The following is a 115,343-nucleotide window of genomic DNA, read 5'->3' as shown; positions in this document are numbered from 1 at the left end:
ATAAACAGAAAACCGCCGGGGTTACCGGCGGTGATGGCTTTTTGACGAGCTTAAGAAAAAAATGCATTCGTCATTGATTAGCCCGGCTAGTTGTCGCTTTTGCCGTGACTGCTCTTGCCACCTTTTTTACCTGCTTCAGATGCGCGCTGCGGGTCATTCTTGAAATTACCCCCGCTGTGCTGTCCACCTTTTTTACCTGCTTCTGATGCTCTTTCGCGGTTTTCTGCAAAATTGCCGGAACCGCCTCGATGGTTTGCCATTACTGACCTCCGTCTGGGTATAGACATCATATTGCATAGAATTAACGCGGCGTATGGCGGCTGCCATATTTTCGCTACGTGGGACTAAGCTTAGTGAACTGACGTGGGCAGACCCGCGTTTGGTAATATCCTGCAACAGCTTCTTAGCGAGAATAGATATCATCTCCAATAATTATCCATAAGCCGCTCTTATGATTAAAAAAACGCGATGAGATAAAAATGTGTCATTTTGCGACAAAATTACGTGCTTGTGAAAGTTGTTATAAATCAAATAAGTGGTTGTGAAATTTGCACTCTGAAAAGGACGTCTTATCTTTAAATAAGTGGTAGCGAATCGCTACGGAATAGAGATAACACGAGGAGTGGTTAGAAATGGCTAAAGTTCTGGTGCTTTATTATTCCATGTACGGACATATTGAAACGATGGCACGCGCAGTCGCTGAGGGTGCAAGCAAAGTGGATGGCGCAGAAGTTGTCGTTAAGCGTGTACCGGAAACCATGCCGCCGCAATTATTTGAAAAAGCAGGTGGTAAAACGCAAACTGCACCGGTTGCAACCCCGCAAGAACTGGCCGATTACGACGCCATTATTTTTGGTACACCTACCCGCTTTGGCAACATGTCCGGTCAAATGCGTACCTTCCTCGACCAGACGGGCGGCCTGTGGGCTTCCGGCGCACTATACGGAAAACTGGCGAGCGTCTTTAGTTCCACCGGTACTGGCGGCGGTCAGGAACAAACCATCACATCCACCTGGACGACCCTTGCGCATCACGGCATGGTGATTGTCCCCATTGGCTACGCAGCGCAGGAATTATTTGACGTTTCACAGGTTCGCGGCGGTACGCCGTACGGCGCAACCACCATCGCAGGCGGTGACGGTTCACGCCAGCCCAGCCAGGAAGAACTGTCTATTGCTCGTTATCAAGGGGAATATGTCGCAGGTCTGGCAGTTAAACTTAACGGCTAATCTTCAACAGGAGGATACGCATGCCAACTCAAGAAGCGAAAGCTCATCACGTCGGTGAATGGGCATCTCTGCGCAATACGTCGCCGGAAATAGCCGAGGCCATTTTCGAAGTCGCCGGGTACGACGAAAAAATGGCGGAAAAGATTTGGGAAGAAGGTAGCGATGAAGTGTTAGTCAAAGCCTTTGCTAAGACCGACAAAGATTCGCTTTTTTGGGGCGAACAGACCATCGAACGTAAAAACGTTTAACCAGCGACTCCCCCGTAGCGAACGGGGGAGTTTTCTGTTATTTCACCGCTTCATTCAACACGCTATCAAACTTATCCATTGGGCAGAAACCGTTGGTATCTATCGGACAACCGCTTAATTCCAGCGTCACGCGCTGCGCAGGTGCCTGAAGGGTTAACGCGTCAGCATTACGTAACTGTTCTGCACTCTGGTACACATACTCGATTTTCATCAGGTCGCGATTGGTTTTGCTGTCATGCCAACGCTGGAAAACGATTTTGCCGCCAATCGGCGTGCGTTCGTTCTGGTCATGCAACTGATACGGTTTGAAATCCAGCGCCGTTAACAGAGAGGCAATGTTGGAGTCATGCCCAACTAACACCGTGATTTTCGGAGCGCTGGTGCGATCGGTGACCAGGGCTTTGTCGATATAACTGACCAGCGGTTTCGCAACATTGCGCGCCACTTCCGGTGAGGTAAACAGGCTGTCCTGGTAACCGTTTTTCAGCTTCGACAACACCTTCCACTGCTGGTCAGATTTGATTTCTCCCCACGCCACCTGATCCATCGGAAAACCTTCGTAGTATTGCAAAGTAAACGCATCTACCAGCGAGTTGCCGACTTTCAGCGGCCCGGAAACACCTGGTTCTTGTTGATACTTCGCGCTAAAGGTATTTTTGCCATCCACCAGCGAACACTGTTGTTTCTCTTTACAGGCAGGGGAATCTTTATAGTTAACGATTTTTTCCAGTAGCTGGTAGCTGTCGGTAAGCTGGAGTTTGCTGAGCTCTTTCTCCATTGCCGCCACCGCCTGTTCACTGAATGCGGCGGAATCATCGGTGATCACCGGATTAAAAGTTGGGTCCATAGTGCCCATTTTTTCCTGGTGATGCACAGGAATATCACACCCCGGGAATGCGCCGGTAATAAAGAACTGTGCAGTCGCGACGGTGCGTTGCAGACTATTGGCATAGGCATATACGGTGTCCGGCGGCGGGCATTCCCCCGATTTTACCATCCCCTGCTCTGCCAGCCATTCACGCATGTAATGGCCCATATACACTTCGAGCACGCCACCTTTGGTGGTGAGTTGCCCACCGGGGACGTCCCATTCTGGCCATTTATTCGGCGTCGACTGCTCCAGCACACTGCCATTGTTCGCCAGCGGCGCACGTAAGTTATGGCGGCTCATCATGAGCACTTGCTGTAGCTGATAGCCTTCCGGTACGGTTTGTGCCTGAGCATTTGAAGCGAGTAAAACTATCCCTGCCACAGTTGCGGCGATTAGCGTTTTGTTCATTCCTGGCACCTCTTTTGTTATCAATCACTAAAGAGTGTGACAGAAATATGACTTTTTTCCGGGAACAGGTTCGCAAAATGGCTTGTTGAAAACCTGTTTTTCTATATACATCTTCAAAAACAGGCAAGGTTTGACGCAAACTATGCCTGATTAGCCCCTGCCTCGCGTACGCCGCTGATAATTGCACCTGTGGCTAAACAGAATATCTGCGGCGTTACCAATACAGAGACAATATTTAACAATAAAAAAGTGTGAGACTAATAACAATGGTTTTTAGCATATGCCTTTGCCATTAAATTGCATAACGATTTAAATAGTCAAGTTGCGCATTCATTTCCTGATTGTTTAACTTGTAAGCCTGAGCAAAAAGTTCAGGAGGGAGGTAAACGTCATAATGATTGCCAGTATTCATTAAATAACCACACTCAAGGTCTTCATCTGTTGAAAATGATTCGTTCCCCAAGGAGATTGATGCCACATTACTGGTAACAATAAACGATGAGCAAATGCTATCTGAAAGAACAGCAAGAAAATTCTTCACCGCTATAATCCTATCCGAAGCGTCGGTATCTAAAGCAAGCAACTTCTTGTTATCATTAAATATAAACTCGGGTAAATGCAGGATACATTTTTCGTTATTCAAGCAACTATCAATGAATTCTTTTTTAAAAAACAGAAAGCTCCATGACATAAGACTACCCACACCCTGAATTTTGTTGTCAGATTGCAGATCAACGCCAAATAATGTCTTAACATCTTCCCTGAGATCACAAAATGCAGCATCAACAAGAGCCTCGATTGTTGGTTTATCAACAATTTTAATAAACTCTTCGTATACTTCCTTTTGCGTCTTATGACTGCCCAGCGCCCATGAATAATCATGTTGTTTTAAAACCAGTATGGCTCTTAACAGACAATATCCATCGCCATCTACTGGAGCGTATTTTAATTCATAAGTTTTATTAATTTCACTCTGAATAAAAGATATACCAGACAAATCAATACCAGTATCTAAATCAGATATTCCCGGCGTATTTATCTGTTCTGGCTGGACACTTATATTTTCATCTTCTAAACAATACTCAGAAAAAACATCATCACACGCATTAATGCTTTCAATATATTCCATAAAGCCATACCAATAATAACCTTTAAAATCTGTGATAGACTCTGAAGCTCTGCCCGGCAAGGACACTTTAACAATGTCAATATCTCGAACATATTGTATAGTATATGTAATACCTCCTGAAACCCCTGAATAAATTTGTGTATCATTAGTACGCAATGTTCTCATAAATAATGATAGATCATTATCATTCTGCATTTCCTCAAATTCTTTTTCTAGTGATTCGCATTCCAGGCATGGAATGTAGTCTTCAGCTTTTTGACGTCTGATTTCTTTATACAACCGCATAAAACACACCAGTGTGTTTTCAAAAAGCGTGATTGAATATGTTTGATTTTTTTCGTGCTCATTTTTTATATCGTTCCAGGCTTGTTTCAAATAGTTATTTGCAGTGCAACTAATTCCATGTATATTACTACCCATATATAGCGCCTATAAAATTTAATAAATAATGACGCACTAGTAAAACTTAACGTGCCTGGTTCAACTATCAAAAATCGCTCACCCTTTTTCACCTGTTTAAAATATGTTCAGCACCCCACTTTGAGGCGACCTCCTCTCCGCGATGATTTCAATAACATATTCTGTGTTGGCATATGAAATTTTGAGGATTACCCTACACTTATAGGAGTTACCTTACAGGGGTTCCTTCAATTTGTGTTGATTTACGCGAGATAACGCTATGGAATTAAAGGATTATTACGCCATCATGGGCGTGAAACCGACGGACGATCTCAAGACAATCAAGACCGCCTATCGTCGACTAGCCCGCAAATACCATCCTGATGTCAGCAAAGAACCGGATGCCGAAGCCCGCTTCAAAGAGGTCGCTGAAGCCTGGGAAGTGTTAAGTGATGAACAACGTCGCGCTGAGTATGATCAGATGTGGCAACATCGCAACGATCCGCAATTTAGCCGTCAGTTCCAGCATGGAGACGGTCAGAGTTTTAACGCCGAAGATTTTGACGATATCTTCTCGTCAATTTTCGGTCAGCATGCCCGCCAGAGCCGTCAACGCCCCGCCACACGCGGCCACGATATTGAAATCGAAGTGGCGGTATTCCTCGAAGAAACGCTTACTGAGCATAAGCGTACCATCAGCTATAACCTGCCGGTTTATAACGCCTTTGGCATGATCGAACAGGAAATCCCGAAAACGCTGAATGTGAAGATCCCGGCAGGGGTCGGCAATGGTCAACGTATCCGCCTGAAAGGCCAGGGGACGCCGGGCGAAAACGGCGGTCCAAATGGCGATTTGTGGCTGGTGATTCATATTGCGCCACATCCGCTGTTTGATATTGTCGGCCAGGATCTGGAAATTGTGGTGCCGGTTAGCCCGTGGGAAGCGGCGCTGGGTGCTAAAGTCACCGTTCCAACACTGAAAGAAAGCATTTTGCTGACTATCCCGCCTGGCAGCCAGGCCGGGCAACGATTGCGCGTTAAAGGCAAAGGTCTGGTGAGCAAAAAACAGACCGGCGATCTGTATGCGGTACTGAAAATCGTGATGCCGCCGAAACCGGATGAAAACACTGCCGCGCTGTGGCAGCAACTGGCAGACGCCCAGTCGTCTTTTGAACCACGTAAAGATTGGGGGAAAGCATAATGGCTAATGTTACGGTGACTTTTACTATTACCGAATTTTGCCTGCATACCGGCATCTCTGAAGAGGAGTTGAATGAAATTGTCGGTTTGGGGGTGGTTGAACCGCGTGAGATCCAGGAAACAACCTGGGTATTTGACGACCATGCCGCCATTGTGGTGCAACGCGCGGTACGCCTGCGTCATGAACTGGCTCTGGACTGGCCGGGGATCGCGGTGGCGCTGACGTTAATGGATGATATTGCGCACCTGAAGCAGGAAAACCGCCTGCTGCGCCAGCGGCTTTCCCGGTTTGTGGCTCACCCGTGATGTGTGTTTGTCGGATGTGATGACGCATCTTAGCCGGTCTACAAAGATTACTGTTCCTGTGGGCCGGATAAGGCGTTTATGCCGCATCCGGCAACTGCGCACTAATGCCTGATGCGACGCCTGCCGCGTCTTATCAGGCCTACAAACGACGTTATCTGTTTTGGTGGTCGCACTCCACTAACACCAGCAATAACTGGCTTAGTGCCGCGTAAAAACCAAAGCTATCATACTGACGACAACGCGCAGCAAACTCTGGTAACCATTCCCACAGTGCCGTCAGTGTTTTTTGCCGCAAACTGTCGATTCTTCGCGCAGGAACGCTCCCCTCTCCCAGCGAAAAATGCAGATGACTCAACAACTCGAGATAGATCGCCAGATGATCTGCCGGTTCGTTGAAATTGCCGCTGGTTTCCATCCCTGCCTCAACTAACAAGCGTTTAATCTCTTGCTCGTCCTGTTTGTAGGCCGATGCATAAGGCAGCGCCGCTTGTTTGTCGGTCATCAGAAACAGACCGCAAAAGTCAGCGGCCAGTTCCAGACGGGCATCGTCACGTACTGTCAGAGTGGCAATACGGTTTTCCAGCTCACTCACCGCCGCAGTGAGCGGCGGTTCGCTTTTCAGCAACGAAAACCATTCAGCCATCTGCGCACTGGCGATTTGCGTCAGTTGTTCATCGTCCAGCTCACGGGAGAACAACTGCGCCAGCCAGGCGTAAACACAGGCAATCTGTTGTGCTGTCAGCGTGGTCATGATTTCACCTGCGACGCGGGAACATATTCGCACTGCGCCACCATCTCCACGGGGCCGTTAAACGCCGTTACCTGCTCCACTGTTCCGTTGTACTTCTCAATTTCCACCAGCGTAGTGTGCGCACTGGTCGCCTGCGCCAACTGCGAAGTACCGATGTCAATGGTCAACACGTTGGGGTTACCGTATTTGCACAGCGCACCAGGCTCGCCGCCTTTATCTGGATCGTACCATGCCCCTTCATGAATTCGTGCCACGCCGGGTGCATAGCGGTCAGAAACCACTGCTCCAGCCAACACCTGGCCACGAGCGTTAAAGACGCGTACCACATCACCGTTACGAATACCGCGCGCGCTGGCATCCTGCGGGTTAATGAACACTGGCTCTTTGCCCGCTACCGTATATTGCTGACGCAACGTTTCTGATTCACATAACTGCGAGTGAAGTCGGAAATCCGGATGCACAGATTGCAGATGCAACGGATACTTCTGCGAGCCGGGCCCGCCGTGGGAGCGTTCGATTTTCTCAAACCACATCGGATGCCCCTGACAATCGTCGTAGTTCATATCAGCGATGGTTTTCGAGTAGATCTCAATCAGGCCACTCGGCGTGCCCAGCGGTTCGAGATCCGGATCTTCGCGGAATGCCTGGTGGCGAACAAACATCTGCGGATGGTCAAACTCGACGTACTCTTTGTTATTCCAGAAGTCATCAAACGCTGGCAAATGAACGCCGCGTCCTTTGCCCTGTTGTACACCTTCCTGCCAGATGCGTTTCAGCCAGCCCATCTCGTCCAGCCCTTCGGTAAAGGCTTCTTCGCGATTAAAGCGGCGGCACAGCTCGCGGAAAATATCAAAGTCGTTGCGCGCCTCGAACTGCGGCGGCACGACCTGTTTCATGGCGATAATGCCACGGTTGGAGTGGTTGCCGTACTGGTCGAGATCGTTACGCTCAAACTGCGTGGTCGCAGGCAGCACGATATCGGCAAAGCGGCAGGTTGAGGTCCACTGATTATCTATAGCGATAACCGTTTCCAGCTTGCGCCAGCCTTCGATAATACGGTTAATCTGCTGATGACGATGGAACGGGTTAGTTCCGGCAAAAATACACATTTTCAGCGGTGGCAGTTTTACCGATTTACCATTCCAGTTGATCACTTTTCCCGGTTCGAGGATCGCATCGACAAAACGGGCAATCGGAATGGTGCTGCTATAGCCTTGGTAGTCGCTGTTGTCGTGAACAGGTGGAATCGACGTAGAGCCGGAGAAACCACTCAGAATAACGCCTTTACGCCCCGGCGTGCCTGCGCCGTTATAGTGCCAGCCAAAACCGAAGCCACCACCCGGCAGGCCAATTTGCCCCAGCATCGCCGCCAGAACCACAATCATCCACGCCCACTGTTCACCGTGCTGCATACGCTGTACGCACCAACCAGCAATAATCTGCGTTCTGTTCGCCGCCATCTGCCGCGCCAGCCCACGAATGGTTTCGGCATCAATGCCGGTCAGTTTTTCAGCCCATGCGGCATCTTTCGGCTGACCGTCTTTCTCACCCAGCAGATACGGCAGGAACTGCTCAAACCCCACACAGTAGTTAGCGAGGAAGTTTTTGTCGTACAGGTTTTCACTGTACAGCGTATACGCCAGCGCCAGTTGCAGTGGCACGTCAGTTTGCGGGTTAACCGCAATGTGCTTCACATGCTCGCGCCCCAGATACTCATGGGTGGATGTGACAACCGGATCGATGCTGATGACCTCAATTTCACCGGCGGCGACTTTCGCTTTCAACTGCGCGTAATATTCATAAACATCGTGATCCGGGCACCACCAGTTCGCTTGCTGGTTTTTCAGCAAATCAGAGCCCCACAGCACAATGGTTTTGCTGTTCTGCAATACCAGCGGCCAGGAGGTTTGCTGTTCATACACTTCCATTGAGCCAACCACGCGCGGCAGGATCACCTGCGCAGCACCGGTAGAGTAATCTCCGCCCGTACCAACGCTATTACCATGCAAGGCAATAGCTTTCGCCAGCATCCCCGAAGCGTTATGGAACATCCCTGTCGATTGCCAACCACTGGCGGTCAGCAAGGCACTCGGCCCGTGAGTTTTCTGTACGCGTTCCAGTTCTTCATAGAACATGTCGAGGGCTTCATCCCAGCTCACGCGCACAAAACGGTTATCACCGCGCTGGGAGGTGTCGCTCAGATGGCGCTTACGTAGCCAGTCCACGCGTACCATCGGATAACGAATACGCGCCGCGTTGTGTACGTGATCCGGCAATCCGGCGATCATTTTCGACGGATATTTATCCAGTTCGAACGGTTTTGCCGCCACAAAGCGACCATCCTTCACCATCGCGCGGATAGCCCCCCAGTGCGACCCGGTAAGAATGCCCTCTTTCGAGATGACAGCCTCAGTCGCCGCTTGCGCCGCAGTCGCACGGCGCGGCGTTAACAATGACGGCCCCAGCATCCCGGCGACGGTTAAGCCGCCGAGTTGTGCCAGAAAACGCCGACGTGATGCCTGAAAGAGATCGTTATTGTTCATTATTTTTCTTCCTTCTTATCGCCGTGAGCCTTACCTGCGGTATCAGACGCATTCATTTGCAGATATTTCAACAAGGTGCGTTCTTCACGTTTATCGAGGCTGGTAAAGCCAATCATGCCGTTGAGCGTGCCGATCCAGCCGTTAGCGTCAAAGTGAGAGATTTCCGGTGCGCCGTGGCACTGGTTACAGGTGCCGTTGTACAACGAATCCGCATAAGCCCAGATCGGTTTGATATCGTTTACCATGTCGCCTTTCTTCATCCACGCAGTGGCTTGCAACTTGCTCCACTCGGTATTGGTGTCGGCAACGGTGGTTTTCTCCAGCGTTTTCACCTGCTGCTGCACATCACCACGAATCGAGGCAACAAAGATGCGTTTACCTGGGAATTGGGTGAGTACACGCTGACGTCCGGCGCTTTCCGTCCAGCCGGTAATTTCAATTTGCAGCCAGTCGCCGTCACGTTTAAGGACTTTCACTTCCGAAGCAGGCAGCAGAGAACCAGAGGCATCTTTATCGCCTTTCGCCGCATAAATTGGCTTAATATCAATGGAGTACAGCGTGTCACCACTATCATTAGCACTGGCGCGCAGCTCATCGAATTGCTTACGGAAGCCACTACTCATATCCGGCAACTGGTGGGCAATACCTTTATGACAGTCGATGCAGGATTGATTATCTTTCGCTGCCACCTTCATCTGACGTGCCGCTTCAGGATGCTGCTTCGCATGATCCATCGCGTCGTAGTTATGGCAGGAGCGGCAGGTTGCCGAGTTGTTTTCTTTCATTCGCGCCCATTCACGCTCGGCAAGTTCCGCGCGTTTGGCTTCGAATTTTTCAGGTGTATCAATAGAGTGGGCAATAAAGGTCTGGTAAATGTCGTTGCTCGCTTCCAGTTTGCGCTTCACCATGCCTGGAATATCCGGCGGGATATGACAGTCATGGCATTCAGCTCGCACGCCGGAGGCGTTCTGGAAATGCACCGACTGTTTATATTCTTCATACACCGGTTGCATACTGTGGCAACTGACACAAAATTCGGTTGTGCTGGTGACTTTGATCCCAACGTGTGGCAATACAATCAGCGCAATGCCAATCACAATCCCAGTAGCGACCAGCGCCAGTACCGACCAACGAGCACTGGGTCGGCGTAGCGTGTTCCAGAGTTTCCGCATAATAGCCCCTGTAAAATTATGGTTTAGTGAAGCGATCTTAATGAGCAAATATGAACAGCGGCACTGGTCAGGATGAACGGCTTACGGCAGAATATGAACAGATATGAACAGAATGAGTAAAACCCTCTGATGCCACATCACATTGTTATTGTTGAAGATGAGCCGGTTACCCAGGCGCGATTACAATCTTACTTCACTCAGGAGGGGTATACCGTTTCCGTTACGGCGAGCGGTGCCGGGCTGCGGGAAATTATGCAGAATCAGCCGGTGGATTTGATTCTGCTGGATATCAATTTGCCCGATGAAAATGGCCTGATGTTAACCCGCGCCCTGCGAGAACGCTCAACGGTGGGAATAATTCTGGTTACGGGACGCAGCGATCGGATTGACCGTATTGTTGGGCTGGAAATGGGCGCAGACGATTACGTCACCAAACCGCTGGAACTGCGCGAACTGGTAGTACGGGTGAAAAATCTGCTCTGGCGAATCGACCTCGCGCGACAAGCTCAACCGCACACTCAGGACAACTGCTATCGCTTTGCCGGTTATTGCCTGAATGTGTCGCGCCATACGCTGGAGCGAGATGGCGAGCCGATTAAACTGACCCGCGCAGAGTATGAAATGTTGGTGGCATTTGTGACGAATCCGGGCGAAATTCTTAGCCGTGAACGTCTGCTGCGTATGCTTTCTGCGCGTCGGGTGGAAAACCCTGACCTGCGCACCGTCGATGTGTTAATTCGTCGTTTACGCCATAAACTCAGCGCGGATTTACTGGTGACGCAACATGGCGAAGGTTATTTCTTAGCCGCTGATGTGTGCTGATAAAAATAGACCGGACGAAATCCCCCTGGCGACAGCGAGCGGCGGATATGTTCACGGTCGGCATTTTTCGGCGTCAGAACTAAAATCGGTGGGCTGACATTATCAGACACCGATTGCCCCTGTAATTGCCTGATGGCCTGCTCAACCGCCAGTTCCCCCTGCCAGACCATTTGATCGCTGGCAGCCATAATCACTCTTCCCCGCTTCAGCCCGCGATACACCTGATGTGAAAGATAAAACGACACCACGGTAAGCGGTGTTTTCAGGTTACGCCCTTCCCCCATTGCCGCCTCTGCCGCAATGGCCGTTCCGGCAACGACGTCGATTTCTGGATGGCGCTCCAGCATCTCCTGCAACAGGTTACGCTGGATTTCAATATCGTTATCACCGAGCGCAATATCAACAATACGTACCGGGCTTCCGGCAATGGCTGCGCGAAAACCCTCTACCATCTCCTTACTGCCCCCGGCATTATCGGGTCCGGGCATCAACAGCACGTTCAGTGGTTTACCGTGGCTCCATTGCACCAGATATCGTCCTGGTTGATAGCCCATCTGAAACCAGGGCACACCAACGCGGCTTTTCACGTGGGGAGCATCAATAGCATTCACCAGTTCGATCACCGGCAGATTTGCTACCTGCTTTTGCAGGTCGGGAAATGACGTCGTGCTACTTCCGAGCAAGATGGCCTCTGCGCCCCACTGTTTACACTGGTCGATTTGTGCTTGCTGGGTAGCCAACTGGCTGTAGCCACCTGCCTCCAGCACTTTTAAATCCACACCGTAGCGGCGAGCAGCCTCCTGCATACCATAGTTCAACGATAACCAGTATGAATCTTTCAGGCTGGGATAAAGCGCGCACAGTTTCCATGCGCGTTTGGCTTTAAGCGGCGTAGAGGCTTGCACCGTGTAATGCTGCGCATCATGCCAGCGCAACAGGTTATCAGCCGAAAATGCCGGCAACATGAAAAGGGAAAGAAGTAACAATAGCAGTACGCGCATGATAGCCTCATCAATAATAAGGCTTTATGCTAGATGCATTCCGCTTTGCGACTCAACCTTTTTCACCTTAAGTGCACCGACCGTGAATTTAACCCTGACCCGAAGACTCTGGATGGGCTTTGCCCTGATGGCGCTGTTAACCCTGACCAGTACCCTGGTGGGATGGTACAACCTGCGCTTTATCAGCCAGGTGGAAAAAGACAACACTCAGGCATTGATTCCTACCATGAATATGGCGCGCCAGTTGAGCGAAGCCAGCGCCTGGGAACTTTTCGCCGCGCAGAACCTGACCAGTGCCGATAACGAAAAGATGTGGCAGGCGCAGGGGCGAATGCTCACCGCACAAAGCCTGAAGATTAATGCGTTGCTGCAAGCATTACGGGAACAAGGTTTTGATACCACCGCTATTGAACAACAGGAGCAGGAGATCTCCCGTTCGTTACGTCAGCAAGGGGAGCTGGTGGGGCAGCGTTTGCAACTGCGCCAGCAACAACAGCAACTCAGTCAGCAGATAGTCGCCGCCGCCGATGAAATCGCACGCCTGGCGCAAGGTCAGGCGAATAATGCGGCAACCTCCGCCGGAGCGACCCAGGCCGGGATTTACGATTGGATTGAACAAGATCAGCGTCAGGCCGCAGAAAGTGCACTCGATCGGCTGATTGATATCGATCTTGAGTATGTTAACCAGATGAATGAACTGCGCCTTAGCGCCCTGCGGGTGCAGCAAATGGTGATGAATCTGGGGCTGGAGCAGATCCAGAAAAATGCAGCAACGCTGGAACACCAGCTCAATAATGCGGTGAAAATTCTGCAACGTCGGCAAATACGCATTGAAGATCCGGGAGTTCGTGCTCAGGTCGCAACAACGTTAACTACCGTTAGCCAATATAGCGATTTGCTGGCGCTGTATCAGCAGGACAGTGAAATCAGCAATCGCCTGCAAACTCTCGCCCAAAATAACATCGCCCAGTTCGCGCAGTTTAGTAGCGAAGTCAGTCAGCTGGTCGACACCATTGAGCTGCGTAATCAGCACGGACTGGCGCATCTGGAAAAAGCCAGTGCACGCGGGCAATACAGCCTGTTATTGCTGGGGATGGTTTCACTTTGCGCACTGATTCTGATCCTCTGGCGCGTGGTTTATCGCTCAGTCACGCGTCCACTTGCCGAACAAACGCAGGCGCTGCAACGGCTGCTGGACGGTGATATCAACTCCCCTTTCCCGGAAACCGCTGGCGTGCGGGAGCTGGACACCATCGGGCGGCTGATGGATGCGTTTCGCAGCAGTGTTCATGCACTGAATCGCCACCGTGAACAGCTGGCGGCGCAGGTCAAAGCGCGTACAGCTGAATTGCAGGAACTGGTGATAGAACACCGACAGGCACGGGCGGAAGCAGAAAAAGCCAGCCAGGCAAAATCGGCGTTTCTTGCGGCGATGAGCCATGAGATCCGCACACCGCTGTACGGTATTCTTGGCACCGCGCAACTGCTGGCAGATAACCCCGCATTTAATGCCCAGCGTGATGATTTGCGGGCAATTACCGACTCTGGTGAATCGTTGCTGACCATCCTCAACGATATTCTCGATTATTCGGCTATCGAAGCAGGCGGCAAGAATGTTTCGGTCAGCGATGAACCCTTTGAACCGCGCCCGTTGCTGGAAAGTACCCTGCAATTAATGAGCGGACGGGTGAAAGGTCGCCCGATTCGCCTGGTAACTGAAATTGCCGACGATGTACCGACTGCGTTAATGGGCGATCCGCGGCGTATTCGTCAGGTCATCACCAACCTGTTGAGCAACGCCCTGCGTTTTACTGACGAAGGGCAGATCGTTTTACGTAGCCGCACTGATGGCGAGCAATGGCTGGTCGAAGTGGAAGACAGCGGCTGCGGTATTGATCCCACGAAACTGGCAGAAATCTTCCAGCCATTTGTTCAGGTAAGCAGCAAACGAGGCGGAACCGGGCTGGGGCTGACTATCAGTAGCCGTCTGGCCCAGGCGATGGGCGGCGAACTGAGCGCCACCAGCACGCCGGAGGTTGGAAGCTGTTTTTGTTTACGCTTGCCGTTACGTGTTGCCACTGCACCCGTGCCAAAAACAGTCAATCAGGCGGTGCGTCTGGACGGTTTACGTTTGCTGTTAATTGAAGATAACCCGCTAACCCAGCGGATTACCGTTGAGATGTTGAACAGCAGTGAGGCGCAGGTCGTTGCGGTAGGAAATGCCGCGCACGCGATAGAGACGTTGCAAAATAGCGAACCGTTTGCTGCCGCACTGGTGGATTTTGATCTGCCCGATATCGACGGCATTACGCTTGCCCGGCAACTGGCACAGCAATATCCGTCGCTGGTTTTGATTGGCTTTAGCGCTCATGTCATCGACGAAACGTTGCGCCAGCGTACCAGTTCGCTATTTCGCGGGATTATCCCTAAACCGGTGCCGCGTGAAGTGCTCGGTCAGTTACTGGCGCACTATCTCCAACTACAAGTCAATAACGATCAACCGCTGGATGTATCGCAACTCAATGAAGATGCTCAGTTGATGGGGACGGAGAAGATCCACGAATGGCTGATATTATTTAAACAACATGCCCTGCCGCTTCTCGATGAAATCGACATTGCCCGCGCCAGCCAGAACAGCGAAAAAATAAAGCGTGCCGCACATCAGCTAAAAAGCAGTTGCTCGAGTCTGGGAATGCGTAGCGCCAGCCAGCTTTGCGCACAACTGGAGCAGCAGCCATTATCTGCCCCCCTTCCACACGAAGAAATTACACGCAGTGTTGCCGCTCTGGAAGCATGGTTAATAAGAAAGACCTGAACGCGATTTGAATCAATATCAGCCAGTTAAGAACAACTAGAATAGTGGCATTTGGTATGCAACTTAACGGACTGGCAAAATCATGGCAGAGAAAAGAAGAACCCGCTGGCAGCGGCGGCCAGGCACGACGGGCGGCAAATTACCGTGGAATGACTGGCGCAATGCCACGACCTGGCGTAAAGCGACGCAATTATTACTGTTGGCAATGAATATTTATATTGCCATCACGTTCTGGTATTGGGTGCGCTATTACGAAACGGCAGGTAGTACGACATTTGTCGCCAGGCCAGGAGGCATCGAAGGCTGGCTACCGATTGCCGGTCTGATGAATCTGAAATATAGCCTTGCAGCAGGCCAGTTACCGTCCGTCCACGCCGCCGCGATGCTGTTATTGGTCGCTTTTATCGTCATCAGTCTATTACTAAAAAAGGCCTTTTGTTCATGGTTATGCCCGGTTGGTACGCTTTCTGAATTAATCGGCGATCTCGGTAACAAACTGTTTGGTCGGCAATGTGTCCTTCCCCGCTGTCTGGATATTCCTCTGCGCGGCGTGAAGTATTTGCTGTTGAGTTTTTTTCTCTATATCGCGTTATTGATGCCCGCTCAGGCGATTCACTATTTTATGTTGTCGCCCTACAGCGTGGTGATGGACGTTAAAATGCTCGATTTCTTTCGTCATATGGGGACCGCGACATTAATCAGCGTGACCGTTTTGCTGATTGCCAGCCTGTTTATTCGCCATGCCTGGTGTCGTTATCTTTGCCCATATGGCGCGCTGATGGGCGTGGTTTCGCTATTATCACCGTTTAAGATTCGTCGCAATGCCGAAAGTTGTATCGACTGTGGCAAATGCGCAAAAAATTGCCCATCGCGGATCCCGGTCGATAAATTAATTCAGGTACGAACAGTGGAATGTACCGGCTGTATGACTTGCGTAGAGTCATGTCCGGTAGCCTCAACATTGACCTTTTCACTGCAAAAACCTGCGGCAAATAAAAAAGCTTTTGCGTTGTCTGGCTGGTTAATGACACTACTGGTTCTGGGGATTATGTTTGCGGTGATTGGTTACGCAATGTATGCGGGAGTATGGCAAAGCCCGGTACCGTAGGAATTGTACCGACGCATAATTCCACAAGCGCCAATGATTGGTCACTAAATTAGCAACAAGCGGAACATCACCTCGCACGGGGTGATGTTCACAAAATCACATTATTTTGATTTTGACATCATAACTTTCAAGCCCGGTCATTTTTTCCCGTGCGGTGAAGCGAATTTCAGAGACTTCTTTCCCTGTATTCTTGTTCAGCTCGGCGATTTTTTGCGCGATAAAGTCGGCGATTTCCGTTTCGGCTTGTTTTTTTAACTCTTCAATATTCACTGTTAACCTCGTCTGGTCTTGAAAGACAGCAACACGCCAGTAAGGTGTTGGTTCCCGGTACCCTGGTCAGGTAAGAAATGTTATAAGCCATCTCCCCGAAAGATTCAATAATCAACAGGTTATCGCTTACTATACATACAGCGTTGAAGAAAAATAAGGCAGATATAAAAAAGGCTCCACGAGGGAGCCTGATATTATTTTGTGAAATCCAGCGGCGCATGGTCAGTGCGTATTTGCAGCGCGACGTTATCAAAGGTGATCATCGTCGATTTACAAAAAATACACTTAGCGCCCAAAGGGTTTCGCTCCGTCACATCGAATGCCGATGTGCGGTACTGTGAACCATGACAACATGGACAGCGGAAATGGAGATGTTGAGTAATAACGGCAACCTTAGAGCGTAACAACGTTCGCTGCCGCGGGGCCACGTTGCCCCTGCTCAATAGAAAATTCAACTTTCTGATTTTCGTTCAGCGTGCGGAATTCATTGCTCTGGATGGCGGTGAAATGGACGAAAACGTCTTTGCTGCCATCATCAGGAGTGATAAAGCCAAAACCTTTATCTGCGTTAAACCATTTTACTAAACCAGTCATTTTATTAGACATATTTTACTTCCTTCATTTTGGGCCTTTCGGCAAACAGGGCTTTAATACAGAAACTACTTAGTGTTCAGGAGAGAGACTCAAAAGAAGGGGATAATGCCTGATAATGAGAACTGCTTTAGTAAACTACTTTGTATGCTGTCTGTCTTTCAAACCGACGCAGCTATTAACGCATGATAATTGAGATTAAGCAAATTTTATTTTAGCCGTCCGGCGGTCTTAAATATCGCTGGCTTTATTTTATTAACCCCGTATAGTGCAGCGCAGTATTTTCAGTAAGGAATTTGTTTGTCCCGTAAAATGACAGGAATTGTCAAAACCTTTGATCGCAAAAGCGGCAAAGGATTCATTATCCCCTCCGACGGTCGTAAAGAAGTCCAGGTCCATATTTCCGCATTCACTCCCCGCGACGCAGAAGTGCTTATACCAGGATTACGCGTGGAATTTTGCCGCGTAAATGGCCTGCGAGGACCAACAGCGGCAAATGTTTATCTCTCTTAATATGAGCGGCTTGTTTAAAGCTGACTGGTTTTATTGGCATAGTTCAATAGTCAACACCACACATTATAACGCAAGTTACCTTTTCACCAGGAAACTAATCCATTTAAGCGAATACCTCTACACCTAATAGTTATAAATGCCACTTAACAGCCAGTTATAGTACCACTTGAAACTATATTACCAACAATAATTAATAGCTTTCTTAACAATTTTCTTATCTTTAATTTGTATTTTGCTAAGATTTATCTTATGATCACAAGTCGTATTTCCAGAGGGAAATCGTTAACAATCTTATATTTCCCTCTGCGCGCCTTTCTCACCCGCAGTATAAAGTGCAAGCGGTATGAGGAAAGGGAGATTTCACAAGAATGTTATACTCAAAGTAGACAATCCTGATCTCAAGCGTACGTATTGTCCATGCGATGAATAAAGGAAAAGTTATGAAACACAAGCTTTCTGCAATCCTTATGGCCTTCATGTTGACGACGCCAGCTGCGTTTGCTGCCCCTGAAGCAACAAACGGGACCGAGGCAACGACGGGTACTACTGGCACCACAACGACCACTACCGGCGCAACCACGACTGCTGCTACCACTGGTGGCGTTGCTGCTGGCGCTGTCGGCACGGCGACAGTTGTCGGTGTGGCAACGGCTGTTGGTGTGGCGACGTTGGCAGTAGTTGCAGCAAATGACAGTGGCGATGGCGGTTCTCATAACACCTCAACCACCACGTCCACTACGCGCTAATACTGCTTTAACGCGTCAAAATTAAAGTTAAATGATACCCGGTTGCGATATTCGTACCGGGCTTTAGAGATTTGCATTTTTTTAATTAACCTTTCAAGGATTAAAGGTGCGCCCTCTTATTTTATCGATTTTCGCACTATTTCTTGCGGGATGTACGCACAGCCAGCAAAGTATGGTCGATACATTTCGCGCCAGCCTATTCGATAATCAGGATATCACCGTAGCGGATCAGCAGATCCAGGCGTTGCCTTATTCCACGATGTATTTACGCCTTAATGAAGGGCAACGAATCTTTGTGGTACTGGGATATATAGAACAAGAACAAAGCAAATGGTTATCCCAGGATAACGCCATGCTGGTTACCCACAATGGACGTCTTTTAAAAACCGTCAAACTTAATAATAATCTGCTGGAAGTGACAAATTCCGGGCAGGACCCTCTGCGTAACGCGCTGGCAATAAAAGACGGCAGCCGCTGGACGCGCGATATTCTCTGGAGTGAAGACAACCATTTTCGCTCTGCGACCCTGAGTTCCACTTTTTCCTTTGCTGGATTAGAGACGCTGAATATTGCGGGTCGCAATGTGCTGTGTAATGTCTGGCAGGAAGAGGTGACTTCCACGCTGCCAGAAAAACAGTGGCAAAACACATTCTGGGTCGATTCGGCTACTGGCCAGGTTCGTCAAAGTCGGCAAATGTTAGGCGCAGGGGTTATTCCCGTAGAAATGACGTTTCTTAAACCCGCACCATGAATAAATTACAGTCGTATTTCATTGCCAGCGTACTTTACGTAATGACACCCCATGCCTTTGCGCAAGGAACGGTGACTATTTATCTGCCTGGCGAACAACAGACACTTTCCGTTGGCCCCGTAGAGAATGTTGCCCAGTTGGTGACACAACCGCAACTGCGCGATCGCCTCTGGTGGCCTGGTGCCTTGCTGACCGACTCCGCAGCGAAAGCTAAAGCGCTTAAAGACTACCAACATGTCATGGCACAGCTTGCTTCCTGGGAAGCAGAAGCTGACGACGATGTGGCGGCAACGATTAAATCCGTGCGCCAGCAGTTACTCAATCTCAATATCACTGGTCGCTTACCGGTCAAACTGGACCCTGATTTTGTACGAGTGGATGAGAACAGCAATCCCCCGCTGGTCGGGGACTATACGCTCTATACCGTACAGCGTCCGGTGACTATTACTCTGCTGGGTGCGGTTTCTGGGGCTGGGCAATTGCCCTGGCAGGCAGGCCGTTGCGTTACCGATTATCTGCAAGATACCCCCCGTCTTGCAGGCGCGGACAAGAATAACGTTATGGTGATTACGCCTGAGGGTGAGACTGTCGTCGCCCCTGTTGCCCTGTGGAATAAAAGACATGTGGAACCACCGCCTGGCAGCCAGCTTTGGTTGGGCTTTTCTGCGCATGTACTGCCCGAAAAATATGCTGATTTAAATGACCAGATTGTGTCTGTTTTAACGCAACGTGTTCCTGACTGATGAAGAAGAACTCTTATCTTTTAAGCTGCCTGGCCATTGCCGTCTCCAGTGCCTGTCATGCTGAAGTATTAACCTACCCGGATCCGCTGGGGTCGTCGCAATCAGACTTTGGCGGCACAGGATTGTTGCAGATGCCAAATGCGCGCATCGCACCGGAAGGTGAATTCAGCGTCAACTACCGGGATAACGATCAATACCGTTTCTACTCCACGTCCGTGGCGCTGTTCCCATGGCTGGAAGGCACCATTCGTTATACGGATGTGCGCACACGCAAATATAGCCAGTGGGAAGATTTCAGCGGCGATCAGTCATACAAAGACAAATCTTTCGATTTTAAACTTCGCCTGTGGGAAGAAGGTTACTGGCTACCGCAAGTGGCGTTTGGTAAACGTGATATTGCTGGTACGGGTCTGTTTGACGGTGAATATTTGGTGGCCAGCAAGCAAGCGGGCCCGTTCGATTTCACCCTCGGGATGGCCTGGGGCTACGCCGGTAATGCGGGCAATATTACCAACCCGTTTTGTCGGGTAAGCGATAAATATTGCCATCGCGCAGAGTCTCACGATGCGGGAGATATCAGCTTTAGCGATATCTTTCGTGGTCCAGCCTCTATTTTTGGCGGTATTGAGTATCAAACGCCGTGGAATCCTCTGCGTCTGAAACTCGAATACGATGGCAACAATTACCAGAATGATTTTGCGGGCAAATTGCCGCAGGCAAGCCATTTCAACGTCGGCGCAGTTTATCGCGCTGCCAGCTGGGCAGATCTCAACCTGAGTTATGAACGCGGTAACACGTTGATGTTTGGCTTCACGTTACGGACCAATTTCAACGATCTGCGCCCTGCCCTGCGCGATACGCCAAAACCGGCATATCAACCTGCGCCGGAATCTGAAGGATTGCAGTACACCACAGTAGCGAACCAACTTACCGCGCTGAAGTACAACGCAGGTTTTGAAGCACCGGAAATTCAGCTGCGCGATAAGACGCTGTATATGTCTGGTCAACAATACAAATACCGTGATTCTCGCGAAGCGGTCGATCGTGCCAACCGGATTCTGGTGAATAACCTGCCGCAAGGCGTTGAGAAGATTAGCGTGACGCAAAAGCGCGAGCATATGGCGATGGTGACTACCGAAACCGACGTAGCCAGCCTGCGCAAACAGCTGGCCGGTACAGCGCCTGGTAAATCAGAGCAACTGCAACAACAACGAGTTGAAGCCGAAGATCTTTCTGCCTTTGGTCGGGGCTACCGTATTCGTGAAGATCGCTTTAGCTACTCTTTCAACCCAACACTTTCACAGTCGCTGGGCGGCCCGGAAGATTTCTATATGTTCCAGTTGGGGCTGATGTCCAGCGCCCGCTACTGGTTTACCGATCACCTGCTGCTTGATGGCGGTATTTTCACCAATATTTACAACAACTACGACAAGTTTAAGTCTTCGCTGTTACCCGCGGACTCTACCCTCCCCCGCGTGCGCACGCATATCCGTGACTACGTTCGCAATGACGTTTATCTCAACAACTTGCAGGCGAACTACTTTGCCGACTTAGGCAATGGTTTCTATGGCCAGGTGTATGGCGGTTATCTGGAAACGATGTACGCCGGTGTCGGTTCCGAGCTGCTTTATCGCCCGCTAGATGCCAGCTGGGCGCTGGGTGTGGACGTTAACTACGTGAAGCAACGTGACTGGGACAACATGATGCGCTTCACCGATTATTCCACACCCACAGGTTTCGTGACGGCTTACTGGAACCCGCCGACGCTCAATGGCGTACTGATGAAACTTAGCGTTGGGCAATATCTGGCAAAAGATAAAGGCGCAACGATCGACGTCGCCAAGCGCTTTGACAGCGGTGTGGCAGTAGGAATATGGGCGGCAATCAGTAACGTATCTAAAGATGACTACGGCGAAGGCGGCTTTAGTAAAGGTTTTTATATCTCGATTCCGTTCGACTTGATGACCATTGGACCTAACCGCAACCGCGCGGTGGTTTCGTGGACACCATTGACGCGTGATGGTGGACAAATGCTGTCACGCAAATACCAGCTCTATCCAATGACGGCAGAGCGAGAAGTACCGGTTGGACAATAACCTGACGTAATTCATAACATTACAATGACTGATAAATATAAACCAATGAAAAAGAACATTTTTAAGTTTTCGGTACTGACATTGGCTGTTCTGTCTTTGACAGCATGTACCCTTGTTCCTGGTCAGAATTTATCGACCAGTAACAAGGATGTCATTGAACTACCTGACAATCAGTATGACCTGGACAAAATGGTCAATATCTATCCCGTCACGCCAGGATTGATTGATCAGCTGCGCGCCAAACCGATTATGTCGCAGGCTAACCCGGAGCTGGAGCAGCAAATCGCGAACTATGAATATCGTATCGGCATTGGTGATGTGTTGATGGTTACGGTCTGGGATCACCCGGAACTAACCACACCCGCAGGGCAATATCGTAGCGCCAGTGATACCGGCAACTGGGTTAACGCTGATGGTGCAATTTTCTACCCTTATATTGGTCGCCTGAAAGTGGCCGGGAAAACGCTTACCCAGGTACGCAACGAGATTACAGCGCGTCTGGATTCAGTCATTGAAAGCCCGCAGGTCGATGTCAGCGTCGCGGCGTTCCGATCGCAAAAAGCGTACGTCACCGGCGAAGTCAGCAAATCGGGTCAGCAGCCGATTACCAATATTCCTCTGACCATCATGGATGCGATTAACGCCGCGGGCGGTCTGACCGCAGATGCAGACTGGCGCAACGTGGTGCTCACCCAGAATGGCGTAAAGACCAAAGTGAACCTCTATGCGCTGATGCAGCGTGGCGACTTGCGCCAGAACAAACTGCTGCACCCGGGCGATATTTTATTTATTCCGCGTAACGATGATTTGAAAGTCTTCGTGATGGGTGAAGTGGGTAAACAGAGCACGCTGAAAATGGACCGCAGCGGTATGACCCTGGCGGAAGCACTGGGTAACGCTGAGGGTATGAATCAGGATGTCGCTGATGCGACGGGGATTTTTGTTATTCGTGCAACGCAAAACAAGCAGAATGGCAAAATCGCCAATATTTATCAGCTGAATGCGAAGGACGCATCGGCAATGATACTCGGAACGGAATTCCAGCTTGAACCTTACGACATTGTTTATGTCACTACCGCGCCGCTGGCTCGTTGGAACCGTGTGATTTCTCTGCTGGTACCGACGATTTCCGGGGTGCATGACCTGACAGAGACTTCACGGTGGATTCAAACATGGCCCAACTAAAATTTAACTCAATCCTGGTGGTTTGTACCGGCAACATTTGCCGTTCGCCCATTGGCGAGCGCTTGCTGCGTAAACGTCTGCCAGGCGTAAAAGTCAAATCGGCAGGTGTTCATGGTCTGGTAAAACACCCTGCAGATGCGACAGCAGCAGATGTTGCCGCAAATCATGGCGTATCTCTTGAAGGACATGCCGGACGTAAGCTCACTGCTGAGATGGCACGAAATTACGATCTGATTCTGGCAATGGAGTCGGAACATATTGCTCAGGTTACCGCAATCGCTCCCGAGGTCCGCGGGAAGACAATGCTGTTTGGGCAATGGCTGGAACAGAAAGAGATCCCGGATCCCTATCGTAAAAGTCAGGACGCATTTGAACATGTCTACGGTATGTTGGAGCGCGCCAGTCAGGAATGGGCGAAGCGCCTCAGCCGGTAATTTGAGTTTATAAAATACGATGACAACTAAAAATATGAATACGCCACCAGGCAGCACTCAGGAAAATGAGATCGATCTGCTTCGTCTGGTCGGCGAGTTATGGGATCACCGTAAGTTTATTATCAGCGTGACTGCGTTATTCACGCTGATCGCTGTCGCTTACTCGCTGTTAAGCACACCAATTTATCAGGCAGATACTCTGGTCCAGGTTGAGCAGAAACAGGGCAACGCCATTCTCAGCGGCCTGAGCGATATGATCCCTAACTCATCGCCCGAGTCTGCACCGGAGATACAACTGCTGCAATCGCGCATGATTCTCGGTAAAACCATTGCTGAACTGAATCTGCGCGACATGGTTGAGCAGAAGTATTTTCCGATTGTGGGTCGCGGCTGGGCGAGATTAACCAAAGAGAAACCTGGTGAGCTGGCGATCAGCTGGATGCATATTCCACAACTGAATGGTCAGGATCAGCAACTGACACTCACGGTTGGGGAAAACGGCCACTATACGCTGGAAGGTGAAGAGTTCACCGTCAATGGTATGGTCGGTCAGCGTCTGGAAAAAGATGGCGTTGCGCTGACTATCGCGGACATTAAGGCCAAACCAGGAACACAGTTTGTCCTGAGCCAGCGTACCGAACTGGAAGCGATTAACGCGTTGCAGGAAACCTTTACCGTTAGCGAACGCAGTAAAGAAAGCGGGATGCTGGAACTTACCATGACCGGTGATGATCCCCAGTTGATTACCCGTATTCTGAACAGCATCGCTAACAACTATTTGCAACAGAATATCGCTCGCCAGGCGGCGCAGGATTCACAAAGCCTTGAATTCTTACAGCGCCAGTTGCCTGAAGTGCGCAGCGAGCTGGACCAGGCGGAAGAAAAACTCAACGTTTATCGCCAGCAGCGCGATTCGGTTGACCTTAACCTGGAAGCCAAAGCCGTTCTTGAGCAGATTGTTAACGTTGATAATCAACTCAATGAGCTGACCTTCCGCGAGGCAGAGATCTCCCAGCTGTATAAGAAAGATCACCCAACTTATCGTGCGCTGCTGGAAAAACGCCAGACGCTGGAGCAAGAACGCAAACGCCTGAATAAGCGGGTATCGGCAATGCCTTCCACTCAACAGGAAGTATTGCGTTTAAGTCGTGACGTAGAAGCGGGCCGTGCGGTATATCTGCAATTACTTAACCGCCAGCAGGAGTTGAGTATTTCGAAATCCAGTGCGATTGGTAACGTGCGGATTATCGACCCGGCAGTCACTCAGCCGCAGCCAGTGAAACCGAAAAAAGCGTTGAATGTGGTGCTTGGTTTTATTCTTGGCCTGTTTATTTCGGTGGGTGCCGTGCTGGCGCGTGCGATGTTGCGTCGTGGTGTAGAAGCACCAGAACAACTGGAAGAGCACGGCATCAGCGTTTATGCCACTATCCCGATGTCCGAGTGGCTGGATAAGCGTACCCGTCTGCGTAAGAAAAATTTATTTTCTAATCAGCAGCGCCATCGTACTAAAAATATCCCCTTCCTGGCGGTGGATAACCCGGCGGATTCTGCTGTGGAAGCCGTACGTGCGCTACGAACCAGTCTGCACTTCGCTATGATGGAGACAGAGAATAACATTCTGATGATCACCGGTGCGACGCCAGACAGTGGTAAAACGTTCGTCAGTTCAACTCTGGCGGCGGTGATCGCCCAGTCCGATCAAAAAGTGTTATTTATTGATGCCGACTTACGTCGTGGTTATTCGCATAACCTGTTTACCGTGAGTAATGAACATGGCTTGTCGGAATATCTGGCAGGGAAAGATGAGCTCAACAAAGTGATCCAGCATTTTGGCAAAGGAGGCTTTGATGTGATTACTCGCGGTCAGGTGCCACCTAACCCGTCTGAACTGCTGATGCGCGATCGGATGCGTCAATTACTGGAATGGGCGAACGACCATTACGATCTGGTGATTGTCGATACGCCGCCGATGCTGGCGGTGAGCGATGCTGCGGTCGTGGGGCGCTCTGTCGGCACCAGCCTGCTGGTTGCGCGTTTTGGCCTGAACACCGCCAAAGAGGTGAGCTTGTCAATGCAGCGTCTGGAACAGGCTGGCGTTAATATTAAAGGCGCAATCCTCAATGGTGTGATAAAACGCGCCAGCACCGCTTACAGTTACGGCTATAACTATTACGGTTATAGTTACTCCGAGAAAGAGTAAAACTGAAGGTAAGGTGGCCGGATGCGGCGTGAACGCCTTTTCCAGCCTACGCATCAGACAGTTCTTCGTTTGTCATCAGCTTCAGAGCATTCAGGTAACTGAATGCTCTTTTTTTATGCATTACAAACTGCACGCCGGTATGCGTGCTTCATTCACGATTTGCGTAAAACCGGCCAACGAACACATGCCCTGCGCATTTCGCTCTTCACATCCTGCCAGGGTCAGTTTCACCTCTCCGGGCGGCGTATTTAATGATAGCGGCGTTTTATCACGCATCTGCTGTAAAGTCTGGAAGACCAGCGAAACCTGAATCCACTGGCTGTTATCGCTTAGCCGACGCCAGCGTTCAAACACCAGTTCACCACCTGGCGGTGTGTTATCCGGCTGACCTGGAAGCGTCCAGTTGAGCTCCAGTGCGCCGCCGAGATTTGCCAGATTAGTATCGTGTCCGGCGATAAACAGCACTGAAGTGGGTAATGTCACACCATACACCTGTTTTTGCAGTGGATGGGGCGTCAACGCTGTCATGATCAAATCCAACAACGGGGTGGCGCGGCTGCGGGCAACCTCTGGCGTGCGTTGTAGCAAATAAAACTGCGCGTTATGCAGGCTTAGCAAGGTGTTCCACTGGTGTGAATCGGTGATCCTTCCCCACCCCGGCTCCGGCATTCCCTGTGCTTGTTGCAGGAGAAATATCTCCGTCAGCATTGACGCTAGGCTTACCGCACCTGTTAATGAGACATTGTCGGCGCTCACCTTGAGTTCCGATGGTAATGCCTGCGTTAATGAACAGCTTTCGTCCTGTTTCTCACGGTTAAGGCACAAGTTTGATTGTGGGAAATTAAGCACCTGTTCCAGTTCGCGAAACGCCGTTTGTCGATGCCCGGTAAAGTCAGCAATTGACCCTCCTGCCCTGCTGAGGATCGCGTCAGTCACATTCGCGTTATCCAGTTGGCAAACGCCAGTTTTTAGAGGATTAAATAACGGATCGGGACTGGACGTATCTGCCTGGGTATGTACGGTTATTGCACAGTCAGGTGCCAGCCCGGCGGCGAAGGCTTCGCCTGTTTTACGGGTACGCTCGTCGACATCAGCAATAATCGCGACCTGACCAGGCTGCGGGCAGCCCTTTTTCGCCAGCAATCCGTCAGCCACCAGACGCTGGCGTTGGTAATGTCCGAGATAAGCGATTAGCTCACCACCGCGCGGTGTCAGCCACCCCAGTTTTACCGGCCATGTTGGCCATGCGTCTGGGGTGACATCCTGCATCAGTTGCGTGGCCTTGGTTGGGGCACGCACACCATGACGACTGACAATCACCACACTTTCCAGCTTCAGCTCCGGCTCACTCTTAGCGAATGCAGATTGCGGGGTTAACGGAATCAGAAGAGATAAAAATGGGATCAAGATCGCTTTCATCGATATGTTTCCGCTTTTCATATCCGACATTATTGATTGCCTGATACGACGCTAATGCGCCGCATCAGACTTACGTTCGTTAACTTTTCAGACGCGGGTCCAGCCATACCAACACAAGGGTGGAGAGCGAACACATCAACAAAATGCCAACGAACCAAAGTAAATACCACATTGTTCCTGCTCCTTAGTACAACTCGTTTTCGTTACGGCGGAGAGTTTCTGTTGTCATGCGCCCCCACATTTTGTAGTAGCTCCAGAGAGTGTAGAGCAACACAATGGGCAAAAATATCAGCACGATTACCAACATAATGCTCAGCGTCAGCTGACTGGAAGTGCTGTCCCACAACGTCAGGCTGGAGATTGGACTCACGCTTGACGGCATGACAAAGGGGAACAGCGTGATGCCTGCCGTGAAAATCACGCCAAATTGCATCAATGATGCCATCAAAAATCCCCAACCCGGGCGACCACGATAAATCGCCATCACCGTCAGCAATGGGCAGAAGAACCCCAGCAGCGGGAAGATCCACAAAACGGGCGATTCGACAAAATTATTCATCCAGGCACCAGGTAGCACTGCCACCAGTTTCATTAACGGATTGGAAGGACCGTTAGCATCCTGGGCGAGCAGTACAAAGCCATCAATACCGACCCACAGCCAGTAACCCGCCAGCAAAAAGCACAGCATCACCAACAGTGCAGCCCGTTTAGTCGCCAGCTGTGAACGCAGATGAATCACACCAACAGTTTTCAGTTGTAACCAGACGCCACCTTGCAAAATCACCATCCCAAGGCTGAGCAATCCGCACAATAAAGGGAATGGCGTCAGCAGTTGCCAGAAGCTGCCGAGATACTCCACGCGTAATTGCGGTGTGAAGGCAAACGGCACGCCGAGCAACAAGTTGCCGAAGGCGATACCGAAGACTATCGGCGGCACCAGACTGCCGATGACCAGACCGGCATCCCACATTTTACGCCAGCGTGCATCGGCAATTTTTCCGCGATAATCAAAGGCCAGCGGGCGGAAGAACAGCGAGCACAGCACCAGGATCATCGCCACATAAAAGCCGGAAAACGCCGCTGCATACACTCTGGGCCAGGCGGCAAATAATGCCCCACCTGCGAGGATCAACCAGACCTGATTGCCTTCCCAGTGCGCGCCAACGCTGTTTATCACTATCCGACGTTCATCATCATTACGCGCCACCAGCGGCAGCAGACAGCCGATCCCCATGTCAAATCCGTCGGAGACCATAAAGACCACCAGGATCACGCCAATCAGCAGCCACCAGATGAAGCGCAATGTTTCATAATCAAACATGATTTTCTCCTTTACCCCTGTTGCTGCGTCGGTTGTTCACTCTGCATCGCGCTCGGCCCCAGACGGGCATATTTCTGCATCAGGTAGACTTCGGCGATTAAGAACAGGGTGTAAAGCCCTACGATCATGATCAGTGAGAAAGCCAGTTGTCCTGTGGTTAAGGCGGAGTGCGCGGAGTATGTCGGTAAGATGTCCTGTATCGCCCACGGCTGACGACCAAACTCGGTCATAAACCATCCGGCTTCAATCGCAATCCACGGCAGCGGCAAACTCCAGAGCGCCATTTTCAGCACCCAGCGATGCTGGTCGATTTTGCCACGCAGCGTCTGGACAAGCGCAATCAGCATCACCAGTAACAGCAGGGAACCACAGCCCACCATGATGCGGAAACTCCAGAATACCGGCGCAACCTGAGGTATCGCGCCACGCATCGCCGCCTGGTACTGTGCGGCTGTGACATGATTCATATCCGGCGCATAGCGGGAGAGCAACATGCCGTAACCCAGGTCGCCTTCCAGCTCCCGGAATGCCTGCAACACATGCGGCTCACGATTGCCTTGCGATATTTCCTGCATTAACAGCCAGGCCATACGTCCGCGTTGCAAGCGTGGGTAGGTTTCAGCCATCAAATTCTTCAGACCCGGCACGGGTTTATCTAATGAGTGAGTGGCGAGGATCCCTAGCAGCGCGGGAATTTTGATAGCAAAGGCGTTACGCTCTTGATCCTGTTCCGGCCAGGCAACCACATGGAACGGTGCAGGTGCAGGTTCCGTTTGCCACTCCCCTTCCATCGCCGCCAGTTTTACCGGTTGTACTTGCGCGACTTCATACGCAGAACTGTCTCCGAGTTGCAGCGTGCCGATAATCGCCAGAGTACCGAAGACGGAACCGATGGAAAACGAGCGTAATGCGACATCGCGCTCCCGTCCGCGCAGTAAATACCAGGCGCTGATCGCCATAATAAACATGGCCCCGGTCACGTATCCCGCCATTACGGTGTGCACAAATTTCACCTGGCTGACCGGGTTAAAGACCAACTCGCTGAAACTGGTCATCTCCATACGCAGGGTGTCGATATCAAAATGCGCACCGGTCGGGTATTGCATCCAACCGTTGGCATTCAATATCCACAATGCAGAGAGATTTGAACCGAACGCCACCAGCCACGTCACCAGCAGATGCTGGTATTTATTCAGCCGTTGCCAGCCGAAGAAGAACAGCCCGACAAAGGTGGATTCGAGGAAGAAGGCCATTAATGCTTCCATCGCCAGCGGTGCGCCAAAAATATCGCCCACATAGTTGGAATAGAATGACCAGTTAGTACCAAACTGAAACTCCATGGTCAGGCCGGTAGCCACGCCAAGAGCAAAGTTGATACCGAAGAGCTTACCCCAGAAGCGCGTCATATCGCGGTAGATTGTTTTGCCGGTGACCACGTATATGGTTTCCATGATAGCCAGCAAAAAAATCAGCCCCAGGGTAAGGGGTACAAATAAAAAGTGATACAGCGCGGTCAGAGCAAACTGCCAGCGCGATAAATCAATGACATCACACATGCGCACTCCTGTAGGCGAAGAGAGAAAAATAACCCGATAATGGTAGATCTCCCTCTTTATCCTGAAACTCTACGACCAGAGGTATTCGCCGATTGCGATATTCATAAGACTGAAAGCGATACTTACCGTCTTTTTACGTCGGTGCACCTTCCGCCAGCCACTGACATACCTCGCTAAGCCGCTGCGCAGAGTCGACCAAATCTTCTGGCGCTGCCAGCACCACTTCCGGTATTGGGCAGATTTCATAACTTTCCAGTAACGGGCCTTTTAAGGTGTCCGTACAGCGTAAATGCCAGACATGGCGTAACCCCGTGGCGTTGATATAGCTCTCGCCATAGCCAATGGTACGAATCTGAATATTTCCCGGCCCACAGAGACGTGAGAGAAAAAGCCGATCAGCCTCGCTGATGGGTAATTGCGTCAGATTAATGCTGTGCGGCTGCGCGTCGGGGTTACGTACATGCGCCAGTAACTCATGCGCCAACGGTAGGCCATTCATCAGGCCATCAATGGGCGGCGGTAACAGCGAATCTGTCGGCAAGACGTTTTGCGTTGCCGCCTGCCACAATGCCAGCGGCGCGCAGCCAGCCTCCAGTTTGTCCTCCAGCAACTTGTCGCCGCGACGTCTGCGCACCCGCCATAATCCGCAGAAGATCGCCTCCTGTATTTCACTTTCACTGTCGTCAGCCTGCTGTATGCGCACTGACACTTCCCCTTCCCCGAGAAGCGTATTGATAAAGTGACGATCGTCGGTGTTGAGATTTAACAGATCGACTGCCAGCACCTCGCCCAACGGCGGCTGGCGTTCGCTTAGTTGATGTTGTAACTCGTTTAACAGCGCAATCACCTGCGGGCTGTGAGCACATTGCTCCAGGGCCGCCATACTCGGTTCATCATTCACCTGACAGGTGATCGGCAGTGGATTCATGCTGAAACTGTCATCGTTCGGTTGCGTTCCTGGCCCCAGCAGATGGAAAAAAGTTTCGCTCATGAGGCACGCTCCTGTTGTGGTTCGACAAGCCCACGCATCAGGTTTATCAGTTCCGCCCACGGGTGAATACCATTCAGCACGCCGCGATAGTTTCCGCCGGTAAACACTAATGTGGCGGGAAAGCGAAAGACGCCAAAGCGATCGCCGATGGCTTCGCTCTGCTCAAGGTCGGCAATCGCTACCTGCCATGTATAATCAGGAAACTCGCGCAGTAATTCGCCAATCATTACCGGATTATCGCTGACCTCTGGCGTGCGTTTCGGGTCACTGCTTAATAACACCACACCGTCTGGCGCTTGCGTAAGCCAGTCGTCAAGACGGGATTCACTGATCGGCGTCCAGCCGCGCGCCAGCATACGTTGCCACAACGCATCAAATGGCGTGTCGTTGCTCATTCCTGCTCCTCCAGCGTCATCCGGTACTGGCGCAAGCGAACGCCTTCGTAGTTTTCCATCGACAGACAGTCATAATTGAGACAGCGCGATTCATTAGCCGGTTGCGGCTCAATTCCCCACGCAGCCAGTTGCGCCAGCGCCGCCTGTTCCGCGGCGGGCAGTTGCTCCCGAGCCAGTTCGCTCAGGCTACCGCCGTAGTCGTCGAGCATCGCGGGTTGCAGGCCGACGAGGGCAATATGTGCTGGCAGATTTCCGCGGATATCTGCCAGCGCCAGTACTTCGGAGAAACTGTTCTGGTGCAGGCTCATTTTCTTCGCGCTGAGATAAGCCGGAATGCGTTCTCCGGCATACGTTCGTAGCGTTCCGGGTTCCAGCCCGTAATCAATGGCATCGAGAATCAACAGATGACTGGCGCTTTCGACATACCCCAGCAAGTTCAGTCCTTGGGTGCCGCCATCGACAATCTCCACATCCTCGGGCCAGTGATAATGGGCATACAGCCGTTCCGCCACCCGCACGCCGAAGCCTTCATCGGCCCACAGCAGGTTACCCAGCCCCATTACCACCACGCGTTGCTCGCTCATGAACGCTCCTTGTTACTTATTTTGCCAAATTTGTGGCTACGGTAGCCGTTAACCATGGTGGAGATCACCGTGTCGTCGGACATGATGTCTTCACGCAGCGCCATGTAGACATGACCGATCACAAACGCGCCAATCAGCCACATCCCCAGCCGATGCCAGCTGTGAATGTCCATTGAGTTGCCGCCCGTCCAGTAGAAAAATTCCACCACATAACGGAACGGCGCAAAAATAGCGTACTGGCTGTGTTCGCTGTACAGCGCAAAGCCGGTGATGATCATAAAAACTGACATCAGGAAATAGCCGAACATCGCCGCCTGGGCGATGGGGTTATGGCCTATATCGGCACTCGGACGTTTTGCCAGAAACAGATACCAGCGGATTTCATACCACACGCCCTGCCACCAGCTTTTACGCCATACCGGCACGATAAACAGTTCGCGGGAGTAACGATTGCCAACAAAAGCCCAGTAGATCCGCATCAGCAAGACCACGGTAAAAACCATCCCGGCGCTGAAGTGAATTAACCTGATGTAGCCCATATAGAACAGATACGTCGCCTCGCCGCTGACGGAAGGTAGCGGCTTGCCGATAAAGTATCCGGTGACCATCAACACCGCCATGCATAACACCGTCAGCCAGTGCCAGATACGCACTGGCGCTTCAAAGACATAGTGGCTGACAACGTTGTCGCTTTTCTGTTGCATGATGATTCTCCTTCGCTGTTAACGCACCTGCACGGAGATCAGCTCGCTACCGTCGTCGCCCAGCACGTGTGTTGAACAGGCGAGGCACGGATCAAAGCTGTGCAGAGTACGCAGGATCTCCAGCGGTTGCTCGGGGATCGCCATTTTGGTGTTCATCAGCGCCGCTTCATAAGCGCCAATTTGCCCTTTAGGATCGCGCGGGCTGGCGTTCCAGGTGGTCGGCACCACGCACTGGTAGAGATCAATCTTGCCATCGCGAATGGCGGCCCAGTGGCCTAACGCTCCGCGCGGCGCTTCGGTAAAGCCGACACCACGGCACTCTGTCGGCCAGGTTGCTGGTTCCCACTTCTCAGTGGAGGCGGTGGCGAGATTGCCGTTTTTGAGATTGGTCATCAGCTTGTCGAAGAAATATTGCAACTTGCCTGCGGCCCACTGCGCTTCGTGCGCGCGACACAAAATGCGGCCTAACGTTGACTGGATGCCGGAAAGCGGTAGGTTCAACGCCGACATCATGCGATCGACCGACTCAACGGTCGCCGCATCGCCTTTGTGATAAGCGATTAACGTGCGTGCCAGCGGCCCCACTTCCATCGCGTTACCGCGCCAGCGTGGCGCTTTGATCCACGAGTAGCGTTCCTGTTCATTCAGCTGCTGAATGTTGGTATCGCTGCCTTTGACATCGCCGGGGTTGTACCACGGGTCGGTAATACCATCGAACGGATGACGCCCGACCTGATCGTTGGGATAACGATACCAGGCGTGATCGACAAACTCCTGCACCTGCTGCGGATCAACCAAATCCACTGGCAGCACATTGTTGAAGTCGCCGTTAATCACCGCGCCGCCAGGCATCAACAGACTTTTCTCGCCAAAGTCGTTGGCAATATCCGGGAATGCGCCGTAGCTGAGGACACATTTATCAGAAAGACCCGTGCCGATTTCGCTCCACGGCTTGTTGAACTGACCGATGGCTAAGGCGTCGGGGATCATCACGTTGTTAATGAAATCCGCCGTACGGGTAATGATTGACTGCACCAGGTTCAGGCGTTCCATATTGACCGCCCCGACCGCGCCGCTTTCGTCAATGTTAATGGCGCAAGGCATCCCGCCGACAATCCAGTTTGGGTGTGGGTTTTTACCGCCAAAGACCGCGTGGATTTTGACAATTTCACGTTGGAAATCGAGAGCTTCAAGATAGTGGGCAAAGCCCATCAGGTTGGCTTCTGGCGGCAGTTTGTACTGCGGGTGCCCCCAGTAGCCATTGCGGAAGATCCCCAACTGCCCGCCTTCAACGAATTTCTTCAGACGGTTTTGTACGTCGAAGAAATAGCCAGGGGATGATTTCGGCCATGAGGAGAGACTTTGCGCCAGTTCGGAGGTTTTCCGCGGATCGGCTTTCAGCGCATCTAACACATCGATCCAGTCCATCCCGGCAAGCTGATAAAAGTGCACCAGATGGTCATGGCACCAGAGCGTCGCCAGCATAATGTTGCGGATGATATTGGCATTGTCCGGCACTTTAATACCGATGGCATCTTCGATGGCGTAAACCGAAGCCAGGGCGTGTACGCCAGTACAGACACCGCAAATACGTTCAACGAACGCCCACGCATCGCGCGGGTCACGCCCTTGCAGGATGATCTCCAGTCCGCGAAACATGGTGCCGCAGGAGACGGCATTGGTGATCACATTCTGATCGTTAATATTCACTTCGCAGCGCATGTGGCCTTCAATGCGCGTAATCGGGTCGACCACCAGGCGGCGTCCGGCATTATTGATGGTGTATCCCTGAGTTTCGTACTGAGTGCTCATGCCTGTTTATCCTCATTGCCTGGCTGATGTTCGGTTTCTGTAGGTTGCTGGTTATGACGTCTGCGCTGGTCAACGGCGCTGGCGACTGCGTGCACACCAACAGCCGCTGCCACCACGCCAAGCGCGGTTAAGCCGACGGTATCGGCGGTGGAATGAGTACCCATTTGCGGAATATCGACCACGCGGCTGTAGAACGAACCGCGATCCCAGAAACCATTTTCCGCACAGCCCAGGCAGCCGTGACCAGACTGGATTGGGAAAGAAACGCCATCATTCCAGCGTGTGGAGGAACAGGCGTTATAGGTGGTAGGCCCTTTGCAGCCCATTTTGTACAGGCAGTAACCTTTGCGGGCAGCGTCATCGTCCCAACTCTGGACGAACTCTCCGGCGTCGAAGTGGGCGCGGCGATAGCATTTATCGTGGATTCGCTGACCATAGAACATCAACGGACGGCCCATTCTGTCGACATCTGGCAAGCGATCAAAGGTCACCATGTAAGTAATGATGGCGCTCATCACATCCGGGATCGGCGGGCAGCCAGGTACTTTGATAATAGGTTTGTCGGTGATGACTTTGTCGATAGGCGTTGCCTGCGTCGGATTGGGTCGCGCGGCCTGCACGCAGCCCCAGGACGCGCAGGTTCCCCAGGCGATAATCGCACTGGCTCCGGCAGCGGCACGTTTGAGTTTCTCAATAAACGGTCGTCCGCTGCTGATACAGAACATCCCCTGCTCGCCCAGCGGCGGATTACCTTCTACTGCGAGGATATATTTGCCATTGTATTGCGTGATGATGTCTTCAAAGACTTCTTCCGCCTGGGTTCCGGCGGCAGCCATCAAAGTATCGTCGTAATCGAGGGAAATCAGGGAAAGGATGACGTCCTTTGCCAGCGGGTGAGCGGAGCGGATAAAAGATTCGGTACAGCAGGTGCATTCCAGACCGTGGATCCATACCACCGGAATGCGCGGTTTGTTCTCCAGCGCCCAGGCAATCTTTGGTGCCATTCCCGCGCCTAATCCCAGCGACGTGGCAGCCAGACTGCAATATTTGAGAAAGCTGCGCCGGGTAACGCCCTGACGCCGCATGGCCTGGTAAAATGTTTCCTCGTTATTCATATCGCACGTCTCTTCTCCTTGCGACACCGGCAGGACACCGGGCGCTTATGGTCGGCAAGCGACGTCCCTGTAGCAAGGCAAACCATCGCTTCACGTGAGATGCTGAAAACGAAAGCTCATCCTTCTGCACTGGCGCACGTCGCCAGAAAGTATTGTTAATAAAGCGTAGTGAAACTTTTGCACGAAACAATACAAACTGTGTGGATTTATCTTTTAGCGATAAAAATGGACCTATTTTTCTTTTTGCCGGGCAGTGGGGATGTTTAGCCGGTTGCCAAACGAGTAAAAGAGAAGGAATTCATGGTGATGAAATGATCAATCTGCTGTTATTTCACGCTATCAATGCACTTTTGGCTGTTTTTCAGGCAAACAAACAAATTAGGGGTTTACACGCCGCATCGGGATGTTTATAGTGCGCGTCATTCCGGAAGTGTGGCCGAGAGGTTGAAGGCACCGGTCTTGAAAACCGGCGACCCGAAAGGGTTCCAGAGTTCGAATCTCTGCGCTTCCGCCAAATAAGATAAGGGGTTAGCTAAATGCTAACCCCTTTTTCTTTTGCCTGTCGAAATTCTCAGGGCGTTATATTTGCTTAATGACCTGATAATCCGCTGTTAAACCTGTTCCAGATCAAATGCGTAAAGATGGGTAAAACTTCTGGGTGCCCTTACGCATTATCATTATGCTGCTTAATTAATTACATCTGTCATAGAGAGTGACTCAATGGATCGTATTGTTAGTTCTTCACATGACCGTACATCACTGCTTAGCACCCATAAGGTGCTGCGTAATACCTATTTTCTGCTGAGCCTGACGCTGGCCTTTTCGGCGATTACCGCAACTGCCAGTACGGTGCTGATGCTGCCATCTCCGGGTCTGATTCTGACGCTGGTGGGTATGTATGGTTTGATGTTCCTGACCTACAAAACGGCGAATAAGCCGACCGGGATTATCTCCGCATTCGCCTTTACCGGTTTTCTGGGTTATATCCTCGGGCCAATTTTGAATACCTATCTGGCTGCCGGAATGGGTGACGTAATCGCTATGGCACTGGGCGGAACGGCGTTAGTGTTCTTCTGCTGCTCTGCATATGTGCTGACCACCCGCAAAGATATGTCATTCCTTGGCGGTATGCTGATGGCGGGTATTGTGGTGGTGCTGATTGGTATGGTTGCTAATATCTTCCTGCAACTGCCTGCTCTGCATCTGGCGATCAGCGCGGTCTTCATTCTGATCTCCTCTGGCGCTATTTTGTTTGAAACCAGCAACATCATTCATGGCGGTGAAACGAACTATATTCGTGCCACGGTTAGCCTGTATGTTTCGCTGTACAACATCTTCGTCAGCCTGCTGAGCATTCTGGGTTTCGCCAGCCGCGATTAATCTCACCCACTAACACTTTCATAGCCTCGCTTTATGCGGGGCTTTGTTTTTTGTTACACTGCCGCCAGTCTGATTAAGGTAGTAAAGAATTATGCTGATCTTCGAAGGTAAAGAGATAGAAACGGATACCGAAGGCTATCTCAAAGAAAGCAGCCAGTGGAGTGAGCCACTGGCGGTGGTGATTGCAGAGAACGAAGGGATTGCGCTGTCGCCAGAACACTGGGAAGTGGTGCGTTTTGTGCGTGATTTCTATCTGGAATTCAATACTTCTCCGGCGATTCGTATGCTGGTAAAAGCGATGGCGAATAAATTTGGCGAAGAGAAAGGCAATAGCCGCTATCTGTACCGACTGTTCCCGAAAGGTCCGGCAAAGCAAGCCACCAAAATTGCTGGCCTGCCTAAACCGGTAAAATGCATTTAACGGATACGAAAATCCGTTAACTCCCCGGAGGGATGATGCGGCTCGCTAAGCACCCGTTCCACACGCGCTGAACGCGGGCCGCCACTTTTTAACCACTGCATTAATTTTTCCACCTGCCCTTCTTCACCGCAGGCAACCACTTCCACGCTGCCATCGTCAAGATTTTTGGCGTACCCGGTTAGTCCCAGTTTTTTCGCTTCGTACTGCGTGGTGTAGCGGAATCCTACGCCCTGAACTCGCCCGTAAACCCAGGCAATTATGCAGACTTTCGACATTGCTGCTCTCCTTATCCTTAATGGACGCGTTGCAAATCCATGGAAAACTCCGGACAATGACGCCCATTTCTTTGCATCGACAGAAAAGTAAATTATGAGTGTACGTTTAGTGTTAGCCAAAGGGCGCGAAAAATCATTACTTCGTCGCCATCCGTGGATCTTTTCCGGGGCCGTTGCCCGCATGGAAGGTAAAGCCAGCCTCGGTGAAACCATCGATATTGTTGATCATCAGGGAAAATGGTTAGCACGCGGCGCTTATTCGCCAGCTTCGCAAATCCGGGCGCGCGTCTGGACGTTTGACCCGTCTGAGTCTATCGACATTGCTTTTTTTACCCGACGTTTACAACAAGCACAAAAATGGCGTGACTGGCTGGCGCAAAAAGATGGCCTCAACAGCTATCGTTTAATCGCCGGAGAATCTGATGGCCTGCCGGGTATTACTATCGATCGTTTCGGTAATTTTCTGGTGCTGCAACTGCTGAGTGCTGGGGCAGAATATCAGCGCGCGGCATTAATTAGTGCCCTGCAAACGCTCTACCCCGAATGTGCGATTTACGATCGCAGCGACGTCGCGGTACGTAAAAAAGAAGGGATGGAGCTGACCCAGGGCCCCGTCATCGGCGAGTTGCCGCCTGCCCTGCTGCCGATTGAAGAACACGGCATGAAGCTGCTGGTGGATATTCAGCACGGACACAAAACGGGCTACTACCTGGATCAGCGTGATAGCCGCCTGGCTACCCGCCGCTACGTTGAAAATAAACGCGTACTGAACTGTTTCTCCTATACCGGTGGTTTCGCCGTATCGGCACTGATGGGCGGTTGCAGCCAGGTTGTCAGCGTTGATACCTCCCAGGAAGCCCTGGATATTGCACGGCAGAACGTTGAGCTGAACAAACTGGATCTGAGCAAGGCTGAGTTTGTCCGTGATGATGTCTTTAAATTGCTGCGTACCTATCGCGATCGCGGTGAAAAATTTGACGTTATCGTGATGGACCCGCCGAAGTTTGTTGAGAATAAAAGCCAGTTGATGGGCGCGTGTCGTGGCTATAAAGACATCAACATGCTGGCGATTCAGTTGCTGAATGAAGGCGGAGTTCTCCTGACTTTCTCCTGTTCTGGCCTGATGACCAGCGATTTATTTCAGAAAATCATCGCAGATGCCGCAATTGATGCCGGTCGTGATGTACAATTTATAGAGCAGTTCCGTCAGGCAGCCGATCATCCGGTGATCGCTACCTATCCGGAAGGGCTATATCTGAAAGGGTTTGCCTGTCGCGTCATGTAACTTGAAATGTGGAATTTTACCCTTATATCAAAGGTAAAGATTTCCCGGGAGGTGACTATGATTGCCAGCAAATTCGGTATCGGCCAGCAGGTCCGCCATTCCCTGTTAGGTTATCTCGGAGTGGTCGTGGATATCGACCCGGTTTATTCGCTCTCTGAACCGTCGCCTGATGAGCTGGCGGTGAATGACGAGCTTCGCGCCGCTCCGTGGTATCACGTGGTGATGGAGGACGATAACGGCCTACCGGTTCATACCTACCTGGCTGAAGCCCAGCTAAGTAGCGAATTGCAGGATGAACATCCTGAACAGCCATCCATGGATGAGCTGGCGCAGACCATCCGCAAACAACTCCAGGCCCCGCGTCTGCGTAACTAATCCCTGAACAAATCCCCGGAAGGTTTTTGCCTTCCGGGGATTTTTTATTTGGCCAGGCCCAGGCGAGGGATCTCAATAGCCGGGCAGCGATCCATCACTACATTTAATCCGGCATCCCGAGCCAGTACTGCCGCTTGCTCATTAATCACCCCCAGTTGCATCCAGAGGGTTTTCGCGCCGATGGCGATCGCTTCCTGCGCTACGCCCCACGCCGCTTCTGAATTACGGAAAACATCGACCATATCGACTTTTTCCGGAACGTCTGCCAGCGTGCCATACCCCTGCTGGCCCAGCAGTGTTTTGCCAGCAACTTTTGGCGAAACCGGAATGACGTGATACCCCTGGTCGAGTAGATATTTCATCACGCGATAGCTGGGACGATCGGGTTTGTCGCTTGCCCCCACCAGCGCAATGGTGTGAGTGGACGTTAAAATGCCTGCAATATCGGTTTCTTTCATTATTTCCTCCAGACTGTTTAACAAAGTGTACGACAAAGCCGACATGCCAACCATGCAGCTAATACGAATGAATGAGAGCAAAAGCGGGAAATATGTCTATATGTTAGTAAGTATGATTAAAGAAAAATTTTGACACATTATTATTCGGGCGGTCTTTTGACAGGAGCTACCTATGAAAACCGGCATCGTGACCACCTTGATTGCATTATGTTTGCCGGTATCCGTTTTTGCCACCACGCTGCGGCTTTCAACCGATGTCGATCTTCTGGTACTCGACGGCAAGAAGGTTTCCAGCTCTCTGCTTCGCGGTGCGGACAGCATTGAACTGGATAACGGACCGCATCAGTTAGTGTTTCGCGTTGAGAAGACGATTCATCTTTCCAATAGTGAAGAACGGCTGTATATCTCCCCACCGCTGGTGGTCAGTTTTAATACCCAGCTCATCAACCAGGTCAATTTTCGCCTGCCTCGCCTGGAGAATGAGCGGGAAGCTAACCATTTTGATGCCGCGCCGCGCCTTGAATTGTTGGATGGCGATGCGACGCCGATTCCGGTAAAGCTGGATATTCTCGCCATTACCTCAACGGCAAAAACGATTGATTATGAGGTCGAGGTTGAACGCTATAACAAATCCGCGAAACGCGCTTCACTACCGCAATTTGCCACGATGATGGCAGATGACAGTACGCTGCTTTCGGGTGTTTCCGAGCTGGATGCTATTCCACCGCAGTCTCAGGTGCTCACAGAACAACGGCTGAAGTATTGGTTTAAACTGGCTGACCCACAAACGCGAAATACTTTTCTGCAATGGGCGGAAAAACAACCATCTTCCTGAGATTTTTGTGCCTGTGCGCAGGCTTTTTCGGTCTTTCTCTTGCAGCGATAAGTGCTTACAGTAATCTGTAGGAAAGTTAACTACGGATGTACATTATGGAACTGACGACACGTACTTTACCTGCGCGGAAACATATTGCGCTGGTGGCACACGATCACTGCAAACAAATACTGATGAGCTGGGTGGAACGACATCAACCGTTACTGGAACAACACGTACTGTATGCAACAGGCACTACCGGTAACTTGATTTCCCGTGCAACCGGCATGAACGTCAACGCGATGTTGAGTGGCCCAATGGGGGGTGACCAGCAGGTTGGCGCATTGATCTCAGAAGGGAAAATTGATGTATTGATTTTCTTCTGGGACCCACTAAACGCCGTGCCGCACGACCCTGACGTGAAAGCCTTGCTGCGTCTGGCGACGGTATGGAACATTCCGGTCGCCACCAACGTGGCAACGGCAGACTTCATTATCCAGTCGCCGCATTTCAACGATGCGGTCGATATTCTGATCCCCGATTATCAGCGTTATCTCGCGGACCGTCTGAAGTAATATTGCACAGGTGGCAAACGCCACCTGTTTTTTACGGTTTTCTCGCCACCGGCACATCCAGATTTTTCAGTATTTCGACAAATGGAGAGGGATTCTCTTTGTTAAACAGTGCCCATACCCGATGGCGTGCCCGGGTCAGCGCCACGTACATTAACCGCCGTTCTTCAGCGTCCGGGAAATCCTCAACCGGTGGCAGTAGCGCCTCTTCCATAATCGACTCCCGCGCCGCAGCCGGAAAACCATCACTCCCCTCCTGCAAGCCAACGATGATGACGTAATCCGCCTGTTGCCCTTTGCTGGCATGAATGGTCATAAAGTCGATTTGCAACTTCGGCCAGCGTGTTGCCGCTTTTTCCAGGCTGGCAGGCCTCATGTGATGGTAACGCGCCAGGATCAGAATGCGCTCTTCCGGTTTGGCATAACCAGAGAGCTTATCCAGCAAAGCGTCAAGATGGCTCTCATCCAATAACGTGACGGCTTTTTTGTCTCCATTGGTTAAGCTGTTTAGCGGCTTTTTCAGCTGGCCTGGGTTCTGCTGAATAAACCGGTTTGCCACCTCACCGATACGACTGTTAAAACGGTAAGTCGTGTCTAAATCGCAGCGATCACCTTCACCAAAGTTTTCATGGAAAGCGGTGGTGAGCGACATTTGCGCACCGCTGAAGCGATAAATCGCCTGCCAGTCATCACCAACGGCGAACAACGTCGTCTGACTGTTTTGCTTGCGTAATGCCGCTAACAACGCTGCGCGCTGCGGCGAGATATCCTGAAATTCATCAACCAGAATATGCTTCCACGGGCTGATAAAGCGACCTTTCTCCAGAATCACAATCGCCTGGTGAATAAGGCCCGAAAAATCGACAGCGTTTTCTGCCTTCAGCGCACCTTTCCAGGCTTTTAATAACGGAGCCATCAACTTGATACGTTTACTGAACAGATCGCGAATCTCTTCGGGTGCACTGGCAATCATTTCTGCCTGTGCACCACCGTGCATCCGCATCAGACTTACCCAACGATCGAGGCGTGAGGCAAGACGACGCTGTAATTTTTCATCATCCCAGAAGTTACCTTCTGGCACTGACCACTGCATTTCTTCCGTCAGCCATTGCCGCCAGCCCTTCGCCTGCGCTTTCTTTTCGCTGCATTGCTTGCGCCACTCAGCAATAAAAAGTTCATGACGGGCAGCGGTATCATTTTCCAGTTTGCTGACTATCGGAACTTTTTTGCTGCCCTGCTGAATAATATGCAGCGCCAGCGCATGAAATGTGCGTGCGGTAATGTCTTCGGTATGTAGCCGTTCGCGAATACGCTCGTCCATCTCTTCAGCGGCTTTGCGACCAAACGCCAGCAATAAAATTTGCTCAGGGGACGCTTCACCACGTGCCAGCAACCAGCCTGCACGGGCCACCAGCACCGACGTTTTTCCGCTTCCTGCACCAGCCAGCACTAACAAAGAATGCTCGCCATTAACGACTGCCCGGGCCTGCGCCGGATTCAGCGGTGAAGACTCGACCTGGCGGAAAAAATCCGCATACTCGGTAAGCATGGCTTCGGTATACGCCTGATTATGCTGCAACCGAGCGCCTTCAATGTCCTTCAACCAGGCCTGACATTTACGCCACGCCTCACGGCAGTTATCGAATTCTTCCAGTCGGTTAACCGGCAACGGCAACGCCGACAAAGCCTGGCGGATTTGTTGCTGCACACCAGAGGTTTGCTCACGCGTCAGCCATTTATTTTCTCCGGTGCGCGTGGCAATCAAATCCAGTTGCTGACGTAAAACGCCAGACGCAATTTCGCTCATCTCCCCACTCCACCGCCGCCAGTGAGTATCAAGATGATGGTAAAAACGCTGCGTCTCGCCCCATTCGGTGCCGTGCAGACGCACCACTTTTTCGTCCGGCAGTACAAATTCCAGCTCGCCCCATACCAGACCGCGCTTACAGTGAATCGCCAGTAATTGATTGAAAGGAATAAGGTATTCGTGGCGATCGCCGGAGACTTTAATCCCGGCATTGAGGATCACCGCCCGATCGTAAGGGTGCTGTGCCAGACGTTTTCCAAGCGTTGTCGCTTTCAGTTCCATGACTCTGTAGATCCACACGAAATGATTTCTTATCAGTGTAACCGTCAGAGAAAACGTGCTCCAGCCCAAAAAAACGTTACAATTGCCGCCCATTACTGAAAACCACAGTAAAGCGAGGTTTTATGCGTACCGTTTTGAACATTCTGAACTTTGTGCTTGGCGGATTTGCCACCACTCTGGGCTGGCTGTTGGCGACTCTGGTCAGTATTGTGCTGATTTTTACCTTACCGCTGACACGATCCTGCTGGGAGATCACTAAACTGTCTCTGGTGCCTTATGGCAATGAAGCTATTCATGTCGATGAACTGAACCCGGCTGGCAAAAATGTGCTGCTAAATACTGGCGGTACGGTATTGAATATTTTCTGGCTGATTTTCTTTGGCTGGTGGTTATGCCTGATGCACATTGCAACGGGCATCGCACAATGTATTTCCATCATTGGCATTCCTGTCGGCATTGCGAACTTTAAAATTGCCGCTATTGCACTATGGCCGGTCGGTCGTCGCGTGGTATCGGTAGAAACAGCGCAAGCTGCGCGTGAAGCCAATGCACGTCGTCGTTTTGAATAATCCACTAATATGGCCTTTATGCTAAGTCCTTTGCTCAAACGCTATACCTGGAACAGCGCCTGGCTGTATTACGCGCGTATTTTTATTGCGCTTTGTGGAACCACAGCGTTTCCGTGGTGGCTGGGTGATGTAAAACTGACGATTCCGCTGACGCTGGGGATGGTGGCAGCGGCGCTGACCGATCTCGATGACCGACTGGCGGGACGTTTGCGTAACCTCATCATTACGCTGTTCTGCTTTTTTATCGCCTCGGCCTCAGTAGAACTGCTGTTTCCCTGGCCCTGGCTATTTGCGATTGGCTTAACGCTCTCAACCAGCGGCTTCATTTTGCTCGGCGGTCTGGGTCAACGCTATGCAACAATTGCCTTCGGTGCGTTACTGATCGCCATTTACACTATGTTGGGGACGTCACTGTATGAGCACTGGTATCAGCAGCCGATGTATCTGCTGGCCGGTGCCGTCTGGTACAACGTCCTGACACTTATTGGTCATCTGCTGTTCCCGGTCCGCCCGCTGCAGGACAACCTGGCGCGTTGCTATGAACAACTGGCGCGTTATCTTGAGCTCAAGTCGCGCATGTTTGATCCTGATATTGAAGATGAAAGCCAGGCACCGCTGTACGATTTGGCTCTCGCCAACGGTCAACTGATGGCGACATTGAATCAGACGAAACTCTCGCTGCTGACCCGCTTACGTGGCGATCGTGGTCAACGGGGAACGCGTCGCACACTGCATTATTACTTTGTCGCGCAGGATATTCACGAGCGTGCCAGCTCTTCTCATATTCAATATCAAACATTGCGTGAACATTTTCGCCACAGCGACGTGCTGTTCCGTTTTCAGCGGCTGATGTCGATGCAGGGCCAGGCGTGCCAGCAACTGTCACGTTGTATTTTGTTGCGTCAGCCTTATCAACATGATCCGCATTTCGAGCGCGCTTTTACGCATATTGATGCTGCGCTGGAGCGGATGCGCGATAACGGCGCACCTGCCGATTTACTCAAAACACTGGGATTTTTGCTGAACAATTTACGCGCCATTGATGCCCAACTGGCAACAATTGAATCAGAACAGGCCCAGGCACTGCCCCATAATAATGACGAAAATGAGCTCGCTGATGACAGCCCGCACGGATTGAGTGATATCTGGCTGCGTCTTAGCCGTCACTTCACGCCGGAATCCGCCCTCTTCCGTCATGCGGTAAGAATGTCGCTGGTGTTGTGCTTCGGCTACGCCATCATTCAGATAACCGGAATGCATCACGGGTATTGGATCTTGCTGACAAGTTTGTTTGTCTGCCAGCCAAACTATAACGCCACTCGCCACCGCCTGAAGTTAAGGATTATTGGGACGCTGGTCGGTATCGCCATTGGCATTCCTGTACTGTGGTTTGTACCGTCACTGGAAGGGCAACTGGTGCTACTGGTTATTACCGGCGTGCTCTTTTTTGCCTTCCGTAACGTGCAATACGCCCATGCAACGATGTTCATCACACTTTTGGTGCTACTTTGTTTTAACTTGCTGGGTGAAGGTTTTGAAGTGGCGTTACCTCGCGTAATCGATACGCTGATTGGTTGTGCCATTGCGTGGGCGGCGGTGAGCTACATCTGGCCTGACTGGAAGTTTCGCAATCTGCCGCGCATGCTCGAACGTGCCACCGAGGCCAACTGTCGCTATCTCGATGCCATACTGGAGCAATACCATCAGGGGCGTGATAACCGTCTGGCGTATCGTATTGCCCGCCGCGATGCACACAACCGTGATGCTGAACTGGCGTCGGTGGTATCAAATATGTCCAGCGAGCCGAACGTTACCCCGCAAATTCGTGAGGCCGCGTTTCGGTTGCTGTGCCTTAACCATACGTTTACCAGCTATATCTCAGCCCTCGGTGCTCACCGGGAGCAGTTAACTAATCCTGAAATTCTGGCGTTTCTTGATGACGCAGTTTGCTATGTTGATGACGCGTTACATCATCAACCTGCTGATGAAGAACGCGTCAATCAGGCATTAGCTGGCCTGAAACAGCGGATGCAGCAACTTGAACCACGGGCAGACAGCAAAGAACCTCTGGTCGTACAACAAGTTGGGTTATTGATTGCATTACTGCCAGAGATTGGTCGTCTGCAACGCAAGATTACTCAAGTTCCGCAGGAAACTCCTGTTTCGGCGTAAGAGAGTCAGCCCATTCTGCAAGCTCCTGGCGGCGTGCCACCGGGAGCGCAGCTTCATGAATGCCGATAATGGCCCCTTCAAGCATAAACAGAATCTTTTCTGTCACCAGACTGTTTTGCTGCCGCAGTCGCAACCAACACATTTTTGCCCCTAGTATACGTAACGCCCGTACATCCTTAATCCCCACCTCCCCGAGAATCGCTTCCAGATGAAAAGACATATTGGGCAAATCTTTCAGTCTTTCCCGGGTATTGCGCGTGCTTTTCTCTTTCAGCGCTGCATCGAGAGAATATTTCGACAGACGCACCAGCTTCAGTTGATTTCGCCATAGACTTTCATCAACCCGATAGTAGTTGAGGGTAACGGATCGGCCACACTTTTTATATGTCAGCCAGACAGGCGGATGTTTTACACAGTACTGTGCACTTTGCTCACAAGCCCGAAGATACAACTCACCATCAGAAACCATCGCAAACACCGTGTCGTCAACGGTCAGGCTGTAACTACCAAACAATGATCGGTATTCAATTGTGCCCAACGTTGCCAGGTATTCTTGTGATTTATAGATCCGCTTATAGGAGAGGCTTTTCATAAAATTCCTTTTAAAATCATAACATAAAAGAATGATTCACATTAACGGATCCGTTAACTACGAAAATAGGCAACTTATTCTTAAGGGGCAAGATTAATTTATGTTTTCCCGTCACCAACGACAAAATTTGCGAGGCTCTTTCCGAAAATAGGGTTGATCTTTGTCGTCACCGGATGTACTGTATATTCATACAGTAACCCACAGGGCTGGATTGATTATGTACACTTCAGGCTATGCACATCGTGCTTCGTCGTTCTCATCCGCAGCAAGTAAAATTGCGCGTGTCTCTACGGAAAACACTACAGCCGGGCTTATCAGTGAAGTTGTCTATCGCGAAGATCAGCCCATGATGACGCAACTTCTACTGTTGCCATTGTTACAGCAACTCGGTCAGCAATCGCGCTGGCAACTCTGGTTAACACCGCAACAAAAACTGAGTCGCGAATGGGTTCAGGCATCTGGGCTACCCTTAACGAAAGTAATGCAGATTAGCCAGCTCTCCCCTTGCCACACCGTTGAGTCAATGGTTCGCGCTTTACGCACGGGCAATTACAGCGTGGTGATCGGTTGGTTGGCAGGGGATTTGACTGAAGAAGAGCATGCTGAACTTGTTGATGCGGCAAATGAAGGTAACGCTATGGGGTTTATTATGCGTCCGGTAAGCGCATCCTCTCACGCAACGAGACAACTTTCCGGGCTAAAAATTCACTCTAATTTGTATCATTAAGTAAATTTAGGATTAATCCTGGAACTTTTTTTGTCGCCCAGCCAATGCTTTCAGTCGTGACTAATTTTCCTTGCAGAGGCTTGTCTGAAGCGGTTTCCGCGATTTTCTTCTGTAAATTGTCGCTGACAAAAAAGATTAAACGTACCTTATACAAGACTTTTTTTTCATATGCCTGACGGAGTTCACACTTGTAAGTTTTCAACTACGTTGTAGACTTTACATCGCCAGGGGTGCTCGGCATAAGCCGAAGATATCGGTAGAGTTAATATTGAGCAGATCCCCGGTGAAGGATTTAACCGTGTTATCTCGTTGGAGATATTCATGGCGTATTTTGGATGATAACGAGGCGCAAAAAATGAAAAAGACAGCTATCGCGATTGCAGTGGCACTGGCTGGTTTCGCTACCGTAGCGCAGGCCGCTCCGAAAGATAACACCTGGTACACTGGTGCTAAACTGGGCTGGTCCCAGTACCATGACACTGGTTTCATCAACAACAATGGTCCGACCCATGAAAACCAACTGGGCGCTGGTGCTTTTGGTGGTTACCAGGTTAACCCGTATGTTGGCTTTGAAATGGGTTATGACTGGTTAGGTCGTATGCCATACAAAGGCAGCGTTGAAAACGGTGCATATAAAGCTCAGGGCGTTCAGCTGACCGCTAAACTGGGTTACCCAATCACTGACGATCTGGACGTATACACTCGTCTGGGTGGTATGGTATGGCGTGCAGACACTAAATCCAACTTTGATGGTAAAAACCACGACACCGGCGTTTCTCCGGTTTTCGCTGGCGGTGTTGAGTACGCGATCACTCCTGAAATCGCTACCCGTCTGGAATACCAGTGGACCAACAACATCGGTGACGCACACACCATCGGTACTCGTCCGGACAACGGCATGCTGAGCCTGGGTGTTTCCTACCGTTTCGGTCAGGGCGAAGCAGCTCCAGTAGTTGCTCCGGCTCCAGCTCCGGCACCGGAAGTACAGACCAAGCACTTCACTCTGAAGTCTGACGTTCTGTTCACCTTCAACAAAGCAACCCTGAAACCGGAAGGTCAGGCTGCTCTGGATCAGCTGTACAGCCAGCTGAGCAACCTGGATCCGAAAGACGGTTCCGTAGTTGTTCTGGGTTACACCGACCGCATCGGTTCTGACGCTTACAACCAGGCTCTGTCCGAGCGTCGTGCTCAGTCCGTTGTTGATTACCTGATCTCTAAAGGTATCCCGGCAGACAAAATCTCCGCACGTGGTATGGGCGAATCCAACCCGGTTACTGGCAACACCTGTGACAACGTGAAACAGCGTGCTGCACTGATCGACTGCCTGGCTCCGGATCGTCGCGTAGAGATCGAAGTTAAAGGTATCAAAGACGTTGTAACTCAGCCGCAGGCTTAAGTTCTCGTCTGGTAAAAAACCCCGCAGCTGCGGGGTTTTTTTCGCCTTTAGTAAATTGAAGTGACTTTTGACAGTTATTCCTTACCCAGCAATGCCTGTAGATCCTGCTTCAGAGAAGACATTTTATTCGCGTATTTCTCTTTGTTTTCCGCATCTTCAATCAGCTGAACAATCGTTTCAGAAAGCGTTTTACCGCGACGCTGCGCAAGACCAGCCAGACGTTGCCAGACAATAAATTCCAGATCGATCGATTTTTTGCGCGTATGCTGGTGTTCCGCATTAAAATGGCGCTTCCGTCTGGCCCGAATGGTTTGCTTCATGCGATTGACCAGTTCCGGATTCATATGCTTGTCAATCCAGCCATTTACCAGCACGGGTTCATTTTCCAGCGAGAGCAACACATCGACGGCTTCCTGGGCGGCACTGGCTTCTATATAACGGGTGATTAACTCCCCTTCGCGATGCTTCTTCACCAGATACTTCCATTTCCAACCGCTTTCAAGATTTTCAAGTTGTTGATATTTCATAGCGATCTCAATGTTACCGTGTAACTCTTTACAGAATATCAGCTTTTTGGGCCAGTGAAGAAAAGAATCTCCATCCTGTGAGCTTTAACGCCCATGCCAGGAGTATTGTCGGTGCTTTCTACGTGTGCTGTAGTGCCGGTTACGGTATAATCGCGGCTTTGACAACAGACTAAAAAACATCAACTTTGACCATTACGAAACTTGCATGGCGTGACCTGGTTCCTGATACCGATAGCTATCAGGAAATATTTGCTCAGCCACATTTAATTGACGAAAACGATCCTTTATTCAGTGATACTCAACCGCGACTGCAATTTGCGCTGGAGCAGTTGCTGCATACGCGAGCATCCTCCTCTTTTATGCTGGCGAAGGCCCCGGAAGAGTCTGAGTATCTGAATCTTATTGCCGATGCCGCGCGTGCGCTACAAAGCGATGCAGGCCAACTGGTGGGCGGTCACTATGAGGTTTCCGGGCACACCATCCGTTTACGTAACGCAGTGAGTGCAGATGATAATTTTGCGACTTTAACGCAAGTTGTCGCTGCCGACTGGGTAGAAGCGGAACAACTCTTTGGCTGCCTGCGCCAGTTTAATGGCGACATTACCCTGCAGCCAGGTCTGGTGCATCAGGCAAATGGCGGTATTCTCATCATCTCTTTGCGTACACTGCTGGCGCAACCTCTGCTGTGGATGCGGCTGAAAAATATCGTTAACCGCGAGCGTTTTGACTGGGTTGCGTTTGATGAGTCGCGCCCTCTCCCCGTCTCTGTGCCTTCGATGCCATTGAAGCTGAAAGTCATTCTGGTAGGCGAACGCGAATCATTGGCTGATTTCCAGGAGATGGAACCAGAGCTTTCAGAGCAGGCTATTTATAGCGAATTTGAAGATACTCTGCAGATTGTCGATGCGGAGTCAGTAAGCCAGTGGTGTCGCTGGGTAACATTGACCGCAAGACATAATCACTTACCTGCACCGGGAGCGGATGCCTGGCCGGTACTTATCCGCGAAGCAGCCCGCTACACCGGTGAACAAGAAACACTTCCGCTTAGCCCGCAGTGGATCCTCCGCCAGTGTAAAGAGGTCGCCTCCCTGTGCGATGGCGACACCTTCTCCGGCGAGCAGCTAAACTTAATGCTGCAGCAGCGTGAATGGCGTGAAGGTTTCCTCGCTGAACGCATGCAGGATGAGATCCTTCAGGAGCAAATCCTGATTGAAACCGAAGGCGAACGCATCGGGCAAATTAACGCCCTTTCGGTCATTGAATTTCCGGGTCATCCACGCACTTTTGGCGAACCTTCTCGCATTAGCTGCGTTGTGCATATTGGCGATGGTGAATTCACCGACATCGAACGCAAAGCGGAGCTTGGCGGCAATATCCATGCGAAAGGGATGATGATCATGCAAGCGTTCCTGATGTCGGAACTACAGCTTGAGCAACAGATCCCCTTCTCAGCATCGCTGACATTTGAGCAGTCATACAGTGAAGTGGATGGCGATAGTGCCTCGATGGCTGAACTCTGCGCCCTGATCAGCGCCCTCGCCGATGTGCCGGTGAATCAGAGTATCGCTATCACAGGTTCAGTCGATCAGTTCGGTCGCGCCCAGCCAGTCGGTGGTTTAAATGAGAAAATCGAAGGCTTCTTTGCTATTTGCCAGCAACGTGAGTTAACGGGGAAACAAGGTGTCATTATCCCCACTGCTAACGTTCGCCATTTAAGTCTTCACAGTGAACTGGTGAAAGCGGTAGAAGAAGGCAAATTCACCATCTGGGCAGTAGACGATGTGACTGACGCACTGCCGTTATTATTAAATCTGGTGTGGGATGGCGAAGGCCAAACGACGCTGATGCAAACCATCCAGGAACGTATCGCACAAGCATCGCAACAGGAAGGACGTCACCGTTTTCCATGGCCATTACGTTGGCTGAACTGGTTTATTCCGAACTGATCGGACTTGTTCAGCGTACACGTGTTAGCTATCCTGCGTGCTTCAATAAAATAAGGCTTACAGAGAACATGGTAGATAAACGCGAATCCTATACAAAAGAAGACCTTCTTGCCTCTGGTCGCGGTGAACTGTTTGGCGCTAAAGGCCCGCAATTGCCAGCACCGAACATGCTGATGATGGACCGTGTGGTCAAAATGACCGAAACGGGTGGTAACTTCGACAAAGGGTATGTTGAAGCAGAGCTGGATATCAATCCGGATCTGTGGTTCTTCGGATGCCACTTTATCGGCGATCCGGTTATGCCGGGATGCCTGGGCCTGGACGCAATGTGGCAGCTGGTAGGGTTCTACCTCGGCTGGCTGGGCGGCGAAGGTAAAGGCCGCGCGCTGGGCGTTGGCGAAGTGAAATTCACTGGTCAGGTACTGCCGACAGCGAAAAAAGTGACCTACCGTATTCACTTTAAACGCATTGTTAATCGTCGTCTGATTATGGGTCTGGCAGATGGCGAAGTGCTGGTTGATGGTCGTCTGATCTATACCGCCAGCGACCTGAAAGTCGGTCTGTTCCAGGATACGTCTGCCTTCTGATAATAATCAGACAGAGTATAAAAAGGCGAAACCTCCGCAATGCGGAGGTTTCTTTTTAAAGAGACAGAATCAGGCCATTACTACCCTGTCCGCCATGGCTTCTCGCCAGCCTCCCAGCCATTGTGACCTTTGATTCAGCGTCTGATAGGGACACATTTCTTTTGAGCGTCCGGCTATGCCGGCCTGATAACCACGTTGATGTGCCCGTTCCAGGCGATCTCGTTTTTGTCTCTTCATGCCTCGTTTCCCTCATACTGGTTTCTGGTGGAAAAGAAAACAGTGATTACTAAATGTGCAATCACAGTTAAGCAATACCGCGAATCATAACTGCCGTCAATGCGCAAAATTCACGCCACTGTCATATTTGTGAGCTACACGGGCATGTCAGTTGTACAAAAAATGTGAAGAGGAACAACTTTTTCCGCACGTTAGAGACAAAAAAACCGCCTCAGGCAACATACCGGAGGCGGTTATATTTACAAATCTTTATGATTACGGTAGACGCTTTATCTCTTGCGCAATAGAAGCGGCTTCCTGACTCCAGACACTGGCCAGCACTTTAACCATTTCATCGTAACCATCCTGAGTTTGCACCCCTTCCAGACGGAACGGACGTTTGATCAGTTGTCCCTGGTGGTTCAACAGCCACTCACCACTGACAATGACCTTGCCATCATATCGCCCGTTAAACTCCGTTACGGTAACATTGAGCGTATCCTGGGCGCTTCCCAGAGGCTGGGAGGCAACCACCCAGCCGGGCAGTTGCGTGCTCAGGTTGGCAACCAGAGTGTTGCGCAACTGTTGATCCAACGGGCTGGCCCACAAGTTGTTGTTGGCAATCACATACTTCACATCACTGGTTTGATAAACCACACCATTTCCGGCCAGATAGTCAGGAACAGCGACCTGCTCTACCCATAACAGGCGATTACCCTGGCTGGCGGTACTTTGTGTACCGCCCTGCACCACAGGTAACTGGTAATAGTTTTTATTAATTTCGCCGGAGCTGCATCCGGCCAGCCACAGTGCTGCAATCGTCACTAGCCACTTTTTCATTGTTTCGCCCTCTTCGGCTCTGGATCTTTTTTGTCCTTCGCTTCAAATACCAGCGCGTTACTCTTCTCGTTGAGCGTTTTCAGCACCGGTTGCAGTTCTCGCAACACCTGATCAAGTCGCTGCATATCCGCCACCATCTTGTTGTAGGCTGCGGAGCCAGGCTGGAAGCCCTGCATACTGCGATTCAATTCACGCAACGTTGACTGCATATCCGTCGGTAACTGCTGCATCGACTGGCTGGCGAGGATCTTGTTCATGCTATCCAGCGTCGTTTGCAGGTTTTTCATTGTGCGCTGACTTTCAGAAAGCGTACTGGTTGCCTGTTCAATCATCGGATTCAATGGCAGTTTGTTGATCTTATCCAACGCTTCCATCAGTCGTTGCTGGATTTGCGCCAGACCGCCGCTAACGGTCGGGATAATCTGATAACCATTAAATTCACGAATACCGGTTATTGCAGGCGTATTTGGATAGAAATCGAGATCAACATACAGTGCGCCAGTGACCAGGTTTCCGGTTTTCAGCGATCCGCGTAAACCACGTTTCAACAATTCGCCAAGGTGCTCAACAACATCCGCATTTTCTCCAAGCTGCATTTTCAGCCGCTCTGGCTCGATACGAATCAGTACCGGAATACGGTAATCATCGTTAAATGTCTGACGCATATTCGGCGCAAAGAATGGCACTTTGCTTACGGTACCCAGGCGAATACCCCGGAATTCTACCGGAGCTCCCGGTTGCAGACCGCGTACCGAATCCTTAAAGAACATCAGATAATCAATGTGATCGGTGTACAACGAATCCTGAATGCTCTTCTGATCATCATACAAAACGAAAGCTGTTTTCGGTGCCACTGGCTGCCCTAAATCCAGACCTTCCGGCACATCAAAGCTGACACCGCCACTAAGCAGCGTTGTCAATGAGCCCATCTCCACACGCATTCCCGCTGACGTCAAATCAACCGCAATGCCACTATCTTTCCAGAAGCGAACATTGCTGGTCACCAGTCGGTCATAAGGTGCATTGATGAACAGTTGATAGCTGATATTGCGTTTTTGCGTATCGAAGGTGCTGGTTTCAACCGAACCTACCCGATAGCCACGGAACAGCACGGGATCTCCTGGCGAGAGCTGCCCGGCTTTTTTGCTATCGAGAATCACACGGATACCTTTCGCATCAGGCGGGGCCAACGGTGGCGAGTCCAGCAAATCGTATTTATCCATTTTGCTGCCTTTTGCGCCTGGCTGCAGTTCGATATAAACCCCAGACAGCAGCGTTCCCAGGCCGCTAATCCCTTCTCGACCAATCTGCGGTTTCACCACCCAAAAGACGGTATCTTTATGCAGCAATTTTTCCATACCGGAATTCAGCCGCGCTTTGATTTCAACGTGCGTCAAATCATCAGCCAGTGTGGCGCTTTCAACCACGCCGACGTCAACGCTACGGCTTTTAATGGTGGTTTTACCACCTTCTATTCCTTCCGCATTCGCGGTGATCAGAGTCACTTCCGGCCCCTGATGGCTGTAATGATAAAAAAGAACCCAGGCCCCAATGAGCGCCGTGACGATAGGAAATATCCACACGGGAGACCAGTTCTTCACTTTCTGGATTTTGGCTTCCCCATTATTAGATTCCATACTGTCAGGACTCCTCATGCTCTGATTCAGGTTGACGATCCCACGACAAACGCGGGTCAAACGTCATAGCAGAAAACATTGTCATTATGACGACTAAAGCAAACATTAATGCACCCATTGCCGGATAAATACTCATTAAACCTCCCATACGCACCAGCGCCGAGAGCACCGCGATAACGAAAACGTCAATCATCGACCAGCGGCCTACAAACTCAACAACTTCATAAATCAAATGCATTCTTTCACTGTCGCGCTTGCCATGCCCTTTGGCATCCCAACACAACCACGCTATGGCGATCATCTTTAACGTTGGCACCATAATACTGGCCAGAAAGATAACCGCAGCGACGGGATAAGATCCTTCGCTCCATAACAGGATGACCCCAGCGAGAATCGTCGATGGCATCTTCGAGCCTAATAAATCCGTCACCATGATGGGCAAAATATTAGCCGGAAGGTACAGCATGATGGACGTTACAAGCAGCGCGAGTGTCCACTGCAGGCTGTTTCTACGCCGAACGTACCCTTTAGTACCACAGCGCGGGCATACGGGTTCATCAGCAGGAAGGATTGCCGTACAACAGGAGCAAGAACGCAGCCCCTGACGTATCCCCGTGACGCCAGGTTTTAGCGGCTGGCGCAGTTCTGGCATCGGGGCGATATCGTCCCATAACCAGCGACGATCAACGCACTGAAAGGCGCGCAGTTGCAGGACACAAAATAAACACCAGGGGAGAAAGCTACTGCCGACACCAATGCTGCCGTAGGCCATCAGTTTAACGAAACTGACCAGCACTCCCGCGAGGAAAATTTCCGCCATTCCCCAGGTTTTGAGTTGAAAAAGCACCCGTGCCAGTTGCTCTTTTAAACGGACCGGTAATTCCGCGCGATTCACCAGTAACAGAATGGTTATCAGACAAAACGCGGGAACCAGTTGCACAAACAACAGGAAAAAGGTGCCGAGGCTGGCGTAGTCCTCAGAAAAAAGCACGCCGGGAATTTCCAGTAATGTAATTTCACTGGTAACTCCTGCAACGTTCATATTCACAAAAGGAAACAAGTTGGACAGCAACAGCATGAACAGTGCAGCCAACGCATAGGCGGTGGGACGCTGCCGAGGGGCATCCCACGCCACGGTTAACGTTGTGCCACACCGGGGACATGCCGCTTTCTGACCATGCTCAAGGCGCGGTAACGCCACCAGCATGTCACACTGCGAGCACAGGATGTGCTTCGCGGCATGATGATGTTCGCACATTGGTACTCCTTAATGATGCGCTATTTTACAGATGACTAACAAAGTGTTGGTTTTCATGCCTGATAAACCCAGTGCATCAGGCAATTTTACCGTTGTCAGCTGTCTCTGTTTAAATCGACTATTTTGCGATCAGCCACCATTTTTTAACGCTTCAAGATACTCCCAGCGTTCAAAGGCTTGCTCCAGCTCCTGCTCTGCAGCAGCCATATCAGCGAGCACTTTTTGTGTCTGCTCATGCGGCTGACTGAAGAAGGAAGCATCCGCCACCTGCGTCTGTAGGGCTTCCAGCTTCGCCTCCAGATCTTCAAGCAATTGCGGTAGCTGCTCCAGTTCGCGCTGCAATTTATAGCTTAGTTTGCTACTGCTGCGTTTTACAGTTTCTGCTTTTGCCGCGGCGGCTTCTTCGGTTTTTTTCACCGCAGGCTGTTTGAGCGCCACATACTGCTCTTGCTGACCACGGGCATCATGATAACCGCCGACATAACGACCAATTTTACCGCCGCCTTCGAAGATCCAGCATTCTGTAACGGTGTTATCGACAAACTGACGATCGTGGCTTACCAGCAATACCGTGCCCTGGTAGCTGTCGATCAGTTCTTCCAGCAGTTCCAGCGTTTCGACATCAAGATCGTTGGTCGGTTCGTCAAGAATCAATAAGTTGCTTGGTTTGAGGAACAAACGCGCCAGCAGCAAGCGGTTCCGCTCACCGCCAGAAAGCGCACGTACCGGCGTCATCGCCCGTTTCGGATGGAACAGGAAGTCCTGCAAATAGCCCAATACGTGGCGTGGCTTGCCGTTAACCATCACCTCTTGCTTACCTTCGGCAAGGTTATCCATCACCGTTTTATCGGGATCCAGTTCCGCACGGTGCTGATCGAAATAAGCCACTTCCAGTTTGGTGCCAACGTGAATACGCCCGCTGTCCGCCTGAAGCTGACCGAGCATCAGTTTCAGCAGCGTGGTTTTGCCGCACCCATTCGGGCCAATCAGGGCAATTTTGTCGCCACGTAGAACCTGGGCAGAAAAATCTTTCACCAGTTGCTTACCGTCAACCTGGTAGCAAACGTCTTCCATTTCGAAAACGATCTTTCCGGAGCGGCTGGCTTCTTCCACCTGCATCTTTGCCGTCCCCATGACCTCACGGCGCTGGCTACGTTCACGGCGCATTGCTTTCAGGGCGCGTACGCGGCCTTCATTACGGGTACGGCGCGCTTTGATCCCCTGGCGGATCCACACCTCTTCCTGCGCCAGTTTGCGATCGAACTCGGCATTTTGTAGTTCTTCCACACGCAGGGCTTCTTCCTTTTCAAGCAGATACTGGTCGTAATTCCCTGGATAGGTCACTAGCTTGCCGCGATCGAGATCAACAATGCGCGTCGCCATATTGCGGATAAACGAACGGTCGTGGGAAATGAAAATAATTGTCCCATTGAAGGTTTTGAGAAACCCTTCCAGCCAGTCGATGGTTTCGATATCCAGGTGGTTAGTCGGTTCGTCGAGCAGCAATACGCGCGGATTGCTCACCAGCGCGCGTCCTAATGCCGCTTTACGCAACCAGCCGCCGGAAAGCGACGACAGCGCAACATTAGGATCTAATCCCAGTTGCGCCAGCACTTCGTTGATGCGGTTTTCCAGTTGCCACAGGTTGTGGTGATCCAGCTGTTCCTGAACCTTCGCCAGTTCGTTGAGATTTTTCTCGCTCGGGTCGTTCATCACCAGGCGCGAAATATCGTGATAGCGTTTCAGGTATTCCGCTTGTTCTTCAATGCCTTCGGCAACGAAATCATAAACGCTACCCTCAACGTTACGCGGCGGATCCTGTTGCAGACGAGCTACAATCAAATCTTGCTCGTAAATAATGCGACCGTCATCCAGCCCCTGTTCACGGTTGAGGATCTTCATTAACGTCGATTTGCCTGCGCCGTTACGACCTACCAGACAAACACGTTCGTTATCTTCGATATGCAGTTCTGCGTTATCGAGAAGCGGCGCGTCGCTGAACGACAGCCATGCGCCATGCATACTGATTAATGACATTACTATTCCTTTCAGGCTGCGGTAATCAGCCAGCAGTTGTGGATCTGGCGGTTACGGGCGAAATCCTGGGAGAGCGTTTTTTGCGTAATTTCTTGTGCTTTCAGTCCCAGTTTCGCCAGACCGTCGAGATCCATACGGAAACCGCGTTTGTTGTTCGAGAACATGATCGTCCCACCAGCACGCAGCAGACGTTTCAAATCTTTCATCAGCGCCAGATGATCGCGCTGAACATCAAACGCATCTTCCATTCGTTTTGAGTTAGAGAAGGTTGGCGGATCGATAAAGATCAGATCGAACTGTTCATTTGCCTCACGCAGCCACGCCAGGCAATCGGCCTGAATCAGGCGATGCGCACGCCCGGTTAGGCCATTCAGACGCAGGTTGCGTTCTGCCCACTCCAGATAAGTACGCGACATATCCACGGTGGTGGTGCTGCGTGCACCGCCTAATCCCGCGTGCACGGTGGCGCTGCCGGTATAAGAGAACAGGTTGAGGAAATCTTTGCCTTTGCTCATCTGACCGAGCATACGACGGGCGATACGGTGATCGAGGAACAGACCGGTATCGAGGTAATCCGTCAGGTTCACCCACAAGTGAGCGTTATATTCGGTGACTTCGAGAAACTCGCCCTTCTCGCCCAGTTTCTGGTACTGATTTTTGCCCTTCTGGCGTTCACGGGTTTTCAGCACCAGTTTGTTTGGCGCAATCCCCAGTACCGAAATGGTTGCAGCGATAATATCGAACAGACGCTGACGCGCTTTGTGCGCATCAATAGTTTTTGGCGGCGCATACTCCTGCACCACCACCCAGTCGGCATAACGATCAACGGCAACGTTATATTCCGGCAGATCGGCGTCATACAGGCGGTAACATTCAATCCCTTCCTGGCGAGCCCACTTCTCGAATTTTTTGAGGTTCTTACGCAGGCGGTTAGCGTAGTCTTCCGCTACCATCGCCGGTTTGCTGTCTGGTGTGCTTTCGGCAACATGGTAGTTTTTCTGTACGCAGTCCAGCGGGCCGTTTTTCGCCTTGTACTGTTTGTCTGCACGCAGCTGCAGGCAGCTGAGCAGATCCGGCGAGGCACTAAACAAAGAGAGATTCCAGCCACCGAACTGGTTTTTCATGATTCGGCCCAGCAGACTATGCAGCGCAATCAGCGCCGGTTCGCTGTCCAGACGTTCACCGTATGGCGGGTTGCTCAACACTGTACCGTACGGCCCTTTCGGCAGCGGATTGGCCAGTTGCGCGACATCTTTCACCTCAAAGGTGATCAGTTCACCAATCCCCGCAAGACGGGCGTTAGTGCGCGCACGTTGAATCACCCGTGCGTCGCTGTCCGAACCGTAGAAATGGGAGCTGTACTCCGCCAGGCCTTTACGGGCGCGAGTTTGCGCTTCTGCTTTCACTTCCTGCCAGATGGCTTCATCATGCTGTGCCCAGCCGCTAAAGCCCCAACGTCCACGGTGCAAGCCTGGTGCGCGATCGGTCGCCAGCATCGCCGCTTCAATCAGCAACGTACCGGAACCACACATCGGATCGAGCAGCGGTGTTCCTGGCTGCCAGCCGGATCGCATAACAATCGCGGCTGCCAGGGTTTCTTTGATCGGCGCAATACCAGCACGATCGCGATAGCCACGCAGATGTAAACCATCACCACTGAGATCAAGGGCGATACTGGCAGTTTCTTTATGCAGCCAGACGTTAACGCGGATATCCGGCGCATCGCGATCAACATTTGGACGCGGCAGATTTTTCCGCGTGAAAGCATCGACGATCGCGTCTTTCACTTTCATCGCACCGTACTGACTGTTGCGTATGGTGTCATTCAAACCACTGAAGTGGACAGCGAAGGTCGCGCCAGGATTAAACATCTCTGTCCAGTTGATCGCCTGAACACCGAGATAGAGGTCTAAATCGCTGTAAACCTTACACTCGCCCAGCGGCAACATAATACGCGAGGCCAGGCGGCTCCACATCAGGCTCTGGTAAACAAGCCGTGTGTCGCCCTTGAAATGGACCCCACCCTGAACCACCTGGCATTCAACGGCCCCCAGGTTTTCCAGTTCAGTTTTTAACAGCTCTTCCAGCCCACGGGCCGTACTGGCAAACAGAGAATTCATATCGTCACTTTTACTCTAAGAAAATTGTTGCGCATTATAGCTAATAAGCGCGTCATGTCATAAAGTTGAGGGCTTATTTTCATTTGAGGACCGCACCGTGGCGACATTAACCCGGCTTTTTATTCATCCTGTTAAATCGATGCGCGGCATTGGTCTTACACATGCTCTGGCAGATGTCAGTGGTCTGGCCTTCGATCGCATCTTTATGATCACGGAACCTGACGGTACGTTTATTACTGCTCGCCAGTTTCCCCAGATGGTACGGTTTATTCCTTCACCTGTGCATGATGGCTTGCATCTCACCGCACCAGATGGCAGTAGCGCATATGTTCGTTTTGCTGATTTCGCCACACAAGACGCACCAACCGAAGTTTGGGGCACACATTTTACCGCGCGAATTGCGCCAGACGCGATCAACAAATGGCTAAGTGGATTTTTCTCCCGCGAAGTGCAATTACGCTGGGTGGGGCCACAAATGACCCGGCGCGTGAAACGCCACAACACTGTACCCCTGTCATTTGCTGATGGCTATCCTTACCTTCTTGCTAACGAGGCCTCGTTACGTGATCTCCAACAACGTTGTCCGGCCAGTGTAAAAATGGAGCAATTCCGCCCCAATCTGGTGGTTTCCGGTGCATCGACCTGGGAAGAAGATAGCTGGAAAGTGATTCGCATTGGTGATGTCGTGTTTGATGTGGTTAAGCCTTGTAGCCGCTGTATTTTCACCACCGTCAGCCCAGAAAAAGGGCAAAAACATCCGGCAGGCGAACCATTAAAAACGCTGCAATCTTTCCGTACTGCCCAGGATAACGGCGATGTCGATTTTGGTCAGAATTTAATTGCCCGTAATAGCGGCGTGATTCGCGTTGGCGATGAGGTGGAAATTCTGGCAACGGCTCCAGCTAAAATTTACGGCGCAGGTGCCGCCGATGATACTGCCAACATCACGCAACAACCGGACGCAAACGTAGATATTGACTGGCAGGGACAGGCATTTCGTGGAAATAACCAACAGGTGCTGCTGGAGCAATTAGAAAATCAGGGAATTCGTATCCCTTATTCTTGCCGCGCGGGCATTTGTGGAAGTTGCCGTGTTCAGCTTTTAGAAGGCGAAGTCACGCCGCTGAAAAAATCAGCAATGGGTGATGATGGCACTATTCTTTGCTGTAGTTGTGTACCGAAGACTGCACTTAAGCTGACGCGTTAAACTGCCTGTTCGAGGCTGAAGCTGTCAACATTAACCTGCGGTTTCAGCCTGTCGTTCATGATTTTGATGGCGTCGCCCAACTGCATCGCGCGACCCGCAATAACAACGCAGGGTTGTGCCAGCAGGCATAGTGCGGCATTTTCGCCAGATTCAACGACCAGCAAATTGACTTGCTCGTGAGTGTCGCTCAACCAAACGCAGGCCGCATCGCCCGGCATGGGCACCCACATTTCACCATGGGAAACAAAATGCCAGCTTTTCGGCATTTGCGGTTTGAGATAACGAATTGCTACCAGCGCATTAAGCACCAGTTCGGCTTTTTGTTCTTTAGATAAATTAAAATCGCGGCATTTTTCTTCAAATGAGAAATAGAGCGCGGCGTCGTCAACGCAAAAGCCTGCGGGAGAAAAGGCATCTGGAGTCAACATTTTGCGCGCAAAACGTGAGCGAAATAGCATACCATTGGCTAAATCGAGCATCATTCGATCGTGCTCTTCATCGTAATACCAACGCCAGTTATCGTCTGGTTTAATTCGCATTTGCCTCTCCCCTACCCTATAAAACCGCAGCAACACAATCCATTGTCGCTTCGCTTAATAACCTCAACAATAAAAGTACAAAATGTCTAAATAAGCAACAGTGATGAATATAAAACAACCAGGGCTTAAAATAAAGCCCTGATTATCTTATAAAGAGGAATTCGAAGAAATAATTAGATATGGGTAACGATTTCTTTAATCAGCGGCGGACCTTTAAAAATAAAACCAGAATAAATTTGCACCAGTGAGGCCCCCGCAGCAATCTTTTCACGCGCAGCGATAACCGAGTCAATGCCGCCAACACCGATGATCGGTAAGCGACCGTTTAATTCCTGTGACAAGCGGCGAATAATTTCTGTGCTTTTTAACTGAAGCGGACGACCACTTAAGCCACCGGTTTGATCACAATTTTTCATTCCCTGAACCAGAGAACGATCGAGCGTGGTATTGGTTGCAATAACGCCATCAATATTATGGCGAACTAAACTATCGGCAACCTGGATCAATTCTTCTTCAGAAAGATCCGGCGCGATCTTCACTGCGATCGGCACATATTTATGGTGCATCGCTTGCAAATCATTTTGCTTATTTTTAATCGCGGTTAAGAGATCATCCAGCGCTTCACCATATTGCAGTGTGCGTAATCCTGGGGTATTTGGCGATGAAATATTGATGGCGATATATCCCGCATAGGCATAGATTTTTTCCATACAAATCAGATAGTCATCTTTACCCTGCTCCACCGGCGTATCTTTATTTTTGCCGATGTTAATACCCAGAACGCCGTCATAATGGGCTTTTTTTACGTTCTCTACGAGGTTATCAACGCCAAGATTATTAAAGCCCATACGGTTGATCAAACCTTCGGCATCTACCAGACGAAAGAGACGCGGCTTGTCATTACCTGGCTGGGGACGTGGCGTGACGGTACCGATCTCGATCGATCCAAATCCCATCGCGCCTAACGCGTCAATGCACTCCCCGTCTTTATCAAGACCGGCTGCCAGACCAAGCGGATTTTTAAACGTCAGGCCCATGCAGTTAACAGGTTTCGCAGGCACTTTCTGCCGCACCAGTGCTTCAAACGGCGTTCCGGTAATACGGCGTAATTGCTGAAAAGTAAACTCATGAGCGCGCTCTGGATCGAGCTGGAAAAGGGCTTTACGAACGAAGGGGTAGTACATGAACTCTCCTGGATTCCCGGTGTGCAAACCGGGGGCGTATTATGTGCGAGTTCGGACCAAAAGGGAATTGACCTGCGGCAAAAAAAACGCAAACGTTTTCCGAACCTGTTTCAGTGCAGATTTTGCTCCTTCTTTGCACTCAACCCACCGTAATCATTTATCGCCCGCCAGGCGACATGACACGGTGCTATTGCCTGACACCAGCTTGTCTGACGCTGGCTTTTAGGCGGCACAACTCCCGCATTACTTAACGCTTTACCATTTACGTTCACCTGAATCAGGTTAATGTAGTAAGACGTTGGGTTAGTGAGTTGTACACCCTGCGAATTCCGTGTCCAGCGTAATTGTTGATAAGCTTCCAGCGGGTCGCCCGGCAAACCTTCGGGTCGCCAGAACAGTTTAAATACCGAGCGCATCGCCACTTTTACGCTCTGATTTTCAACTTTGCCGGATGGCACGCTGGCAATGCTTAACTCAAATAGCGTTTCGCGATCCACGGGCAAGATGTCGCTTTCCGTTCTCAGCAAGCGCAATGTGCCTGTAGTACCGGGCTTCAGGAGAATAAGTGGCGGAGCGGCCAGTAATGGTGCTGGTACTGTCGACGCTTCACCCCCAGCCCAACGCGTTGGGCGATTGATTTTACTGTTAATAAGCCAGGATTCCTGACTGGTATTAGTCAGTGAAATAGATATCGAATCTCTGTCTGCCGGAAAGATAAATCGCGTTCCGCCGACCACCACTCCTGCCTGCAATTCACTCGCCACCAGCAGCGATAAAACGGCGAAAATCAAGAGCGCCAATCTGTTCCACGTATTAGTCATAATGAAGTACAAATGTCGCGCTGGCATTCACTTTACCCGACTGCACATCACTATTAACAGGTCGCAATTGCGCATAAAAAGTTAATGGCACCTTACCGCTATGTAGGCTGTAGTCTTTACTCGCCTGGTTAAGCGGAATCAATATCTTCGCATCATCCAGAATTGCAATTGCCAGCCCACTGGCTGCATCCGTACCACTTTCAATGGACAGCATTTCGCTCTGTACTCCGTCGGGGGTTCCTGAAAAGGTGACGTCAACCGTGCTGACATCTGTTCCGCAATCCTGCAAATTAATGATGAACGATTTCTCCGGGCCATAATTCCCATGAGAAAAACGTGTCAGCGAAACGTCGCCTAACTGCACATTGATTTGCTTGCTATCCTGTGCCAGCACGCATGTATTACGGCGAAACGATCCGCTAATGTTGACCGTGCCATCATGGGCAAATAGCTCACAGCCCCCCGTTAATCCCAGTAAGAACAGAATCCAGATTATCTGTTTCAACATCACTCCTTCACTGGTAAACCAGATCAAAATAGAGAACCGCCGTCGCATTACCGCCCGTTGCTCCCGCCTTTGTGGACTTATAACGAAGTTGATATTTGAGTGTGTTATCCCCGGCTTTTAAGGGCGTAAGAGGTAGGACCTGATTGAGCGGGATTTCTTGCTGACTTTGCGCATCAAGAATTTGCACAGCAATCCCCGTTGCCATACCACCGCTTCCGCCTGTGTCAGTTAATTTGAGCAGTGTCGGCACAAGGGTGTCAGCCTCGCCGCTAAAAAGGACGTCCGCGCCAGTAATACCAGCGGCACAACCGGTGATATCGATATTCAAATCAGCAGCAGTGCTTACGGTATTCGCGGTCTGAAAATCACTGATATTAAAATCACCAATATGAATATTTTGTAATGCACTTTTGGTGGCAACATCACAGCCCTGATCGACCACATTACCATAAATATGCATACTGACTTGTTCAGGTCCAGCTATCCCGACATGCATATAAAGCAAAGTGAATGATAAGATAACGACTTGAAATATTGTGTTCTTTTTCATACGTTCACATATCAGTCAAAGTTTATTCTCACCGTTGCTGTGGCTTCAAAGCTCCCGGTTTCCGGTGGTACACCTGTCGTGCTGACCGGATAAACATTCATTCGAGCGAAGCTGTCCGCGTCGTCAGGGATGGATAGCGGCAGTGTGCCACCGGCAGGCGAAATAATGTTGTTTTGGCTGTCGGTGACCACAACACCGACACCTGGTCGTGATGTCTTGATTGCCTGAGGATAATCGGGATCACTGGTTGCCGTCAGACTCAAATTAACATTAACCAGCTCTGCGTTTCCGGTATTACACCTGACTGGAATTGAGAGTTCTGCCGTTCTGGATCCAAGCGGTTTATGCCCTACAACACGGAAATTGGCAGCAAATACATCCCCCAAATCAACCTCTATTGTCTCTCCAGAATTGACAGAACATGAGCCAAGTGAATTAATCGTACCAGACAGGTAATACACTAAAACCGGTGTACCTGTCGTCGTGCAGGAATCACTTGCGGGTATGTTGTAACACTCATATAGTCGCGCCAGTGCCATAGGAGGAATGACGACCGAACCGACAAACGGCTGCAATATTTTCAGTGAAAAACTTCCGCTATTGCCGCTTGCCCCCTTGCCGCCCAAACGTTGACCACCGGGATCGCAAATATGCCATCGGGTATCACTTCCTGTACCGAGATTTTCAAAAGGTACGGCCGAAGGTGTGTTACCTTTCACTCCTAATAGCACCTTTGCGGCAAGATAATCGTTAATTTTGTACCAGTTGTCGCCCAAATAAACTAACGGAGAATCCGCAGCGAATGCCCATAGACCACTTCTGACATTGTCTTTATCGCAATCGCAGGAAACATAATAATCATTCGATTCACTCCACTGATAAAATTCATCTTTGACTTTTCCAGCCGTATTCTCTTCCTCCTCCAGGGTTTTAACGCCAAAATTGACGCCAATATACGGATTCCCCTGAGTGGTATGACACTGCCCGGTATAAGCGGCGGCATGAAATCCCCACAGCATTAAAACAGCAGTCAAAAGAAGCCGGAGTCTTAACACACTACTATCCCCTGAAATTATTCGCATACTGAATCCATCCGCGTAATCGCAGCGTTAATTTGTTGTTCGGTAAGCTCGTAACTGATATGACAAATTTGATCGGGAGCGTCGCCCCAGCGTACAGTTATCGTTCCCTTCGCCGGCAAACCAGACATATAGAGCGAACCATCATCATCAATGATACCGCTAATTGTTTGTGCGCCATCCAGCGTTGCCATTGCACCAAATCTCAGCGGTATACCCTGCTTTGATGTTTTCATTAATACCCTTGCACCCGCATGGGCATTGAACTCCGCCAGAACCAACGCCCCTTTGGTGGGAACCACGTTTACTACTGCATTTTCAAGATCCACATTACGTTTTAACGACGCCGCATCAAGTGCGATTCGATTTTCCCGATAAGAAGTGGCATAAGGGACAACGGTATATCCGCGCCAGTCAGTTTTCAGCCCAGTGCTATTCGCCACACGAGTATTCTCTGCGCCTGGCGCGGCAATCAGAACGTTAGTTTCTCCCAGCGATTGCCCCAGGGTAATGCCTTGTGAATGGGTAACTAAACTGCCTGAAAGAGCGTAGTTCAGTTGTTGTTGACTGCCATTATCGCTGTAGTTGTAGCCCACTCGAGCATCTGCAAACGCCCCTTTGTAGTCCATACTGGCGCTACCATTAGCCGTTTTCCCCTCGCTGTTATACCCCTGTTGTATGCTGTAGCTCAGGTTGCCGTCATCCAGCAATGTCTCGGTTAACCCGAGGTTCTGTGTGGAATGCCCTTCATTATCGATACTGGTATTAGAGGTCATCCAGGCGTAATTTTTTTTCCTGGTATAGCTATCATTACTTTTGGGGAGCAACAGATTGAGCGGCAGGGAAAAATTAAGTGCAAACACCTGGTCAGCGTCAGGTTGACCACGGGACTTACTGTAGTTCCAGGAAACCCCCAGCGAGAGATCTTTAATTTGCGTGTTGTAGCCAAACTGTAATAGCCGATCCTGTTGATCGGTATGCCAGTAAGTTTGCTGGCTACCGCTTAAATAAAACGAACCGTACTCGCCTAATTGCTGGGAGATGTTGACCTGCAGTTTGCCACGTTTGGTGTAAAACAAATTGTAATAACGCGACCACATTGGCGTATCTTCATCATCACCGTCATTAAATTCGTAGCCATCCATGTGTTTATACATAGTGTCGGAAAGGGTGTAGAAACCCGACGTCGAATAGCGGTAGCCCATCAATTGAAAGTTGGTGCCCAATTGGTTGAGCGTTTTGGCATACAGAAAACGATATGACTGCCCTTTATGTTCACTTTGGTCTGCCAGCGTACTTTTAGCCTGGGTCGCGTCGAACGAAATTGCTCCGAAATCGCCGAGGTTAAAACCCAGACCAAACATAGCGGCACGGTAATATTCAGCATATTGCCCTCCGCCATACCAGGTCGTTCCCCACGGCCCACCCCATTGCAGCGTGGCCTGAGCAAATTTACTTTCTTGCTGGTCATTACTATTGGTTCTGTATTTCGCCAGCGTCACCGCATATTTGATGCGTCCCTGACGCTGGAGTAATGGCACGCTGGAAAAGGGCACACTGTAACTATTGACACTACCGTCAGCTTCTTTGATTTCAACCAACAAATCACCACTCGACGACGTAGAGTAGAGATCACTAATCTCAAAAGCGCCAGGCGAAACATAAGTTTGATAGATGGTGTAACCATTTTGCTTAATCGTTACCTGTGCATTGCTTTTGGCGATACCACGCACCACTGGCGCAAACCCTTTCAAGCTGTCTGGCAGCATGTTGTCATCTGACGCCAGCTGCACGCCACGAAAGCTGACGCTATCAAAAAAATCGCCTGCCGTATAATCATCACCGACGGTCAGTTCGCCTTTTAATGGAATCACCGCCCGCTGCAAATAGCTGCTGAGATTCTTCCATTCTGCGGTTTGGCCACTACTGCGACTCCATGTTGAATTGTTGCGCAATCTCCATGGGCCTAAATTAACGCCACTGTTTAAATTCAGAAAATAGCTGTCGCCAGAATCACTACCTGCGCTGCTATGAATACTGTTAGCCCCGCTAAATGAATATCCCAGTAATAGCGCGTTGATCCCTTCATCCCAACGTTCAGGGGGGACATAACCACGAGCGTTACTTTTGATGGCGATTTGCGGTACTGAAATTTCCAGACGGAGTTTATTCACATTAAAAGTTACGCTGGCATCCGGAATAATTTCCGCCAATGGCGCACACGCTTGTTTATCCAGTTGTTTAAAAGCCGGAAACGCATCAGTATTCACGCCCATTGCATCCAGGCTTTCAGTCGTCAAACAGGCGGCAATCCCCTTCTCTGGCGTTATCTCAACAAAATTGACGTTGCGCGTATCTACAATTGTCTGATTCAGAACAATATCGACTCGATAAACCCCTGGCGTTATTTTTTGCCCTTTTTCGAAACGAGACAAATCAGCCACCATTGAGGGATCATCTTTGAAAAAGGCTGGATCGAACCAGGTTTCAGCTTGTGCATTGAACACTGCCGACACAAACACCACCAGCCCACCAATAAACGATGGCACTCCACCAGAGCTTAACAGGCTGTGTTGTCGTTGAGTTCTATACATCTCGCTCTCTTAAATGAAGACGAATTACGATTTACAGTTGAGTTGCGGCGTTTCCGCCCCGTAGTCATTGATAGTTCGGTACGTTACGCTGCTGTTTTTGGCACCCTTTGGCAGAGAGAATTGGTATTTATCAAAGGGGGAAATCATTTGATTTTTAACTACTTTTCCACCTATTTTCAGGTCTGTCAGGGTAATGAAATAAGGTGTTGGGTTACTGACCGTAACCATGTCAGCTGACGAAGTGCAACGTAGTTTCGCCGGAGCCTCGGCTAAGGGATACGCTAAACCTTTTGGTCGCCAGAAAAGTTTGATGACGCTTTGTGTGGCAATCTTCAGGGTATTGCCTTCTTCCCGCTTCGTTGTTGAAGGGACTGCCCGTACGCTGGTGAAGAAAAGAGTTTCTCTGTCTTTCGCCAACGGCGCGCCAATGTACATAATGCGTAGCAGGTTCTCGTTTGCCGGATTCAGCACAAATAGCGGTGGTGTAATAATAAAGTCCGCTGACTTTTTATTATCTGGTGTCATCACCCATGACTGAATCAGATAAGGAACATCCGGACTGGTGTTACGTACACCCAGTGAAATTTGCTCTTCACCTTCCGAATAAACAAGACGTGTTGCTGCAAGTCCGACCCCACCTTTACCTGCCGCCCATGTGAACGAACAGCTGAGTAATATTGCCGTTAAACTTACGGTCACAATTCCCTTTGTTATGCAAGTTTTCATAAATAGTCACTCTTAAAAAAATGAATATCCCCTCCAGGACACTGGAAGGGTATTAATTAATAAAAAATTAATGGCTGATATTAATAATAATTAATATGGAAATTTGTTACCGCATTGACATTACCTGACGTCGCTTTACCCGTAGCGATATAATCAACTTTAAAAGTCAACGTCTGATCTCCATCTTGCAACAAAATGTTCCCGGTTTCTGTGTCTGGCGTGATGGCCGTTGTACCATCATTCATATACATTTGCAGGGCCACGTTTGTAGCAGCATCAGATGAGGCCTGGTTAGCAAACGCTGTAATCTGAGTAGTATCCGCAGTGCCATTAAAGGTGAACGTTGCATTTTTTGTTACGGTAGTATCACAATCTTTTAATTCAATTGGCACATCAGTTTGCACGCCAGAAACCTGACCATTGGTTTGCAACTTCGTGGCACTAACATCTGGCAAAGTCACCACGGAATCTTTCGTCGCAGCTACCAGAGTACAAGCTGGAGCAATAACTTTACCATTAAATGTTACTGAGCCATCCGTGATAGCATTATCATCAGCAGCCATAACGCTGGACGTTGCACATACCACAGTTATAAACGCCGTCAATACACTTTTTTTCATCGTTATCATCCTGATCTCTTCGTAAATATGATAATGCCTTTAAATGACATTAGACTTAATAATAACAATAATTGCCCGCCATTTAAATCAAGAATACTAAATCCAATAAGTGACAAATTTTTAATTTATAGATTTCATGAATACTTAAATATTAACTGAACGAGTAATTCATTGATTCAACATCTAATGACTATCCAATAAATAAATATGCGTGATATATAAAGCCCTTTCTTTAGCTTATTTTCAGAAAAAGATACACAAAATTTATATTTGGCATTCTCTTGTCTCTCCGACAGACTGACCGAATTGTTATCAATGTTAACAAAACAAGAACAATTGGTTATAAGGAGAGAGTATGCGTGTCATCACCCTGGCAGGAAGTCCTCGCTTTCCTTCTCGCTCCAGCTCCTTGCTGGAATATGCGCGGGAAAAACTGAATGGCCTGGATGTGGAAGTTTATCACTGGAATCTGCAAAACTTCGCCCCGGAAGATTTGCTCTATGCCCGTTTCGATAGTCCGGCACTCAAGACCTTCACTGAACAGCTGCAACAGGCCGATGGGCTGATAGTCGCTACACCTGTGTACAAAGCCGCCTATTCCGGCGCACTGAAAACGCTCCTCGACCTGCTGCCAGAACGCGCGCTGCAAGGCAAAGTCGTGTTGCCGCTGGCGACGGGCGGCACAGTGGCTCATCTACTGGCGGTCGATTATGCCCTAAAGCCAGTTTTAAGTGCGTTGAAAGCCCAGGAGATCCTGCACGGCGTGTTTGCCGATGACTCGCAGGTGATTGATTACCAGCACAAGCCGCTATTCACGCCAAATCTGCAAACCCGTCTTGATACCGCGCTAGAAACTTTCTGGCAGGCATTGCACCGTCGGGATGTTCAGGTTCCTGACCTTCTGTCTCTGCGAGGTAATGCCCATGCGTAAGCTCATTAAACTGGCGCTGGCGGGCTTACTTAGCGTCTCTACACTTGCGGTTGCTGCAGAGTCTTCGCCAGAGGCGTTACGAATTGGCTATCAGAAAGGCAGTATTGGTATGGTGCTGGCAAAAAGCCACCAATTACTGGAAAAACGCTATCCGCAAACAAAAATCTCCTGGGTGGAGTTCCCGGCTGGCCCACAGATGCTGGAGGCGTTAAACGTTGGCAGTATTGATCTCGGCAGTACCGGGGATATTCCGCCAATCTTTGCCCAGGCTGCCGGGGCTGATTTGGTGTACGTGGGCGTCGAGCCGCCGAAGCCCAAAGCCGAAGTGATTCTGGTGGCAGATAACAGCCCAATCAAAACCGTAGCCGATCTTAAAGGTTATAAAGTTGCCTTTCAGAAAGGTTCCAGCTCGCACAATCTTTTACTACGCGCACTACGCCAGGCCGGGCTTAAATTCACGGATATCCAGCCCACTTACCTGACGCCTGCCGATGCCCGCGCCGCGTTCCAGCAAGGTAACGTCGACGCATGGGCTATCTGGGATCCCTACTACTCCGCTGCATTATTACAGGGCGGCGTGCGGGTGCTGAAAGACGGCACCGATCTCAATCAAACAGGTTCGTTTTATCTGGCAGCCCGTCCCTACGCAGAAAAAAACGGCGCTTTTATTCAGGGTGTGCTGACAACCTTTAGTGAGGCCGATGCGTTAACCCGCAGCCAGCGCGAACAAAGCATCGCTTTACTGGCAAAAACGATGGGCTTACCGGCACCGGTTATTGCCTCGTATCTGGATCATCGTCCTCCCACCACCATCAAACCGTTGAGCGCTGAAGTTGCCGCCTTACAGCAGCAAACGGCAGATCTGTTTTATGAAAACCGTCTGGTGCCGAAAAAAGTCGATATTCGCCAGCGCATCTGGCAACCCACTCAACTGGAAGGAAAACAATTATGAGTCTGAATATGTTCTGGTTTTTACCGACCCACGGTGACGGGCATTATCTGGGAACGGAAGAAGGTTCACGCCCGGTTGATCACGGTTATCTGCAACAAATTGCGCAAGCGGCGGATCGTCTGGGCTATACCGGTGTGCTGATCCCGACGGGGCGATCGTGTGAAGATGCGTGGCTGGTGGCGGCGTCGATGATCCCGGTGACACAACGGCTGAAGTTTCTTGTCGCCCTGCGCCCCAGTGTTACATCGCCTACCGTTGCCGCCCGCCAGGCCGCCACGCTTGACCGTCTCTCTAACGGACGTGCGTTGTTTAACCTGGTCACAGGCAGCGATCCCCAAGAACTGGCAGGCGACGGCGTGTTCCTTGATCATAGCGAGCGTTACGAAGCCTCGGCAGAATTTACCCAGGTCTGGCGGCGGTTGTTGCTTGGCGAGACAGTGGATTTCAACGGCAAACATATTCATGTACGCGGAGCCAAACTGCTCTTCCCGCCGATTCAACAGCCTTATCCTCCGCTTTACTTTGGCGGATCGTCAGATGTCGCCCAGGAGCTGGCGGCAGAACAAGTTGATCTCTACCTCACCTGGGGCGAACCACCGGAACTGGTAAAAGAGAAAATCGAACAAGTGCGGGCGAAAGCTGCCGCGCATGGACGCAAAATTCGTTTCGGTATTCGTCTGCATGTGATTGTTCGTGAAACCAACGACGAAGCGTGGCAGGCCGCCGAGCGGTTAATCTCGCATCTTGATGATGAAACTATCGCCAAAGCACAGGCCGCATTCGCCCGCACGGATTCCGTAGGACAACAGCGAATGGCGGCGCTACATAACGGCAAGCGCGACAATCTGGAGATCAGCCCCAATTTATGGGCGGGTGTTGGCTTAGTGCGCGGCGGTGCCGGGACGGCGCTGGTGGGCGATGGTCCTACGGTCGCCGCGCGAATCAACGAATACGCTGCACTTGGCATCGACAGTTTTGTGCTTTCGGGCTACCCGCATCTGGAAGAAGCGTATCGGGTCGGCGAGTTACTGTTCCCACATCTGGATGTCGCCATCCCGGAAATTCCCCAGCCACAACCGCTGAATCCGCAAGGCGAAGCGGTGGCGAATGATTTTATCCCCCGTAAAGTCGCGCAAAGCTAAGGAACACGATGATGGCAACGCCAGTGAAGAAGTGGTTATTGCGCGTTGCCCCCTGGTTTTTACCGGTGGGCATCGTGGCGGTGTGGCAACTGGCCTCCTCGGTTGGCTGGCTATCGACGCGTATTTTGCCCTCACCGGAAGGAGTGGTGATGGCGTTCTGGACGCTCTCTGCCAGCGGCGAACTGTGGCAGCATCTGGCGATCAGCTCCTGGCGGGCGTTGATTGGCTTTTCAATTGGCGGATCGCTGGGCTTGATTCTGGGACTGATTAGCGGGCTGTCGCACTGGGGAGAACGGCTGCTGGATACCTCCATTCAGATGTTGCGCAACGTGCCGCATCTGGCGCTGATCCCGCTGGTGATTTTGTGGTTTGGCATTGATGAATCCGCAAAAATCTTTCTGGTGGCGCTCGGTACGCTATTCCCCATTTATATCAACACCTGGCATGGCATCCGTAATATCGACCGTGGGCTGGTGGAGATGGCACGTAGCTATGGATTATCCGGCATACCGCTGTTTATCCATGTGATCCTGCCTGGTGCCCTGCCCTCAATTATGGTCGGTGTGCGTTTTGCTTTGGGCCTGATGTGGCTGACGCTGATCGTTGCCGAAACTATTTCTGCCAATTCCGGCATTGGTTATCTGGCGATGAATGCGCGGGAGTTTCTGCAAACGGACGTGGTGGTAGTCGCTATTATTCTTTACGCCCTGCTCGGCAAACTTGCTGACGTCAGCGCGCAGCTGTTAGAGCGTCTCTGGTTGCGCTGGAACCCGACTTATCATTTGAAGGAGGCCACGGTATGAATACTGCTCGTCTGAACCAGGGCACACCATTGTTGCTCAATGCAGTAAGCAAACATTACGCGGAAAATATCGTCCTGAACCAACTGGATTTACATATTCCGGCAGGTCAGTTTGTGGCGGTGGTGGGCCGCAGCGGTGGTGGCAAAAGTACCCTGCTGCGCCTGCTGGCAGGTCTGGAAACGCCAACCGCTGGCGATGTGTTAGCGGGCACCACACCGCTGGCTGAAATTCAGGAAGACACGCGAATGATGTTTCAGGATGCGCGTCTGCTGCCGTGGAAATCGGTGATTGATAACGTTGGGTTAGGCCTTAAAGGCCAGTGGCGCGATGCGGCGCGTCAGGCTCTGGCTGCGGTAGGACTGGAGAATCGCGCGGGGGAATGGCCTGCCGCACTTTCTGGCGGGCAGAAACAACGTGTGGCGCTGGCAAGGGCGCTGATTCATCGACCGGGTTTATTGTTACTTGATGAACCACTCGGTGCGCTGGACGCTTTAACGCGACTCGAGATGCAGGATTTGATTGTGTCGCTTTGGCAGAAGCACGGTTTTACCGTTTTGCTGGTGACGCATGATGTGAGCGAAGCGGTAGCAATGGCTGACCGGGTGTTGTTAATTGAAGAGGGAAAAATTGGTCTGGATTTAACAGTGGATATCCCCCGTCCGCGTCGGTTAGGGTCGGTACGATTAGCAGAGCTGGAAGCGGAAGTATTGCAGCGGGTGATGAAGCGTGGTGAATCTGAAACTCGCCTGAGAAAACAGGGGTAAATTCTCCAAATGGCGGCGCTATTGCCGCCATTCGGTTATTTATTAAGCCAGTGCTTTGGTTATCTTCTCGTACAGATCGCCAGAGAGATTTTCCAGCCCTTTCAACTGCTCCAGCGCCGCGCGCATTTTCTCCTGACGTTTGGCATCGTAACGTTTCAGGCGAATCAGCGGCTCAATCAGGCGCGATGCCACCTGCGGGTTACGGCTGTTGAGGTCGGTAAGCATTTCCACAAGGAACTGATAACCGCTGCCATCTTCGGCATGGAACGCTGCCGGGTTGCTGCCCGCAAACGCGCCAATCAACGAACGAATGCGGTTCGGGTTGCTCATGGTAAATGAGCGATGCTGCAACAGACCGCGCACCGTCTCCAGCACATTCGCCGCCGGGCTGGTGGCTTGCAGGATAAACCATTTATCCATCACCAGACCGTCCTGATGCCACTTGTCGTCGTACTCCTGCATCAGCGCGTCACGGCATGGCAGTTGTGCAGCAACCGCCGCAGAAAGCGCCGCCAGCGCATCAGTCATATTGTTTGCTTCGTGGAACTGCTTGCTCACCAGCACGTCAGCCAGATGCGTTTCACCAAAAGCGAGGAAGCGCAGGCAGGCATTACGCAGAGTGCGTTTTGCAATATCTTCATGCTCAACACGGTACTCGCTCTGGTAATTCGCGTTGTAAATAGCCAGCAGCTCATCCGCCAGTTCAGTCGCCAGAGTACGAGTGAGTGCTTCGCGTACTTCGGCAATAGCAATCGGGTCGATGATATCGAACAGTTCAGCCATTTCATTGACAGAAGGCAGCGTCAGGATTTCTGCCGCCAGCGCCGGATCAATCTTCTCATCGAGCAGCACCGCGCGGAAAGCGTCAGCCACATGCACCGGCAGAGACAGCGGCTGCCCTTGCTGATGACGGGCGACGTTTAGCTTGATGTAGGTTGCCAGCAGGCTTTGCGCCGCATCCCAACGGGAGAAATCATTACGCGCATGACGCATCAGGAAGGTCAGTTGCTGATCGCTCCACTTATATTCCAGTTTTACTGGCGCAGAGAATTCGCACAGCAGCGCAGGCACTGGCTGAAAGTAGACATTATCAAAGACAAAGGTCTGTTCCGCCTGGGTGACGTTCAGCACCGAATTCACCGGATGACCGCCTTTTTGCAACGGGATCACTTTGCCTTCGTTGTCATACAGTTCGATGGCAAACGGAATATGCAGCGGCTGTTTTTCTGCCTGATCCGGCGTAGCAGGCGTACGCTGGCTGATGGTCAGGGTGTACTGCTCGGTTTCCGGATTATAGTCGTCTTTGACGGTCACAACCGGCGTACCGGACTGGCTGTACCAACGGCGGAAATGAGAGAGATCGACATTCGACGCATCTTCCATCGCCTGAACAAAGTCGTCGCAGGTTGCCGCGCTGCCATCATGGCGCTCGAAATAGAGCTGCATCCCTTTCTGGAAGTTTTCTTCGCCCAGCAGGGTGTGGATCATGCGAATCACTTCCGCGCCCTTCTCGTAAACGGTCAGGGTGTAGAAGTTGTTCATCTCAATGACCATATCCGGGCGGATCGGGTGCGCCATCGGGCTGGCGTCTTCCGCAAACTGCAATCCGCGCATGGTGCGCACGTTGTTGATACGGTTTACCGCGCGAGAACCAAGGTCAGAGCTGAACTCCTGATCGCGGAAGACGGTTAAACCTTCTTTCAGGCTGAGCTGGAACCAGTCGCGGCAGGTCACTCGGTTACCGGTCCAGTTATGGAAATATTCATGGCCGATAACGCGTTCAATATCGAGGTAATCTTTGTCGGTGGCGGTATCGGTGCGGGCCAGCACATATTTGGAGTTAAAGATATTCAGACCCTTATTCTCCATTGCGCCCATATTGAAGAAATCCACCGCGACGATCATATAGATGTCGAGGTCATACTCCAGGCCGAAGCGCTCTTCATCCCATTTCATGGAGTTTTTCAGCGAGGTCATCGCCCACGGCGCACGATCAAGGTTGCCGCGATCGACGTACAGCTCCAGCGCAACTTCGCGACCAGAACGCGTGGTGAAGGTGTCGCGCAGCACGTCGAAGTCGCCTGCCACCAGCGCAAACAGGTAGCACGGTTTAGGGAACGGGTCCTGCCACTGTACCCAATGACGTCCGTTTTCCAGTTCGCCTTGCGCAACGCGGTTACCGTTGGAAAGCAGGAAGGGATATTGGGTTTTATCGGCAATAATTTTGGTGGTAAAACGCGCCAGCACGTCCGGGCGGTCGAGATAATACGTAATATGGCGGAAACCTTCGGCTTCACACTGGGTGCAAAGCGCATCGCCTGACTGATAAAGCCCTTCCAGCGCGGTATTCGTCGCCGGGCTAATTTCATTAACGATCTTAAGCGTAAAACGCTCCGGCAAATTACTGATGACCAGTGCGCCCTCTTCTTCTTTCCAGGCGGTCCACGGCTCATCATTAATATGAACAGAAACCAGTTTAAGATCTTCGCCATCAAGACGAAGCGGAGCATCTGATGCACCATGACGGACAGCCTGGCTGACCGCGGTAACGACCGTCTTTTGCGCGTCCAGGTCAAAGGTCAAGTCAATATCAGTAATCTGGTAATCCGGCGCACGATAATCGTGACGGTATTTGGCTTGTGGCTGTTGAGTCATAAATAACCTTTAGCATCTTTTATAGAGTCTGGTGTTCAGTCTATTCCTGTTGCGTAAATCGCGCTATGCAGAATCTTCATCTTTTCAGGTACAAACGCCTTTATTGCTACATTTTTATAACATACACCGCGTAATGCCATCGACCAGAAAGGTGGCATATGGTGTGATCGGGGTTCAATAAATTGCGAAACAAGGTATACTCCAGCAGTTCCTGAAGATGTTTATTGTACTAAACGCTCCTGTACGAGGACGCTACTGCGCACCTATGACACAATTCGCTTCTCCTGTTCTGCACTCGTTGCTGGATACAGATGCTTATAAGTTGCATATGCAGCAAGCCGTGTTTCATCACTATTACGATGTGCATGTCGCGGCGGAGTTTCGTTGCCGAGGTGACGATCTGCTGGGTATTTATGCCGATGCTATTCGTGAACAGGTTCAGGCGATGCAGCACCTGCGCCTGCAGGATGATGAATATCAGTGGCTCTCTGCCCTGCCTTTCTTTCAGGCCGACTATCTTAACTGGTTACGCGAGTTCCGCTTTAACCCGGAACAAGTCACCGTATCCAACGATAATGGCAAGCTGGATATTCGTTTAAGCGGCCCGTGGCGTGAAGTCATTCTCTGGGAAGTTCCTTTGCTGGCGGTTATCAGTGAAATGGTACATCGCTATCGCTCACCGCAGACCGACGTTGCGCAAGCCCTCGACACGCTGGAAAGCAAATTAGTCGACTTCTCGGCATTAACCGCCGGTCTTGATATGTCGCGCTTCCATCTGATGGATTTTGGCACCCGCCGCCGTTTTTCTCGCGAAGTACAAGAAACCATCGTTAAGCGTCTGCAACAGGAATCCTGGTTCGTGGGCACCAGCAACTATGATCTGGCGCGCCGGCTTTCCCTCACGCCGATGGGAACACAGGCACACGAATGGTTCCAGGCGCATCAGCAAATCAGCCCGGATCTAGCCAACAGCCAGCGAGCTGCACTTGCTGCCTGGCTGGAAGAATATCCCGACCAACTTGGCATTGCATTAACCGACTGCATCACTATGGATGCTTTCCTGCGTGATTTCGGTGTCGAGTTCGCCAGTCGCTATCAGGGCCTGCGTCATGACTCTGGCGACCCGGTTGAATGGGGTGAAAAAGCCATTGCACATTATGAGAAGCTGGGAATTGATCCACAGAGTAAAACGCTGGTTTTCTCTGACAATCTGGATTTACGCAAAGCGGTTGAGCTATACCGCCATTTCTCTTCCCGCGTGCAATTAAGTTTTGGTATTGGGACTCGCCTGACCTGCGATATCCCCCAGGTAAAACCCCTGAATATTGTCATTAAGTTGGTTGAGTGTAACGGTAAACCGGTGGCGAAACTTTCTGACAGCCCTGGCAAAACTATCTGCCATGATAAAGCGTTTGTTCGGGCACTGCGCAAAGCATTCGACCTTCCGCATATTAAAAAAGCCAGTTAATATCATCAGGGAGCTAATCGGCTCCCTTTTTTTACCTTTAATTCCGAAATCTTTCGCTGCATTTGCGAATTCTGCTTGTCTGATTGCAGATGCCAGGTAACATAGGTATCCCCCCATTTACGGGTGGACAAGTGTTTATTTTTTCCGACTATTAACAGAGAGAATATTATGAGCGTTGTGCCTGTAGCCGACGTACTCCAGGGCCGCGTAGCCGTTGACAGCGAAGTCACCGTGCGCGGATGGGTACGTACCCGCCGAGATTCAAAAGCTGGCATCTCCTTCCTCGCCGTTTATGACGGTTCCTGCTTTGATCCTGTACAGGCTGTCATCAATAATTCTCTGCCCAATTACAATGAAGACGTCCTGCGTCTGACCACCGGCTGCTCGGTCATTGTGACGGGTAAAGTCGTGGCGTCGCCGGGCCAGGGGCAACAATTTGAAATTCAGGCCAGCAAAGTTGAAGTTGCTGGTTGGGTTGAAGATCCAGACACTTACCCGATGGCGGCAAAACGCCACAGCATTGAGTATCTGCGTGAAGTCGCTCACCTGCGTCCGCGCACAAACCTGATTGGTGCCGTCGCGCGCGTTCGCCATACGCTGGCGCAGGCGCTGCATCGCTTCTTTAACGAGCAGGGATTCTTCTGGGTTTCAACGCCACTGATTACTGCGTCTGATACCGAAGGGGCTGGCGAAATGTTCCGCGTTTCTACGCTGGATCTGGAAAACCTGCCGCTTAACGATCAGGGCAAAGTGGATTTCGACAAAGACTTCTTTGGTAAAGAGTCTTTCCTGACCGTATCTGGCCAGTTGAACGGCGAAACCTACGCTTGCGCATTATCCAAAATTTATACCTTCGGCCCGACTTTCCGTGCTGAAAACTCCAACACCAGCCGTCACCTGGCGGAATTCTGGATGCTGGAGCCGGAAGTGGCGTTTGCTAACCTGAACGATATCGCGGGTCTGGCTGAAGCCATGCTGAAATATGTCTTCAAAGCGGTTCTCGAAGAACGCGCTGACGACATGAAATTCTTCGCTGAACGCGTAGATAAAGATGCCGTTTCACGTCTGGAACGCTTCATTGAAGCCGATTTTGCGCAGGTGGATTACACCGACGCAGTGACCATTCTCGAAAACTGCGGCAGGAAGTTTGAAAACCCGGTTTACTGGGGCGTTGATCTCTCTTCTGAGCATGAGCGTTATCTGGCGGAAGAACACTTTAAAGCACCGGTAGTGGTTAAAAACTATCCGAAAGATATTAAAGCGTTCTATATGCGCCTTAACGAAGACGGTAAAACCGTTGCGGCTATGGACGTTCTGGCTCCGGGCATCGGTGAGATCATTGGTGGCTCCCAGCGTGAAGAACGTCTGGACGTGCTGGACGAGCGTATGCTGGAAATGGGCCTGAATAAAGAAGATTACTGGTGGTATCGCGATCTGCGTCGCTACGGTACTGTTCCGCATTCAGGTTTCGGTCTTGGTTTTGAACGCCTGATTGCTTACGTAACTGGTGTGCAAAACGTGCGTGATGTGATTCCGTTCCCACGTACTCCGCGTAACGCCAGCTTCTAATTTAGCGTCTTCAAGAGCCAGCGCCCGCTGGCTCTTTTTTTATCCTTTCTGTCAAGTTATCTGTTTGTTAAGTCAAGCAATCTATTTGCAACCCCGCCATAACGATCATCCTGTTACGGAATATTACACTGCAACATTTGCGCACAAAAAATAATCCGCATTCTTATTGCGGATTAGTTTTTTCTTAGCTGATAGCACAATTTTCATACTATTTTTTGGCGTTCTGGATGTCTGAACGAGGATTTAGTGCCAGGTCGATAAAGTTTCCATCAGAAACAAAATTTCCTTTTAGTTAATTTAAATATAAGGAAATCATATAAATAGATAAAAATTGCTGTAAATATCATCACGCTTCTATGGAAATATGACGGTGTTCACAAAGTTCCTTAAATTTTACTTTTAGTTACATATTTTTTCTTTTTGAAACCAAATCTTTATCTTTGTAGCACTTTCACGGTAGCGAAACGTTAGTTTGAATGGAAAGATGCCTGCAGACACATAAAGACACCAAACTCTCATCAATAGTTCCGTAAATTTTTATTGACAGAACTTATTGACGGCAGTGGCAGGTGTCATAAAAAAACCATGAGGGTAATAAATAATGATGAAGCGCAATATTCTGGCAGTGATCGTCCCTGCTCTGTTAGTAGCAGGTACTGCAAACGCTGCAGAAATCTATAACAAAGATGGCAACAAAGTAGATCTGTACGGTAAAGCTGTCGGTCTGCATTATTTTTCTAAAGACAATGGTGTAAACAGTTACGGCGGAAACGGCGACAAAACTTATGCCCGTCTTGGTTTTAAAGGGGAAACACAAATCAATTCCGATCTGACCGGCTACGGTCAGTGGGAATATAACTTCCAGGGTAACAACTCTGAAGGCGCTGATGCCCAGAAAGGTAACAAAACTCGTCTGGCATTCGCAGGTCTGAAATTCGCTGATGCGGGTTCTATCGACTACGGTCGTAACTACGGTGTGGTTTACGACGCACTGGGTTACACCGATATGCTGCCTGAGTTCGGCGGTGACACGGCATACAGCGATGACTTCTTCGTTGGTCGTGTAGGCGGCGTTGCTACCTATCGTAACTCCAACTTCTTCGGTCTGGTTGACGGCCTGAACTTTGCCGTTCAGTACCTGGGCAAAAACGAACGTGCTGGTATTCCTGAGCGTTCCAACGGCGACGGCGTCGGTGGCTCTATCAGCTACGAATTCGAAGGCTTTGGTATCGTAGGTGCTTACGGTGCAGCAGACCGTACCGACGCCCAGGAAGCCGAATTCCGCGGTCAGGGTAAAAAAGCTGAACAGTGGGCAACTGGTCTGAAGTATGACGCGAACAACATCTACCTGGCAGCGAACTACGGTGAAACCCGTAACGCTACGCCAATTGAAGGCGGCTTCGCCAACAAAACGCAAGACGTTCTGTTAGTTGCGCAATACCAGTTCGATTTCGGTCTGCGTCCGTCCATCGCTTACACCAAATCTAAAGCGAAAGACGTAGAAGGTATCGGTGATGTTGATCTGGTGAACTACTTTGAAGTGGGCGCAACCTACTACTTCAACAAAAACATGTCCACCTATGTTGACTACATCATCAACCAGATCGATTCTGACAACAAACTGGGCGTAGGTTCTGACGACACCGTTGCTGTGGGTATCGTTTACCAGTTCTAATAGCACACCTCTTTGTTAAATGCCGAAAAAACAGGACTTTGGTCCTGTTTTTTTTATGCCTTCCAGAGCAATCTCACGTCTTGCAAAAACAGCCTGCGTTTTCATCAGTAATAGTTGGAATTTTGTAAATCTCCCGTTACCCTGATAGCGGACTTCCCTTCTGTAACCATAATGGAACCTCGTCATGTTTGAGAACATTACCGCCGCTCCTGCCGACCCGATTCTGGGCCTGGCCGATCTGTTTCGTGCCGATGAACGTCCCGGCAAAATTAACCTCGGGATTGGTGTCTATAAAGATGAGACGGGCAAAACCCCGGTACTGACCAGCGTGAAAAAGGCTGAACAGTATTTGCTCGAAAATGAAACCACCAAAAATTACCTCGGCATTGACGGCATCCCTGAATTTGGTCGCTGCACTCAGGAACTGCTGTTTGGTAAAGGTAGCGCCCTGATCAATGACAAACGTGCTCGCACGGCACAGACTCCGGGTGGCACTGGCGCACTACGCGTGGCTGCCGATTTCCTGGCAAAAAATACCAGCGTTAAGCGTGTGTGGGTGAGCAACCCAAGCTGGCCGAACCATAAGAGCGTCTTTAACTCTGCAGGTCTGGAAGTTCGTGAATACGCTTATTATGATGCGGAAAATCACACCCTTGACTTCGATGCACTGATTAACAGCCTGAACGAAGCTCAGGCTGGCGACGTAGTGCTGTTCCATGGCTGCTGCCATAACCCAACCGGTATCGACCCTACGCTGGAACAATGGCAGACACTGGCACAACTTTCCGTTGAGAAAGGCTGGTTACCGCTGTTTGACTTCGCTTACCAGGGGTTTGCCCGTGGTCTGGAAGAAGATGCTGAAGGACTGCGCGCTTTCGCGGCTATGCATAAAGAGCTGATTGTTGCCAGTTCCTACTCTAAAAACTTTGGCCTGTACAACGAGCGTGTTGGCGCTTGTACTCTGGTTGCTGCTGACAGTGAGACCGTTGATCGCGCATTCAGCCAAATGAAAGCGGCGATTCGCGCTAACTACTCTAACCCACCAGCACACGGCGCTTCTGTTGTTGCCACCATCCTGAGCAACGATGCGTTACGTGCGATTTGGGAACAAGAGCTGACTGATATGCGCCAGCGTATTCAGCGTATGCGTCAGTTGTTCGTCAATACGCTGCAGGAAAAAGGCGCAAATCGCGACTTCAGCTTTATCATCAAACAGAACGGCATGTTCTCCTTCAGTGGCCTGACAAAAGAACAAGTGCTGCGTCTGCGCGAAGAGTTTGGCGTGTATGCAGTGGCTTCTGGTCGTGTGAACGTGGCCGGGATGACGCCAGATAACATGGCTCCGCTGTGCGAAGCGATTGTGGCCGTGCTGTAAAGGCTAGTTAAACGAAGCCCGCTGTGAAAGCGGGCTTTTTTATACGTCTTTACCAGACGGGCATTTCGTCTTGCAGGAAGGGATTATGCAGGCGTTCGTAACCAAGAGTTGATAATGGTCCGTGACCCGGAATAAATGTCACTTCATCCCCCAGGGGCAGCAATTTATCTTTGATTGAAGAAATCAGTTGATTATGATCGCCACGCGGAAAGTCACTGCGCCCTACTCCGCCTTTGAAAATAACGTCGCCAGAAATCAGCAGCCTTGCCCGCTCATCAAAAAACACGACATGACCCGGCGTATGCCCAGGGCAATGTAACACCTGTAAAGTCACATTCCCTATGCTGATGGTATCGCCTTCGTTCAGCCAACGATCTGGCGTCAGCGGCTGGCACTCTTCCAGACCAAACATACGACTTTGCGCAGGCAAGCCTTGCAGCCAGAACTCATCTTCTTTTTCCGGGCCAAAAACCGGCACGCCGTAATGTTGCGCCAGTTCCGCCGCTGCGCCAACGTGGTCCAGATGACCATGAGTCAGCAGGATCTGCATCAGTGTCAGGCCGCTGGCATCAACTTCCTGTTTGATTTTTTCCGCATCGCCGCCAGGATCGACCAGTGCGGCCAGTCGGGTTTGTTCACACCAGATCAATGAACAGTTCTGGGAGAATGCGGTGACCGGAATAATACGATAGTTCATACTGCCCCTGTTTCGTTAAGCGATTACTACCAGTGCCGTGCTGGCCCGGTATCAATATGCACAAAGTTACTACGTGGGTAATATCCTACACCACCTGCGCGCATAGATAACGCGGCTTTGCGAATATTGCTTAACGCGATACCTTCAATATGGAAATCCATCGCCTGCCCTTTCGTGTGATAGCTTTTCTTCGCTACTCCACGGCTGCGGGCGCGTAGTTCATTGTTGGTATCAATGGAACGATAACCGGAAATGAGTTGCACCGGTTTGCGGGTGCCTAATAACCCTTGCAGGCGATACAACTGATCGAACAATCCTGGGTCGATGGACTTTATTTTGTTCGCGCGGTAATCGCGGAAAAAATGGTTAAGTTTTGCCAATTCTTCCTGAATATAGCCTCTGCCATCGAAAAACTCCGCTTTGATTGACTCTCCGGTATGAAGATTATTGAGTGTCAAAATGCGCGGGCGTGGGGTAGAGAGTGTTGCAAACGCAGGGGTCGGCAGGATGGCGGCACCGAGTGCAACGCCACCAAGCGCCAGCAGTTTGCGGCGATTAGCGTCGAATTTGTCCATGATAATCAAGTCTACAGGTCAATGTTATCGTTTATATGCACTTCTGGCGCACAAGAGGCACCTTAACCGTCAGTAAAGCTGACGTCAAGATGACTCAACCCCAGCAGTGACGGGGGCTGCAGAGAATCGCCCCCGATCATGCTAATTATTACGACAACTGATTTCCCCGAACTGCTTCATTTACCTGATTAATTGTTCCGCTTTCGATACGATTTGCGAGCTGGATCGCGCAGGCAGATCATAATTGTAAATATCTGTACGATACTGGGTACGACCATCTGCACCAACAAAGGCAGTCAGGTAGTAGAGATTCACCGGAATCGACTGCCGAATATTGACGTAACGCGTATCGCCCTGCTTCAGCGCATCAGAAATACGTTTGTCATTCCATCCTGCATCCTGCAACAGCATATTCGCCAGATCGGAAGCTTTATTCACTCGTACACAGCCTGAGCTCAATGCGCGTGTATCACGCTTGAACAGATTGTGGTTCGGCGTGTCATGCAAATAAATGGCCTCTGAACTCGGCATATTGAATTTATAGCGCCCCAGCGAGTTCCGTGGGCCTGGAGCCTGCTGGAAGCGAAACGGTAAATTCGAGGCCGTGATTGTAGACCAGTCAACCTGCCATGGGTCAATCGCTTCTCTGCTGTTCCAGCCGCGCATCACCGTATAGCCATGGCTTTCGAGATATCCCGGATCGTTGCGCACTTTCGGCAGAATATCTTTGCGTGCCAGAGTTGGTGGTACGTTCCACGGCGGGTTTACCACTACGTTGTTAAGTGCACTGCTCATCATCGGCGTTTTGCGATCGGGGCGACCGACAATGACTCGCGAATCCAGCACCTGATTGCCGTTCTGATAGTAGACCAGCGAATAGGCCGGAATGTTAACCATGATCCCGGTAGAAAGCTCTGTTGGCAGCAAGCGCAATCGCTGGATGTTGAGTGCCAACACGCCAGCACGCTGGGCGGGCGTTACGTTTAACCAGTCACGCGTTGCCGGGCCAATAGCGCCATCTGCTCCCAATCCTTGCCATGCCTGAAAACGTTTAACGGCTTCCACCAGTTCATTATCGTAGGCGGCACGAACGGCAGGCGCAGGTTTACTACGAGACGTCGTTTGCTTGTCCATCGGCTTAGTTTCTGCTGTTACAACAGTAACAGCGGATGGGCTGACTACCGTGTCAGTTGGCGTGTCATCGCCAGGTAGAGTAATTTTCGGCCCCCCGTCCAACATGCCTGTGCGTTGCAATATTTCGCGCAACGCCGGTACGTCGTTACTCCACTGCCCTGGGCGCAACGTTGCTTTGCCGGTCAGTTGGGGCCACGGTTTGGTGTCACTGAGTAAGGCCAGTAACGATTCATGCATCGCTGCATATTGCGGATGCTGCGGTGCCAGACCTGCAACAAACGTCGGCAATTGACCTTTATCCAGCGCCAGCTGCCATTGGTTAATCACCGAAAGCGGCGGCGTTGAAAGCGCATAAGGTTTACTGCTATATAGCCAGCGAGTGCCTTTGACCGGAATATTTGCAATGAAATGGAGATAGCCCATCATCGCATCAGAGAGCACGACGTCGCGTGCCATCCCGTTAACACCAGGATCGGTCAGTAACTCTACCCATTTATTAAACTGCGGCTGGAAACCGGCAATCGCCACCTCTGCCAGCTGTTGCTGGAAGGCTTTAACAGCATCACGGTTTTCCCACATGGGTTGCATATCGCGTGCGGCATACAACAGTTGAAGCTGGTTAAGATAAACCGGCTTATAGCCTGCAGGTAATTGAGATTCGATTTGCGTGCGGGCTTTTTCTGCCGCACCTTCAGGCAATGGCTGGATCCCCGCCATTATTGCCGTGGCCTGCGCCTGCGGCAGTGCCTCGCCCTGTTCGCTGACAGCCACCGGGCTGTCGCCAGGGATTACTTCAGGCTCATCGGCCTGCGCATTGAACAGTGGAGCGAATGTTACGGCCACGCACAAACTGATTGCCGACAGCCGACGACCACACATCATATTAAGCAACATCCCTTGCCCCCTGTTTTTATCATACTCTGAATAGCCAGGCTGTTATTTTACGACTTGCCTGTACAACGCCAATACTCACGAAAGTATGACGAGCAAGCCTGTTACTCATCAGGCTTATCTTCAGTATATAAACGCCGATACGTTTTTACATAACCTAATGTAAAGAAGTTTAAAGAAAAGCGCGCCAGAATGTGGCACTTTTTTAGTGCAGAAACGGAGTTTTCAGAAACAGGAAAGGCGGCATCGCTGCCGCCTCAATCTTAGCTCGCCTGGGAAGGCGCTTCGTCAGTTCCTGGAAGCGTTTCAGGGAGTTGCGGTGCAAAGCCACGCAGGCCGACGACGTGAACGTGTTCGGTATTCTGGAAGACTTTACGTACCAGTTTATAGGTGGTGCCTTTTTCCGGACTGATATTTTCCGGCGCTGCGATGATGAGCTGCATTTGCAAACGCTCACACAATTCAAACAGCGTGGCGATGGAACGAGCATCCAGTCGCGCTGCTTCATCAAGGAACAGCAGACGGCAAGGAGAGATATCTTTACCGCGCAGGCGGCGAGATTCATCTTCCCAACTCTGTACCACCATCACCAGAATCGACATACCGGTACCAATCGCCTCACCGGTCGACAGAGCGCCAGATTCTGCGCGCAGCCAGCCATCGGAACCACGGTTAACCTCAACTTCCATTTCCAGATAGTTGCGGTAATCCAGCAGTTCTTCACCGATGGTCTGCGGCGTGCGCTGCCCCATATCAATCTGCGGGTTAAGACGTTGATACAGTTTCGCCAGCGCTTCCGAGAAGGTCAGACGGTTGCTGTTAAACAGATCCTGATGTTGCTCATGCTGTTCAGAGAGCACATCCAGCAGCATGGCGTGCGTTTCACGCACGTTCACGTTGAGACGCACGCTGTTCACCTGGCCAAACGATACGCTCTGCAAGCCCTGGTTGAGCATACGGATACGGTTCTGCTCGCGCTGAATGGTTTTGCGAATAATGTTCGCCACGCTGCGGGAACTGATCGCCAGTTTCTGTTCGCGGGAGGTTAACTCTTCGGTCAGACGGCTAAGTTCGATCTCCATCTGTTCGATAGCTTCCACCGGATCATCGGTACGAATAATATCCTGACGAATACGTTCACGCAGATGCTGATAAACCGCCACGAAGAACTGAATTTTACGTTCCGGACGTTTTGGATCTTCCGACATACGCAGCACGTCGCGCAGATGTTCGTTATCCGCCACCGCCAGACGCAGCGCACCTAACGCCTTATCCGACATGGAACGCAAATCATCAGCGGAGAGATAAGCCAGCTCACGACGGTGTAAGCGGCGCTCAACGCCGTTATCTTTCACCATGCGCATGACTGCACACCAGCCCGCTTTCGCGGTCACTACCTGCTCGCGCATCTCAAAGTAATCCCGCTCCAGCTTGCGCAGTTTGCGGGTCAGGTTGTCCATCTCTGCTTCGCAGAAGGTAAGCGCTTTTTCCAGTTGATTGCGGCGTGAACGGTTATTGCTCAGTTGCGCGTGCAACTCGTCACGGCGAATACGCGCCCGCTCTTCTGCCCCGCTATCAGCACGCACGCCGATATCCTGCAATTCACGTTGCAGATCGTTGAGTAGCTCTTTTTTGGTGTCGTAAGAACTTTTCAGCGAAGCCAGCACCTGGTTGTACTGACTCAACTGCGCTGCGTGTCCGCGCAACGCTTCACGCGCGCGGGTACGCTCCGCTTCCGCCTGTTCCAGACGCTCACGCAGTTTTTCGTTGAGATCGCTGTTACCGCTAAGCATTTCTGCCGAGTCAGAGTAGCTAAAGTGCGCACGACGCTGCACCACTTCCGTCAGGGCAAACGCCTGCTGACGGGCATCGCGCTGCATCTGCTGAGAGTACGCGTAATCTTCTTTTAATTGTTCGAACTGTTCCGGGTCACTCTGCAATACCGAAACGATCGGTTCCAGTTTCGCCAGTTGATTACCGAACTGCTGAACAAAACGCGCGGCTTCCTGGGCTTCATCCAGACGTTCGCGGATTTCATCGACGCGATCCGCCAGGCTGTCATCAGCCAACAAGTTGAGACGCGGCAGAATGCGGTTCAGCGCCGTAACACCCTCTTTCGCCTGCTCAAACTGAATACGCTGCTGCTGGTTATCATTTTCATGATTACTCAACGCCCGCTCCAGTTCGACGCGACGGCTGTTCAGTTGACGGATTTCGGCTTCCGGATCAGACTCAAACGCCACCGCCAGGTGGCTGCCGATAAAGCGGCTGAACGCCTGATGCAGACGCTGGGTTTTCTGTACATCAAAGGAGAGCGTGGCGAAGCGTTCGGAAAGCACTTCACGCTCGGCATGGAGGCTTTCAATACGGCTTTCACGCGCAGCACGACCAAACAGCGGCACTTCCGGGAAACGTGAATAACGCCACTGACGATCGGCGATTTTCACCACCACCGCTTTTTCCAGCTCATCAACGCTGAACACGCTGTCATCGAATGACTGCGGATCCCCTTCGATCAGATAGAGATCTTCCGGGCAATCGGTCAAGCCTTCCAGGTGTTCGGTTACCTGTGACAGATCTGGCACCACGATGGCGTGGCGTGACGGGCCATACAGCGCTGAGAAGTACGGCGCATCTTCCAGGCTAACGTCGTCATAAATTTCTGACAGCAGCACGCCGCCAAAACGCTCCGCCAGCGCATTCAAACGCTGGTCTTCAGAACCACCTGGCTGGCTTAAACGTTCGATCTCTTCATCGACGGCGTTTTTGCGCGCGCCTACTTCATCGCGTTCAACAATGGCTTCGCGCTCACGCTCCAGCAACTGTTGCAGATATTCGGTGACATCCTGGCTGGAGGAGAACTCTTCGCCGCACTGTTCGCTCAACTGGTTGAGACTGTTTTGCGCAGCCAGCCAAACCGGCGCACGCTGCATCAAACTCTGAATGCGAGACTGCAGCTGTTCCTGCTCCTGGCGCAGTGCCATCCGCTCTTCTCGGGCGTTAGAGACGCTATCGGAAAGAGAGGCAATGCGTGCTTCCAGCTCCTGATGCAGAGCTTCCAGTTCATCAATATCAAAATTCTTGCCCTGACGTTTGCAGAAATCTGCCAGCAGACGCTCAGCTTCTTGCTGCTCACGCAGACGCTGTTCCAGTTCGCTTAAGCGCATCCGCAACGGCTGAACCTGCTCTGCCAGGTGACGCTGATCGACCCCTTCGCGCAGCAGTTCGCGAGCGACATCCCACGCCTCGTTACGCGCCAGCGGGCCGTTGATTGCCACCACCAGCTGATAAGCCTGCTCAAACTGGCTGTGCGCGGTTTGCGCCATGCTCATTTTCTGCTCAAGAGAGAGCATTTTTTCAGTCGCTTCCAGCTCTTTCGCCTGGAAGGTTTCCAGCCATTCGGCGGCGCTGTCGGCGGTTAAGTCCGGCAGATGGCACAGTTCTTTGGCACGATTAAGCGCAGCAATCGCCTGGTTATACTGGATCGCGCGCGTTTGCTGGACGTCCAGCGCCTGCTGGTAGTCAGCAAGCTGGCTTTTCAGCTCGTCCACTTCCAGTTCGGCAGCTTCCGCACGAGCCTCATTCTCTTCCTGGCGTTCGATGGCTTCTGCCACCACTTCGTTTTGCTCTTCCAGACGGATCTGCAGCTCATCGAGATCCGCTTCGTAACGTTCGATCTTCTCCTGCTGACGCAGTGCGGTTTGCACCAGGTTCAGGTGATCGCTGGCCGCCTGATAATCTGCTTCCAGATCGCCTTCGGCACCGTTGTGCTCTGCCAGCTCACGCGCCATATCGACGTGTTTGTACTGCTCAGCCGCCAGTTGCTGACGCGAAGTGTGTAGCTCGCGACGAAACTCCAGGGCTTTGTCGAGATGGACACGGCGCTCGTTGGCGTGACGCATGTAGTCCGCCGCCACGTAGTTGGTGGCTTCGCTAATCAGATGCTTAAACAGGTCGCGGTCCGACTGGGTGACACGAATCGCTTCCAGCGTCATGCGGTTTTCGCGCAGCGCCGCTTCCATGTCCTGGAACGCTTTCCGCACGCCGCTGTTTTCCGGCAACAGGTAGTCGCGCAGAGAGCGCGTAATGGCGCTGGAGATCCCGCCGTACAGCGAAGCTTCGATCAGACGATAGAATTTGCTACGGTCAGATGCGGAGCGCAGACGACGCGCGATGATGCCCAGATCGAACATCAGCGAGTGGTAATCGGTAATGGAGTTGAACTGTTTAAACTGCACGCCTTCCATCGCCTCGAGCTTGTCTTTCAGCTCGTTAAGCGGCAGCACGCGCGCCTGACGTTCGTTCAGAGTTTCGGTCACCAACTGCGTCGGCTGCACCGACATCGGCAGTCCCTGAATGGCAAATGGTTTGATATCCACTTTACGATCGCGTCCGGCAACCTGTTGCAGACGCACACCGACCACCACGCGCTGGTGGCGCGAGTTAATGGTGTCGAGCATCGAATAACAGACACCCGCTTTCAGCTTACCGTGCAGACCTTTATCGCGCGAACCGCTGGTGGCCCCGGCTTCCGTAGTGTTACGGAAATGCAGCAGGGTCAGGTCGGGGATCAGCGCAGTAACGAACGCCGCCATGGTGGTGGATTTACCCGCCCCGTTACCGCCAGAAAGCGTCGTGACCAGCTCGTCAAGGTCAAAAGTTCGGGCAAAAAAGCCGTTCCAGTTAATCAGCGTCAGTGAGCGAAATTTACCGCGTTCAATCATTATTCTTCCTCTCCGCTATCTGGCTGACTCTCTTCGGTTTCATCGTTGAGTTGCAGATGATTTTCAATCGGCATTGCTTCACCATCACGAATCAGGCGACGCTGTGCTTCACGGGGATCGTCGCCAGCACGCACATCGGCTCCGAAGCGGAACACCGATTCGGTAATGCGGAACTTGCTGCTGTCGTGGCCCATAAACCACACCATACCCAAACGACGCAGACGGTTGAGCGAAGAACGTACTTTCTCCTGCAACTTCTGCCGGTCAACGTCTGAACCGGTTGAACGGTTGTTCACCAGTTTCAGCAGTTTCGCTTCATCGGCCAGGGTGAGCAGTTCATCGTACAGTTCCTGCTGGGTGAAAATCCCCTCATTCGCCAGCCGCTCCGGGCTGAGATAAAGATAACAGAGGATTTTCCCGACCATCATATCCAGTTCCGACAAGACGGAACGCGGGATAAGAGTGGTGGAACGTGGGCGTAAATAGAAGAACCCTTCCGGTGCGCGAATAAGCTCAACGTTATAACGCGCGTAAAACTCTTCCAGATATTCCTGAAAATCCATCAGGAATGCATGATTATCCAGTTCGTCGAGGCCAATATGGCGGCCTGAACGTAAGGCGCTGTCCAGCGCCGGAAATAACGGATTCGCCAGCGCCTGCGCCAGCTTAACCGGCATCACTTGTTCAATATTTGTCGATGACATGCGCCTGTACCTTGGCTCCGTAATCATTAATCGGCTGCCATTTCGCTGGCAGTCCGGTGAAATCTGCTTGCGCTACGCCAAGACGTACCGCCTGATCAATAACAATGCGCGCAACGTCAAAGTGACGTGCACGCGGATACTGTGACAGATATTCGCGTACCACCAGACCAAGATCCAGCGGCACTTGTCTGGTTTTGTACACGGCAAGTTGTTCTTCGATGATCGCCGCCAGCTGTTCGCGGATCTCATTAAACTCTTCGTACTCCAGATCCTCAGGAAGTTCCCCAGTCACTTCTTCATCGCGCAGTACCATCTCTTCGTCACGCATATCCAGCAGACGATCGGCATTGGCATAAGTTAGCGCCCACGGCTCATCAAAATAGGTTTGTACCGACTGACGTAACCGCTGAGCAAAGACGCGGTTTTTATCCATATCGATCGCAGTACGAATAAATTTGTGTACGTGGCGGTCGTAGCCAATCCACAAGTCGATGGATTGCTGGCCCCAGCTGATAATACGGTCAAGTTTGCTCTGCAGATCGAACACCAGACGATCGACAAAATGCAGATCGTCATGGGTCATCGTCGCATCCTGAATGCGTAACAGGTTGGCCTGCAATTTATCGCCTGCCGCTTCCAGCGTATCCTGCAATTCACGCAGCGTGCCGGAAGTTTCTGAAAGCAACAATTCACAGCTGGAGATCGCCGCCCGCCAGTCTTTGTTCAGCAACTGGGCGATATCGTCCTTCACCTGCTGCTGCTGTTCGTCCATCAGACGTTGCGTTAGGTCGATACTGTCGAAAATTTCTGCTACCGAATATTTCAGTGGCGCATAAACATTACGGTGCCAGTGAAATTCATCACCGCCCTCTTCGGCGGCATCTGCCGCGCGTTTGAGCTCACCCGCCACAATCGACAACTGCATAGAAAGGCGCAGCGTAGAAAACTCGCGCTGACGGATGTAGTAGTCAGTAATGCCGATGCCGAGCGGCGTCAGACGGTAAATTGCGTTCCCTTCCGCCTGCTCGCTGGTAAAGCGGTTCAGCAGACGTTGACGCACCATGTCGTTGATCGCGTTGTTGGCGCGCACGCCGATGGTTTCGCTGGTTTGCTCAAACGCATCACTCACATGGCGGAATGCATCCACCAGCTCGCCTTCACTCATCTCACCATCCAGACGCTCGCCGTTCAGCGTGGCAACCGCCAGCAGAAAAGAGAGTCGGTCTACCGGCAGCGAGATGGAGAAGTCATTTTTTCTGGCCCAGGCAACCAGTTCGGGGACTGTCTGGGAAAATTCACTCATACTTTATCCTTGCTCTGCGGTTTGCGCGCGGTGACATGAATATAACGCCCCAGGGTAATATACGGTTCCTGACGGCAATAACGCGTTTCTAATTCAAGTAATGCTTCATAGCAGTCGCGCTGCTGGTGCTTCTCGCGCAGATAATCATGAAACACACGAACGCCTGTCTTACCCATAATTTGCCAACCAGCTTCTTCCAGCCACAGATAAACCTGCGCCGGGTCGCGTGGATAATCTGGCGAAAGCGTCCGTTTTTTCTTTTTCGGCATTCCCGCCTGCACGTAATCAAAATTCCCGGCGACCATGTTATGCATCAGCAAGCCGTGCGCATTGTAGAACATTAACGACAACACACCGCCTGGACGCAACACTGACCACAGGGTCTGTAATACGCTGCGGGGATCGGCCACCCACTCGAGCACCGCATGGAACAATATCAGATCAACGGGCGTTTCCAAATGCGAAGCAACATCCTGAGCGGCGCAATGTATAAATTGCATGTTGTCGCTCACACCTTTTGCTTCTGCCGCCTGTTTTGCGCGGTCGATCATCTGCGCAGAAAGATCGCATAAAATGACCTGATGCCCGCGCTCAGCCATTTTGATTGCGGTCTGCCCTTCTCCACCGCCAGCATCCAGCACACGCAGTTTTTGCGGGCCCATTTCCGCCAGCACGCGATCGAGATCCTGCCACAGAATAGCCTGTCGAAGCTGCCCTTTGGTGGTGCCGTAAATGTTACGGGAAAACTTTTCCGCAATATCATCAAAATTGCGATCCTGCATTGCTTTCTCCACCGGTTGGCTAAGACGTTTTCTGATAAAGACGCTATTTTGTCACAGCCACGGCGAGAATGAACCCGTCTGGTGTAATATCGCTGGCGATCCCTTGCTATATGGTCAAAAAAGGAACCAGAAAGGATGCTTTTTACACTGAAAAAAGTGATCGGCGGTATGCTGCTGCCACTTCCGCTGATGTTGTTAATTATTGGCGCTGGCCTGGCGCTGCTGTGGTTTAGCCGTTTTCAAAAAACCGGGAAGATTTTTATTAGCATTGGGTGGCTGGCACTCTTGTTATTGAGTTTGCAACCGGTAGCCGACCGCCTGCTGCGTCCCATCGAAAGCACCTATCCGACATGGAATAATTCGCAAAAAGTGGACTATATCGTGGTGCTCGGAGGTGGTTATACCTGGAACCCGCAGTGGGCACCAAGCTCGAATTTAATCAATAACAGTCTGCCACGCCTGAATGAAGGTATTCGCTTATGGCGCGAAAATCCGGGATCAAAACTGATCTTCACGGGAGGCGTAGCTAAAACCAATACGGTGAGCACAGCCGAAGTTGGTGCCAGAGTTGCGCAATCGCTGGGCGTGCCGCGCGAGCAAATTATCACCCTGGATTTGCCAAAAGATACCGAAGAAGAAGCTGCAGCAGTGAAACAGGCGATTGGTGACGCACCTTTCCTGCTGGTGACCTCCGCATCACATCTGCCGCGGGCGATGATCTTTTTTCAGCAGGAAGGGTTAAATCCGCTACCAGCCCCGGCGAATCAGTTGGCCATCGACTCGCCGCTTAACCCGTGGGAACGGGCAATCCCTTCTCCGGTCTGGTTGATGCATAGCGATCGTGTTGGCTATGAAACGCTTGGCCGCATCTGGCAGTGGCTAAAAGGTTCGTCAGGCGAGCCACGGCAAGAGTGATTTTGATGCCAGATCGAAGTTGCGCCGACTAAATCGTCCGGTATTAACCAGTTGCGCAACTTCATCCCATAACACATACAACCAACGCCGCCAGATGAACGACTCCGCCACTGGCGCGCGTTGCAGGTAACTCCAGAGCAAATCTTCTGCCAGAGAATTATCCATTAGTCGGAACAGTTCGTATTCTCGCGGTGCCCAAAGCATTAGTCCCGGCCCGACCATCGCCAGTAACTGATCGCTGCGCGAATCTTTCAGCATGCTGCGTAAACAGAAGTTACCGTGAATCAGCACACAATTGTCGTTAAAGCCTTCAAATAATGCCGGGAGACATTCGCGAGTACGAAACAGGATCCGCTTATCCTGCATCGTTAGACCGGTGTTATTGAACTGATTGAGCGTGGTCCATAGCACTTCAACATGTTGCCGGTACCATGAGGGCCAGAAATTTTCCTGAGTATTGTCGACCGCGCCGACGCAACCGCGACTGTCCTGACGGTGCCAGGCCAGTAAGGCTTCAACGATTTGATCTTTGAGTTGTTCCCAGCGTTCTGGTGTTCGGGCTGGTGCCTCCACCGAAACACCACGCATCCGCTCCAGTAGCAGGACATCGGGGCCGGGGTGTTCTTCATGCGTCATCACACCATAAATAGTCGGCATACGGACAGTCCCACTTCTTGCCAGCATGGTGGTTTTCCATGCCAGTTGTCGGGCTTTTCCGGGCGTACTAAAGCTTCTTGCCATTAACGGCATTGGGTTTCCCTGGCTGTCATACAAAGCCCACAACGCCGTATCCGCTTTTTCATTGACGCACTCAATACGACTGAGTTTTTCGCCCAGTAAATGGCTTAATTCGGCACGCAGCTGTTCCATTCAGATTACCCTCATAAAAGCTACTGCTTTCATAATGAGCGCCAATATAAAAGATGTCACCTGAATGAGATCAATTGTTGAAAAGAAAAATTGAGGAAAATCGTAACGGTACGACACTCCTCCCAAAATTGGCTGGAGTGTCGTGAAGTGAAATTAGCGCATTTCAGCGCGAATGCGCTCGAGATCTTCAGGGGTATCCACACCTGTGCCAGGAACTTCCTGGGCGACAGCAACGTGGATTTTTTCGCCGTACCACAGAACACGAAGCTGCTCTAACATTTCGATATGTTCTAACGGACTTGGCTGCCAGGTAACATAACGACGGATAAAGCCTGCTCGGTAGCCATAAATACCAAGATGACGCAGGAAGTTATCGCCTACGGTTTCAAGGTCTTTTGCAAAACGATCACGATCCCACGGAATGGTGGCGCGAGAGAAGTACAGTGCGTACCCTTCGGCGTCGAGAACCACTTTCACCGCATTCGGGTTAAACGCTTCTTCCGCATTGTGGATTGGCACCGCCAGAGTCGCCATACCCACCTGACGCTGAGCGAGGTTATCAGCAACCTGACGAATGATTGTCGCAGGGATCATCGGTTCATCCCCCTGCACATTAACGATCACCGTGTCGTCGCTGAATGCGCATTTTTCGACAACTTCCGCCAGACGTTCTGTTCCTGACTGATGATCGGCGCGCGTCATACATACTTCACCGCCAGCGGCTTCAACAGCGCGGGCAACATCCTCATGATCGGTTGCCACGATGATGCGCTCGGCACCTGATTCGCGCGCGCGTTCAAGAACATGAACAATCATGGGTTTGCCGTTAATATCAACCAATGGTTTACCGGGCAGACGCGTGGACGCGTAGCGCGCGGGAATAATGACCACAAAACTCATGATTTACTCTCATCAGCAGTCAGCACGCGGGCTTCCGTTTCCAGCAACACTGGAATGCCATCGCGCAGCGGGAAAGCCAGGTTGTCCAGTTTGCAAATAAGTTCTTGTTTTTCCTGGTTATACCAAAGTTTTCCGTTGCAAACCGGGCAGGCAATGATTTCAAGCAGACGATGATCCATAGTTCCTCCAGATGGATCGGGTTATGAATGCATAAATCTTATCATAATCATTTATGCGACGGGGTCTATTTCCCAGCCGGTGCGGCAATCAGTAAAGAGGCCTTGCGGGCAGCGTCCTAATGTCACCCGCGTTGCCTGCTGCCAGTTAGCGAAATCAGTAATCGCCTGACGTAACCCTTTTTGCAGCGTTGTCGTTGGTTTAATGCCTTCCTGTAACCACAGAGAGATAACTTCAAGGATGCCTGTCTGGCGATGCATTTTGGCATCCATTCGCCCAACTAATTGCCCACGATGTAATAACGGCAGAACAAAATAGCCATACTGGCGTTTCGGCGCTGGGGTATAGCACTCCAGCCGGTAGCTAAAATCAAAAAGCTGCTCTGCGCGTTTGCGATCCCAGACAACAGGATCAAAAGGCGAAAGTACCGCGCTGTGCGTTGCAGTGAGCTTTCCGGCGAGCGCACGCTCGAGTAGCGGCAGCAAATCAGCATGCAGCCAAAGATTGCCCAATTTTTCAACATGCACAGCAATGATTTGCTGCAGTTCAGCCCTCGCTTCGCGCCAAGCCGCCAGTGCCGGACGTTTCAGCCGATAGTAATCTGCCAGCCACTGTTCGCGGAATATGCCCAGGCTACGCGCACTGTTATCCAGCATGATGATTTCTGCTTCTGCTTGCGAAACGAGATCGCGCTCATCATCCCAGTCAGGCATGACACGGTGAGTTAAATCATAAACGCGCTGGAAGTTGCGCCGTTCAATCACCATCACCTTTCCGGCAGTAAATAAACCTTCCAGATGTCGTTTATGCGGCTTCCACTCCCACCAGCCGCTCGCCCCTTTACGAGGATGCTCGAAATCGGCTGAACGTACCGGCCCCTTATCATGAATATGCTGAATTAACTGTGCAATTTCCGCCGCATGTTCCTGCATCCAGGCGTCTTTGTATTTCCAGCCCATTTTTTCAGGTGCCAGCATGCGGTGGCGAATAAGACGAAAATCGCTACGCGGCATAAAGCAGGCTTCATGCGCCCAGTATTCCATTAATTCGCCACGCGCCAGAGACTCATCCAGCCACTGGGCAGGATAATTTCCCAGACGACTGAAAAGCACCAGATATGGGCTACGGGCAACAATATTAATGGTATCGATTTGCAGCAAGGACATGCGGGAGATCGTTGCCGGAATATCCTCCAACGACGCTCGACGGCGGGGTTTGTTTAACAGGCCTTGCGCGGCGAGGTGAAGATTACGCGCATCAGCAAGAGAGAGGTGCGGCAGCGACATTCATGACTCCATCAATCGAACGCTGCCGCGGCGTAACTAGTTGCCAGAAGCCAGCGAGGTTAGTTGCGCAAGCAGTTTCGCTGGTTCATCACCTGAAAGCTGTGCGTCTACAGGCAAATACCACCAATTTTCTTCTGCAAAGGCCCGGCATTTCACCGCATCTTTTTCAGTCATTACCAGCGTTTGCCCGGCGCTTACCAACGCGCTGACATCCGCATGATTCAAAGACTGATGATCGGCCAGCGGTACACATTTTTCCGGTTGTACGCCACACATCTTCAGCGTGGCAAAAAAGCGCGGCGGATGTCCAATCCCCGCCATCGCCACTACATGTTCAAGCTGAGCAACGTCACAACGCGTACCGGTACGTAAATTCACCGCCTGACCCGGCAGCAGATGCATGGGGATTTCACCGCTGCGGGGGACACCGCCGTTGACGATTACCGCATCAACCGACTTTAAGCGCCCCGCTCGCTCACGCATTGGCCCCGCCGGCAACCACCAACCATTGCCAAAGCGACGCACACCATCAATAACGACAATTTCCACATCACGCGCCAGACGGTAATGCTGTAAACCGTCGTCGGTTACGATGATCTGCACATCAGGGTGTTGCGCCAGAATGGCTTTTACCGCATCAGAACGCACGGGAGAAACCGCAACGGGCGCGCCAGTGCGTTGATAAATCAACACAGGTTCATCACCCGCCTGTGCTGTGGTGGTATCTGCCGACAATAACAGCGGATAAGATTCAGCCTTACCACCATATCCCCGCGATACGACCCCCACGCGAATACCGCGCTGTTGCAACTGTTCCACCAGCCAGACAACGACCGGGGTTTTTCCGTTGCCGCCTGCGGTGAGATTACCAACCACGACAACCGGTACGGGGGCACGCCAGGCGCGCTTCAGTTTTAGTTTATAGCAAAGACGGATCGCGCCACTCACCAGGCCATACAACCAGGAGAGTGGCAGCAATAGCCGCCACAAAGGGGATTCACCAGACCAGATTTTTTCGATCATTGGCCAAACTGCATTTTGTGAAGTTGCGCGTAAACGCCGCGGTGCTCAAGCAAATCGTTATGCGTACCGCGTTCCACAATGACACCATCCTCGACGACCACGATTTCGTCTGCCTTTTCAATGGTAGACAAGCGGTGGGCAATCACCAGAGAGGTACGGTTTTTCTGCAACTCATCCAGTGCCGCCTGAATCGCACGTTCGGATTCGGTATCCAACGCCGAGGTAGCTTCGTCCAGAATCAGAATCGGGCTATCACGCAACAAGGCTCGAGCGATAGCAATACGCTGACGCTGACCGCCAGAGAGCAGCACGCCGTTTTCACCAATCACTGTATCGAGACCGTTATCCATCTTATTGATGAAGTCCATGGCGTAGGCCATACGCGCCGCTTCTTCAATTTGCTCACGGCTGTACTGTTCAGTCCTTGCGTAAGCAATGTTGTTGGCAACCGTATCGTTAAACAGATGGACATTCTGCGACACCAGAGCAACCTGGTTACGTAATGACGCCAGGGTATACTCGCGCAGATCGTGACCATCCATCAGGATTTCGCCTTCATCAATATCGTAAAAACGTGTGATTAGGCTGGCGATGGTTGATTTACCTGAACCAGAGCGTCCAACCAGAGCAACCGTCTTCCCTGCCGGAATTTTCAGGTTGATGTTACGCAATGCGGGCACATCACGTCCCGGATAAGTAAAGGTGACATTGCGGAATTCCACGTCGCCAGTCGCACGCTCGATCACGCGCTTACCTTCGTCTTTCTCCTGCTCACTGTCCAGAATGGTAAACAGCGTCTGACAAGCCGCCATACCGCGCTGGAACTGGGCGTTAACGTTGGTCAGCGATTTCAGCGGACGCATAAGTGCAATCATTGAAGAGAAAACAACGGTAATCGTACCGGCAGTCAGGCTATCCATGACACTTGGGAAGCTTGCCGCATACAGAACAAACGCCAGCGCCAAAGAGGCGATCAGCTGAATGATCGGATCAGAGATAGAAGAGGCTGAAACCATTTTCATCCCCTGAAGACGCATTCGGTTGCTGACTTTATCGAAGCGTTTCGTTTCCACTTCCTGACCACCGAAAATCAATACTTCTTTATGGCCTTTCAGCATTTGTTCGGCGCTGGTGGTCACCTGTCCCATGGTGTTCTGCATGTTTTTACTGATGTTGCGAAAACGCTTCGATACAACGCGAATCGCAATCGAAACAATCGGTGCCAGCACAATCAAAATGATCGACAGTTGCCAACTGTAATAGAACATCATGATGAACAGGCCGATGATCGACGCACCTTCACGCACAACAGTAATCAGTGCGCCGGAAGAGGAAGAAGCAACCTGTTCGGAATCGTAGGTGATACGTGACAACAGCGTACCCGTTGACTGTTTGTCAAAGAATGAAACCGGCATTCCCATCATGTGACCAAACAGGCGGCGACGCATGGTCATTACCACCTTTCCTGATACCCAGGAGATACAGTAGCTGGAGACATAGCTGGTGATACCACGCAAAATCATCAGCCCGATCACCACCAGCGGCATCCACACCAGCACGGAGCGATCTGTTTTACCAAAGCCATCATCAAGAAGTGGCTTAAGGAGCGATAACATGAAGGTATCGCTGGCTGCGTTGAGGATTAACGCTACGCCCGCCACGATCAGACCCGCTTTAAAAGGCGCAATGGTTGGCCACAGTCGGCGGAATGTCTGCCACGTAGAGAGATCTTTGTCGTTATGCATTCAAAAAACCAGCATTTGTTGAAATAGCCGCATATTCTACCCGTTATCCACTGGCACGCCAAACCACTGATGATACCAACGAGGTAAAATTTGCTCTCTGAGGCTGCTAATCCGCCAGCCTTGCGCTGAAAAATTGACCGTTATTTGACCCTGATGTGGAGTATCAAGCCACTTATAACCCTGTTGTTGATAGCGATGTTTAACTTTGCTTGAGGGCAGTCGCCATGCGTTATAGCGCGATGCCGATGCGAGTGCCACTTTTCCATTCACTCGCTGAATTAATGGCAACGATGATGAGGTATTACTGCCATGGTGAGGTACCTGAAGTAATGTTGCCTGCATTTGCTGCCAGTAACGGCTTAGCATCTTTTGTTCAGCGGGGGCTTCAATATCACCGGTTAGAAGAATGCTATTCGTCCCGTCATCAATCTTAACCACACAGGAATGGTTATTTCCTTTATCGTTGCTACCTTGTAAAGGCCAGTGCGCGCTGAAACGCAATCCTTGCCATTGCCACGCTTCGCCACGCACACAGGGCTGATGATGTTCCCAGTTTAACGGACTTCGGATCCATAACATCGGCCATGTGTGCAATATTGAGTCCAGCCCTCCCCGGTGATCCAGATGTTCATGACTCAAAATAACGCCTTCCGGTTCAAGATTATGCCAGTGGAGCCAGGGGATAATCAGTTGTTGCCCACTATCCCCTTCGGGCCAGGCCAGTCCCGTGTCATAGAGAATCGCTTTGCCGTTTCGCGCAATGACCATTGCCAGCCCTTGCCCGACATCAAGCATGTACACTTGCCACTCGTCAGGTCGAGGTTTTTGCCACAGCGGCAAGCACATCAGCAAGCCTACAGCCACACACATTGCTGGCAACGTTCGCCAGGCGTTTAATCGCCATACCACCAGTAAGAACCATGGGGAAAATGTTAGCCATTGCCAACGTTCAGCAATGTTGATCCACCCTTCCGGCAAACTCTTTAACCCCCAGAAAAGTAAAGCCAAAGACCGGTCGGCAAGAAACCATAACCCTTGCTCCAGAATTAACGGCCCGCTTAAATGCGCAACCATCGCGGCGAGGATCAACGGAACCGTGATAAATGTCACCAGGGGAATTGCAAATAGATTTGCAATAAACGAGGTCAGACTAATGCCATGAAATATGACGATTTGCACGGGCATAAGCAGGAGTGTGATTCCCAGTTGCAGATGCATGAGGGAAACAACCGCACGCAATACCGGCGGCAGTTGCCACGCCGGACAGGGAAACCACTGGTACCAAAAAATCAGTGCCGCGACCGCAGCGACAGAGAGCCATAAACTTTGCGAGAGAATGGCAACAGGATCCATCAGCAAAATTGCCGCCAGACAACATATCCATACATCCCAGCCACTCCACTGTCGCCCACTTAACTTAAGCATTCCCCACGTAGCAAGCGCCACCACGGTACGAAATGCAGGAGGTTGCATTCCCGTCAGCCAGGCATAAAAAGCAGCACAGCAGATTCCGCCAATTAATGGCATTTGCCAGTGGATCCAGCGCCCAGGCAGAAAAATTTGTCCACTGCGAATGAGTCCGGCTGCCAGCAACGCCGCAAAAGCGATGTGCAATCCCGATATCGCCATTAAATGCGCCGTTCCAGTATCGCGCATGATATTTTTGATTTCTTTGGGGACGGATAACCGTTCCCCCATACCTAAACCAAGAATAACCGCATTCCACGGATAGGGTTGCAGCGTTGTTTGTAATGACGCCAGATACTTTGCACGCAAACTACAATTCGGTTCAATGACACTTGCCTGCAGAAAACGGCCGGTGAGCGGCTGATGCTGGGCAATGGCATAACGCTGGCTATCAAAGCTGCCATCATTAAGTTGGCCATGAACTGCACGAACTTTGAGTTTCATTGACCATTGTTGTCCAGCACAAACCGCTTGCGGAAGATATTCGCCATACAGCACGAGGCCTGGCGCAGGGAATATACGTCGACCTTGTAGATGAGTAATTTGACCGTAATGAGTGGTCATACCGTCAGTAGCAGTGATCTCAACAATTGCATCCTGCGTCGCGCCAGTTAAGGTTTCTCCTGCCCACAAAATTTGCTTTGCTGCTAATATGCCCCAAACGAAAAACAGCAACGTCAGCGCGATATAACGGACGGCTTTAACACGAATAAATGCCAGTACGCAGGCGAAGACAGTCAGAAACGCAAGGGTTAATGTCCCAGGCAATTGGGGCAAAACCAGCAACGGAAAAATTCCGCAAATTATGCATACGCCGACTGTCGTTATTTTCATGCACCCCTCCCTGTTTATGGAAAGTGTGCAACTTTGTTGAGCGGTTGTCTGGTGGGAATTTTGCGTTCCCCGAGGCACGTTCAGAAGAATTTAACGAGAGGGTGAAAACTGCTCAAAACTCTGCGAGGCAGCTTCCAGTTCCAGATTAGAGAAATGAAAAAAGCACCCGACAGGTGCTTTTCTCGCGTTCAAGTTTGAGTAAAAACTTAACCGTAAATATTGGCGCGATCGCGCAGTTCTTTACCTGGTTTAAAGTGAGGAACGTATTTTCCTTCCAGTTCTACTTTATCGCCAGTCTTCGGATTACGTCCGGTACGTGGTGCGCGGTAGTGCAAAGAGAAACTGCCGAAACCGCGGATTTCAATACGCTCGCCCTGCGCAAGAGTCGAGGCCATATGCTCCAGCATCTCTTTTACTGCATCTTCAACCGTCTTGGCGGGAATGTGCGATTGCTGGGTGGCAAGTCTTTCTATCAATTCTGACTTGGTCATGATTCCTCCGGTTCCTTAAAGGCAAATTAAGCGGCTGCTGTTGCTGCATTGATTAAGGGCGGCCGTAGCCGCCCTTAGTGCTTGATTACAGGACGAAACCTGCAATCTGTCAAGTAAACTCAACAAACTTCGGAATAAAAATCCCGAAGAGTCAGAGAATTACTCGCCTTTAGCTGCTTTGAAAGCTTCAGCCATTGCGTTGTTGGAGAAGTTTGCATCTTCCTGTTTGTTAACAGTTGCGATTGCATCTTTCTCGTCAGCTTCGTCTTTCGCACGAACAGACAGGCTGATTGCGCGGTTTTTACGATCAACGCCGGTGAATTTAGCTTCAACTTCGTCGCCAACGCTCAGAACCAGGGTAGCGTCTTCAACGCGGTCACGGGATGCTTCAGAAGCACGCAGGTAACCTTCAACGCCGTCAGCCAGTTCTACGGTTGCGCCTTTAGCGTCAACTGCAGTTACTTTACCGGTTACGATAGCGCCTTTCTTGTTCAGAGCAACCCAGTTGTTGAACGGATCTTCTGCGAGCTGTTTAACGCCCAGGGAGATACGTTCACGTTCTGCGTCAACCTGCAGAACAACTGCAGCGATTTCGTCGCCTTTTTTGTATTCACGAACTGCTTCTTCGCCTGCAACGTTCCAGGAGATGTCAGACAGGTGAACCAGGCCGTCGATGCCGCCGTCCAGGCCGATGAAGATACCGAAGTCAGTGATAGACTTGATTTTACCTTCAACACGGTCACCCTTGTTGTGGGTTTCCGCGAACTGCTGCCACGGGTTAGCTTTGCACTGTTTCAGACCCAGGGAGATACGACGACGTTCTTCGTCGATATCCAGAACCATAACTTCCACTACATCGCCAACGTTAACAACTTTGGACGGGTGGATGTTTTTGTTGGTCCAATCCATTTCGGAAACGTGTACCAGGCCTTCAACGCCTTCTTCGATTTCAACGAAGCAGCCGTAGTCGGTCAGGTTGGTCACGCGACCAGTCAGTTTGGTACCTTCCGGATAACGTTTAGCGATAGCTACCCACGGATCTTCACCCAGCTGTTTCAGGCCCAGGGATACACGGGTACGTTCGCGGTCGAACTTCAGCACTTTAACAGTGATTTCGTCGCCCACGTTGACGATTTCGCTCGGATGCTTAACGCGTTTCCAGGCCATATCAGTGATGTGCAGCAGGCCGTCAACGCCGCCCAGATCAACGAATGCACCGTAGTCAGTGAGGTTCTTAACGATACCTTTAACTTCCATGCCTTCCTGCAGGTTTTCCAGCAGCTGATCGCGCTCTGCGCTGTTTTCGGATTCGATAACGGCACGACGAGAAACAACAACGTTGTTGCGCTTCTGATCCAGCTTGATTACTTTGAATTCAAGCTCTTTGCCTTCCAGGTGCAGAGTGTCACGCACCGGACGAACGTCTACCAGAGAACCTGGCAGGAACGCACGAATACCGTTCAGCTCAACAGTGAAGCCGCCCTTAACTTTGCCGTTGATAACACCGGTAACAGTTTCAGCATCTTCGTAAGCTTTTTCCAGCGTGATCCAGGCTTCGTGACGTTTAGCTTTCTCACGGGACAGCAGAGTTTCACCGAAGCCGTCTTCTACTGCGTCCAGAGCAACGTCAACTTCGTCACCTACCTGGATTTCCAGCTCGCCCTGGGCGTTTTTGAACTGCTCAGCCGGGATGGCGGACTCAGATTTCAGACCAGCGTCAACCAGTACTACGTCTTTGTCGATAGCAACAACAACGCCACGAACGATAGAACCCGGGCGGGTTTCGATTTCTTTTAAGGACTCTTCAAAGAGTTGAGCAAAAGATTCAGTCATGTTTAATCTTCAGGTTTATATTTAACGTCCACCTGGCTCCATGCCGGATGGGGTTGTTTAACATACCCGCTGTCATTCCATTGCAACGGGGGTACTGCAAATTCGGTCGCTTATGCGAGAGCCAATTTCTGGCGCGCGTATTGTAGCGCTTTTTCAATCACTTGCTCAATGCTTAAGGTGGTGGAATCCAACACTAAAGCATCGGCTGCCGGAACCAGTGGCGCTACCGCTCGGTTACGATCGCGGTCGTCGCGTTCTTTGATCTCGGCCAAAAGGCGCTCAAAGTTAACACTAAAGCCCTTCTCCTGCAACTGTAGCATGCGGCGATGCGCACGTTCTTCCGAGGAGGCGTCAAGGAAAATTTTCACTGGCGCATCAGGGAATACCACCGTTCCCATGTCGCGGCCATCGGCAATCAGGCCTGGTAATTCGCGAAACGCGCGTTGGCGACGCAATAATGCTTCACGAACGCGTGGGAATGCCGCGACTTGTGAAGCAGCATTCGCCACTTCCTGAGTACGAATTTCGCCGCTGACATCTTCCCCTTCGAGGATCACTTCCAGATTGCCATTGGTCGACACAAAACGTACATCCAGATGGGATGCCAGCGGCACCAGCGCATCTTCCGAAGCAACATCAACATGGTGATGTAATGCCGCCAGTGCCAGTACGCGATAAATTGCACCCGAATCCAGCAGATGCCATTGCAACGCTTCCGCCATAGCCTTACACAAGGTGCCTTTCCCTGCACCGCTTGGGCCATCAATGGTAATAACCGGGGCAATTGCCGTCATCTTTATCTCCTTAAAACAGGCGTACCGTTAACATAACCGCGCGCATTATACGCGCCGACGCCACAAATCGTTAACGTTGTGTGCAAAAACCAGTTTTGTCTGTATTCAGATGGGGATTTATTGCGCAATTATAGCGGGCTGGCAGAAGACCAGCCCGAAAGATGACAATGATTTACTTACCAGAGGCGATACGATCACGGATGTGTTGCGCACGCTCTGTTGATGGTGGGTGAGAGTCAAACATGGACTGGGTACGACCGCCATCCAGGCTGGCCAATTTTTCAAAGCTGCCAACCAGCCCCTGGGTGCTGATGCCACGTTTCTTCAACAGATCAAAGGAGAAATCATCTGCTTCGGACTCTTTATCGCGGGAGTATTTAGCATTGATCGCGCCTTCTGCGATATCACCTAATTGTGAGCGAGAAAGCTGGGAAGCCACACCGCTGGTAGCGGAAATCGCATCACGTGCGGCAACGATCGCATAAGAAGCTTTCATTTCAGCCAGCGAGTGACCCAACGCGACGTGGCCCAGTTCATGACCCAGAACGCCTTCAATTTCGTTGTCGTTCATCATGTCCATCAGGCCACTGTAGACACGAACACAGCCGTTCGCCATCGCCCATGCGTTGACGTCGCTGGTCATATAAACCTTATAGTTGACCGGCGTGCCATTAATATTGTTACCCAATGCTTTGGCGATTTTTGCCAGACGTTTACCGTACTTGCTGGATTTACTTGCGACTTGATTGCCGCTGTCCATTTCGGCACAGCCCTGATTGGCAATCGCTTTTGCATCAGCATCGCTTAACGTTGCTGCTTTATAGGCATTTAAACCTGAGCTGATAGCCATATTGGTATCAATACCGTGGGTATTTTGACACCCTGTCAGTAATGCTGCAGAGGCCGCAATCGCCAGCAGTAATTTAGTATTCTTCATGTGAATCATCCGTTGATTAATCATATATAAATATTATGTATCAACAACTTACATTGACAAGCGACGCTACCATTAATCAAAATGACTCACAAGGTCCGAAAAAAAACGCCGACAATGTGCCGACGTTTTGATAAAGAAAGATTTGGCTATTTATTGCCCGTTGTTCATTCAGGCTGCCTGGCTAATCCGCGCCAGCTGCTCGAAATAATCCGGAAATGTTTTGGCCGTGCATTTGGGATCAAGAATCGTCACTGGTGTATCTGACAACGCCACCAGCGAGAAACACATCGCCATCCGGTGATCATTGTATGTTGCGATCTCGGCAAAGTTCAGTTTTCCCGGTGGAGTGATACGAATGTAATCGTGCCCCTCTTCGACTTCCGCACCGACTTTACGCAGTTCTGTTGCCATCGCAAACAGGCGATCGGTCTCTTTAACACGCCAGTTATAGATATTGCGCAGCGTGGTGGTGCCTTTTGCAAATAACGCCGCGGTGGCAATGGTCATCGCCGCATCGGGAATATGGTTCATATCCATATCAATGGCGTTCAGTTCACCACGCGTGCAGGAAATATAATCATCGCCCCAGCAAATGGTCGCACCCATTTTTTCCAGCACATCAGCAAAGCGAATATCACCCTGCATACTGTTGCGTCCAATGCCGGTCACTTTTACAGTGCCGCCTTTGATTGCTGCTGCTGCCAGGAAGTAAGAAGCCGAAGATGCATCGCCTTCGACCAAATAAGTACCCGGAGACTGATAAGACTGCCCGCCTTTAACGACAAATTGTTGATAGTGCTGATTTTCAATTTCAACACCAAACGTCTTCATCAGATTGAGTGTGATGTCGATATAAGGTTTAGAGACCAGATCGCCTTTAATACGAATCACCGTATCTTCCGGTGCAAGAGGCGCAGTCATTAACAGTGCGGTGAGGAACTGGCTGGAAACGGAGCCATCAACGTCAACGTTGCCGCCAGTAAAGCCGCCCTGTAAACGCAATGGTGGATAATTTTCTTGTTCCAGGTAAGTGATCTTCGCCCCGCCCAGGCGCAGCGCATCCACCAGATGACCAATGGGGCGTTCTTTCATACGCGGTTCACCGGTCAGCACAATATCATTGCTACCCAGACAAAGAGCTGCCGCCAGCGGACGCATTGCCGTTCCGGCGTTACCGAGGAACAACTCCAGGGCGCTTTTTGCGTGTAATGGACCGCCGTTACCGATGATTTCGCAACGCGTGCGATCGGCTGAAAGCGTATAGCTTACCCCTAATGCCTTTAACGCATTAAGCATATAGCGAACATCATCGCTATCCAGCAGATTGGTTAATACTGTTTTGCCATGTGCTAATGCCGCCAGCAATAAAGCGCGGTTAGAAACGCTCTTGGAACCGGGCAGATTAATAGTGCCATCGACACGGGCGATGGGTTGTAACGTCAGGGATTCCATGAACTCAACTCTCTACAACAGAAATAAAAACCCCACAGGCTGGCTGTGGGGATTAAGCAAAATTTCGGCATTAGCCGTGACGGCGTTCGAACTCAACCATGAAGTCTGTCAGCGCTTTAACGCCTTCCAGCGGCATGGCGTTATAAATAGACGCGCGCATTCCGCCGACCACACGGTGACCTTTCAGCGCATGAAGGCCAGCAGCAAAAGACTCTTCAAGGAACAATTTGTCAAGCGCACTGTCCGCCAACTGGAACGGCACGTTCATCCGCGAACGGTTAGCTTTCGCCACGTCATTGCGGTAGAAATCGCTGTTATCAATCACCCCATACAGCAGTTCTGCTTTTTGCTGATTGATTTTATCCATTTCAGCTACACCGCCGTTCGCTTTCAGCCATTTAAAGACCAGACCAGACAGATACCAGGCAAATGTCGGTGGCGTGTTAAACATGGAGTCGTTATCGTTGAGGATGGAATAATCCAGAATCGACGGACACGCGATATTCGCTTTGCCCAGCAAATCTTCACGAACGATGACGATTGTCAGGCCAGCCGGGCCGATATTTTTCTGCGCGCCAGCGTAAATTACCCCATAACGGCTGACGTCAATCGGACGGGAAAGAATGGTTGAAGAGAAGTCGGCGGCGACCACCACATCTTTGCCGAAGTCTGGCGTTTCGTCGATGGCGATACCGTCGATGGTTTCATTCGGGCAATAATGCATATAAGCAGCATTATCAGAGAGTTGCCATTCACGCATTGGTTTAACCGCGCGCAGACCATCAACAGTCACTTTGGCGTCAAAGACATTAGGCGTGCAGTATTTTTTCGCTTCTTTAATGGCACTTGCCGCCCAGTAACCGGCATCAACATAATCTGCAGTGGTTTTATCACCGAGAATATTCAACGGAACAGCAGCAAACTGACCGCGACCGCCGCCATGGCAGAACAATACCTTGTAGTTGGAGGGGACATTAAGAAGATCGCGAAAATCCTTCTCGGCTTCCTCTGCAACCTGAATGAACTCTTTGCCCCGGTGACTCACTTCCATCACCGACGTACCAAGACCGTTCCAGTCACGCAGTTCCTGTTGAGCCTGTTTAAGCACCTCTGCCGGTAGCATTGCCGGACCAGAACTAAAATTGAAGATTTGAGCCATTTCCCCTCACCACGTTGCGTTGCTATTAACCCGCGGTCAATCGATTGCGACCACAGGTAATACATTATTCCTGTGGCTATCGGTTTTATCATTCAGTGACACACATCGCAATGAGTAAAACCGTTGAGGGCAAAAATGTGGCTTGCATCACACAAAAGAATCTCTCGGATTATTAGCAAAAAGCCGATGTTTTTACTGTCACGTCACCCGTTTTGCCCGACTTGCCTTCGTCCATTCTGGATTTGCACAGCGCGGACATAATTGTTTTTCCCCCGCGTTCATATGAATGATTTCACTGCAACGAATGCAGGCATAGTCCGCCGACTCGGGTACCACTTTGTAACGCTGAGTACAATCACTGGGTAAAATAAGTAAACCCGGTTTCACCTTGTCATCTTCAAAGAAATAGACACTGATTTGCCCGTTGGTTTCGAGAATCGCCAGACGTACCTGCCCCAACTGCTCTACACCGCGCAATCGTAGCTCCATAAAGAACTCAAATTCCGTCATGTTGGAGTTATTGAGTTTTGACCAGGCCAGCTCGCCATCTTCAATAATGACAACCGGCTTGCCTTCCAGAAGATCTTCCAGTTTTTCACTGTGCGCCATCAACCACATTACCAGGCGGTATAACAACGCCAGAGTAATAAAGACGATAAGTACCGGGACCATCGGCACATCATCATAAAACGCCACATCTCCCGCCGCTGATCCCAGCGTCAGAATGATTAACACTTCAAAAAGCGACATCTGCCGCACACCGCGTCGTCCGGTCATTTTGAGGAACAAAAAAACCAGTACAAAGGTATAAAGACTACGTAGTGCAACTTCGCCAAGGAAATCAAAAGGCACTTTATCAAATGCCATACGGTGGAGATCGAACGCCTTCATTTTTATGCTCTTATCGTGGTTTATCCGCTAAAAGCATAGCCAACAGTTCATCGGCATGGCGGCGGTGATAGCGCCTTTGAGATAAAACCCGTATTATTGCGCGCTTTCCGTACGACTAAAGTGATTTTCATGACGCAAACATTTATCCCCGGCAAAGATGCCGCTCTGGAAGATTCCATCGCACGCTTCCAGCAAAAACTTTCAGACCTCGGTTTTCAGATTGAAGAGGCCTCCTGGCTGAATCCGGTGCCTAACGTCTGGTCTGTACATATTCGCGACAAAGAGTGCGCCCTGTGTTTTACCAACGGTAAAGGCGCAACCAAAAAAGCGGCGCTGGCTTCTGCCCTCGGTGAATATTTCGAGCGTCTCTCAACCAACTACTTTTTTGCTGATTTCTGGCTGGGCGAAACCATCGCCAACGGTCCGTTCGTGCATTATCCCAACGAAAAATGGTTCCCACTGAGCGAAAATGACGATGTGCCAGAAGGGCTGCTCGATGACCGTCTGCGCGCATTTTACGATCCGGAGAATGAACTGACCGGCAGCATGCTGATTGACCTACAATCCGGTAACGAAGATCGTGGTATTTGCGGTCTGCCGTTTACGCGCCAGTCCGACAATCAGATCGTTTATATTCCGATGAATATCATTGGTAACCTGTACGTTTCTAACGGTATGTCCGCTGGCAATACCCGAAACGAAGCACGCGTTCAGGGGTTGTCCGAAGTTTTCGAACGCTACGTGAAAAACCGCATTATTGCTGAAAGCATCAGCTTGCCGGAAATCCCGGCAGACGTGCTGGCGCGTTACCCAGCGGTGGTTGAAGCCATCGAAACGCTGGAAGCAGAAGGTTTCCCAATCTTTGCTTATGATGGTTCGCTTGGCGGCCAGTATCCGGTGATTTGCGTGGTACTGTTCAATCCTGCTAACGGTACCTGCTTTGCCTCTTTCGGTGCGCATCCTGATTTTGGCGTAGCACTGGAACGTACCGTGACCGAGCTGCTGCAAGGTCGTGGCCTGAAAGATTTGGATGTGTTTACTCCGCCAACCTTCGATGATGAAGAAGTTGCTGAACATACCAACCTCGAAACGCACTTTATCGATTCCAGCGGTTTAATCTCCTGGGACCTGTTCAAGCAGGATGCCGATTATCCGTTTGTGGACTGGAATTTCTCCGGCACTACGGAAGAAGAGTTTGCTACGCTGATGGCTATCTTCAACAAAGAAGATAAAGAAGTTTATATTGCCGATTACGAGCATCTGGGCGTTTATGCTTGCCGTATTATCGTGCCTGGCATGTCCGATATTTATCCGGCTGAAGATCTGTGGTTAGCGAATAACAGTATGGGTAGCCATTTACGTGAAACCATTCTCTCGCTACCAGGCAGTGTGTGGGAAAAAGAAGATTACCTGAACCTCATCGAGCAACTGGATGAAGAAGGTTTTGATGACTTTACTCGCGTACGTGAACTACTGGGTCTGGCGACCGGACCGGATAACGGTTGGTACACCCTGCGTATCGGTGAATTAAAAGCCATGCTGGCGCTGGCTGGTGGCGATCTGGAACAGGCTCTGGTCTGGACTGAATGGACGATGGAATTTAACTCATCAGTGTTCAGTCCGGAACGCGCCAACTATTATCGCTGTCTGCAAACGTTGTTATTACTGGCACAGGAAGAAGACCGCCAACCGCTGCAATATCTGAATGCCTTCGTTCGTATGTATGGCGCAGACGCCGTAGAAGCTGCCAGTGCGGCAATGAGCGGTGAATCGGCGTTTTATGGCCTGCAACCCGTAGATAGCGATCTGCACGCATTTGCTGCACATCAATCGTTGCTGAAGGCCTACGAAAAGCTGCAGCGCGCCAAAGCGGCATTCTGGGCAAAATAAAATCAAATAGCCTACGCAATGTAGGCTTAATGATTCGTCTGAGTTATATTACGGGGCGTTTTTTTAATGCCCCACTTTACATATATTTGCATTAATAAAATAATTGTAATTATAAAGTTAAATATCGGTAATTTGTATTTAATAAATACGATCGATATTGTTACTTTATTCGCCTGGTGCTCCCTTTTAATTAACTGTTTTAGCGGAGGATGCGGAAAAAATTCAACTCATTTGTTAATTTTTAAAATTTATTTTTATTTGGATAATCAAATATTTACTCCGTATTTGCATAAAAACCATGCGAGTTACGGGCCTATAAGCCAGGCGAGATATGATCTATATCAATTTCTCATCTATAATGCTTTGTTAGTATCTCGTCGCCGACTTAATAAAGAGAGAGTTAGTGTGAAAGCTGACAACCCTTTTGATCTTTTACTTCCTGCAGCAATGGCCAAAGTGGCCGAAGAGGCAGGTGTCTATAAAGCAACGAAACATCCGCTTAAGACTTTCTATCTGGCGATTACCGCTGGTGTTTTCATCTCAATCGCATTCGTCTTCTATATCACAGCAACCACTGGCACAGGAACAATGCCCTTCGGCATGGCAAAACTGGTTGGCGGCATTTGCTTCTCTCTGGGGCTGATTCTTTGTGTTGTCTGCGGAGCCGATCTCTTTACTTCCACAGTGTTGATTGTTGTTGCTAAGGCGAGTGGGCGCATCACCTGGGGTCAGTTGGCGAAAAACTGGCTAAATGTCTATTTTGGCAATCTGGTCGGCGCACTGCTGTTTGTACTTTTAATGTGGCTTTCCGGCGAGTATATGACCGCGAATGGTCAATGGGGACTAAACGTCCTACAAACCGCCGACCACAAAGTGCACCATACTTTTATTGAGGCCGTCTGCCTTGGTATCCTGGCAAACCTAATGGTATGTCTGGCAGTATGGATGAGTTATTCTGGCCGCAGCCTGATGGATAAAGCGTTCATTATGGTGCTGCCGGTCGCGATGTTTGTTGCCAGCGGTTTTGAGCACAGTATCGCAAACATGTTTATGATCCCGATGGGTATTGTAATCCGCGACTTCGCATCTCCGGAATTCTGGACCGCTGTCGGTTCTGCACCGGAATATTTTTCTCACCTGACCGTGATGAACTTCATCACTGATAACCTGATTCCGGTTACGATCGGTAATATTATCGGCGGTGGTTTGTTGGTTGGGTTGACATACTGGGTCATTTACCTGCGTGAAAACGATCACCATTAATGGTTGTCGAAGTACGCAGTAAATAAAAAATCCACTTAAGAAGGTAGGTGTTACATGTCCGAGCTTAATGAAAAGTTAGCCACAGCCTGGGAAGGTTTTACCAAAGGTGACTGGCAGAATGAAGTAAACGTCCGTGACTTCATTCAGAAAAACTACACTCCGTACGAGGGTGACGAGTCCTTCCTGGCTGGCGCTACTGAAGCGACCACCACCCTGTGGGACAAAGTAATGGAAGGCGTTAAACTGGAAAACCGCACTCACGCGCCAGTTGACTTTGACACCGCTGTTGCTTCCACCATCACCTCTCACGACGCTGGCTACATCAACAAAGCGTTGGAAAAAGTTGTTGGTCTGCAGACTGAAGCTCCGCTGAAACGTGCTCTTATCCCGTTCGGTGGTATCAAAATGATCGAAGGTTCCTGCAAAGCGTACAACCGCGAACTGGACCCGATGATCAAAAAAATCTTCACTGAATACCGTAAAACTCACAACCAGGGCGTGTTCGACGTTTACACTCCGGACATCCTGCGTTGCCGTAAATCCGGTGTTCTGACCGGTCTGCCAGATGCTTATGGCCGTGGTCGTATCATCGGTGACTACCGTCGCGTTGCGCTGTACGGTATCGACTACCTGATGAAAGACAAATACGCTCAGTTCACCTCTCTGCAGGCTGATCTGGAAAACGGCGTAAACCTGGAACAGACTATCCGTCTGCGCGAAGAAATCGCTGAACAGCACCGCGCTCTGGGTCAGATGAAAGAAATGGCTGCGAAATACGGCTACGACATCTCTGGTCCGGCTACCAACGCTCAGGAAGCTATCCAGTGGACTTACTTCGGCTACCTGGCTGCTGTTAAGTCTCAGAACGGTGCTGCAATGTCCTTCGGTCGTACCTCCACCTTCCTGGATGTGTACATCGAACGTGACCTGAAAGCTGGCAAGATCACCGAACAAGAAGCGCAGGAAATGGTTGACCACCTGGTCATGAAACTGCGTATGGTTCGCTTCCTGCGTACTCCGGAATACGATGAACTGTTCTCTGGCGACCCGATCTGGGCAACCGAATCTATCGGTGGTATGGGCCTCGACGGTCGTACCCTGGTTACCAAAAACAGCTTCCGTTTCCTGAACACCCTGTACACCATGGGTCCGTCTCCGGAACCGAACATGACCATTCTGTGGTCTGAAAAACTGCCTCTGAACTTCAAGAAATTCGCCGCTAAAGTGTCCATCGACACCTCTTCTCTGCAGTATGAGAACGATGACCTGATGCGTCCGGACTTCAACAACGATGACTACGCTATCGCTTGCTGCGTAAGCCCGATGATCGTTGGTAAACAAATGCAGTTCTTCGGTGCGCGTGCAAACCTGGCGAAAACCATGCTGTACGCAATCAACGGCGGCGTTGACGAAAAACTGAAAATGCAGGTTGGTCCGAAGTCTGAACCGATCAAAGGCGATCTCCTGAACTACGATGAAGTGATGGAGCGCATGGATCACTTCATGGACTGGCTGGCTAAACAGTACATCACTGCACTGAACATCATCCACTACATGCACGACAAGTACAGCTACGAAGCCTCTCTGATGGCGCTGCACGACCGTGACGTTATCCGCACCATGGCGTGTGGTATCGCTGGTCTGTCCGTTGCTGCTGACTCCCTGTCTGCAATCAAATATGCGAAAGTTAAACCGATTCGTGACGAAGACGGTCTGGCTATCG

The 115,343-nt window shown here is 50.8% G+C and carries 104 protein-coding genes, 1 tRNA gene and 1 pseudogene (2 of these 106 running past the window's edge); 43 read left to right on the top strand and 63 right to left on the bottom strand.

Features of this window, described 5'->3' with window-relative positions:
- Positions 1-4 carry the final stretch of a pyrimidine utilization transport protein G gene (gene rutG / locus ACJHX7_RS01375; RefSeq protein WP_001240610.1) on the top strand. The gene continues 1,325 nt to the left of window position 1, outside the view, so only the last 4 of its 1,329 coding nucleotides appear in the window; its start codon lies off the left edge, out of view; the stop codon is at positions 2-4.
- An 82-nt stretch (positions 5-86) separates the two neighbouring features.
- On the opposite strand, the gene ACJHX7_RS01370 is transcribed toward rutG, so the two are convergent.
- A complete protein-coding gene (locus tag ACJHX7_RS01370; RefSeq protein WP_032171091.1) occupies positions 87-260 on the bottom strand; it encodes a general stress protein in 174 nt (57 codons plus the stop codon).
- Between the two features lie 372 nt (positions 261-632).
- Between ACJHX7_RS01370 and wrbA the strand changes: the two genes are divergently transcribed.
- The gene (gene wrbA, locus ACJHX7_RS01365) at positions 633-1,229 is read left to right on the top strand and encodes an NAD(P)H:quinone oxidoreductase (protein ID WP_001151437.1); all 597 of its coding nucleotides are present in this window, start codon (positions 633-635) and stop codon (positions 1,227-1,229) included.
- 20 nt (positions 1,230-1,249) lie between these two features.
- Complete coding sequence (locus tag ACJHX7_RS01360) at positions 1,250-1,477, top strand: YccJ family protein (protein WP_001143120.1); 228 nt, start codon at positions 1,250-1,252, stop codon at positions 1,475-1,477.
- Between the two features lie 37 nt (positions 1,478-1,514).
- Here the strand turns inward: ACJHX7_RS01360 and agp are convergent, their stop codons facing one another.
- Together agp and ACJHX7_RS01350 are read right to left on the bottom strand one after the other, a co-directional pair.
- Positions 1,515-2,756: a bifunctional glucose-1-phosphatase/inositol phosphatase gene (agp, locus tag ACJHX7_RS01355; RefSeq protein ID WP_022645494.1), complete on the bottom strand. Its 1,242-nt coding sequence runs from the start codon at positions 2,754-2,756 to the stop codon at positions 1,515-1,517.
- A 292-nt stretch (positions 2,757-3,048) separates the two neighbouring features.
- Positions 3,049-4,305 (bottom strand): YccE family protein, encoded by a 1,257-nt coding sequence (locus tag ACJHX7_RS01350; protein WP_032171089.1) that lies wholly within the window; start codon positions 4,303-4,305, stop codon positions 3,049-3,051.
- Positions 4,306-4,564: 259 nt separating this feature from the next.
- Between ACJHX7_RS01350 and cbpA the strand changes: the two genes are divergently transcribed.
- A complete protein-coding gene (cbpA, locus tag ACJHX7_RS01345) occupies positions 4,565-5,485 on the top strand; it encodes a curved DNA-binding protein (RefSeq protein WP_000420642.1) in 921 nt (306 codons plus the stop codon).
- A complete protein-coding gene (gene cbpM / locus ACJHX7_RS01340; protein WP_000024560.1) occupies positions 5,485-5,790 on the top strand; it encodes a chaperone modulator CbpM in 306 nt (101 codons plus the stop codon). Before cbpA ends, cbpM begins: the two co-directional genes overlap by 1 nt.
- A gap of 151 nt (positions 5,791-5,941) precedes the next feature.
- Here the strand turns inward: cbpM and torD are convergent, their stop codons facing one another.
- Genes torD through torC form a run of 3 tightly spaced genes read right to left on the bottom strand, consistent with a single transcriptional unit; the run spans position 5,942 to position 10,256 of the window.
- On the bottom strand, positions 5,942-6,541 hold the full coding sequence (gene torD, locus ACJHX7_RS01335; RefSeq protein ID WP_032171088.1) for a molecular chaperone TorD: 600 nt from the start codon (positions 6,539-6,541) through the stop codon (positions 5,942-5,944).
- The gene (gene torA, locus ACJHX7_RS01330) at positions 6,538-9,084 is read right to left on the bottom strand and encodes a trimethylamine-N-oxide reductase TorA (RefSeq protein WP_094029810.1); all 2,547 of its coding nucleotides are present in this window, start codon (positions 9,082-9,084) and stop codon (positions 6,538-6,540) included. The genes torD and torA overlap by 4 nt, the downstream gene beginning before the upstream one ends.
- The gene (torC, locus tag ACJHX7_RS01325) at positions 9,084-10,256 is read right to left on the bottom strand and encodes a pentaheme c-type cytochrome TorC (protein WP_094029811.1); all 1,173 of its coding nucleotides are present in this window, start codon (positions 10,254-10,256) and stop codon (positions 9,084-9,086) included. Before torC ends, torA begins: the two co-directional genes overlap by 1 nt.
- 129 nt (positions 10,257-10,385) lie before the next feature.
- Between torC and torR the strand changes: the two genes are divergently transcribed.
- Entirely contained in the window at positions 10,386-11,078 is a 693-nt protein-coding gene (torR, locus tag ACJHX7_RS01320) for a two-component system response regulator TorR (protein WP_001120112.1), read from the top strand.
- On the opposite strand, the gene torT is transcribed toward torR, so the two are convergent.
- Positions 11,051-12,079, bottom strand: a complete 1,029-nt coding sequence (torT, locus tag ACJHX7_RS01315; RefSeq protein ID WP_094029812.1) for a TMAO reductase system periplasmic protein TorT — start codon at positions 12,077-12,079, stop codon at positions 11,051-11,053. The genes torR and torT overlap by 28 nt on opposite strands.
- Positions 12,080-12,161: 82 nt before the next feature.
- On the opposite strand from torT, the pseudogene torS reads away from it, so the two are divergent.
- Positions 12,162-14,905, top strand: a pseudogene (gene torS, locus ACJHX7_RS01310) (TMAO reductase system sensor histidine kinase/response regulator TorS).
- A gap of 71 nt (positions 14,906-14,976) precedes the next feature.
- Positions 14,977-16,002, top strand: a complete 1,026-nt coding sequence (locus ACJHX7_RS01305) for a 4Fe-4S binding protein (RefSeq protein ID WP_410231510.1) — start codon at positions 14,977-14,979, stop codon at positions 16,000-16,002.
- Between the two features lie 96 nt (positions 16,003-16,098).
- On the opposite strand, the gene ACJHX7_RS01300 is transcribed toward ACJHX7_RS01305, so the two are convergent.
- Genes ACJHX7_RS01300 through cspG form a run of 4 tightly spaced genes read right to left on the bottom strand, consistent with a single transcriptional unit; the run spans position 16,099 to position 16,878 of the window.
- On the bottom strand, positions 16,099-16,272 hold the full coding sequence (locus ACJHX7_RS01300; protein ID WP_001019197.1) for a GnsA/GnsB family addiction module toxin: 174 nt from the start codon (positions 16,270-16,272) through the stop codon (positions 16,099-16,101).
- Positions 16,262-16,492 (bottom strand): protein YmcE, encoded by a 231-nt coding sequence (gene ymcE / locus ACJHX7_RS01295; protein ID WP_001323678.1) that lies wholly within the window; start codon positions 16,490-16,492, stop codon positions 16,262-16,264. Before ymcE ends, ACJHX7_RS01300 begins: the two co-directional genes overlap by 11 nt.
- On the bottom strand, positions 16,467-16,655 hold the full coding sequence (locus ACJHX7_RS01290; RefSeq protein ID WP_071524879.1) for a cold-shock protein: 189 nt from the start codon (positions 16,653-16,655) through the stop codon (positions 16,467-16,469). Before ACJHX7_RS01290 ends, ymcE begins: the two co-directional genes overlap by 26 nt.
- A 10-nt stretch (positions 16,656-16,665) precedes the next feature.
- Positions 16,666-16,878 (bottom strand): cold shock protein CspG, encoded by a 213-nt coding sequence (gene cspG / locus ACJHX7_RS01285; RefSeq protein WP_000066490.1) that lies wholly within the window; start codon positions 16,876-16,878, stop codon positions 16,666-16,668.
- A gap of 285 nt (positions 16,879-17,163) precedes the next feature.
- Between cspG and cspH the strand changes: the two genes are divergently transcribed.
- The 8 genes from cspH (at position 17,164) to etk (ending at position 25,531) form a co-directional block, all read left to right on the top strand.
- On the top strand, positions 17,164-17,376 hold the full coding sequence (gene cspH, locus ACJHX7_RS01280; RefSeq protein ID WP_000087763.1) for a cold shock-like protein CspH: 213 nt from the start codon (positions 17,164-17,166) through the stop codon (positions 17,374-17,376).
- A gap of 440 nt (positions 17,377-17,816) precedes the next feature.
- On the top strand, positions 17,817-18,122 hold the full coding sequence (locus ACJHX7_RS01275; protein WP_001602151.1) for a threonine-rich inner membrane protein GfcA: 306 nt from the start codon (positions 17,817-17,819) through the stop codon (positions 18,120-18,122).
- 106 nt (positions 18,123-18,228) lie between these two features.
- On the top strand, positions 18,229-18,873 hold the full coding sequence (gene gfcB / locus ACJHX7_RS01270) for a lipoprotein GfcB (RefSeq protein ID WP_001247609.1): 645 nt from the start codon (positions 18,229-18,231) through the stop codon (positions 18,871-18,873).
- The gene (locus tag ACJHX7_RS01265; RefSeq protein ID WP_094029814.1) at positions 18,870-19,616 is read left to right on the top strand and encodes a capsule biosynthesis GfcC family protein; all 747 of its coding nucleotides are present in this window, start codon (positions 18,870-18,872) and stop codon (positions 19,614-19,616) included. Before gfcB ends, ACJHX7_RS01265 begins: the two co-directional genes overlap by 4 nt.
- Positions 19,616-21,712 carry a YjbH domain-containing protein gene (locus ACJHX7_RS01260; protein ID WP_094029815.1) on the top strand — a complete coding sequence of 699 codons (2,097 nt, stop codon included), beginning with the start codon at positions 19,616-19,618 and terminating at the stop codon, positions 21,710-21,712. Before ACJHX7_RS01265 ends, ACJHX7_RS01260 begins: the two co-directional genes overlap by 1 nt.
- 45 nt (positions 21,713-21,757) lie before the next feature.
- A complete protein-coding gene (locus ACJHX7_RS01255; protein ID WP_001295357.1) occupies positions 21,758-22,897 on the top strand; it encodes a polysaccharide export protein in 1,140 nt (379 codons plus the stop codon).
- Positions 22,885-23,331, top strand: a complete 447-nt coding sequence (gene etp / locus ACJHX7_RS01250) for a protein-tyrosine-phosphatase Etp (RefSeq protein WP_000057871.1) — start codon at positions 22,885-22,887, stop codon at positions 23,329-23,331. The genes ACJHX7_RS01255 and etp overlap by 13 nt, the downstream gene beginning before the upstream one ends.
- 19 nt (positions 23,332-23,350) lie before the next feature.
- On the top strand, positions 23,351-25,531 hold the full coding sequence (gene etk, locus ACJHX7_RS01245; protein WP_000208668.1) for a tyrosine-protein kinase: 2,181 nt from the start codon (positions 23,351-23,353) through the stop codon (positions 25,529-25,531).
- Positions 25,532-25,651: 120 nt separating this feature from the next.
- Here etk and appA read toward each other — a convergent pair whose 3' ends face one another.
- The 10 genes from appA to hyaA all read right to left on the bottom strand — a co-directional run bounded on the left by appA (position 25,652) and on the right by hyaA (position 35,428).
- Positions 25,652-26,950, bottom strand: coding sequence for a bifunctional acid phosphatase/4-phytase (gene appA, locus ACJHX7_RS01240; protein WP_094029836.1), 1,299 nt, complete (start codon positions 26,948-26,950; stop codon positions 25,652-25,654).
- 79 nt (positions 26,951-27,029) lie between these two features.
- Positions 27,030-27,122, bottom strand: coding sequence for a cytochrome bd-II oxidase subunit CbdX (gene cbdX, locus ACJHX7_RS01235; protein WP_000270305.1), 93 nt, complete (start codon positions 27,120-27,122; stop codon positions 27,030-27,032).
- A 12-nt stretch (positions 27,123-27,134) separates the two neighbouring features.
- Positions 27,135-28,271, bottom strand: a complete 1,137-nt coding sequence (appB, locus tag ACJHX7_RS01230) for a cytochrome d ubiquinol oxidase subunit II (RefSeq protein WP_094029816.1) — start codon at positions 28,269-28,271, stop codon at positions 27,135-27,137.
- 11 nt (positions 28,272-28,282) lie between these two features.
- Positions 28,283-29,827 carry a cytochrome bd-II oxidase subunit 1 gene (gene appC, locus ACJHX7_RS01225; protein ID WP_410231508.1) on the bottom strand — a complete coding sequence of 515 codons (1,545 nt, stop codon included), beginning with the start codon at positions 29,825-29,827 and terminating at the stop codon, positions 28,283-28,285.
- A gap of 133 nt (positions 29,828-29,960) precedes the next feature.
- Positions 29,961-30,818 (bottom strand): hydrogenase expression/formation protein, encoded by an 858-nt coding sequence (locus ACJHX7_RS01220; RefSeq protein ID WP_094029818.1) that lies wholly within the window; start codon positions 30,816-30,818, stop codon positions 29,961-29,963.
- Positions 30,815-31,213 (bottom strand): hydrogenase-1 operon protein HyaE, encoded by a 399-nt coding sequence (gene hyaE, locus ACJHX7_RS01215; RefSeq protein WP_000063961.1) that lies wholly within the window; start codon positions 31,211-31,213, stop codon positions 30,815-30,817. Before hyaE ends, ACJHX7_RS01220 begins: the two co-directional genes overlap by 4 nt.
- Entirely contained in the window at positions 31,210-31,797 is a 588-nt protein-coding gene (gene hyaD / locus ACJHX7_RS01210; RefSeq protein ID WP_000003647.1) for a hydrogenase 1 maturation protease, read from the bottom strand. The genes hyaE and hyaD overlap by 4 nt, the downstream gene beginning before the upstream one ends.
- Complete coding sequence (gene hyaC / locus ACJHX7_RS01205; protein WP_001186424.1) at positions 31,794-32,501, bottom strand: Ni/Fe-hydrogenase b-type cytochrome subunit; 708 nt, start codon at positions 32,499-32,501, stop codon at positions 31,794-31,796. The genes hyaD and hyaC overlap by 4 nt, the downstream gene beginning before the upstream one ends.
- Positions 32,502-32,519: 18 nt before the next feature.
- Positions 32,520-34,313, bottom strand: a complete 1,794-nt coding sequence (hyaB, locus tag ACJHX7_RS01200) for a Ni/Fe-hydrogenase large subunit (RefSeq protein ID WP_000107384.1) — start codon at positions 34,311-34,313, stop codon at positions 32,520-32,522.
- Positions 34,310-35,428, bottom strand: coding sequence for a hydrogenase 1 small subunit (gene hyaA / locus ACJHX7_RS01195; RefSeq protein ID WP_001058323.1), 1,119 nt, complete (start codon positions 35,426-35,428; stop codon positions 34,310-34,312). Before hyaA ends, hyaB begins: the two co-directional genes overlap by 4 nt.
- A 426-nt stretch (positions 35,429-35,854) precedes the next feature.
- On the opposite strand from hyaA, the gene ACJHX7_RS01190 reads away from it, so the two are divergent.
- From ACJHX7_RS01190 to tusE, 3 genes are all read left to right on the top strand, one after another.
- Positions 35,855-35,942 (top strand) — tRNA-Ser (locus tag ACJHX7_RS01190).
- Positions 35,943-36,148: 206 nt separating this feature from the next.
- A complete protein-coding gene (gene yccA / locus ACJHX7_RS01185; protein ID WP_000375131.1) occupies positions 36,149-36,808 on the top strand; it encodes an FtsH protease modulator YccA in 660 nt (219 codons plus the stop codon).
- A 91-nt stretch (positions 36,809-36,899) separates the two neighbouring features.
- A complete protein-coding gene (tusE, locus tag ACJHX7_RS01180; RefSeq protein WP_000904439.1) occupies positions 36,900-37,229 on the top strand; it encodes a sulfurtransferase TusE in 330 nt (109 codons plus the stop codon).
- Here the strand turns inward: tusE and yccX are convergent.
- Positions 37,226-37,504, bottom strand: coding sequence for an acylphosphatase (gene yccX, locus ACJHX7_RS01175; protein ID WP_000048236.1), 279 nt, complete (start codon positions 37,502-37,504; stop codon positions 37,226-37,228). The two genes, tusE and yccX, sit on opposite strands and share 4 nt — an antisense overlap.
- Positions 37,505-37,598: 94 nt before the next feature.
- Between yccX and rlmI the strand changes: the two genes are divergently transcribed.
- Positions 37,599-38,789: a 23S rRNA (cytosine(1962)-C(5))-methyltransferase RlmI gene (rlmI, locus tag ACJHX7_RS01170; RefSeq protein WP_094029819.1), complete on the top strand. Its 1,191-nt coding sequence runs from the start codon at positions 37,599-37,601 to the stop codon at positions 38,787-38,789.
- Between the two features lie 57 nt (positions 38,790-38,846).
- The gene (hspQ, locus tag ACJHX7_RS01165) at positions 38,847-39,164 is read left to right on the top strand and encodes a heat shock protein HspQ (protein ID WP_001295356.1); all 318 of its coding nucleotides are present in this window, start codon (positions 38,847-38,849) and stop codon (positions 39,162-39,164) included.
- Between the two features lie 44 nt (positions 39,165-39,208).
- Here hspQ and ACJHX7_RS01160 read toward each other — a convergent pair whose 3' ends face one another.
- Positions 39,209-39,622 carry a CoA-binding protein gene (locus tag ACJHX7_RS01160; RefSeq protein WP_000665217.1) on the bottom strand — a complete coding sequence of 138 codons (414 nt, stop codon included), beginning with the start codon at positions 39,620-39,622 and terminating at the stop codon, positions 39,209-39,211.
- 172 nt (positions 39,623-39,794) lie between these two features.
- On the opposite strand from ACJHX7_RS01160, the gene ACJHX7_RS01155 reads away from it, so the two are divergent.
- Both ACJHX7_RS01155 and mgsA read left to right on the top strand, forming a co-directional pair.
- A complete protein-coding gene (locus ACJHX7_RS01155; protein WP_000847791.1) occupies positions 39,795-40,457 on the top strand; it encodes a DUF2057 family protein in 663 nt (220 codons plus the stop codon).
- A gap of 95 nt (positions 40,458-40,552) precedes the next feature.
- Positions 40,553-41,011, top strand: a complete 459-nt coding sequence (gene mgsA, locus ACJHX7_RS01150; protein ID WP_094029820.1) for a methylglyoxal synthase — start codon at positions 40,553-40,555, stop codon at positions 41,009-41,011.
- Positions 41,012-41,042: 31 nt separating this feature from the next.
- On the opposite strand, the gene helD is transcribed toward mgsA, so the two are convergent.
- Positions 41,043-43,097, bottom strand: a complete 2,055-nt coding sequence (gene helD / locus ACJHX7_RS01145; RefSeq protein ID WP_022645482.1) for a DNA helicase IV — start codon at positions 43,095-43,097, stop codon at positions 41,043-41,045.
- A gap of 122 nt (positions 43,098-43,219) precedes the next feature.
- Between helD and ACJHX7_RS01140 the strand changes: the two genes are divergently transcribed.
- The gene (locus ACJHX7_RS01140) at positions 43,220-43,666 is read left to right on the top strand and encodes a YccF domain-containing protein (protein WP_001261235.1); all 447 of its coding nucleotides are present in this window, start codon (positions 43,220-43,222) and stop codon (positions 43,664-43,666) included.
- A 9-nt stretch (positions 43,667-43,675) separates the two neighbouring features.
- Positions 43,676-45,838, top strand: coding sequence for a YccS family putative transporter (gene yccS, locus ACJHX7_RS01135; protein ID WP_000875039.1), 2,163 nt, complete (start codon positions 43,676-43,678; stop codon positions 45,836-45,838).
- Here yccS and sxy read toward each other — a convergent pair.
- A complete protein-coding gene (sxy, locus tag ACJHX7_RS01130; RefSeq protein WP_000839153.1) occupies positions 45,801-46,430 on the bottom strand; it encodes a CRP-S regulon transcriptional coactivator Sxy in 630 nt (209 codons plus the stop codon). The two genes, yccS and sxy, sit on opposite strands and share 38 nt — an antisense overlap.
- Before the next feature lie 217 nt (positions 46,431-46,647).
- On the opposite strand from sxy, the gene sulA reads away from it, so the two are divergent.
- Together sulA and ompA are read left to right on the top strand one after the other, a co-directional pair.
- A complete protein-coding gene (sulA, locus tag ACJHX7_RS01125) occupies positions 46,648-47,157 on the top strand; it encodes an SOS-induced cell division inhibitor SulA (protein WP_097465839.1) in 510 nt (169 codons plus the stop codon).
- A 355-nt stretch (positions 47,158-47,512) separates the two neighbouring features.
- Positions 47,513-48,553, top strand: a complete 1,041-nt coding sequence (gene ompA, locus ACJHX7_RS01120) for a porin OmpA (RefSeq protein WP_001313715.1) — start codon at positions 47,513-47,515, stop codon at positions 48,551-48,553.
- A gap of 74 nt (positions 48,554-48,627) precedes the next feature.
- Here ompA and matP read toward each other — a convergent pair whose 3' ends face one another.
- Positions 48,628-49,080 (bottom strand): macrodomain Ter protein MatP, encoded by a 453-nt coding sequence (matP, locus tag ACJHX7_RS01115; RefSeq protein WP_000877161.1) that lies wholly within the window; start codon positions 49,078-49,080, stop codon positions 48,628-48,630.
- Between the two features lie 185 nt (positions 49,081-49,265).
- Between matP and ACJHX7_RS01110 the strand changes: the two genes are divergently transcribed.
- Positions 49,266-51,026: a Lon protease family protein gene (locus ACJHX7_RS01110; RefSeq protein ID WP_094029822.1), complete on the top strand. Its 1,761-nt coding sequence runs from the start codon at positions 49,266-49,268 to the stop codon at positions 51,024-51,026.
- Between the two features lie 68 nt (positions 51,027-51,094).
- Positions 51,095-51,613: a bifunctional 3-hydroxydecanoyl-ACP dehydratase/trans-2-decenoyl-ACP isomerase gene (gene fabA / locus ACJHX7_RS01105; RefSeq protein WP_000227927.1), complete on the top strand. Its 519-nt coding sequence runs from the start codon at positions 51,095-51,097 to the stop codon at positions 51,611-51,613.
- A 69-nt stretch (positions 51,614-51,682) separates the two neighbouring features.
- Here the strand turns inward: fabA and rmf are convergent, their stop codons facing one another.
- The 6 genes from rmf to rlmKL form a co-directional block, all read right to left on the bottom strand.
- Entirely contained in the window at positions 51,683-51,850 is a 168-nt protein-coding gene (rmf, locus tag ACJHX7_RS01100; RefSeq protein ID WP_000828648.1) for a ribosome modulation factor, read from the bottom strand.
- A 255-nt stretch (positions 51,851-52,105) separates the two neighbouring features.
- A complete protein-coding gene (pqiC, locus tag ACJHX7_RS01095) occupies positions 52,106-52,669 on the bottom strand; it encodes a membrane integrity-associated transporter subunit PqiC (RefSeq protein ID WP_000759094.1) in 564 nt (187 codons plus the stop codon).
- A complete protein-coding gene (gene pqiB / locus ACJHX7_RS01090) occupies positions 52,666-54,306 on the bottom strand; it encodes an intermembrane transport protein PqiB (RefSeq protein ID WP_000445541.1) in 1,641 nt (546 codons plus the stop codon). The genes pqiC and pqiB overlap by 4 nt, the downstream gene beginning before the upstream one ends.
- Before the next feature lie 4 nt (positions 54,307-54,310).
- Entirely contained in the window at positions 54,311-55,564 is a 1,254-nt protein-coding gene (pqiA, locus tag ACJHX7_RS01085; RefSeq protein ID WP_000333170.1) for a membrane integrity-associated transporter subunit PqiA, read from the bottom strand.
- Between the two features lie 129 nt (positions 55,565-55,693).
- Positions 55,694-57,601: an ABC transporter ATP-binding protein gene (locus tag ACJHX7_RS01080; RefSeq protein ID WP_000053102.1), complete on the bottom strand. Its 1,908-nt coding sequence runs from the start codon at positions 57,599-57,601 to the stop codon at positions 55,694-55,696.
- A gap of 11 nt (positions 57,602-57,612) precedes the next feature.
- The gene (gene rlmKL, locus ACJHX7_RS01075; protein WP_089582670.1) at positions 57,613-59,721 is read right to left on the bottom strand and encodes a bifunctional 23S rRNA (guanine(2069)-N(7))-methyltransferase RlmK/23S rRNA (guanine(2445)-N(2))-methyltransferase RlmL; all 2,109 of its coding nucleotides are present in this window, start codon (positions 59,719-59,721) and stop codon (positions 57,613-57,615) included.
- Between the two features lie 97 nt (positions 59,722-59,818).
- Here rlmKL and ycbX point away from each other — a divergent pair, with 97 nt between their 5' ends.
- Positions 59,819-60,928, top strand: coding sequence for a 6-N-hydroxylaminopurine resistance protein YcbX (ycbX, locus tag ACJHX7_RS01070; RefSeq protein WP_094029823.1), 1,110 nt, complete (start codon positions 59,819-59,821; stop codon positions 60,926-60,928).
- On the opposite strand, the gene zapC is transcribed toward ycbX, so the two are convergent.
- From zapC to ACJHX7_RS01025, 9 genes are all read right to left on the bottom strand, one after another.
- Positions 60,925-61,467 carry a cell division protein ZapC gene (zapC, locus tag ACJHX7_RS01065; RefSeq protein ID WP_001295353.1) on the bottom strand — a complete coding sequence of 181 codons (543 nt, stop codon included), beginning with the start codon at positions 61,465-61,467 and terminating at the stop codon, positions 60,925-60,927. The genes ycbX and zapC overlap by 4 nt on opposite strands.
- Before the next feature lie 173 nt (positions 61,468-61,640).
- On the bottom strand, positions 61,641-62,651 hold the full coding sequence (gene pyrD, locus ACJHX7_RS01060; RefSeq protein ID WP_001305914.1) for a quinone-dependent dihydroorotate dehydrogenase: 1,011 nt from the start codon (positions 62,649-62,651) through the stop codon (positions 61,641-61,643).
- Positions 62,652-62,761: 110 nt separating this feature from the next.
- The gene (locus ACJHX7_RS01055; protein ID WP_172837105.1) at positions 62,762-63,499 is read right to left on the bottom strand and encodes a fimbrial chaperone; all 738 of its coding nucleotides are present in this window, start codon (positions 63,497-63,499) and stop codon (positions 62,762-62,764) included.
- On the bottom strand, positions 63,465-63,980 hold the full coding sequence (locus ACJHX7_RS01050; RefSeq protein ID WP_000917661.1) for a fimbrial protein: 516 nt from the start codon (positions 63,978-63,980) through the stop codon (positions 63,465-63,467). The genes ACJHX7_RS01055 and ACJHX7_RS01050 overlap by 35 nt, the downstream gene beginning before the upstream one ends.
- A 7-nt stretch (positions 63,981-63,987) precedes the next feature.
- Complete coding sequence (locus ACJHX7_RS01045) at positions 63,988-64,530, bottom strand: fimbrial protein (RefSeq protein ID WP_001330057.1); 543 nt, start codon at positions 64,528-64,530, stop codon at positions 63,988-63,990.
- Between the two features lie 11 nt (positions 64,531-64,541).
- Positions 64,542-65,612 carry a fimbrial protein gene (locus ACJHX7_RS01040; protein ID WP_001220303.1) on the bottom strand — a complete coding sequence of 357 codons (1,071 nt, stop codon included), beginning with the start codon at positions 65,610-65,612 and terminating at the stop codon, positions 64,542-64,544.
- The gene (locus ACJHX7_RS01035; RefSeq protein ID WP_094029824.1) at positions 65,603-68,203 is read right to left on the bottom strand and encodes a fimbrial biogenesis usher protein; all 2,601 of its coding nucleotides are present in this window, start codon (positions 68,201-68,203) and stop codon (positions 65,603-65,605) included. Before ACJHX7_RS01035 ends, ACJHX7_RS01040 begins: the two co-directional genes overlap by 10 nt.
- Before the next feature lie 24 nt (positions 68,204-68,227).
- Complete coding sequence (locus ACJHX7_RS01030; RefSeq protein WP_094029825.1) at positions 68,228-68,929, bottom strand: molecular chaperone; 702 nt, start codon at positions 68,927-68,929, stop codon at positions 68,228-68,230.
- Between the two features lie 80 nt (positions 68,930-69,009).
- Positions 69,010-69,549, bottom strand: coding sequence for a fimbrial protein (locus ACJHX7_RS01025; protein WP_000750296.1), 540 nt, complete (start codon positions 69,547-69,549; stop codon positions 69,010-69,012).
- A gap of 355 nt (positions 69,550-69,904) precedes the next feature.
- On the opposite strand from ACJHX7_RS01025, the gene ssuE reads away from it, so the two are divergent.
- The 5 genes from ssuE to ssuB are packed head-to-tail and all read left to right on the top strand — an operon-like array spanning position 69,905 to position 74,141.
- Positions 69,905-70,480 (top strand): NADPH-dependent FMN reductase, encoded by a 576-nt coding sequence (gene ssuE / locus ACJHX7_RS01020; protein WP_077737658.1) that lies wholly within the window; start codon positions 69,905-69,907, stop codon positions 70,478-70,480.
- Complete coding sequence (gene ssuA, locus ACJHX7_RS01015; RefSeq protein WP_094029826.1) at positions 70,473-71,432, top strand: aliphatic sulfonate ABC transporter substrate-binding protein SsuA; 960 nt, start codon at positions 70,473-70,475, stop codon at positions 71,430-71,432. Before ssuE ends, ssuA begins: the two co-directional genes overlap by 8 nt.
- Positions 71,429-72,574, top strand: a complete 1,146-nt coding sequence (ssuD, locus tag ACJHX7_RS01010) for an FMNH2-dependent alkanesulfonate monooxygenase (RefSeq protein WP_000055979.1) — start codon at positions 71,429-71,431, stop codon at positions 72,572-72,574. The genes ssuA and ssuD overlap by 4 nt, the downstream gene beginning before the upstream one ends.
- An 11-nt stretch (positions 72,575-72,585) precedes the next feature.
- Complete coding sequence (gene ssuC / locus ACJHX7_RS01005) at positions 72,586-73,377, top strand: aliphatic sulfonate ABC transporter permease SsuC (RefSeq protein ID WP_012602404.1); 792 nt, start codon at positions 72,586-72,588, stop codon at positions 73,375-73,377.
- Positions 73,374-74,141, top strand: a complete 768-nt coding sequence (gene ssuB, locus ACJHX7_RS01000; RefSeq protein WP_001090500.1) for an aliphatic sulfonates ABC transporter ATP-binding protein — start codon at positions 73,374-73,376, stop codon at positions 74,139-74,141. Before ssuC ends, ssuB begins: the two co-directional genes overlap by 4 nt.
- Positions 74,142-74,183: 42 nt before the next feature.
- On the opposite strand, the gene pepN is transcribed toward ssuB, so the two are convergent.
- Positions 74,184-76,796, bottom strand: a complete 2,613-nt coding sequence (gene pepN, locus ACJHX7_RS00995) for an aminopeptidase N (RefSeq protein WP_032171045.1) — start codon at positions 76,794-76,796, stop codon at positions 74,184-74,186.
- Positions 76,797-77,061: 265 nt separating this feature from the next.
- Here pepN and pncB point away from each other — a divergent pair, with 265 nt between their 5' ends.
- From pncB to aspC, 4 genes are all read left to right on the top strand, one after another.
- Positions 77,062-78,264, top strand: a complete 1,203-nt coding sequence (gene pncB, locus ACJHX7_RS00990; protein ID WP_001330062.1) for a nicotinate phosphoribosyltransferase — start codon at positions 77,062-77,064, stop codon at positions 78,262-78,264.
- Between the two features lie 168 nt (positions 78,265-78,432).
- Positions 78,433-79,833 carry an asparagine--tRNA ligase gene (gene asnS / locus ACJHX7_RS00985; protein ID WP_094029827.1) on the top strand — a complete coding sequence of 467 codons (1,401 nt, stop codon included), beginning with the start codon at positions 78,433-78,435 and terminating at the stop codon, positions 79,831-79,833.
- Positions 79,834-80,434: 601 nt separating this feature from the next.
- Entirely contained in the window at positions 80,435-81,508 is a 1,074-nt protein-coding gene (gene ompF / locus ACJHX7_RS00980; RefSeq protein WP_000977905.1) for a porin OmpF, read from the top strand.
- Positions 81,509-81,692: 184 nt separating this feature from the next.
- Positions 81,693-82,883: an aspartate transaminase gene (gene aspC, locus ACJHX7_RS00975; RefSeq protein WP_000462687.1), complete on the top strand. Its 1,191-nt coding sequence runs from the start codon at positions 81,693-81,695 to the stop codon at positions 82,881-82,883.
- 49 nt (positions 82,884-82,932) lie between these two features.
- On the opposite strand, the gene gloC is transcribed toward aspC, so the two are convergent.
- The 7 genes from gloC to cmoM form a co-directional block, all read right to left on the bottom strand.
- On the bottom strand, positions 82,933-83,580 hold the full coding sequence (gene gloC, locus ACJHX7_RS00970) for a hydroxyacylglutathione hydrolase GloC (RefSeq protein WP_032171043.1): 648 nt from the start codon (positions 83,578-83,580) through the stop codon (positions 82,933-82,935).
- A gap of 26 nt (positions 83,581-83,606) precedes the next feature.
- Positions 83,607-84,155: a YcbK family protein gene (locus ACJHX7_RS00965; protein WP_001295932.1), complete on the bottom strand. Its 549-nt coding sequence runs from the start codon at positions 84,153-84,155 to the stop codon at positions 83,607-83,609.
- A 180-nt stretch (positions 84,156-84,335) separates the two neighbouring features.
- On the bottom strand, positions 84,336-86,183 hold the full coding sequence (gene ldtD / locus ACJHX7_RS00960; RefSeq protein WP_032171041.1) for a L,D-transpeptidase: 1,848 nt from the start codon (positions 86,181-86,183) through the stop codon (positions 84,336-84,338).
- Between the two features lie 260 nt (positions 86,184-86,443).
- Entirely contained in the window at positions 86,444-90,904 is a 4,461-nt protein-coding gene (mukB, locus tag ACJHX7_RS00955) for a chromosome partition protein MukB (protein WP_000572648.1), read from the bottom strand.
- Positions 90,904-91,608, bottom strand: a complete 705-nt coding sequence (gene mukE / locus ACJHX7_RS00950) for a chromosome partition protein MukE (protein WP_001295931.1) — start codon at positions 91,606-91,608, stop codon at positions 90,904-90,906. The genes mukB and mukE overlap by 1 nt, the downstream gene beginning before the upstream one ends.
- A complete protein-coding gene (gene mukF / locus ACJHX7_RS00945; protein WP_001288856.1) occupies positions 91,589-92,911 on the bottom strand; it encodes a chromosome partition protein MukF in 1,323 nt (440 codons plus the stop codon). Before mukF ends, mukE begins: the two co-directional genes overlap by 20 nt.
- Positions 92,908-93,693, bottom strand: a complete 786-nt coding sequence (cmoM, locus tag ACJHX7_RS00940; protein ID WP_001298300.1) for a tRNA uridine 5-oxyacetic acid(34) methyltransferase CmoM — start codon at positions 93,691-93,693, stop codon at positions 92,908-92,910. The genes mukF and cmoM overlap by 4 nt, the downstream gene beginning before the upstream one ends.
- A 135-nt stretch (positions 93,694-93,828) precedes the next feature.
- On the opposite strand from cmoM, the gene elyC reads away from it, so the two are divergent.
- A complete protein-coding gene (elyC, locus tag ACJHX7_RS00935) occupies positions 93,829-94,608 on the top strand; it encodes an envelope biogenesis factor ElyC (RefSeq protein ID WP_000899542.1) in 780 nt (259 codons plus the stop codon).
- Here elyC and ACJHX7_RS00930 read toward each other — a convergent pair.
- The 14 genes from ACJHX7_RS00930 to ACJHX7_RS00865 all read right to left on the bottom strand — a co-directional run bounded on the left by ACJHX7_RS00930 (position 94,585) and on the right by ACJHX7_RS00865 (position 110,467).
- Positions 94,585-95,478: a YcbJ family phosphotransferase gene (locus ACJHX7_RS00930; protein ID WP_000436922.1), complete on the bottom strand. Its 894-nt coding sequence runs from the start codon at positions 95,476-95,478 to the stop codon at positions 94,585-94,587. The genes elyC and ACJHX7_RS00930 overlap by 24 nt on opposite strands.
- A gap of 153 nt (positions 95,479-95,631) precedes the next feature.
- Positions 95,632-96,378, bottom strand: coding sequence for a 3-deoxy-manno-octulosonate cytidylyltransferase (gene kdsB / locus ACJHX7_RS00925; RefSeq protein WP_000011609.1), 747 nt, complete (start codon positions 96,376-96,378; stop codon positions 95,632-95,634).
- Positions 96,375-96,557, bottom strand: coding sequence for a protein YcaR (ycaR, locus tag ACJHX7_RS00920; RefSeq protein ID WP_000350058.1), 183 nt, complete (start codon positions 96,555-96,557; stop codon positions 96,375-96,377). The genes kdsB and ycaR overlap by 4 nt, the downstream gene beginning before the upstream one ends.
- A gap of 51 nt (positions 96,558-96,608) precedes the next feature.
- On the bottom strand, positions 96,609-97,841 hold the full coding sequence (gene ycaQ / locus ACJHX7_RS00915) for a crosslink repair DNA glycosylase YcaQ (RefSeq protein ID WP_000056511.1): 1,233 nt from the start codon (positions 97,839-97,841) through the stop codon (positions 96,609-96,611).
- Positions 97,842-97,877: 36 nt separating this feature from the next.
- On the bottom strand, positions 97,878-98,864 hold the full coding sequence (gene lpxK / locus ACJHX7_RS00910; protein WP_077516226.1) for a tetraacyldisaccharide 4'-kinase: 987 nt from the start codon (positions 98,862-98,864) through the stop codon (positions 97,878-97,880).
- Positions 98,861-100,609: a lipid A ABC transporter ATP-binding protein/permease MsbA gene (msbA, locus tag ACJHX7_RS00905; RefSeq protein WP_000551270.1), complete on the bottom strand. Its 1,749-nt coding sequence runs from the start codon at positions 100,607-100,609 to the stop codon at positions 98,861-98,863. The genes lpxK and msbA overlap by 4 nt, the downstream gene beginning before the upstream one ends.
- A gap of 36 nt (positions 100,610-100,645) precedes the next feature.
- Entirely contained in the window at positions 100,646-102,910 is a 2,265-nt protein-coding gene (locus ACJHX7_RS00900) for a ComEC family protein (RefSeq protein ID WP_077516224.1), read from the bottom strand.
- Between the two features lie 206 nt (positions 102,911-103,116).
- A complete protein-coding gene (gene ihfB / locus ACJHX7_RS00895; RefSeq protein ID WP_000167336.1) occupies positions 103,117-103,401 on the bottom strand; it encodes an integration host factor subunit beta in 285 nt (94 codons plus the stop codon).
- Between the two features lie 159 nt (positions 103,402-103,560).
- Positions 103,561-105,234, bottom strand: a complete 1,674-nt coding sequence (gene rpsA, locus ACJHX7_RS00890) for a 30S ribosomal protein S1 (protein WP_000140327.1) — start codon at positions 105,232-105,234, stop codon at positions 103,561-103,563.
- A 110-nt stretch (positions 105,235-105,344) separates the two neighbouring features.
- Positions 105,345-106,028, bottom strand: a complete 684-nt coding sequence (gene cmk / locus ACJHX7_RS00885) for a (d)CMP kinase (protein WP_000125016.1) — start codon at positions 106,026-106,028, stop codon at positions 105,345-105,347.
- Between the two features lie 172 nt (positions 106,029-106,200).
- A complete protein-coding gene (ycaL, locus tag ACJHX7_RS00880; RefSeq protein ID WP_001353317.1) occupies positions 106,201-106,965 on the bottom strand; it encodes a metallopeptidase YcaL in 765 nt (254 codons plus the stop codon).
- A 168-nt stretch (positions 106,966-107,133) separates the two neighbouring features.
- Complete coding sequence (aroA, locus tag ACJHX7_RS00875; protein WP_094029829.1) at positions 107,134-108,417, bottom strand: 3-phosphoshikimate 1-carboxyvinyltransferase; 1,284 nt, start codon at positions 108,415-108,417, stop codon at positions 107,134-107,136.
- Between the two features lie 70 nt (positions 108,418-108,487).
- A complete protein-coding gene (gene serC, locus ACJHX7_RS00870) occupies positions 108,488-109,576 on the bottom strand; it encodes a 3-phosphoserine/phosphohydroxythreonine transaminase (protein ID WP_000057147.1) in 1,089 nt (362 codons plus the stop codon).
- 198 nt (positions 109,577-109,774) lie between these two features.
- On the bottom strand, positions 109,775-110,467 hold the full coding sequence (locus ACJHX7_RS00865) for a DUF421 domain-containing protein (RefSeq protein ID WP_000642852.1): 693 nt from the start codon (positions 110,465-110,467) through the stop codon (positions 109,775-109,777).
- Between the two features lie 129 nt (positions 110,468-110,596).
- Here ACJHX7_RS00865 and ycaO point away from each other — a divergent pair, with 129 nt between their 5' ends.
- The 3 genes from ycaO to pflB form a co-directional block, all read left to right on the top strand.
- Positions 110,597-112,357, top strand: coding sequence for a 30S ribosomal protein S12 methylthiotransferase accessory factor YcaO (gene ycaO / locus ACJHX7_RS00860; RefSeq protein ID WP_094029830.1), 1,761 nt, complete (start codon positions 110,597-110,599; stop codon positions 112,355-112,357).
- A 405-nt stretch (positions 112,358-112,762) separates the two neighbouring features.
- A complete protein-coding gene (gene focA, locus ACJHX7_RS00855; RefSeq protein WP_094029831.1) occupies positions 112,763-113,620 on the top strand; it encodes a formate transporter FocA in 858 nt (285 codons plus the stop codon).
- 54 nt (positions 113,621-113,674) lie between these two features.
- On the top strand, positions 113,675-115,343 hold the 5' portion of the coding sequence (gene pflB, locus ACJHX7_RS00850; protein WP_001292812.1) for a formate C-acetyltransferase. The gene runs 614 nt beyond the window's last position; only the first 1,669 of its 2,283 coding nucleotides appear in the window; the start codon lies at positions 113,675-113,677; its stop codon lies beyond the right edge, outside the window.

Origin of the sequence: Escherichia sp. WS1451, from assembly GCF_046487365.1 — a bacterium.
Lineage (GTDB): Bacteria > Pseudomonadota > Gammaproteobacteria > Enterobacterales > Enterobacteriaceae > Escherichia > Escherichia coli.
Note: the sequence above shows the minus strand (reverse complement) of the source record. Positions and strands in the feature narration are given on the sequence as shown.

Bases quoted from the DNA above. Each gene is read 5' to 3' on its own strand.
- ACJHX7_RS01370 (WP_032171091.1), bottom strand. From the start codon at position 260: ATGGCAAACCATCGAGGCGGTTCCGGCAATTTTGCAGAAAACCGCGAA.
- wrbA (WP_001151437.1), top strand. From the start codon at position 633: ATGGCTAAAGTTCTGGTGCTTTATTATTCCATGTACGGACATATTGAA.
- ACJHX7_RS01360 (WP_001143120.1), top strand. From the start codon at position 1,250: ATGCCAACTCAAGAAGCGAAAGCTCATCACGTCGGTGAATGGGCATCT.
- agp (WP_022645494.1), bottom strand. From the start codon at position 2,756: ATGAACAAAACGCTAATCGCCGCAACTGTGGCAGGGATAGTTTTACTC.
- ACJHX7_RS01350 (WP_032171089.1), bottom strand. From the start codon at position 4,305: ATGGGTAGTAATATACATGGAATTAGTTGCACTGCAAATAACTATTTG.
- cbpA (WP_000420642.1), top strand. From the start codon at position 4,565: ATGGAATTAAAGGATTATTACGCCATCATGGGCGTGAAACCGACGGAC.
- cbpM (WP_000024560.1), top strand. From the start codon at position 5,485: ATGGCTAATGTTACGGTGACTTTTACTATTACCGAATTTTGCCTGCAT.
- torD (WP_032171088.1), bottom strand. From the start codon at position 6,541: ATGACCACGCTGACAGCACAACAGATTGCCTGTGTTTACGCCTGGCTG.
- torA (WP_094029810.1), bottom strand. From the start codon at position 9,084: ATGAACAATAACGATCTCTTTCAGGCATCACGTCGGCGTTTTCTGGCA.
- torC (WP_094029811.1), bottom strand. From the start codon at position 10,256: ATGCGGAAACTCTGGAACACGCTACGCCGACCCAGTGCTCGTTGGTCG.
- torR (WP_001120112.1), top strand. From the start codon at position 10,386: ATGCCACATCACATTGTTATTGTTGAAGATGAGCCGGTTACCCAGGCG.
- torT (WP_094029812.1), bottom strand. From the start codon at position 12,079: ATGCGCGTACTGCTATTGTTACTTCTTTCCCTTTTCATGTTGCCGGCA.
- ACJHX7_RS01305 (WP_410231510.1), top strand. From the start codon at position 14,977: ATGGCAGAGAAAAGAAGAACCCGCTGGCAGCGGCGGCCAGGCACGACG.
- ymcE (WP_001323678.1), bottom strand. From the start codon at position 16,492: ATGCGCCGCTGGATTTCACAAAATAATATCAGGCTCCCTCGTGGAGCC.
- cspG (WP_000066490.1), bottom strand. From the start codon at position 16,878: ATGTCTAATAAAATGACTGGTTTAGTAAAATGGTTTAACGCAGATAAA.
- ACJHX7_RS01275 (WP_001602151.1), top strand. From the start codon at position 17,817: ATGAAACACAAGCTTTCTGCAATCCTTATGGCCTTCATGTTGACGACG.
- ACJHX7_RS01265 (WP_094029814.1), top strand. From the start codon at position 18,870: ATGAATAAATTACAGTCGTATTTCATTGCCAGCGTACTTTACGTAATG.
- ACJHX7_RS01260 (WP_094029815.1), top strand. From the start codon at position 19,616: ATGAAGAAGAACTCTTATCTTTTAAGCTGCCTGGCCATTGCCGTCTCC.
- ACJHX7_RS01255 (WP_001295357.1), top strand. From the start codon at position 21,758: ATGAAAAAGAACATTTTTAAGTTTTCGGTACTGACATTGGCTGTTCTG.
- etp (WP_000057871.1), top strand. From the start codon at position 22,885: ATGGCCCAACTAAAATTTAACTCAATCCTGGTGGTTTGTACCGGCAAC.
- etk (WP_000208668.1), top strand. From the start codon at position 23,351: ATGACAACTAAAAATATGAATACGCCACCAGGCAGCACTCAGGAAAAT.
- appA (WP_094029836.1), bottom strand. From the start codon at position 26,950: ATGAAAGCGATCTTGATCCCATTTTTATCTCTTCTGATTCCGTTAACC.
- cbdX (WP_000270305.1), bottom strand. From the start codon at position 27,122: ATGTGGTATTTACTTTGGTTCGTTGGCATTTTGTTGATGTGTTCGCTC.
- appB (WP_094029816.1), bottom strand. From the start codon at position 28,271: ATGTTTGATTATGAAACATTGCGCTTCATCTGGTGGCTGCTGATTGGC.
- appC (WP_410231508.1), bottom strand. From the start codon at position 29,827: ATGTGTGATGTCATTGATTTATCGCGCTGGCAGTTTGCTCTGACCGCG.
- ACJHX7_RS01220 (WP_094029818.1), bottom strand. From the start codon at position 30,818: ATGAGCGAAACTTTTTTCCATCTGCTGGGGCCAGGAACGCAACCGAAC.
- hyaE (WP_000063961.1), bottom strand. From the start codon at position 31,213: ATGAGCAACGACACGCCATTTGATGCGTTGTGGCAACGTATGCTGGCG.
- hyaD (WP_000003647.1), bottom strand. From the start codon at position 31,797: ATGAGCGAGCAACGCGTGGTGGTAATGGGGCTGGGTAACCTGCTGTGG.
- hyaC (WP_001186424.1), bottom strand. From the start codon at position 32,501: ATGCAACAGAAAAGCGACAACGTTGTCAGCCACTATGTCTTTGAAGCG.
- hyaB (WP_000107384.1), bottom strand. From the start codon at position 34,313: ATGAGCACTCAGTACGAAACTCAGGGATACACCATCAATAATGCCGGA.
- hyaA (WP_001058323.1), bottom strand. From the start codon at position 35,428: ATGAATAACGAGGAAACATTTTACCAGGCCATGCGGCGTCAGGGCGTT.
- yccA (WP_000375131.1), top strand. From the start codon at position 36,149: ATGGATCGTATTGTTAGTTCTTCACATGACCGTACATCACTGCTTAGC.
- tusE (WP_000904439.1), top strand. From the start codon at position 36,900: ATGCTGATCTTCGAAGGTAAAGAGATAGAAACGGATACCGAAGGCTAT.
- yccX (WP_000048236.1), bottom strand. From the start codon at position 37,504: ATGTCGAAAGTCTGCATAATTGCCTGGGTTTACGGGCGAGTTCAGGGC.
- rlmI (WP_094029819.1), top strand. From the start codon at position 37,599: ATGAGTGTACGTTTAGTGTTAGCCAAAGGGCGCGAAAAATCATTACTT.
- hspQ (WP_001295356.1), top strand. From the start codon at position 38,847: ATGATTGCCAGCAAATTCGGTATCGGCCAGCAGGTCCGCCATTCCCTG.
- ACJHX7_RS01160 (WP_000665217.1), bottom strand. From the start codon at position 39,622: ATGAAAGAAACCGATATTGCAGGCATTTTAACGTCCACTCACACCATT.
- ACJHX7_RS01155 (WP_000847791.1), top strand. From the start codon at position 39,795: ATGAAAACCGGCATCGTGACCACCTTGATTGCATTATGTTTGCCGGTA.
- mgsA (WP_094029820.1), top strand. From the start codon at position 40,553: ATGGAACTGACGACACGTACTTTACCTGCGCGGAAACATATTGCGCTG.
- helD (WP_022645482.1), bottom strand. From the start codon at position 43,097: ATGGAACTGAAAGCGACAACGCTTGGAAAACGTCTGGCACAGCACCCT.
- ACJHX7_RS01140 (WP_001261235.1), top strand. From the start codon at position 43,220: ATGCGTACCGTTTTGAACATTCTGAACTTTGTGCTTGGCGGATTTGCC.
- yccS (WP_000875039.1), top strand. From the start codon at position 43,676: ATGGCCTTTATGCTAAGTCCTTTGCTCAAACGCTATACCTGGAACAGC.
- sxy (WP_000839153.1), bottom strand. From the start codon at position 46,430: ATGAAAAGCCTCTCCTATAAGCGGATCTATAAATCACAAGAATACCTG.
- sulA (WP_097465839.1), top strand. From the start codon at position 46,648: ATGTACACTTCAGGCTATGCACATCGTGCTTCGTCGTTCTCATCCGCA.
- ompA (WP_001313715.1), top strand. From the start codon at position 47,513: ATGAAAAAGACAGCTATCGCGATTGCAGTGGCACTGGCTGGTTTCGCT.
- matP (WP_000877161.1), bottom strand. From the start codon at position 49,080: ATGAAATATCAACAACTTGAAAATCTTGAAAGCGGTTGGAAATGGAAG.
- fabA (WP_000227927.1), top strand. From the start codon at position 51,095: ATGGTAGATAAACGCGAATCCTATACAAAAGAAGACCTTCTTGCCTCT.
- rmf (WP_000828648.1), bottom strand. From the start codon at position 51,850: ATGAAGAGACAAAAACGAGATCGCCTGGAACGGGCACATCAACGTGGT.
- pqiC (WP_000759094.1), bottom strand. From the start codon at position 52,669: ATGAAAAAGTGGCTAGTGACGATTGCAGCACTGTGGCTGGCCGGATGC.
- pqiB (WP_000445541.1), bottom strand. From the start codon at position 54,306: ATGGAATCTAATAATGGGGAAGCCAAAATCCAGAAAGTGAAGAACTGG.
- pqiA (WP_000333170.1), bottom strand. From the start codon at position 55,564: ATGTGCGAACATCATCATGCCGCGAAGCACATCCTGTGCTCGCAGTGT.
- ACJHX7_RS01080 (WP_000053102.1), bottom strand. From the start codon at position 57,601: ATGTCATTAATCAGTATGCATGGCGCATGGCTGTCGTTCAGCGACGCG.
- rlmKL (WP_089582670.1), bottom strand. From the start codon at position 59,721: ATGAATTCTCTGTTTGCCAGTACGGCCCGTGGGCTGGAAGAGCTGTTA.
- zapC (WP_001295353.1), bottom strand. From the start codon at position 61,467: ATGCGAATTAAACCAGACGATAACTGGCGTTGGTATTACGATGAAGAG.
- pyrD (WP_001305914.1), bottom strand. From the start codon at position 62,651: ATGTACTACCCCTTCGTTCGTAAAGCCCTTTTCCAGCTCGATCCAGAG.
- ACJHX7_RS01055 (WP_172837105.1), bottom strand. From the start codon at position 63,499: ATGCCAGCGCGACATTTGTACTTCATTATGACTAATACGTGGAACAGA.
- ACJHX7_RS01050 (WP_000917661.1), bottom strand. From the start codon at position 63,980: ATGTTGAAACAGATAATCTGGATTCTGTTCTTACTGGGATTAACGGGG.
- ACJHX7_RS01045 (WP_001330057.1), bottom strand. From the start codon at position 64,530: ATGAAAAAGAACACAATATTTCAAGTCGTTATCTTATCATTCACTTTG.
- ACJHX7_RS01040 (WP_001220303.1), bottom strand. From the start codon at position 65,612: ATGCGAATAATTTCAGGGGATAGTAGTGTGTTAAGACTCCGGCTTCTT.
- ACJHX7_RS01035 (WP_094029824.1), bottom strand. From the start codon at position 68,203: ATGTATAGAACTCAACGACAACACAGCCTGTTAAGCTCTGGTGGAGTG.
- ACJHX7_RS01030 (WP_094029825.1), bottom strand. From the start codon at position 68,929: ATGAAAACTTGCATAACAAAGGGAATTGTGACCGTAAGTTTAACGGCA.
- ACJHX7_RS01025 (WP_000750296.1), bottom strand. From the start codon at position 69,549: ATGAAAAAAAGTGTATTGACGGCGTTTATAACTGTGGTATGTGCAACG.
- ssuE (WP_077737658.1), top strand. From the start codon at position 69,905: ATGCGTGTCATCACCCTGGCAGGAAGTCCTCGCTTTCCTTCTCGCTCC.
- ssuA (WP_094029826.1), top strand. From the start codon at position 70,473: ATGCGTAAGCTCATTAAACTGGCGCTGGCGGGCTTACTTAGCGTCTCT.
- ssuD (WP_000055979.1), top strand. From the start codon at position 71,429: ATGAGTCTGAATATGTTCTGGTTTTTACCGACCCACGGTGACGGGCAT.
- ssuC (WP_012602404.1), top strand. From the start codon at position 72,586: ATGGCAACGCCAGTGAAGAAGTGGTTATTGCGCGTTGCCCCCTGGTTT.
- ssuB (WP_001090500.1), top strand. From the start codon at position 73,374: ATGAATACTGCTCGTCTGAACCAGGGCACACCATTGTTGCTCAATGCA.
- pepN (WP_032171045.1), bottom strand. From the start codon at position 76,796: ATGACTCAACAGCCACAAGCCAAATACCGTCACGATTATCGTGCGCCG.
- pncB (WP_001330062.1), top strand. From the start codon at position 77,062: ATGACACAATTCGCTTCTCCTGTTCTGCACTCGTTGCTGGATACAGAT.
- asnS (WP_094029827.1), top strand. From the start codon at position 78,433: ATGAGCGTTGTGCCTGTAGCCGACGTACTCCAGGGCCGCGTAGCCGTT.
- ompF (WP_000977905.1), top strand. From the start codon at position 80,435: ATGATGAAGCGCAATATTCTGGCAGTGATCGTCCCTGCTCTGTTAGTA.
- aspC (WP_000462687.1), top strand. From the start codon at position 81,693: ATGTTTGAGAACATTACCGCCGCTCCTGCCGACCCGATTCTGGGCCTG.
- gloC (WP_032171043.1), bottom strand. From the start codon at position 83,580: ATGAACTATCGTATTATTCCGGTCACCGCATTCTCCCAGAACTGTTCA.
- ACJHX7_RS00965 (WP_001295932.1), bottom strand. From the start codon at position 84,155: ATGGACAAATTCGACGCTAATCGCCGCAAACTGCTGGCGCTTGGTGGC.
- ldtD (WP_032171041.1), bottom strand. From the start codon at position 86,183: ATGTTGCTTAATATGATGTGTGGTCGTCGGCTGTCGGCAATCAGTTTG.
- mukB (WP_000572648.1), bottom strand. From the start codon at position 90,904: ATGATTGAACGCGGTAAATTTCGCTCACTGACGCTGATTAACTGGAAC.
- mukE (WP_001295931.1), bottom strand. From the start codon at position 91,608: ATGTCATCGACAAATATTGAACAAGTGATGCCGGTTAAGCTGGCGCAG.
- mukF (WP_001288856.1), bottom strand. From the start codon at position 92,911: ATGAGTGAATTTTCCCAGACAGTCCCCGAACTGGTTGCCTGGGCCAGA.
- cmoM (WP_001298300.1), bottom strand. From the start codon at position 93,693: ATGCAGGATCGCAATTTTGATGATATTGCGGAAAAGTTTTCCCGTAAC.
- elyC (WP_000899542.1), top strand. From the start codon at position 93,829: ATGCTTTTTACACTGAAAAAAGTGATCGGCGGTATGCTGCTGCCACTT.
- ACJHX7_RS00930 (WP_000436922.1), bottom strand. From the start codon at position 95,478: ATGGAACAGCTGCGTGCCGAATTAAGCCATTTACTGGGCGAAAAACTC.
- kdsB (WP_000011609.1), bottom strand. From the start codon at position 96,378: ATGAGTTTTGTGGTCATTATTCCCGCGCGCTACGCGTCCACGCGTCTG.
- ycaR (WP_000350058.1), bottom strand. From the start codon at position 96,557: ATGGATCATCGTCTGCTTGAAATCATTGCCTGCCCGGTTTGCAACGGA.
- ycaQ (WP_000056511.1), bottom strand. From the start codon at position 97,841: ATGTCGCTGCCGCACCTCTCTCTTGCTGATGCGCGTAATCTTCACCTC.
- lpxK (WP_077516226.1), bottom strand. From the start codon at position 98,864: ATGATCGAAAAAATCTGGTCTGGTGAATCCCCTTTGTGGCGGCTATTG.
- msbA (WP_000551270.1), bottom strand. From the start codon at position 100,609: ATGCATAACGACAAAGATCTCTCTACGTGGCAGACATTCCGCCGACTG.
- ACJHX7_RS00900 (WP_077516224.1), bottom strand. From the start codon at position 102,910: ATGAAAATAACGACAGTCGGCGTATGCATAATTTGCGGAATTTTTCCG.
- ihfB (WP_000167336.1), bottom strand. From the start codon at position 103,401: ATGACCAAGTCAGAATTGATAGAAAGACTTGCCACCCAGCAATCGCAC.
- rpsA (WP_000140327.1), bottom strand. From the start codon at position 105,234: ATGACTGAATCTTTTGCTCAACTCTTTGAAGAGTCCTTAAAAGAAATC.
- cmk (WP_000125016.1), bottom strand. From the start codon at position 106,028: ATGACGGCAATTGCCCCGGTTATTACCATTGATGGCCCAAGCGGTGCA.
- ycaL (WP_001353317.1), bottom strand. From the start codon at position 106,965: ATGAAGAATACTAAATTACTGCTGGCGATTGCGGCCTCTGCAGCATTA.
- aroA (WP_094029829.1), bottom strand. From the start codon at position 108,417: ATGGAATCCCTGACGTTACAACCCATCGCCCGTGTCGATGGCACTATT.
- serC (WP_000057147.1), bottom strand. From the start codon at position 109,576: ATGGCTCAAATCTTCAATTTTAGTTCTGGTCCGGCAATGCTACCGGCA.
- ACJHX7_RS00865 (WP_000642852.1), bottom strand. From the start codon at position 110,467: ATGAAGGCGTTCGATCTCCACCGTATGGCATTTGATAAAGTGCCTTTT.
- ycaO (WP_094029830.1), top strand. From the start codon at position 110,597: ATGACGCAAACATTTATCCCCGGCAAAGATGCCGCTCTGGAAGATTCC.